Raw genomic sequence first — 95351 nt, forward strand, 5'->3', positions numbered from 1 at the left:
TCGGCCGGGGTGACGCCTGATGGTCGCCGCTGTTCCCCCGGCCCCCGCGCCGGGGCCTACTCAGGGGAGAGGGGTCGGGACCTGGCGCGTTTCAGGCTGTCGGACCGAATGTTCCGTCGGCTTGCGATAGGGCGTGGTTCAGCGGGCCGTGGCCGCGCCCGAAGCCCGGTGCGTGCTCGATCCCGGCGACCGTATAGGCGATGGCGCGGCGGGCGGCGGCTTCCGCCTCCATCCCCTGCGCCAGCCCGGCCGCGAGCGCGCTGGCCAGCGTGCAGCCCGTGCCGTGGGTGTTCCGGCTCTCGAGGCGGGGGTGGGCGATCCTTGCCGTGCCGGAGGGGCGGACGAGGAGGTCGGTCACTATGTCTCCGGCAAGGTGCCCCGCCTTGGCGAGCACCGCACCCGCGCCGAGATCGAGCAGCGCCCGTGCGGCCCGCTCCGCCTCTTGCTCGTCCTCGACCCCCTGCCCGCTGAGTGCCGCGAGTTCGGGCGCGTTCGGCGTGACGACCGCGGCGCGCGGCAGGAAGCGTTCGCGCAGGAGCTGCGCCACCGCGCCGTCGCCCAGGGCGTCGCCGCTGGTCGCGACGAGGACGGGGTCGAGCACGACCGGCATGCCCTCGGGCAGTTCGGAGAGGATCGCCTCCCCCGCCTCGGCCGATCCGATCATGCCGAGCTTGACGCAGTCCGCGCCGATATCGTTCAGCACCACCCGCATCTGCGCCGCGATGATGTCGGCGGGCACGGGATGGACGGCATGGACCCGCTCCGTGTCCTGAACGGTGATCGCGGTGACGGCCGTCGCGGCATAGGCGCCGAGTGCCGTGCAGGCCTTGATGTCGGCCTGGATCCCGGCGCCGCCGCCGGAATCGGACCCTGCTACGATGAGAACGCGGCCTTTCATCGGCGCGAAGCCCAACGGAGAATGAACAGGCCACCGATGCATTTGACCGCAGCGGGACCGGTCATGATCCATGACGGGTTCCACTGCAGCGTGGAACCGTGATCTCGGACAGCCCTCCCCCACCCTGTCGTAATACTCGGCACGTCCCGCGCGAGATCGGCGAGTCCGTTTACTACGAGGAAGAGGCCGAGCAGGAGAAGACCGATTTTCAGGAGGTCCTGATCGTGCACCGGTTCTGCCGGTTCTGTCCCGGCAGGCAGGATCAGGCGTGCGATCCGTGGTGCGCCGAAGAGAAGAACACTGATCGCAATCAACCAGACGGTGAGATGGATGATCGGGGGAAGCAGGTAGACCCAGCCGCGTTCAGGAGCGCCCACCGCAGTGTAGAGGATGTTGCCGAAAGCCGAGAATGCGCCCGCTGTAATCATCCAGATCGCGAGGATACGGATGAGAACGATGGCAAGCCCCTGCACTAAGCCGCCCTCTCCACCGCCGCGCAAACCTCGTTCACCACCCGGCGCACCAGCGCCTCGTCATCCGCTTCGGCCATGACGCGGATCAGGGGCTCGGTGCCCGATTTGCGGATCACGGTGCGGCCGCTATCGCCGAGGGTCTCGTTCGCCTCGGCGATAGCGGCCTTGACGCTCTCCTCCTCCAGCGGGTCGCTGCCCTTGTAGCGCACGTTCTTGAGGAGCGAGGGGAAGGGGTCGAAGCGGTGGCAGACCTCCGACACCGGACGGTCCTCCTCCACGACGAGGCCGAGGACCTGGAGCGCGGTGACGAGGCCGTCGCCGGTGGTGGCATAGTCCGACAGGACGACATGGCCGGACGGCTCGCCGCCGAGATTCATGTCGTTCTCGCGCATCGCTTCGACGACATAGCGGTCGCCGACCTTGGTGCGGATGAGCGACAGGCCGTGATGCCCCAGATATTTCTCGAGGCCCATATTGGCCATCACCGTGCTGACGATGCCGCCGCCGCGCAGGCGCCCGTCCTTCTTCATGGCGGTGGCGATGGTGGCGAGGATCTGGTCGCCGTCGACGAGGCGCCCGCGCTCGTCCGAGATGAGGACCCGGTCCGCATCGCCGTCGAGCGCGATGCCGATATCGGCCCTGTATTCGAGGACCGCTTCCTGCATTCTCTTGGGCGAGGTGGAGCCGACCTCGGCGTTGATGTTGAAGCCGTTGGGCTCGACCCCGATCGGCTTCACGTCGGCGCCGAGTTCCCACAGCACGGTGGGGCTGACCTTGTAGCCCGCGCCGTTCGCGCAATCGAGGACGATGCGGATGCCGTCGAGGGAGAGCTTGCGCGACAGGGTCGCCTTGGCGAATTCGATGTAGCGCGCGCCCGCATCGTCGATGCGCTTGGCGCGGCCGAGATCGCGGGGCGCGGCGAGATTGTCGTCCCTGCCCTCGCCCATCAGGCGCTCGATCTCCGCCTCGGTCTCGTCGGAAAGCTTGTAGCCGTCGGGGCCGAAGAACTTGATGCCGTTGTCGTGGAAGGGGTTGTGGCTGGCCGAGATCATGACGCCGAGATCGGCGCGCATGGAGCGGGTCAGCATGGCCATGGCGGGCGTCGGCACGGGGCCGAGCAGGATCACGTCCATGCCGGCGGCGATGAAGCCGGCGGTCAGCGCGGGCTCGATCATATAGCCTGACAAGCGGGTGTCCTTGCCGATCACCACCCGGTGGCGATGCTCGCCGCGCTGGAAGACCTGGCCCGCCGCCATGCCGAGGCGCAGAACGCCGTCAGGCGTCAGCGCGCCAGCATTGGACAGGCCGCGCACGCCGTCCGTGCCGAAGATCTTGCGCTCAAAGGTTTCTTCGTCGCCGCGCATCGTGTTCCCGTTCCCAAGGCTGAATCTCCGGCTACCATGCAAAGCTCATGCATTAGAAGGACCAAGCGCCTCCCACAGCGCAAGCGCCTGCCGCGTCTGCGCCACGTCATGTACGCGGAACCACGCGAAATTCGCCTGCCGCGCGCGCAGGACGGCGGCGAGGCTGCCGCCGAGGCGGCTTTCGGGCGGGCCATCGCGATCGAGCGTGGAGATGAAACGCTTGCGCGAGGCGCCCATCATCAGGGGCACGCCGAGCCCGGAGAAGCGGTCCAGCGAGCGGAACAGCGTCACATTGTGCTCGAGCGCCTTGCCGAAGCCGATGCCGGGATCGGCGATGATCTCGGCCACGCCCGCGGCCCGAGCGGCGGCGATGCGCTCATGCAGGAAGGCGAGCACCTCGGCCGTCACGTCTTGATAGGCGGGGGCGTCCTGCATGGTGGCCGGGTCGCCCTGGGCATGCATGAGGACGACCGGCACGCGCAGCTCGGCCGCCACGGAAAGGCTGTCTTCGGAGAAGCGCAGCGCGGAGACGTCGTTCCAATAGGCCGCGCCCGCCGCGACGGCTGCGCGCGCGACCTCGGGCTTGCGGGTGTCCACGGAGATCGGCGCCGGCACGCGCGCGGCGACCGCCTCGATGATGGGCAGGATGCGGTCGATCTCTTCCTGCACGCCGATGGTCTCGGCGCCGGGGCGCGTGCTCTCCCCACCGATGTCGAGGACCTGCGCGCCTTCTTCGGCGAGGCGCAGGGCGTGCTCGACCCCCGCCTGCCCCTCGAACCGGCCGCCATCGGAGAAGCTGTCGGGCGTCGCGTTGACGATGCCCATGACGATGGGGGCGCGGAGGGATGAGCGGGGATTCGTCTTCTGCATGGCTGCGCCCTCAGGCGGGCTGCCCTTCCGTCAGATAACCCGCCGAGCGGCCGGAGGCGGCCGTGCTGACGAGGTTGCTGTAGATCTGGACCGCCGCCTGGAACGCGAAGAGCAGGCCGAGGAAGATCAGGTGGAAGGCCGATCCGTCGCCCGTGCCGATGGGGCTGCCGAAGACGGCGGCGAGCGCGCCGAGCATCACCTGTATCGCCCAGAGGCCGAAGGTGATGGCGAAGAAGATGAGCACGATGATCAGATAGAGGCCGAAGAGGCGCCAGAAATTGCCTCTGGTCACGCCGAATGCGGCGCGCGGCGCGATGCGGTTCTCGAGCGCCGTATAGGGCATGAACAGCGAGAAGCGGATGTAGAACCAGAACGCCAGGATCATGCCTGCGAGCCCGAGGAAGAGGACCGCGATGACGGCGCCGCCACCGGCGTCCCTGTCCGCCATCGGCCCGACAAAGGCCAGCGGCAGGGCGGCGAGGGCGACCGCCACGCCAAAAATGAGAAACGTCAGGAGCGCCGCGCCCAGCACGCGCCATTCCCGCCCGGTCAGGCGCAGGGCGAGGCCGGTCGGGACCTCGCCCTCTCCGGCGGCGAGGCGGATCAGGCGGGTATAGACCGGCAGGAGGAGGATCAGCGCGGCGAAGACGATCAGGAATCCGGGCCAGAACAAGAGCGGCTCCTCGATGGTCTGCACCGTGGTGCTCCACCCGGTCGAGATCTCGAACCGGTCTGCCCCGCCTTCCATGCGCGTGCCGATCTCGGTCTCGCCGCCGCCGAGATCGACGAGAATCGCGCCGGCGATGAACAATGCGATTTGCAGCCAACCCATGCGGAACAGCGCCGGAATGGCGCGCCACCCGAAGCCGAACGAATAGGCGGCGACTTCGCCGACCGGCAGTTTCCTCATGACAGTCCCCTTGTCCCTGTCGGAACGGTAAGGGAGCGGATGCCGATTCTCAAAGAAAAACCCCCGCCGGAGCGGGGGTTTCGGTGGTCCGGATCAGACGCCGGCGGGTTCGGTGCCGCCCAGCGGCCCTTCGCGGCCGGTGCTGGGCACCGAGGAGGGCGGCGTGGTCGGCGTGTCGGAGGGATCGTCGCGGACGATCTTCTCGCCTTTCAGGAGGCGATTGATCTCCTCGCCGGTCAGGGTCTCGTATTCGAGGAGGCCCTCGGACAGCTTGACCCAGTCGTCGTAATTGTCCGTGCCGAGGATCCGCACCGCCGTGTCGTGCGCGGTGGTGATGATCCGGCGCACTTCCTCCTCGATCTTCTTGGCCGTTTCCGGGCTGATCGAGTTGGAGCGGGCGATGGACTGGCCGAGGAAGACCTCGCCCTCATCCTCCGCATAGGCGATGGGGCCGAGCTCGTCCGACAGGCCGTATTGCGTGACCATGGCGCGCGCGATCTTGGTCGCCTGCTCGATGTCCGAGGAGGCGCCGGAGGTGACGTGCTCCTTGCCGAATTTCAGCTCCTCGGCGACCCGGCCGCCCATCAGGATGGCGAGGCGGGAGGTCATCTCCTGCTTGGACATGGAGAACTTGTCCCGCTCGGGCAGCTGCATGACCATGCCGAGGGCGCGGCCGCGCGGAATGATCGTCGCCTTGTGGACGGGGTCCGTCGAGGGAACGTTCAGCGCGACGATGGCGTGACCGGCCTCGTGATAGGCGGTCAGGGTCTTTTCCTTTTCGGTCATGACGGTCGAGCGGCGCTCGGCGCCCATCATGATCTTGTCCTTGGCGTCCTCGAACTCCTTCCAGGTCACCATGCGCTTGCCGCGACGGGCGGCCAGAAGCGCCGCCTCGTTGACGAGGTTGGCGAGGTCGGCGCCCGAGAAGCCGGGCGTGCCGCGCGCGATGGTGCGGACGTTCACGTCCGGGCCGAGCGGCACCTTCTTGATGTGGACGCCGAGGATCTTCTCGCGGCCGACGAGGTCGGGGTTCGGCACCACGACCTGACGGTCGAAGCGGCCGGGACGCAGCAGCGCGGGGTCGAGCACGTCGGGGCGGTTGGTCGCGGCGATGAGGATGATGCCTTCGTTCGCCTCGAAACCGTCCATCTCGACGAGGAGCTGGTTCAGCGTCTGCTCTCGCTCGTCATTGCCGCCGCCGAGGCCTGCGCCGCGGCTCCGGCCGACAGCGTCGATCTCGTCGATGAAGATGATGCAGGGCGCGTTCTTCTTGGCCTGCTCGAACATGTCGCGGACGCGGCTCGCGCCGACGCCGACGAACATCTCGACGAAGTCCGACCCGGAGATCGTGAAGAAGGGCACATTCGCTTCGCCCGCAATGGCGCGCGCGAGCAGCGTCTTACCCGTGCCGGGAGGGCCAACGAGCAGCGCGCCCTTGGGGATCTTGCCGCCGAGGCGCTGGAACTTCATCGGGTCGCGCAGATATTCGACGATCTCTTCGAGCTCTTCCTTGGCTTCGTCGATGCCCGCCACGTCGTCGAAGGTGACGCGTCCGTGGCGCTCGGTCAGGAGCTTCGCCTTGGACTTGCCGAAGCCCATGGCCTTGCCCGAGCCCGCCTGCATCTGGCGGACCGCCATGAAGAGGAGGCCGACGATCAGCAGGATCGGCAGCAGGTTGAAGATGAGGCTGAGGAGCAGCGGCACTTCCTCTTCGGGGAGGACGGTGATCGCCACGTCAGATTCGGCCAGCCTGTCCGACACGGTCGCGTCGCGCGGGACGATGGTCGTGTAGCGCGCGCCGCCTTCGAGGGTGCCCGAGATCCGGTTGTCGTCGATCTCGGCCGAGGTCACGGCGCCCGTGTCGACCCGTTCGAGGAAGTCCGAATAGCTCAGCTCGGTCGTCGAGCCGCCGGGGCTCGCATTCGAGAACACGTAGAGCATCATCAGAGCCACGACGAGCATCAGGCCCCAGACCATCCAGTGTCGGTTGTTCATGCGGATTTCCTTCGTGGGTCGGGCGCAGATCCTACGCCGACGATCCTAATACCTTATCACGTCCCCGGCGAAGCGTTCGGCCAGCAAGGACCGCGCCGCGAACACGTTTCCATCAGGAGGTAGGAACCCTTCCCGTCCCTTCCAACCCGTCAGCGCGTCATGGACTGCGCGGATCGCCGCAGAGGGCAGATGGGTGACCCGGTCGCCTTTCGACAGGCACGGTAGGGTGCTGACCCGGCTGCGCGCGAGTGTCGATGTGGCAATGTCGCGCGGGAGAAGCTGGCCGAGGGGGCGGAGAACGGTGCCTTCGGGAACGTCGTCCGGCACGGTGACGATGAAGCGGCGGTCATAGAGGTACTTGCTGCCGGGGAGTGCGGAGATAGGCGCGAGGCCGGGGGTGCCGTCGGCGCGACCTAAGAGGGCTGCGGGTTCGCGGTAGATCAGGACCGGGTCCCAATAGGTCCGTTCCCTTCCTGCCGAATTCCAGTTGATCACGGTCCCCGCAACCGTCGCTGACCGACCGACCGAGGGAATGGCAAGATCGGCAACCGCCTGATCATCGCCGATTGCCTGAACGAAACGCCGGAACAGCTCGACGTCCCAGTCGTCGACAACCTCACCGAATTTGAGGAACAGGCGCCCGTCGAAATGGTTGGGGACGAAGCCATTTTCATCGACGGGATATTTTTCGGGGCTCTCGCATCTACCCGCGAGAAGATAGGTCATGTCGTCGGTGGACTGGCCGAGACCGGCATCGATAGCATGCTCTACACTTCTCATCCGATCCGCCGTCCGCCCCAGCGCCTCCGCCGTCAGCAAATCCTGCTGTTCCAGCGCCGCCAGCAACGCCCTCACCCGCACCCGCTCGAAGCGTTCGTCTTCGTTGGAGGGGTCCTCCCGCACCGGCAGGCCGTTCGCCTCGGCATAGGCCCGCGTCTCCGCCCGCCGCAGCCCCAGCATGGGGCGCAGGAGGCGGATGACTTCGCCCGGCCCCGAGGCGATGCCGCGCTCCTTCGGCATTCCGGCGAGGCCTCTCCCGGCCCCGCGGCGCAGGCGCATGAAGACCGTCTCGGCCTGATCGTCGAGCGTGTGGCCGGTCGCGACGCGGCGAATGTCCATCCGCTCGCAGGCCTCGCAGAGCAGGCGGTAGCGGGCGGTGCGGCCAGCGTCCTGAAGCCCGGTCTGCGGCTTGTCGCCTTCCCAATGGAGGGTCTGGTGATCGACGTTGTGCGCCTCGCACCAGGCCTTCACGACGCGCGCGTCCTCGGCAGAGCCTTCGCGCAGGCCGTGATCCACCGTCAGCGCGACGACCGGCAGGCCGCGCGCGACGCAAGCCTGGAGGAGCGCGAAGCTGTCCGCGCCGCCAGAGACCGCGAGCGCCAGAGGCTCCTCGCCGAGCGGGTCCCAGTCGAGCGCGAGTTCGGTCATGCCCGCCGCCAGGTCGCGCCCTCCGGCCCGTCCTCGATGACGATGCCTTCGGCGGCGAGGCTGTCGCGGATCTCGTCTGCCCGGGCGAAGTCGCGGGATTTGCGCGCCTCTGCCCGCTCTTTCAGCAGCGCGTCGATGCGGGCGTCGTCGCCGCCTTCGCCCTTGAACCAGGCGCCGGCCTCCATGCCGAAGAAGCCCATCAGGCGGCCGCCGGAGAGAAGGCCCGCCGCAGCCTCCGCATCGCCCTGCCCCGCCTTCTCGCGCAGCTCGTGCAGAGCGGCGAGCGCGGCGGGGGTGTTGAGGTCGTCGCGCAGGGCGTCGAGCACGGTTTCCGGCACGGCAGCGCCTTCGGCTGCGCCGTCCACCGCGCGGTAGAAGCGGTCGAGCTGGGTCCGCGCGCTGGTCAGAAGCTCTTCTGACCATTCGAGCGGCTGGCGGTATTGCGCGGAGAGGAGCGCGAAGCGGATTACCTCGCCGGGCCAGCTCTCCAGCAGCTCGCGCGGGGTGATGATGTTGCCGAGGCTCTTGGACATCTTGCCCTCGCCGAGGCGCAGCATGCCGTTATGGAGCCACACCCGCGCCAGCGGCACGCTGCTGAGATCCGCCGAGCAGCAGCTCTGCGCGATCTCGTTCTCGTGGTGGGGAAAGCGCAGATCCTGCCCGCCCATGTGAAGGTCGATGGGCGCGCCGAGGACGGCGGCGATCATGGCCGAGCATTCGAGATGCCAGCCGGGCCGCCCGCGCGAGGCGCCCCAGTCCTCGGGCGCGTCCCAGCCGGGCTCGTCGTCTGCGCTCGGCTTCCACAGAACGAAGTCGGCCGGGTCGCGCTTATAGGGCGCGACTTCGACACGCGCGCCCGCCTCGATGGCGTCGCGGTCGAGCTTCGAGAGGCGTCCGTAATCGGGGAAGGAGCCGACATCGAAGAGGACGTGGCCCTCCGCCGCATAGGCGTGGCCGCGCGAGAGGAGCGTGCCGATCAGGGCCTGCATCTCCTCGATATGGCCCGTGGCGCGGGGCTCGATATCCGGGGGCAGGCAGCCGAGCGCGGCCATGTCGGCGTGATAGGCTCCGGTCGCCTCGTCCGTGACCACGCCGATCCCGACGCCGCGCGCCTTGGCGGCGGCCATGATCTTGTCGTCGATATCCGTGAGATTGCGGGCGTAGAGCACCGAATCGGCGCCGTATTCATGGCGCAGCAGGCGCACGGCGAGGTCAGCCGCGACCCCTGCCCGCGCATTGCCGATATGCGGCGCGGAATAGACCGTGGGTCCGCAGCAATAAACCGTCACCCGCGACGGGTCTGCGGGAGAGAAGACGGTCTTGCCGCCGGAATAGCTGTCGTGAAGCCTGATCGTCATGCGCTCGTCTGTGCCGCCGGGCGCGCGGGCGCGCAAGCATGCGGCACCCTTTCGCTTGTTCTGGCGGCATCCGGACCTAAGTAGTAGGTGCCTTCGGCCCCGGAAATGTGGCCGGGCCACCCCCTTATGCGCGAAGGTGTAATCGCGGCCCGAGAATAGGACAGACGATGAGCGTCATTGCCTACGATACCGAGACCACGCGAGAGAGCGGCGGCGAGACCCATGTCTCCAGCCGCCCGAGCCGCGCCGAGGCCGAAGCCGCCGTGCGCACGCTGATCCGCTGGGCCGGCGACGATCCTTCGCGCGAAGGCCTGATCGAGACGCCCAAGCGCGTGGCCAAGGCCTATCGCGAATGGTTCGGCGGCTATGACGAAGACCCCGAGGCGATTCTCGCGCGGACCTTCGAAGAGGTCGAGGGCTATGACGATATCGTCGTGCTGCGCGACATCCGGCTCGAATCGACCTGCGAGCATCACATGGCCCCGATCATCGGCAAGGCGCACATCGCCTATCTGCCGGACCGGAAAGTGGTCGGGATTTCCAAGCTCGCGCGCCTCGTCGACGCCTATTCCAAGCGCCTTCAGGTGCAGGAGAAGATGACAGCGCAGATCGCCGACACGCTGCAAAAGGTTCTTCAGCCCAGGGGCGTCGCTGTGATGATCGAGGCCGAGCACCAGTGCATGTCCACGCGCGGCGTGCACAAGCACGGCGTCGACACGCTGACGACGCGCTTCACCGGCGCCTTCGAGGAAGACCCGGCGCTCGAAGCGCGCTTCATGCGGCTGATCGGCCGCTGATGAAGGCCACCGATGCCAGCATCGAGGAGACGCGCAGCTTCGCGCCGCGCTTCGATGCGGACGGCCTCGTGCCGGTGATCGCGCAGGATGCCGAAAGCGGCGCGGTCCTGATGCTGGCCTATGCGAACGAAGAGGCGCTCGACCTGACCCTGCGCACGAAAGAGGCGCACTACTGGTCGCGCTCGCGGGGGGAAATCTGGCGCAAGGGCGCCACCTCCGGGCATACGCAGACGGTGCAGGCGGTCCTTCTCGACTGCGATCAGGACGCGGTCCTCTACCGCGTGCATCAGCAGGGACCCGCCTGTCACACGGACAGGGCGACCTGCTTCTACCGCGAAGCCCAGCGCGGCGAAGACGGCGTTCAGCTTCGATTCACGCAAGGCGCTTAGGGTCCTCCTCCGGAGGGACCGCCATGACGAGAGCTGCGATTGCGGCGCCTGCCGCAAGTCCGGGCGAGATACGCCTGCAGGCGCGATTCTGGCGCTGCCCCTTCGCGGTGGCCGCGGCTGCGGTCCTGACCGGCCAGCTGGTCCTTCTCGCCTTCGCCTCGCTCGGCGGGACGGCCTTTCCCTTCGACAAGACGCTGCCGCTGACCGCTCTTGCGGCGATGATGCTGGCGGCGGGCACCTGGCCGAACTGGAACTTCCTGTGGGTGACGCCCGAAGGGATCGAGCAGCAGGCGGGGCTGACCGGGTTCGAGGTCCGCTGGTCGCATGTCAAGCATGTCCGCCCGCTCGACGGCGCGGTCGAGCTGCGCTGCATCACCGGACGCCAGCTGGGCCGGAGATCGGTCCGCACGGTGCGCCTGCTCAACCGCTACGACATGGACGCCGAGAGCTTCGGCGAGATGATCGAGGCGGCCTGGCTCGACGCCCGGCGCGGCTGACCTCAGGCGGAGAGGTGCGGCGGGTGTTCCAGCGCGAAGGCGCGGGTCGCCCGCTTGTCGATCTTGCCCGTATTCCCGCGCGGCAGCGGCGCCGGTGACAGCCACAGGCGCTCGGGCACCTTGAACGAGGCCAGCTCTTTCGCGACGCCGGCCCGAACCGCTTCGAGATCGGCGTCGCCGCCTCTGGACCAGATGGCCGCGCCGACCCGCTCCCCGAGCGTTTCGTCGGGCACGGCGAAGACCGTGGCTTCGTTGACGCCCGGCTGCGCCAGGAGCGCGTTCTCGACCTCGAGGCAGGAGACGTTCTCGCCGCCGCGGATGATGAGGTCCTTCACCCGGTCGACGATGAACAGGAAGCCGTCCTCGTCGAGATAGCCGAGATCGCCCGTGCGGAACCAGCCATCCTCGTAGAAGGCGGCGCGCGTCGCCTCTTCGTCGGCGAGATAGGCGCGGAAGGTGATCGGGCCGCGCACGCAGATCTCTCCGGTCTGCCCCGTCGGCAGGCGCTCGCCATCCTCGGAGAAGGCTGCCATCTCGGTGACGGGCTTGAGCACCCGGCCGGTGGCCGAGGGGCGCAGATCGTAGTCGGACAGGGTGATATGCGTGCCCATGGCATTGGTCTCGGTGAGGCCATAGCCCGAAGACGCGCCGACTTCCGGCGCCTTCTCGCGATGGCGCTCGCGCTGCGTCTCGGGACGCTTGGCCCCGCCGGTCGTGATGTCGACCAGCGTGTCGAGATCGCCGGGCTCCGCCGCCTCGATTAGCTCGTGCGCCATGGTGGGCACGCCGGTGAAATTGGTGATCTTCTCCTCGCGGATCAGGCGCAGCGCCTCTTCGGCGTCCCAGCGATACATGAAGACGATCTTCCGCCCCGTCAGATAGGACAGGAGGAAGACCGAATGCGACGCGGTGACGTGGAAGAGCGGCAGGGCGAGCAGCATTGCCGGGTTCTCCGGCACGAAGGTGTGCTCGGGCCGCAGGCGCTGGACGATCTGGAGCTGGAAGGACCAGGACAGGATCGCGCTGACGACGCCCCTGTGCGTGAGAAGCGCGCCCTTGGGCTTTCCGGTCGAGCCGGAGGTGAAGAGGAGGCAGAAATCGGAATCGGGATCTATGGGCGTGGCCGGCGGCTGGTCCGAAAGGGTCTCGTCGGAGACGATGTCCTCGATGCGGTGATCGGCCTCCGGCACCTCCTCGCGCGCGCCGATCAGGGTCAGGCCGAGCTCTTCCTTGCAGGGCAGGATATGCGCTGCCCGCTTGGCGTCCACCACGACGAATTTCGCCTCGGACCGCACGAGGCCCTCGCGCAGCTCGCCCGGCTGCCACCAGGCATTGAGCGGCACGACGCAGGCGCCGGTGGCGATGATGCCGAGATAGGCGATGCACCATTCGGGATAGTTGCGCATGGCGATGGCGGCCCGGTGCCCTGGGCCGACGCCCTGCTGGCCCAGCCAGTCGGCGAAGCGCATGGCCCGCGTCCACACCTCGCCCACCGTCAGCCGCTGGTCGCCATAGACCAGAAGCTCCTGATCGGCGTTCTCGGCCGTGCGGACGGCCAGCACCTCCCTCAGGGACAGCGAGGACATGGCGAAGAGGCGGTCATACCGCACGCCCCGCACCTCGCCAGGGACGACCGAATATATGCCGCCCTCGGCCAGCAGCGCGTCGGCCGCCTCATCGATCTCGGCCAGGGTGAAGGGGGCGATCGTCATGCGTCCGGTCCTCTTTGCGCCGAAGCTGTATAGGCCAAGCCTATCCGGTTCGCTACCGCTGCGGGCACGCTCCGGCTTGCGCGGTTCGCAGACATGCCTATTGTCCGCCGCCCCGACCGCGAGAAGCTTTCCCGATGCCGCATCTGTCTCCCCTCCTCAATGTCATGACCAGCGCCGCGCGCGACGCGGCCCGGGTCCTGCGCCGCGACTTCTTCGAGGTCGAAGCGCTGCAGGTCCGCCGCAAGGGCGCGGCCGACTTCGTCACCAAGGCCGATGTCGCCGCGGAGGACGCCATTCTCCGCTCGCTGCAGAAGGCGCGTCCGAAATACGGCTTCCTCCTCGAGGAGCGCGGCGAGATCGAGGGGACGGACAATTCGAACCGCTTCATCGTCGACCCGCTCGATGGGACCACGAACTTCCTTCACGGCATTCCCCAGTTCTGCATCTCGATCGCGCTGGAGCGCGACCGCGAGCCCTATGCGGGCGTGGTTTTCTCTCCGATCACGGATGAGATGTTCTATGCCGAGAAGGGATCGGGCGCCTATCTGAACGACAAGCGCATCCGCGTCTCCGGCCGGACCGACCTGTCCGAGGCGCTTTTCGGCTGCGGCTTTCCCTTCAAGGGGCGGCCCGGCCGCGAGCGCGCGCTGCGCGAGGCTGATCTCGTGCTCGACGAGACGGCCGGCGTGCGCCGCTTCGGCTCCGCCGCCTACGATCTGTGCATGGTGGCGACCGGGCGGCTGGACGCCTATTGGGAACGCAACATCCAGCCCTGGGACATTGCGGCGGGCATCGTCATCGCGCGCGAGGCGGGCGGCCAGGTCACCACGATCGAGGAGGACGGCAAGCGCCCCCATCTCGAAGGAAACGTTCTGGCCACGAACCATGTCCTGCACGAGGACGCGCGGCGCATCCTGGCGTTCTGAGGATCAGTCCTCGGTCAGGACCCGGGTGAGCTGCCGCCGGATCGCCTCGATCCGGCGCGGGTCGTCGATCCCGCGGCCCGGCGCGTCCTGGAGGTAGAAGGTGTCCACCGCCCGCTCGCCATAGGTCGCGACATAGGCGAGGCGGATCGTCACCCCGATCTCCTCCAGCGCTGTCGCGAGCAGGAAGAGGAGGCCGGGCCGGTCCAGGCCCTCCGCCTCCACGATCAGGTCGTCGGGCGAGACATCGGCGAAGACCCGCACGACCGGCTCCACATCGAAGACCTTGCGGCGGTCCGCGATGCCGGGCGGCGGAAGCTGCGGCTCGGGCGCCTGCTTCGCGGCCAGCGCCTTGAAGCGGCGGGCCAGGCGGTCGGCCTCGTCCTGCTCGACCCGCATGGGTTCCGGCGGCGTTCCCGGCCGCATGACCTCGAGGATCGTCACGGCGCGGTCCGTGCCCCCGCCGGGCGCCCGCAGCGGAAAGGCCGCCGCCCCCCACACCGTGCCGCCCGCCTCGGCCACGAGGCCTGAGAGGTCGGCGAAAAGGCCGGGCCGATCCTCCGCATAGACGATCACTTCCACCGTCCCGTCCGGCTGCGGGGTGACGCAGGCGGCATGATGCTCGCCCTCCCGGTCGGCCGCGGTGACCAGCGCGGCGAGCCGCGCGGCGGCGCCCGGAGAGGCCATGGACCAGAAATCCGGGCGGGTGCGGGCGAAGAACGCATCCTGCGCCTGCTCGTCCAGATCCTCCATCCCCTCGCGCGCTTCGGCCCGGAGCGCTTCGGACCGTTCGGCGAGGAATGCCAGGAAGCCGCTCTCGCCGCCGGCGAGATAGGCCCGGCATTCCTCGACCAGCAGGCGGACATCGCGGTTGTTGTAGGCCTGCCAGGATCCCACGCCCGCCGTGCGGTGGCGGCAGGCCGTCATGACCGAAAGCTGATCGAGCCGCTCTCGCGTGCCGACCACTCCGGCAACGCCCCCCACGACGAAGCTCTCGGTCACGTTGCGGCGCGCCGCGGTGCGCGCCAGCAGGTCCCGCTGCGTGACGAGGAAGACCACGTCCGCGGCTTCTTCCGCGCCGAGGAGGCGCTTGGCCTGCCCGCCGACGCGGCGGCGCAGGCGGCTTTCGCTGCGCCGCGGCAGGCCCGCGATCGTCTCCTGCAGGAGAAGCGCGAGAACGACCGGCACGGGATCGAGCTCCCGCGCCAGCGGCTGGGTCAGGGGGAAGCTGCCATCGTCCCGGCCCGCCCGCAGCGCGGCGAAGATTCCGATCGAGCGCAGGACGTGCTCGTCCAGCGTGTAGCGGCGGAACAGTCCGTATTCGGCCTTGCCGATGATCGCGCCATAGGCGGGCAGGTAGCGGCCGAGAAGGCCGCATTCGGTCATCCGCCGCAGCACGCGCTCGAGGTCGCCGCTGTCGCGGATGATCGCCTTGAAGATATCCGCGAGACCGGGATCGATACGCTCCGCCCGCCCCACTCTCCGCGCGACGCGCACCGCCGTTTGCAGCGTGCTCGGATGCAGGCGGATGTCCTGCCGCCCCGAGACGAGGAAGAGCGAGAAGAGATCGCGCACGGTCACCGAATCGGGGTCGGCGAAGGTCAGCCGCTCGCCCCGCCGGACGAGGTTCGGCATGCCGCCGAAGCCTCGCTCCTGCGTCAGGCGCGAGGCCGCTTCGGCGAAGCGGCGCGACATGGTGGATTTGAGCGCCTTCTCCTCGAGCATCGCGCAGGCCGAGCCCGTCAGCCGCCCGACTTCCCGCGCATTGAGGAAATAGTGCTTCATCAGCCGCTCGACGGCAGGCGCGCTGCGCCGTCCCTTATAGCCCAGGCGCTCGGCGAGCGCGGGCTGGACGGGGAAGCTGAGGCGGTCATCCGCCCGCCCGTGAAGGTCGTGAAGATGAACCCTGATCGACCAGAGGAAATCCTGCACCCGCGAAAGGCGCCGCGCCTCGGTCTCGGTGAAGAGCCCGGGCGTCGTCATCTCCTGGACCGGCGCGGCCTCCGCCCCCTGCGCATAGCGGTCGAGCCAGTGGAGGAGGTCGAGATCGCGCATCCCCCCCTTCCCTTCCTTCACGTCGGGCTCGATCTCGTAGCGCGAAGCGCCCGTGCGCGCGTGCCGCTCGTCCCGTTCGGCGAGCTTGGCCTCGATGAATTCCGGCACGCTGCGGCCGCGCAGGCGCTCGAAGCGGGACCGGAATTCGGCGAAGAGCCCGGCCTCGCCGCAGAGGAACCGCCCGTCGAGAAAGGCGGTGCGGCAGGTCAGGTCCTCTGCTGCGGCCCTGGCCGCCGATTGCGGATCGTGCACGGCTTGGGACAGCGGCAGCCCGCTATCCCAGAGCGGGTAGAGGATGCGCTGAGCGGCCTCGTCCCCGCCCCGTCCGGTGAGGATCAGGAGGTCGATGTCGGAATGCGGGGCGAGGCGTCCGCGGCCATAGCCGCCGGTGGCGACGAGGCAGACCTCCGCCCCCTGACGGGTTTCCTGCAGGAGAAGGCACAGCGCCTCGTCGACGGCGGCGCAGAGGCCTTCGGCGATCACCGAGCCGCGCCTGGTCTTGGCGAAGAGGGATTTGCGCGTGCGCTCGAAATGCTCGGCGATCAGCGCGCCGGCGCGGCCCGTCGCCGCCGCTTCGGCCATGGCCTCGGACAAGGGCACGGCCGTCTCGCTCACGCGGGGTCCTTCGCGGCCAGCGCCTTGAGGCGGTAAAGCGCCTCATGGGCCTGCCGCGGCGTCAGGCCGTCAGGATCGAGCTCGGCGACGGCTTCGGCCAGGGGATCGGGCTGCGGCTCGGCGAGCGCCTGCGGCGGGGCCGACAGGGCCTCGAAGAGCGGCAGGTCGCCGATGAGGTCGCCTGCCGGCTTTTCCCGCTCAAGCGTGGAGAGCACGCTGGAGGCCCGCGCGATGACGCTCTGCGGGAGGCCCGCCAGCCGCGCGACGGCCACGCCATAGGAGCGGTCTGCCGCGCCCTCGCGCACCTCGTGCAGGAAGACGACGTCGCCCTTCCATTCGCGCACGGCGACCGAGACGTTGGCGAGGCGCGGCAGGCTGGCCGAGAGCCGCGTCAGCTCGTGGTAATGGGTGGCGAAGAGCCCGCGGCAGCGGCTCTGATCATGCAGGTGCTCGAGCGCGGCCCAGGCGATGGAGAGCCCGTCAAAGGTCGAGGTGCCCCGCCCCACCTCGTCGAGGACGACGAGGCTGCGCGGCGTCGCCTGGTTCAGGATCGCCGCCGTCTCGACCATCTCGACCATGAAGGTGGAGCGCCCGCGCGCGAGATCGTCCGAGGCCCCTACCCGGCTGAACAGGCGGTCGACCACGCCGATATGGGCGGATTTCGCGGGAACGAAGGCGCCCGCCTGGGCGAGGACGGCGATCAGCGCGTTCTGGCGCAGGAAGGTCGATTTGCCCGCCATGTTGGGGCCGGTGACAAGCAGGAGGCGCGCTTCCTCGCCGTCGCTGAGAGCGCAGTCGTTCGGCACGAAGCGCTCTCCGCCCGGCAGCGCTGCTTCGACCACGGGGTGGCGTCCCTCCTTGATGACGAAGGCGGTGCTCCCGTCCACGCGCGGCCTGACATGATCGCGCTCTTCGGCAAGCTGGGCGAGGCCGCTCGCGGCATCGCAGAAGGCCAGCGCGTCGGCGCAGGCGCAGAGGGTGTCGCGCCGCTCGGCCACCTTTGCGGTCAGCTCGGCGAAGATCTTCAGCTCCATCGCCAGCGCCTTGTCCCGCGCCTGCACGATGGCCGAATCGAGCTCGGCGAGCCTCGGCGTCGTGAAGCGGACGGCATTGGCGAGCGTCTGTCGGTGGCGGAAATCCTGCGACAGGGGCGGCGCCATCATCTTGTCGGCATGGGCCGCCGTGACCTCGACGAAATAGCCGAGCACCTTGGAGTGCTTGATCTTGAGCGCCTTGATGCCGGTCTGCTGGCGGTATTCTTCCTCCAGCCCGGCGATGATCTTGCGCGCGTCGTCGCGCAGGGCGCGGGTCTCGTCGAGCGGGGCGTCGAACCCCTGCGCGATGAAGCCGCCGTCGCGGGCCAGGAGCGGCAGGTCGGGGCGGAGCGCGCCGTGAAGGAGCGCCTGCAACTCGCCGAAGCCGCCCTCCTCCGCCGCACACAGATCGCGCGCCGCATCGCGCAGGAGGCGCGGCGCGCCTTCCGCCTCGCGCAGCAGCGCTGCCAGCTCGCCGGCGGCATGGACGGCTCTGCCAACCGCCTGCAGGTCGCGCGGGCCGCCCCTCCCGAGGCCGATCCGCGAAAGGGCGCGGGCGAGGTCGGGCGCCTCGCGCAGGCGGTGCCGCATTTCTTCGCGCAAGGCGCGCTCGGACAGGGCGAAGGCCACGGCGTCCTGCCGCTCGGCGATCCGCGCCGGATCCGTCAGCGGGCCGCCGATCCAGCGCGACAGGAGGCGCGCGCCGCCGGCGCTGACCGTCCGGTCGACCGCGCCGAGAAGGGAATGGGCGCGCCCGCCCTCGCGCGCGGTCGTCAGCTCCAAAGAGGCGCGGGTCACGGCGTCGATCGCCATCGTGTCGCCGGGCGCGGAGAGGATGGGCGGCTTGAGGCGAGGCGCCGCGTCGAGCTGTGTCAGCTCGAGATAGCCGATCAACGCGCCGAGCGCGGCGAGCCCTGCGCGGGAGAAGGCGCCGAAGCCGTCGAGCGTCGCGGTGCCGAAGGCGTCCTTGAGCCGCCGCTCGCCCCGCGCGCTGTCGAGGAGCGAGGCATGGACCGGCGTGACCGCCACGCCGTTCTGCCGCAGCGCTGCGGAGAGATCCGCCTCGGCCTCCGCCTCGCGCAGCAGCACCTCGGAGGGGCCGCAGGCGGCGAGCGCGTTCTGGACGCCGTCTTCATCCGTGTCGTGAACGAAGAGATCGCCGGTCGAAAGATCGGCATGGGCGACCGCCGCGCCGGAGCCGAGAGCCGCGACGGCCGCGAGCGTGTTGTGCGCCCGCGCGTCGAGCAGCGTGTCCTCGGTCAGCGTGCCCGGCGTGACGACCCGCACGATCTCGCGGCGGACCAGCGCCTTGGAGCCGCGCTTCTTCGCCTCGGCCGGGTCCTCCGTCTGCTCGCAGATGGCGACGGAATGGCCCTGGCGGATGAGCTTTGCGAGATAGCCCTCATAGGAGTGGAAGGGCACGCCGCACATGGGCACGTCCTCGCCGCCCTGCTGGCCGCGCCGGGTCAGCGTGATGTCGAGCGCGCCCGCCGCGACGACGGCGTCCTCGTGGAAGAGTTCGTAGAAGTCTCCCATGCGGTAGAACAGGAGCGCGCGGCCGGCCTCGCGCTTGAGCGCGTGGTACTGGGCCATCATGGGCGTGAGCTTCGCCCCGCCCCCAATCCGTTCGTCCTGCCCCAAGGGCGCGCCATCCATGGCAACCTCCGTCCCGGCGCGTTAGCATAGCTGTTCCCGGCCCGCACGGTGGTCCGGGTTATTCACAAGGGTCTGGATTGGCGGCGCTGCGCGAGATCGACGGGGGGACGGTGCTGGCGGGCGGACAGGCGCTGCCGGTCACGATCCGCTTCGACCGGCGGGCGCGGCGCCTGATCCTGCGCCTGACCGAGGACGGCGTGCGCGTCACCTGCCCGGGGCGGCACCACCAGCGCGCCGCGCTCGAGATGGTGGAGGCGCGGCGCGGCTGGATCGAGGCGCGGCTGGCAGAGCGCCCTGTGCCCGTGCCTTTCGCCATCGGCGCCTGCCTGCCGCTCTTCGGACGCGACCGGGTGATTCGCGCCGCAGCGTCCACGCGCAGCGCAGCCCGCCTCGAAGGCGACGCCATCATGACGGGCGGCGGCGATGCCGCGGCAGTGGCGCGCCGGGTGGAGGCCTTGGTCAGGACGGAGGCGAAGCGGACTCTTCAGGCCGAATCGGACCGGCTCGCCGCGAAGCTCGGCCTGCCGCCCTGCCCGGTGAGCGTCCGGCGCATGCGCTCGCGCTGGGGGTCGTGCTCGAGCGCGCCGGCCCTGTCCTATGACTGGCGCCTCGCCTTCGCGCCTCCCGAAGTGCTCGCCTATGTGGCGGCCCATGAGGTCGCTCATCGGCGGCACATGGACCACTCCGCGCGGTTCTGGCGGCTCGTGGCGGAGCTGATGCCCGGCTGGAAGCCCGCCGACGGCTGGCTGCGCGCGAATGGCCGCACGCTCTATGCCTATGGCACCTCGTAGGCGGTGACCTCGTCGATCAGGCCGCCGAGTTCGTCATCGCCTCTCGGCTCGTCCTCCCGCCCGCGCAGGAGGTCGGAGAGATGGTCCAGCAGCGACTTCGTGTCCGGACGCGGCATGTAGAGGAGCGGGGCCCGGGGCGCGCGGCCCTCGAGGGCTGCCGTCATCACCCGCGACCAGGTCTCGGCGGGCGCGCCCGATCCCGAAACCGCGCCATGCGCACCCTCCATCGGGGCGAAATCGTCCCGGCCGATCCAGACGACGCCGGCGAGGCCGGAGGCGTAGCCCGCGAACCAGGCATCGCGGCTGTCCTGCCCCGTGCCGGTCTTTCCTGCGGCGGCATGGCCGCTGACGGCCGCGCGGCGGCCCGAGCCGCTTCGCACCACCGTCCGCAGCATGTGGTCGAGCGCCACGACATCCGTCTGCGCGAAGGCGCGGCGGGAGGAGTTCGGCGCGCGCCGGTGGAAGGCGACGGCGCCATCGGCCTCGGTGATGCTGACGACGAGATAGGGCGCATGAACCCGTCCGCCCGCGGACAGGGTCATATAGGCGCGCGTCAGCTCGAGCGGCGAGGCCTCGGTGACGCCGAGCGCGAGGGAGGGGCCGGGATCGCGGGTCCGCCGCAGGCCCGCCCGCTGCGCGGCGGCGACGACGCGGGGCCGGCCCACAGCCTCCTGAAGGCGGACCGCGGGCGCGTTGAGCGAGCGCGCCAGCGCCTCGGTCAGGGGGACCTCGCCGTAATACTTGTTCTTGTAATTGTCCGGCTCGTAGCCGTCGACGACGACCGGGCCGTCATCGATCAGGTCCTCGGGCCGCCACCCCGCCTCGATCGCCGCGAGATAGACGAAGGGCTTGAAGGACGAGCCCACGGGCCGGCGGGCCTGCGTCGCGCGATTATAGGCGGAAGCGCGATAGTCGCGGCTGCCGATCAGCACCCGGATCGCGCCGGTCTCCTCGGCGACCACGACCGCGGCCTGGGCGGCCTCCGGCACGCGGGGGTCGGCGGTCAGGACCTCGTCCAGCGCCGCCTGCGCCGCCCGCGTCATGCCGGCATCGATCGTGGTCCTGATCGTCACGTCGCCGCCCAGGGGCCCCAGGATTTCGCGCGCCTCGGCCACGGCCGCATCGAGCGCATGGGGCGCGGGACGCACCGGGGGGTTGAGGCGGGCGATCCCGGCCTGCGCGATATGATCGGCCTCGGACCGCTTGATATAGCCCGCATCGACCATCGCGGACAGGACGACTTGGGCGCGGGCTCTGGCGGCGTCGGGATCGCTCGTCGGCGCAAGGCGCGAGGGCGCCTTGAGGAGGCCCGCCAGCATCGCCGCCTCCCCCACCGTCAGCTCGGCGGGCGTCTTGTCGAAATAGCGGCGGCTCGCGGCATCGAGCCCGTAGGCGCCGTTTCCGAAATAGACCGCACCAAGATAGAGCGCGAGGATCCGGTCCTTGTCGTAGCGGGCCTCGATCTTCAGTGCCAGGATCACTTCCTGCGCCTTCCGCTCCAGCGTCCGTTCGGGCGTCAGGAGCGCGTTCTTGACGAGCTGCTGGGTGATGGTCGAGCCGCCCTGCGCCACGCTTCCGCTGCGCAGGTTGACGAGCGCCGCGCGCAGCACGGCGACGGGGTTCACGCCGATATGGGAATAGAAGTTGCGGTCCTCTGTCGCCACGAAGGCCTGGAGGACGTGCTTTGGCAGGGTGTCGAGATCGACGGGCTCGCCGCGATCCTGGCCATGCGTCCCGAGCACTTCGCCATGCCGGTCGAGGACGAGGATGCGCGGGGCCTGCGAGCCGGTCAGGTCGTCGACGGGCGGCAGGTCCTTGGCATACCAGACGACCGCGAGAAGGAGGCAGGAGAGAACGCCGCCGACCGCGAAGGTGGCGCGCCCGACAAGGCGCAGGGCTTTCGGCAGCCAGCCGGGAGAGGCGCGCCTCGGCGCGCTCCGCCCCGTGCGGCGCATGGGCTTTCGGGCCGGGTGGCGCCTGACCTGTGAGCGGGCGCGGCTCTTCGCCGAGGATGTGCTGCGGGCCGGGCGGCGCGGTTTGCCCGCCTTCGTCCGGGACGGCGTACGCCGACCGCCTTTCCCGCTGCTCGCTCCTGCCATGAAGCGGCTTTGCGCTGTCAGGGTTAAGAGGAGCTAAAGCATGAGATTACGGGGCGCATAAGAAAGGGCCGGCGCCTTTCGGCACCGGCCCTTCCCGCTTTCGCGCCTTGGACGCTTAGAAGCTGAACTCGACTTCCGTGCGGCGGTTCAGCGGCTCGCGGACGCCGTCGCCGGTCGGGCGAGCCGGGTTGGATTCGCCGAGCGCTTCGATCGTGATCACGCTCGAATCGATGCCGTTGGAGATCAGGGCCTCGCGAACGACTTCCGCGCGACGCGCCGACAGGCGCTGGTTGTAGGCGGCGGAGCCGGCGGTGTCGGTGTTGCCCGAAACCACGATGTTCTCGATCTCGTATTCACGCGCTTCGGCCGCACGCGCCGCGATCAGCGACTGCGCCGCATCGGTCAGGTTGGCGCGGTCGAAGTCGAAATAGACCGTGAGCTCCAGCTCTTCGGGAACCTCGACCTCTTCCTCGACGACCGGGCAGGGCTGGCTGACCAGCACGCGGCTGCCGTCGAAGCAGGTCTTGTATTGCGGCTGGGGCGCCGGAGCGGGCGCGGCGACGGGCGCCGGGGCCGGCTCTGCGCCGCCGCCGAAGTTCCAACGCAGGCCGGCGGTGATTTCCTGGACCTGATACTCGCCCGACAGTTCCGTGAACAGGTTGTTCACGTAGCTGCCATAGTTGAACTCGTTCGTGGCGAGATACTTGTAGCGGACGTCGATCATCATGTTGTCGGTGAAGTCGAAGGACAGGCCGGCCATGCCCTGGTAGGCAGGCACATATTCCTGGTCCGCCGCGACGACGCGGTAACCGGCACCTGCGGCGGCCGGATTGGTGGGATCTGCAGCGTCGATATAGCTGATATTGCTGATTTCCGGACGGATCCGCGCCGCGCCGATACCGACGCCGAGATAAGGGGTCAGACGCCCAGCCGCGTCAACGTTGAAGTCCTTGAAGACGTTGACCATCAGCGTGGTCGCGCTGAGATCGCCCAGATCGGCTTCCCCCGCCGGAAAGCCGCCAAAGCCCAAGCCGTCGCCAGGAATGCTTTCGACGTTCTGTGTACGGGTCGCGAGTTCGAGCTCGCCACGCAGACCATTGTCGAAATATTTCCCTAGCGCACCATAGACGGTGATGTTGTCTTCGAGTTCAAGATCGGCGTCGAACGACGCCGGCAGCGCGCCGCCCTCGTCCTCGAAATCGCTGTCGTCGCTGCTCAGCGCGATACCGGCGCCGATCTGACCGTAGTAACCCTCGTCATCCTGCGCTTGAGCGGCAGACGTCACGGCGAGAGCGCCTGTGGCAGCCAGCAGAGCAAGTTTCAATTTCATCGTCCCCTCCTAAAGGATCGGTGTTATTCGCGGTCGGTTCGGGAGCACGGAAGCTCTCGTCCCATGACACTCAGTTTAGCCCCTTAACCGCGTCGCAAGGACGTGGAAAGCGGCAGCGAAGCGATAACGCCCCGATAAGGCATCCTTGACCGGGGCCTGTTGCATAAACGTCGCGAAGAAAGTGTTAAGGCCCTCTCAAGGGCGCGGAACCGCCTCGAACCTGCCGTTTTCAGCGACCGAGGCTGGCGAGCGCTGCCTCGCCGCGGGTTCCGGCGAGGCCGGTGCGGAGCTTGGAGATCGCCTGCTTCTCGATCTGGCGAACGCGTTCCTTCGACAGGGACAGCACCTCGCCCAGTTGTGACAGGGTCACTTTCTCCTCGCTGAAGAAGCGCTCCTGGATGATCCGCCGCTCGCGGTCGGTCAGGCACGTCATGGCCGAAGCGAGCCAGGCGCGGCGCTTTTCGAGATCGAGCGTGTCTTCGGCGCTGACATCGGGCAGTTCCCGCTCGTCGGGAATGAGTTCCTGGCGCTCCGTGTCGCCTTCCTCGGACAGAGTGGCGTTCAGGGACTGGTCGCGGCCGCCGAGGCGGGAGGTCATGAACTCGATGTCCGTCTCGCTGACGCGGAACTTCTCGGCCGCTTTCTGGCGGGCGATCGGCGCTGCGGCGTCGACCTGCTCGATCATGGCGCGGATGCGGGAGAGGTTGAAGAAGATCGTCTTGTGGGCCGATTTCGAGCCGATGCGTACGATCGACCAGTTGCGCAGCACGTAGTCCTGCATCGAGGCCCGGATCCACCAGCCCGCATAGGTGCAGAAGCGGACATCGCGGTCGCAATCAAAGCGCTTGGCCGCTTCGAGGAGGCCGATCACCCCTTCCTGGATCAGGTCGCCGAGCGGCAGGCCGTAGCCGCGGAACTTGATCGCCGTGGAAACGGCCATGCGCATGTGAGCCTCGGTCAGCTCGTCGAGGGCCGCCTGGTCCTGGTGCTCGCACCAGGCGCGGGTGAGTTCGTGCTCCCGCTCGATCGACAGGAGCGGCGCCGACATGGCGCGCCGGATCGTGTCCTTGACGTGGTCTCTTTGCATGTTGGCGGCGGCCATGGCGATCTCCTGCGGCGGTCGTGGTCGGATGCTTGCCGGTGGCTTGCGAACAGGCCGCTCCCGATTGGGTTCCCAGGCACAGAAGGTCGCACGCAGGAAGACGGGGTGGTGACAAGCTTTCGCGCCGCGCCTACGGGGCCGCAAAACACTCGCCCCATGGGAGTTATTCGATGCGCATCGGCGTTCCGACAGAGATCAAGAAGCTCGAGCACCGCGTCGGGATGACGCCCGACAGCGTGCTGGAACTCACCCGGCTCGGCCATGAGGTCCGGGTGCAATCCAATGCCGGCCTCGGCATCGACTTCACCGACGAGCAGTACGAAGCGGCCGGCGCGACCATCGTACCCTCGGCCGAGGCGGCCTATGACGCCGAGCTCATCATCAAGGTGAAGGAGCCGCAGCTTGCCGAGTGCGAGATGTTGTCGCAGGGCCAGACGCTGTTCACCTATCTGCACCTCGCCGCCGACAAGCCGCAGGCCGAGGCGCTGGAGCGATCCGGCGCGATGTGCATCGCCTATGAGACGGTGACCGGCGACACGGGCGGCCTGCCCCTCCTCCGCCCCATGTCCGAGGTCGCGGGCCGCATGTCGGTCCAAGTCGGCGCCTGGTGCCTGGAGAAGGCGCAGGGCGGACGCGGCACGCTGCTCGGCGGCGTCCCCGGCGTCGGCGCGGGCGAGGTCGTGATTCTCGGCGGCGGCGTGTCGGGCTTCAACGCGGCGCAGATGGCGGTCGGCCTTCACGCCGATGTCACGCTGTTCGACGTGTCGATCAACCGGCTCGAGGAACTGGACGCGCTGTTCAAGAACCAGGTCCAGACGGTCTATTCGACCAAGGGCGCGGTGGCGGACGCGATCGCGCGCGCGGATCTCGTCATCGGAGCGGTTCTCGTCCCCGGCGGCGCGGCGCCCAAGCTCGTCACCAAGGAGATGCTCGGCATCATGAAGCCGGGCGCGGTGCTGGTGGACATCGCCATCGACCAGGGCGGCTGCTTCGAAACCTCGCATGCGACAACGCATGACGATCCGATCTACGAGATCGACGGCATCGTTCACTATTGCGTGGCCAATATGCCGGGCGCGGTGCCGCGGACGTCGACCTTCGCGCTCAACAACCGCACCCTGCCCCATATCGTGAACCTCGCCGAACTCGGCACCAAGGAGGCGCTGCGCCAGGACAAGCACCTGCGCGCGGGGCTGAACGTGGCCGAGGGCTGGATCACCCACGAGGCCGTCGCCCGCGATCTCGGCATGAAGTTCAAACCGGCCGAAGACCTGATCTGAGGGCGAGAGTTGGCCGGGGCGGCGCGTGCGCCTACACCCCGGCCATGACATTGCGAGCAGAGTTTCAGGACGCGCTGTCCGCCCTCGACGGCAGGACCGGCGCCATGCGCGAGACCATTCTTGAATGGTCCGCGATTAATTCCGGCACCGCCAATCTGGATGGGTTGGGGCGCGTGGCCGCCGCGGTGCTGCCGCGTTTCGAGGCTGCGGGCTTCGATGCGCAGACGATTCCCCCAGGCGAGGTGACCGCCATCGACCAGGACGGAAAGGAATCCGCGATCGAGCGGGGCCCGGTGCACGTCCTGAGCGCGAACCCGCAGGCGAACCGGCGCGTCCTGATGACCGGCCACCTCGACACGGTCTTCCCGGCCTCGTCCCATTTCCAGGAGCCGCGCGACCGCGGGGACGGCACGCTGCACGGCCCCGGCGTCGCCGACATGAAGGGCGGCATCTGCGTCATGCTGGAGGCCGCCTCGGCGTTCCTCAAGACACCGTTCGCCGAGAAGGTCGGCATCGATATCGTCCTCAATTCCGACGAGGAGACGGGCAGCCATGCCTCCGCCGGCGTGCTGCACGAGCGGGCGCTCGCCGCCGATATCGGCCTCGTCTACGAGCCGGCCCTGCCGGACGGAACGCTCGCGGGGGCGCGGGCGGGGTCGGGGCATTACACCTTCACCGTACACGGCAAGGCGGCGCATGCGGGCCGCGAATTCGATATCGGCCGCAATGCGATCCTCGGCGCCGCGCGCCTGATGGAAGCGATCGACGGGATCAACGGACAGCGCGAGGGCACGACGCTGAACCTCGGCGTCATCGAGGGCGGCCAGGCCACGAATGTGGTGCCGGACCTCTGCATCGTGAGGATGAACATCCGCGGCCGGAGGACCGAGGACCTGAACTGGGCCGACGAGCAGATCCGCAAGGTCGTCGAGGAGGGCAATGCTGAAAGCCGCTTCGGCGAGGATATCAGCGTCGACCTGCATGGCGGCGTGCACCGCCCGGTCAAGGAGATGAAGGGCGGCACGGCGGCCCTGTTCGAGGCGGTGCGCAAGGCCGGCGGGGAGCTCGGCCTCGGGGTCGAGTGGAAGCCGACCGGCGGCTGCTGCGATGGCAACAACCTCGCGGCGGCGGGGCTTCCCAATGTCGACACGCTCGGCGTGATCGGCGGCAAGATCCATTCGGACCAGGAATATGCGGTGATCGACAGCTTCGTGCCGCGCGCCAAGCTGTCCTGCCTCCTCCTGATGATGCTCGCCTCGGGCGAGATCGCCTGGCCGGAGCGGGTTCGATGAGCATGCTCTCCGTCCGCCCCGCCCGCGCCTCCGATCTCGACGACCTCTGCGCCCTCGCAAGAGAGGCCGGCACGGGCATGACGACCGTGCCGGGCGATCCAGCCGCCATGGCCGAGCGCATCGCGCTCAGCGAAGCCGCCTTCGCCGGACAGGGCGAGGCGGGCCCGCGCGACATCTTCTTCTTCGTGCTCGACGACGGCGAGCGCGCGGTCGGCATGGCGAGCATCTTCCCCGCCCTCGGCGCGGACCGGCCGTTCTATTCCTACAGGCTCAGCCACCTCGCCGCGCAGACGCCGGAACTCGATATCCGTGCGAGCACGGACATCCTGCACCTCGTCAACGATTTCCACGGCTATACCGAGGTCGGCACGCTGCTGATCGGCGAGAGCGCGCGCGGAAAGGGGGCGGGCCGCCTCCTCTCGCTGTCGCGCTTCTTGTTCATGATAACGCAGAGGGAGCGGTTCTCCGAGCGGGTGATGGCGGAAATCCGCGGCTGGTTCGACGAGGAAGGCCGCTCGCCCTTCTGGGAAGCGGTGGCCTCCCGCTTCTTCCATCTCAGCTTCGAGGAAGCCGACCAGCGCTCGGCGAGCGACTTCCGCTTCATCGCCGACCTAATGCCGAAATATCCGATCTATGTGGAACTCCTGCCCGAAGAGGCGCGGGAGGTGATCGGCAAGCCGCACGCGACATCCGGCTTCGCCATGAAGCTTCTTTCGGCCGAAGGGTTCGAATGGACCCGCTGCATCGACATCTTCGATGCCGGTCCCAGCCTCGAAGTGCCGCTCGACCGTATCCGGACGGTCCGGCGGGCGCGGCAGCTCACCGTGCGGATCGGTGACGAGGAGACCAAGCCCAAGGAACTCGTCGCCAACTCCGCCATCGGGCGGTTCGGCTGCATGGTCGCAAGCGGTCCGATCACGGAAGAAACAGTCACTCTCAAAGCCGCGCAGGCGGAGCGCCTGGGCCTGAAGGAGGGCGAAGCGGCCCTCGTCTCGCCGCTCAAGCCGCTTGGCGCGGTCAGCAAGGAGCCGAAAGCATGAACGGAAAGCTCTATATCGGCGGCGCATGGCGCTGCGGCGAGGGCGAAGCCATGGGCTCGACCGCCCCGGCAACGGGCGAACGCCTCTGGGAAGGCGTCTCGGCGAACGAGGCGGACACCGATGCCGCGCTCGGCGCTGCGCACACCGCCTTCCCGGCCTGGTCGCGCCGTCCGCTCGACGAGCGGATCGCCGTGATCGAGCGCTATTCGGCCATCGCCGCAGAGCGCAAGGAGGAGATGGCCAGCCTTATCGCGCGCGAGACCGGCAAGCCGCTCTGGGATGCGCGGACCGAAGCCGGAGCCGTCGCGGGCAAGGCCGCCGTCGCCCTTCAAGCCTATCACGACCGCACGCCGACCAAGGAAAAGGAGACGCCTGCGGCCACTTTGCGGATCGCGCACCGCCCGCATGGCGTGATGGCCGTCATCGGGCCCTTCAACTTTCCGGCCCACCTGCCCAATGGCCATATCGTTCCCGCACTGATCGCCGGGAACACGGTCGTCTTCAAGCCGTCCGAGCAGACGCCGGCGGTCGCCGAGCTGATGGTGTCCTGGTGGGACGAGGCGGGCCTGCCCGCAGGCGTCGTGAACCTGGTCCAGGGCGGGCGCAGCGTGGCCGAAGCCATGGTGCAGGATGCGCGCACTGCCGGCGTCCTGTTCACCGGCGGCGTGCAGGCGGGCCTCGCCATTCACCGCGCGCTGGCGGGGCACCCCGAGAAGATCCTCGCGCTGGAACTCGGCGGGAACAATCCGCTGATCGCTTGGGATATCGCGGATGCGGATGCGGCGGCGCGCATCGTCGCCCGCTCGGCCTTCATCACCGCAGGCCAGCGCTGCACCTGCGCGAGGCGCCTGATCGTGCAGGAGGGCGAGGCGGGCGAGCGGATCGCAGCTGCCGTCGCGGACCTCATTCCCCGCCTGCGGATCGGGCCGCCCGACGCCGAGCCCGAGCCCTTCCTCGGCTGCGTCATCGACGAAGCCGCGGCCGATGCCGTCCTGCGCGCGCAGGATGAGCGCATCGAGGCCGGGGCGAAAGCCATTGTCCGCGCAGGCAGGAGCCAGCACGGCCCCGCCTTCGTCACGCCGGGCCTTCTCGACGTGACGGACACCGACCGCCCGGACGAGGAAGTGTTCGGCCCCCTCCTCCAGCTCGTCCGCGTATCCGATTTCGACGAGGCGGTGCGGGTCGCGAACGACACGCGCTTCGGCCTCGCCGCGGGCCTTCTTTCGGACGAGGAAGGCCTCTGGGACAGGTTCAAGACGGATATCCGCGCAGGGATCGTCAACTGGAACCGCCAGACGACGGGCGCTTCGGGCGCCGCGCCCTTCGGCGGGCCGGGCCTGAGCGGCAATCACCGCCCGGCAGGCTATTACTCGGCCGATTACTGCGCCTGGCCGATGGCGAGCATGATCGAAGCGGGCCCGCTCAAGGATGAAGCGGCCATGCCGGGGGTCGAGGCGTGAGCGCGCGGGAAGTCAATTTCGACGGCCTGGTCGGCCCGACGCACACCTATGGCGGCCTGTCGCTCGGCAATGTCGCCTCCATGTCGTCGGAGGATCAGGTCTCGAACCCCCGCGATGCGGCGCTTCAGGGCATCGGCAAGATGCGCACTTTGCTGCGCATGGGCCTTTTGCAGGGCGTGCTGCCGCCGCATGAGCGGCCCTTCGTGCCCGCGTTGCGGCGCTTCGGCTTTGCGGGCAGCGACGGGGAGGTCGTGGAAGCGGCGGCCAAGGCCGCGCCCGCGCTTTTGCGCAACTGCTCTTCCGCCTCGGCCATGTGGACGGCCAATGCCGCGACCGTCTCGCCCTCTGCGGATACGGGCGATGGACGCGTGCATTTCACGGCGGCCAATCTGGCGGCGATGTTCCATCGTTCGATCGAGCACCCCTTCACCTCGCGCTGCCTGCGGCGGATCTTCGAGGGAGAGGCGTTCTCCCACCACGACGCGCTGCCCGGCGGCGGCGCGATGGGCGATGAGGGGGCGGCGAACCATACCCGCCTCAGCGCCTCCCATGACGCACCGGGCCTCGAGCTTTTCGCCTATGGCCGCTCCGCCTTCGAGAAGCTGTCGGGACTTCATTTCCTGCCGCGCCAGGCGAGAGAAGCCTCCGAGGCAGTCGCCCGCATGCACCGCCTCGATCCCGAGCGGACCGTCTATGTCCGGCAGAGCCAGGAGGCGGTGGATAGCGGCGCCTTCCACAATGACGTGGTGGGGGTCGGCAACGGCCCGGTCCTGATGTTCCACGAGCGGGCCTATGAGGACCCGCGGGCGATGGAAGACGAGATCCGTCGCAAGTCCGAACCCCTGGGCTTCGAGCCGGTCTTCCTCGAAGTGCCTGCCGACCGGGTGAGCCTTCTCGATGCAATCGGCTCCTATCTCTTCAACTCGCAGCTCATCACGCTTCCCGGCGGCGGCACGGCGCTGATCCTGCCGACCGAGGCGGAGGACAATCCGCGCACGAAACGATGGGTGGACGCGCAGGTGGCGGGCAATGGCCCGATCACGGAAGCGCATTTCCTCGACGTGAAGCAGAGCATGAAGAACGGGGGCGGCCCCGCCTGCCTGCGGCTGCGCGTCGTCCTGACCGATGCGGAGCGCGAGGCGGCCCGCCCAGGCGTCCTGATGGATGAGGGAAAGCTCGATGCGCTCGAGGATTGGGTCCGGACCCATTACCGGGACCGGCTGTCGCCCGCCGACCTCGCCGATCCCAAGCTGCTCGAGGAAAGCCGGGCGGCGCTCGACGCGCTGACGCAGACGCTCGGTCTCGGAAGCGTCTACGATTTTCAGATGTGAGGAGCGCCCGCCGCCCTATTCGGCGGCGCGGCGGGCATTGCGCACCGCATCCTCGAGGGCGTCGAGCGAGACGCCCTCTTCCTCGTCGACGGGCGGCAGGTCGAGTTCGCCCGTCGAAGCGTCCGTGGGCAGATGGCATGACACCAGCGTGCCGCTGCCTTCGCGCGAGGACAGGCGGACGAGGCCGCCATGCAGCTTCACGTAGGAGTTGACGAGGGCGAGGCCGACGCCGGCGCCCGCGCCGGGCCCTGCGCTCTCGAAGCGGTCGAAGACCTTGGCCTGGTCTGCCGGGCTGACGCCCCTGCCCGTGTCCTGAACCCACAGCCGGACGGCGCCGTCCTCGCGCGCGGCGCCGAGGACGACTTCGCCGCCCGCTTCGGTGAAGGCGAAGGCGTTGGAGAGGAGGTTGAAGATCACCGTGCGCAGGCGCTTCTCGTCGGCCTCTATAGTGCCGATATCCTTCGGGCACTGAACGCGCAGGCGCACCTCGGCATGCTCGGCCTTGAGCGTGGCATAGGTCGCGGCCTTCTCGAGCAGGCTGCGGACATCGACGTCCGTCCTGTCGAGCTGTAGCTGCCCCGCGTCGATGGCGGCGAGGTCGATGATGTCGTTGACCAGCGCCAGCAGGCGGTCGGACGCCATCAGGATCGAGGCGACATAGTCCTTCTGCCGGTCCGTGAGCTCGCCGGTCGTCGGCATTTCGAGGAACTGCGCGAAGCCGATGATCGAGGTCAGCGGGTCGCGCAGCTGATAGGAGATGTGGTCGACGAAGCGCGTCTTGATGCGGTCGGTCTCTTCGAGGATCTGGTTGCGGGTCTCGAGCTCCTTCTGGCGCTCCTTGGCATCGGTGATGTCGAGGAAGGTCAGCAGCGTCGCGCCGTCCGGCAAGGGCGATGTGGCGTAGAGATAGGACTTGCCGTCTTCGAGCGCGATCTCGTCGCCGACGCTGGCCACGCGGTCCTCGGGCGCGAAGGACACGATGCGGCGCTTGATCCCTGCAAAGGCCTCTTCGGCCTGAGGGGCGGCTTCGAGGAGATGGGTCTTGATCTCATCGAAATGGCGCTCGGCGATCTGGGCGCTCTCCATCGACCACATGCTGCGGAAGGCCATGTTGTAGAGCGCGAGCCGCCCATCGGCGCCGAACACCGCCACGCCCTGGGCGAGATTGTTGAGCGTCGCGCGCTGCACGTCGATCTGCGTCTGGAACTGGGATCGCAGGGACAGGGTTTCGGTGATGTCCTCGAACACGACGGTGACGCCGCCGAGCGCATGCCGCTGGGACTTGACGTTCAGCATGCGTCCGTCAGGCAGGTTCCAGAATTCGTCCGGCGCCGTTCCTTCGGCCGCCGAAGCGGAATCGGCGGCTTCCTCTGTGTAAAGACGAAGCTGGCTCTTCTTCCACGCGCCGAAATCCGACTGCGCGGGCAGCGCGCCCTTGTGGCGCAGCTTGTCGAGGATCTCGCCGTGGCTTGGCCGGGCGCGCAGGTCCGCGTCGTCGAGCTTCCACAGGTCCAAGAAGGCTTGGTTGTAATAATCGAGCTGCTGCTGGGCGCCGAAGACGGCGACCGCGGAGGGGATCTGGTCGAGGGTCTTGCGGTGCGCTTCCTGATGGCGGCGCAGATCCTCCTGCGCCCGGTCCTGGCGGGTGATGTCGATCGCGAGGCCGCCGAGCGAGCCCTCGCCGAAGCCGTGAAGCGCGGTCTCGATGATCCTCAGCATACGCCGCTGTCCGCGCACGGTGACCGCCGCGATGTCGTCGATGGCGCGGCGGCCGGAGCGCGGCAGCTCCTTTTCCGCCCGCTCGGCGAGGCGGCGGAAGGCGGGGTCGATCTCGATCTGCTCGTCGATCACCTGCTCCATGTTCACCGCCTCGACCATCTCGACATAGGCCTTGTTGACCCATTCGAGCTTGAGGTCCGGCGAGCGGCGCCAGGCGGCCATCGGGGCGCGGTCGAGCTGGTTCAGCGCACCGTGGAGGTCGGCGGCGCGGTCGCGCGCCTGGCCGACGACGCCGGCCTCTTCGGCGAGGCGGACGGCGGGGTCGGTCAGCCACAGCGTGACCTGATCGCCGGCGACGCGGCCGTCGCAGTCGATGGCCCGCCCCTCTTCGGTGACGACCGAGCCGGAAAAGGAGACGCCGTGGCTGCGCAGGGCACGGACCTTGTCGCGCAGGCGCTGCATGTCGCCCGCATCCTCGTCCACCGGCAGGTCGCCGAAGGCATCGAGCAGCGCATCGGCAGGACGCAGGAAGGCGCCGGGGTCCTCGGAAGCGAAGGTCAGGAGGCTGGCGAGAGCCGCCGGGCCGCCGAGAACGCGCGGCTCACCCCAGCCGCTCTCGATGTCCTCGAACGCGTCGTTCCAGACGAGGACGAGGCCCGGATGGCTGGCGAGGACGCTTTCGGAGCGCTCGAGAGAGGCTTCCATCTTCGCCAGGCGCCGCGACCAGTCCACCGTCGCCGTCCGCGAGGCCATGGACAGGCGCACCGCCCACAGGCCGGCGGCGAAGGCGAAGAGCACGGCGCTGCCGGTCACCAGCAGGGTCGGATCGAGAGGCAGGGTTTCTGCGGCCGGCGCCTGCGCCGCTGCTTGCGCGCGGGCGGAGAGGCCGCCCGCCAGCATGGCCGCGGCGGAGGCGCCGCCGGACAGAAGGTTTCTCAGCCCCAGACCCATACCGTCTCCGCCTGCCGTAAAGTGCCTACGCGCGCCCAGCCCGTGCGTAACCCTTCGTTAACCACGAAGCGTACACTCCGCCTTACAGGGTTCACAAAGGGTTAAGCGCGCTCTCTTTGACCCTGCCGGGGCTGCCGAATCAACCGGCTTCGGAGGCCAGCGCGTCGAACAGCGCACGGATCGCCATCGCCTCGCCGCCGACCGGACGCCCAGGCCTCGCCGAGGGCACCCAGGCATAGATGTCGAGGTGGGTGTAGGGCAGATCCTTCACGAAGCGGCTGAGGAACAGCGCGGCCGTGATCGAGCCTGCGAAGGAGGTGTCCGCCGCGTGGTTCACGTCCGCGATCGGGCTCGACAGATAGTCGTGATAGCGCTGCCAGAGCGGCATCGGCCAGACCGGGTCGTTGAGCCGGTCGCCCGCCGCGTGCACCTTTTTCGCGAAGCCCTCCTCCGTCGAATAGACCGGCGGCAGGTCGGGCCCCAGCGCCACGCGCGCGGCCCCCGTCAGCGTCGCCAGCGAGATGATGCGGTCCGGCCCCTCCTCGGCGGCATAGGCGAGCGCGTCGGCGAGGATCAGCCGCCCTTCGGCATCGGTGTTGGAGATCTCCACCGTCTGTCCGTCGCGGGCGGTGAAGACGTCGCCGGGGCGGAAGGCATTGCCCGAGATCGCGTTCTCGACCGCCGGGATCAGCAGGCGCAGCCGGACCTTCAGCCCCGCCTCCATGATCATCTGGGCGAGCGCCAGCGCATTGGCGCTGCCGCCCATGTCCTTCTTCATCAGGCCCATGCCCTTGCCGCCCTTGATGTTCAGGCCGCCGGAATCGAAGCACACGCCCTTGCCGACCAGCGTCACGCTCGGAGCATCGGCCGGTCCCCAGCGCAGCTCGATCAGCCGCGGCGGCGTCGCAGCCGCGCGCCCGACGGCGTGGACCAGCGGAAAGCCCTTTCGCAGCGCCTCGCCCTCGACAACGCTGAATTCGGCGCCATGCGCCTTGGCCACGGACTGCGCCGTCGCGGCGAGCTCTGCCGGGCCCATGTCCTCGGTCGGCGTGTTGACGAGATCGCGGGCCAGCGTCACCGCCCCGACATCGCGCGCCAGGCGGGGTTCGTCGGCGCCCTCGGGCAGGATCAGCGTCGGCACGGGGCCTTGGGTCTTGTAGCGGGAGAAGCGATAGGCGCCCAAAGCCCAGCCAAGCGCGAGCAGCGTGCCATCCTCGCCGCCGGGCGCGTCCTCGAGCCGGTAATCGCCCGCATTGAGGCGCGCGGCGGCCGCGCCGAGCGCGAAGCTGTCGGACCCGTCGCCCATCCCGATCAGAACGCCGTCCTCGAACGGCAGGAGGCGCCCGAGAGCGCCGTCGAACTGCATCCGCTCCGCAAGCTGCACCGCCCCCGGAGCGACGTCAGCAATACGGGCATCCGCGTCCTCCTTGGGGATGAGGTAGAGCGGCACGGCGTCCTCGGCGCGGGACGCATCGAAGGCAGCGAGCGAGGCGGGCAGATCGGCCATAGAAAGGGTCCTTCGTGTTGTCGGGCTTCACTTAAGACTTCTTCAGCGAGTTTCAGCGAGTGTCTGCACGAGATTCCAGCTTCCACGGCAAGGGCCGTGACGAGGAGCAGCGCCATGAGCCTTGCCCGTATCCTGACCGCCGGCGCCGGCGCGCTCGCGCTTTCGGCCTGTGCGACGACCAATCCGGTCATGGGCGGCGTCAGCCAGTCCGACCTGACCACCGTCTCGTCCGAGACCGGCACGGACGGGCTCGACCCGATCGCCCGCGCGGCCTTCTGGGGCACGCGCTATGACCGCGACCCGGCGGACGCGCATACGGCGGCGCAGTTCTCGAAGGCCCTGCGCGCCGTCGACAACAATGCCGAGGCCCTGCGCGTCGCCAAGCAGGCGAGCGCGCGCCATCCCGAAAACCCGCAGCTCAAGCTCGAGCTCGGCAAGGCGCTGATCGCCAATGAGCGCGCTCATGAGGCGGTGCGGCCCATCGAGCAGGCCATCACGGGCGGCCTCTACGAAGACTGGTCGGCCTATTCGGCCTATGGCGTCGCGCTCGACAAGACGGGCCGCCACCAGGAGGCGCGGCACCAGTATGACCGCGCCCTCGCCATCGCGCCCGGCAAGGCGCAGGTGCTCAACAACAAGGGGCTGTCCTATGCCCTCGAAGGGCGCGCCGCCCTGGCCGAGCGCACGCTGCGCACCGCCGCCGCCGCGCCCGGCGGCACGGCCCGCATGCGCCAGAACCTCGCTCTCGTCCTCGGCCTGTCGGGCCAGACGGCGGAGGCCGAGCGGCTCGCCCGCTCCGACCTGCCGCCCCGCGTGGCCGAGAACAATGTCGCCTATTTCCGCAATCTCGTCGCCCAGCCCGCCTATTGGGGTGGCCTGAGCACCGCGAATGCCGAATTGCCGGTGTTCGAGGACGAAGGCCCGGTGGAGCCGACCTTCGAGCCGGCCGTCCTGCCCGCTCCGACGCCGAAGCCCGAGCCGGAGAACGCGGTTCCCGCCTTCGAGCCCGAAGAGCGGGAAGCCGAGCCCGGCGTCAGCGCGAGCCGCGAGGACGGAGCGCAGGTCGTCGCCGACGCCGCGCCCATGGCCCTGACACCGGACGGGCTCTGAAGCCCTTCTCAAGAACCAGATCCTGACGCCGAGCACGGGGGCCCTGTCCCCGGTTTCGCCGCCGGCCCCCCGATCCGCACGCCCGGCCCGCCCGGCGCCGCGATCGTCCCCCTCCTCATCCTCGTGCCAGGCTGCCGCAGCCCCTATCGGAGGGACGCGCACTTCTTGATGGGTCTCCGCACGGGCCGATCAAGAGGTGCGCGCGTTCCGAGCTCGGTCCGGGGAAAGTTGCCGCATCAGCGGCCAAGGGGACTCTCCTGCCTGTCCTGCGGGAGCGCTGACGGCCTTCGGCCGTGCGACGCCGCCTGCTTGGCAAGGATCGACAAGGGAGGAAGGCCGAAGAGGCGGCGGGTGCGGGATCAGGCCGTGCTGACGGCCGGGCGCCTGCTTGGCCCCGGCCCGCAGTCTCTGCCGGCCCTGCCCGCTTCTCGAGGGTCGGCGCGCGGCCCTCAGTCGAACCAGCCCATCGCGCTGCCGGCGGCCGGCGTCAGGATGATGACGAAGAGCACGGGCAGGAAGAAGAGGATCATGGGCACGGTAAGCTGCGGGGGCAGCGCGGCGGCCTTCTTTTCCGCGGTCTGCATGCGGATCTCGCGGTTCTCGGCCGCCATGACGCGCAAGGACGAGCCCAGCGGCGTGCCATAGGTCTCGCACTGGATCAGCGCGGTCACCACGGCCTTGATGCCTTCGAGACCGGTCCGCTCGCCGAGATTGTGATAGGCGACCTTCCGGTCCTGCAGGTAGGACAGCTCCGCCGTCGTCAGTCCGTATTCCTCGGCCAGCGCCGGGCAGGTCGCGGCGACCTCCTGCGTCACCTTCTGAAGCGCCGCCTCGATCGACATGCCGCTCTCGACGCAGATGAGGAGCAGGTCGAGGCTGTCCGGGAAGGCGAGTTGCAGGGCCTGCTGCCGCTTTTTGATGAGATTGGTGACGTAGAGATTGGGCAGGTAGAAGCCCGCCACGCCCGCGCCGCAGGTCAGCATCAGCCGCACGAGATTGCCGAACTCGCCGATCTGCAGGACATAGAGGTAGAAGGCGGCGACGCAGAGCGCGATCACCGGGGTCAGGACGCGCGCCGCCATGAAGGTGAAGACCGGCCGCTCGCCGCGCAGGCCCGCGAGGGTCAGCCTCTTGGCGGCGGATTGCGCGTCGAAGATCTCGAGAAGCTTGAACTGCTGGACGAGGCTCTTGGCGGCGCCTCCCGCCGCGGCATTGCGCAGGCTCGGCGCCTTCTTGCCGGCGATCTCGGCGCGGGATTGCTGGCGCAGCCGCTCCTTGTAGTCCGCGACCTTCTTGGCCCGCGCCTTCATCGGATCGGTCTGGAGCACCGGCTGAAGCAGGGTGAAGGCCGTCGCGGCCGAAGCGACCGCGGCCAGGAGCGCGACCTGGTTCTGCCTGTCGGTGACGATGTCGACGAAGGACATGATCCGCTCCTCAGACCTTGATGTTGATCATGTTCTTCATGACGAAGACCCCGATCGCCATCCACAGCCCAGCGCCGATCAGCATGAGATTGCCGATCTTCGTCTGGAACAGCGGCTGGAGATATTCCGGGCTCGACAGATGAACCATGAGCGAGACGACGAAGGGCATGGAGCCGAGGATGACGGCGGAGGCCTTCGCCTCCATGGACAGGGCCGCGATCTTGCCGAGCATCATCTTCCGTGCCCGGAGCACGCTGCCCAGATTGCCCAGAGCCTCGGCCAGATTGCCGCCCGTCTGCTGCTGGATGAGGAGCACGATCGAGAAGAAGTTCACCTCGTTGATCGGCATCCTCTTATACATGCGGTCCAGCGACTGCTCGAGCGAGAGGCCGAGGCGGACGCCTTCGGTCAGGAGGTGGAACTCCGTCCTCACCGGCTCCTGCGCGTCGCGGGCGATGATCTTGAGGCATTCATTGACCGGGAGGCCCGATTTCACGCCGCGCACGATGACGTCGATGGCGTTGGAGAATTCCTCGACGAACTTCTTCTGCCGCTTCTTGCGCTTGGCGTTGATGAACCAGCGCGGCGCGCCGAGCCCGCCGACCAGCGTCATCGCGCCGATCACCCAGGGCTTCTGCGCGGTGAGCAGGCCGATCGCGCAGAAGACCAGCGCGACGATGGCGGACAGGATGTAGAATTCGCGCACGGACAGCTCGAAGCCTGCCTGGGCGATCGTCTCTTCGAGGCCGACCTTCTTCTTTTTCTCGGCGGCCGCGGCCGCGTCCTCGATCTTCTTGAGGCTGTCCGCGACCTGCTTGCGGCGCTCCTTGGCGTTGTCCGGCGCCTGCGCGCTGACGTTGCGCGAGCTGTTGCCCCCGCCGGCCAGCGCGGCGGCGCGCTTGCTCGCCTTGTCATTGCCCGACGGCGCCAGCAGCAGCACTGCCAGCGCGCCGAAGGCGACGAGGCCGCCGAGCAAGGCAAGAAGCATCTGCTGGTCCATCCGCCCTACTCCGCCGCCGCGTCGAGCGCTTCGGCGAGGTCGCCGTGCCGGCCGTAATAGCGGGCCCTGTCCCAGAAGCCCGGACGCGCGATGCCGGTGGATTTGTGCCGCCCGAGGATCTTCCCGTCCTCGTCCTCGCCGTTCATGTCGTAGACGAAGAGGTCCTGGGTGATGATCGTATCGCCCTCGGTGCCGAGCACTTCGGTGATGTGGGTGATCCGCCGGGAGCCGTCGCGGAGGCGGGCGGCCTGGATCACCACGTCGACGGAGCCGACGATCATCTCGCGGATGGTTCTGGAGGGCAGGCCGAGGCCGCCCATGGTGATCATGGATTCAAGGCGCGACAGCGCCTCGCGCGGGGAGTTGGCGTGCAGCGTGCCCATCGAGCCGTCATGGCCCGTGTTCATCGCCTGCAAGAGGTCGAAGGCCTCGGGCCCCCGCACCTCGCCCACGATGATCCGTTCGGGACGCATCCGCAGGCAGTTCTTGACGAGGTCGCGCATGGTGATCTCGCCCTGCCCTTCGAGGTTGGGCGGGCGGGTCTCGAGGCGGACCACGTGCGGCTGCTGGAGCTGGAGTTCGGCGGCGTCCTCGCAGGTGATGACGCGCTCGTCCTCCTCGATGAAGGAGGTCATGCAGTTCAGGAGCGTCGTCTTGCCCGAGCCCGTGCCGCCGGAGATCAGCGTGTTGATCCGGCAGGAGCCGACAATGCCGAGGACCTTCGCGCCCTCGGGGCTGATCGACCCGAACTCGACGAGGTTGTTGATCGTCAGCTTGTCCTTCTTGAACTTCCGGATCGTCAGGGCGGCGCCGTCGATCGACAGAGGCGGCGCGATGACGTTGACGCGGGAGCCGTCGGGAAGGCGCGCGTCGCAGATGGGGCTGGCTTCGTCGACGCGCCGGCCGACCTGGCTGACGATCCGCTGGCAGATGTTCATCAGCTGCGCATTGTCGCGGAAGCGCACATTGGTCAGCTGGATCTTGCCGTCGACCTCGATGAAGGTCCGGTTCGCGCCGTTGACCATGATGTCGGCGATGTCGTCGCGGGCCAGCAGCGGCTCGAGCGGACCGTAGCCGAGGACGTCGTTGCAGATGTCCTGGAGCAGGGCTTCCTGCTCCGAGATCGACATCTGGAGGCCCTTGATCGAGATGATCTCGTTGACGATGTCGCGGATCTCCTCGGCCGCCGACTCCATGTCGAGCTGGGCGAGCTGGCTGAGGTCGATCGTGTCGATCAGCGCATTGAAGATCGTCGTCTTCGTCTGGAAATAGGCGTCCGAATGGTTCGGCTCGACCGCGACCGGCTTGGGCGGCGCCTTGGGCTTGGGCGGCGCGACCTTGGGGGGCGCAGCCTTGGGCGGCGCCTCGGCCTTGGGCGCGGGACGCGGCGCCGCGGGCTTCGCGGGACGGGGCTTGGGCGGGACGGGGCCCTCTGCGCGTTTTCCGAACATGGGACCGCCTTAGCCGCGTTTGGCGAAGAGAGACTTAAGGCTCAGGCCCGGCTTCGCCGCTGCCATGTCCTGGCCGAGAAGGTGCCGGGCGAGGAGCGACAGGCCCGCGGCCAGCTTCGATTTCGGCGCCACCTCGAACACCGTCTGGGCATTGGTCGACGCCGTGCCGAAGGTGACGGGGTCGAAGGGCAGCGTGACGAGCGGGGCCACGCCCAGCGCATCCTCGAACTGCTCCGGCGCGATCTCGGGCCGTCCCTTCACGCCGGTCTGGTTCAGGACCAGGATGGGCGCGGAGTCGTTGCCGCGCTCGGCGGCGACGGTCTCGAAGATGTTCTTGGCGTTGCGGAAGGCCGCGAGGTCAGGGGTCGCCGTGATCACGATCTCCTCGGCCGACTGGATCTGCTGGCGCGACCAGGCCGTCCAGATATGCGGCATGTCGATCGCGACCGACGGCGCGGAGCTGCGCACCATGTCGACCACGGACTCGAAACTTTCCGCAGGCAGATCGTAATCGCGATCAAGGAGGTTCGGCGCGGCGAAGAGGCTGAGCCGGTCCGTGCATTTCTGCAGCAGCCGGTCGAGCAGCACGTCGTCCAGGCGCTCGGGCGCGCCGAGCGCTTCGGAGAGGCCCTGGCTCGGGTCCTGCTCGAAATCCAGGCTGCCGGTGCCGAAGGCCAGGTCCATGTCCATCATCACCGTATCGGAGAGGCACTGCTCCGCCATCGCCCAGGCGACGTTGTGGCAGATGGTGGACGACCCGGTGCCGCCGCGCGCGCCCATGAAGACGTAGCTCTTGCCCACGGGCGGGGCGGAGGGGTCCGCATAGAGGGACGAGACGGCGGAGATGATCTGCAGCGGCGAACGCGGCGCGACGAGGTAGTCGCTGATGCCGCGCTCCATCAGGGCGCGGTAGAGCTGGATGTCGTTGATGGCGCCGATGACCACGACGCGGGTGGACGGATCGCAGACTTCCGCCAGCGCCTCCAGGCCCTGAAGCAGCTCTTGCGGGGATTGCCCGGCCTCGAGGAGGATGAGGTTCGGCGTCGGCTCGTATGCGAAGACCTGCGCGGCGCGGAAGGCGTCGCCGTTCTGGATCGTGACATGGGCCTTGGCGAGGCGGCGGTCCGCCGCGGCCCGTTCGATCAGGGCCGACAGCGCCGCATCGCGGCAGAAGGCATGGATGTTGATCCGGGGGACGGGCGAGAGCGAGAGGGTCGCCAGCGTCGCCGCGTCGAGATCCTCCTCCCCGGCCTCCCGTGCCGGCTCGGCCGCCGGCGGCGCTTCCGCGGGCGCGGGGGCGGGCGCGGCTTCGGCCTCTTCCGGGTCCTCGGCGACGAGCGGCGGCGGCGCGGGCACCGCTTCGGGCGCTTCGCCGACCGCCGGGCCCGGCGCTGCCTCCGACACCGGCTCTTCTGTGGGTTCCGCTTCCAGCAGGTCCTCGTCTTCTTCGAGGAGGCGCTGGAGCTCGGCTTCATCCAGATCGTCGAGATCGAAGTCCAGATCGAGATCCAGATCCAGATCCTGGTCCTGAGCGGGTTCAGGCGCTGTCGCTATGCTCATGATTCTCTCCTTCGCCGCCCCCGGCAATGTCGGGTTCAGCTTGCCCTATTCGTCCTGGGCCTTGGTCTCGGCCTCGTAGATCACGACAGGCGTGCGATAGGCGCGCCGGCCCTCGATGGCGGAGCTGAGCGCGTCATCGCCCATGCCGTCGGGGGCGTGCCCCTGATGAAGATCGCGCGGATCGGCGATCATCGCGGCCAGATTGGCTTGGGTCGCGCAGCCGAAATTGGTGGAGGAGCGGCCGGCCAGCCGGGCGGGCAGATTGCCGCCATAGGCGCCGCATTCGGGCCCGCTCGCGACATAGCGCGAAAAGGACAGGATCACTTCGTCCCCGCCTCCCCGGCGCACCGTGGCGCCCCGCATCTCCTCGAAGGAGACGCCGAAGGCGTCGAGCGCGGCGCGAACATCGGCCGCGGTCTGCTGGCCGTCCCTGTCCCCTGCCCCGCCCGAGGGGGCGGTCACCGTCATCGGGCCATAGCCCTTGGCGCGGTAGGCATCGACGAATCTGTCGATCTGGGCGAGCGCGGTCCGGGACAGGCCGTTGGCCTGCGGGTCTACGGGGACGACGAGCGTCATCACCTGCTGATCGACCGTGATCGGATGGCGCTGCTCGACCGAATAGGCCTCTTCGGGTGTGTTCATCAGGCTGGCGCAGGCCGACAGGGTCGTTCCGGCCAGCGCGAGGAGAAGCAGTCTGCGCATGTCTATCGTCCCTATCCGGATCTAATCGAGGATGAAGCCGAGCGGGCCCTGGAGGCTCGCCTCGCCGACGCCGCTGTCATGCATCCCGAAAGAGCTTTCGAGCTGGCCCAGCAGGACCGATTGCAGGAGGGTCGGCGGCGCGAAGCCCTGGCCGGGGTCGGTCAGCTCGGCGAGAGTGGTCGGCTCGACGAGATAGGGCGTCGCGATGATGACGAGCTCGGTCTCGTCGTTCTGGAATTTCTGGCTGCGGAAGAGCTGGCCCAGAACGGGCGTCTCCTTCAGGCCCGGCACCCCGTCCACCGTCTCCTGGATGTTCTCCTGCAGGAGGCCGGCGATGGCGAAGCTGGCGCCCGAGGGCAGGTCGACCGTCGTCGTCGCCGAGCGGGTGACGAAGCCGGGAACGAAGCTCGTGCCGAGCGCGACGGTCTCGCCGGTCGGAGTCTGCGTGAAACCGCCGCCCACCACCGAGCCGAGGGCGTCGTTCACGTCCGACACCTTGGTCGCGAGGACGATGTTGATCGAGCCCTTCGAGCGCACGGTCGGCTGGAAGTTCAGCTCGACGCCGAAGGGGCGGAATTCGATGGTCGTCGTCCCGAGGCCGCCGGCCACGGGGAACGCCACTTCGCCGCCCGCGAAGAACTGCGCTTCCTCGCCCGACAGGGCGATGAGGCTCGGCTCTGCGAGAGTCTTGACGAGATTGTTCTGCTCGAAGACGTCGAGGGCGTAGTCCAGGGCCTCGAGATCGCCGAGATTGCGCGAGGAGCCGCCTGCGCTCAGGCCGCCGGAGGTCGGGCCGGCCGTGTCGACGGCGAAGTCGATCAGCGCGTCGTCAAGCGCCACGACCCCGTCGAGGTCGACGCCGAGCTGCCGGGTCAGCTGCCGCTGCATTTCCAGCACGCGGACCTTCAGCATGACCTGTCCGGGCTCGCGCACGCTGATCATGTTCATCACCGAAGCGGAGTCCGCATCGCCGCCAGTGAAGCGCGCGGCGATCTCGACCGCCCGCTGCGCCTCGCCCGGCGTGTCGGCGGTGCCGTGCAACACGATGTTCTCGCCCAGCGTCTCGACGGTGATCCGGCTCGCCGGCAGGAGCTTCTCGATCAGGTCCTCGATCACGTCCGCATCCTGCTCGACGCGGATCTCGAGGTTGAGGATCTGCTGGTTGCGGCTGTCGAAGAAGAAGGCATTGGCCTGGCCGGGCGCCTTGCCCATGACATAGACCCGCCTCGGCGTCCTGATGACCGTGTCCACCACGACAGGGTTGGACACGAGAACGTCCGACGCCCCGCGCGGCAGCTCGACGATCGCGGCCTTGCCGAGCGGCAGGATCAGTTCCCGCGAGGTGGCCGCCTCGCCGCCCGTGTCGACGACCGCTTCCTGCGCGGCGGCGGGCACCATGCTCATCGCGCCGAGCAGGCCCATCGTCGCCACGGCGACGGCGCTGCCCCAGCCAAGCGTAAGTCGCGCCGCTGTGCGGGTGCTGATATTCATGGCGTGCCCTCTCGCCCCGTTGTTCGGTTTCGTTTCGCTCACGCTCAGCCCCGGCCGTAGCGGATCACAACGACCTCATCAGCCGGCATGTCCGCCGCCTGCGTTTCGCCTTCGAAGATGCTGCGCAGGGCGAGGGTCAGCGTCTGCGTCTCCCGCGCCAGGATGAACGGCTCGACCTGGGCCGGCGTAAGCTCGAAGGTGACGCTCCGCCCCGGCAGGGAGGCGAGCTCGTCCTCTTTGGCGAGCGTCTGGTCGATCGCCAGTACACGGACATCCGACAGAAGGACGCTGGTCTGCGACTGGCCGTCGATCTGGCGCGTCGTCATGATGTCGACCCGGTCGCCCGGAAGGACGAAGCCGGACGATGTCGCATCGTCCGAAAGGTTGGCGCTGACCGCGCGCATGCCCGGCGACAGGAGCGCCGCCATCATTCCGCTGTCGCCCTGCTCGACCAGCTTCTCGCGCATGATCGGCTCGCCCTCGTGAAGGACGGTCAGCGTGCGCATTCCCGGAAGCGCCTCGTAGAAGGCTTCGTCCTCTTCCGTGACGAAATGGGCGGGAACCTTGCCGGCGGGCCACTTGATCCATGCGGTTGCCGAGGGATCGATGCGGGAGCCCCGCTCGAAGCGCTGCTCGGCGACGAGGACCCTGACGGTCTCGATCTCCTGCGCCTTCGGGACGATCTGCGCGACGGAAGCGACATCCTTGTCACCACCGCCCGCGGCCATGATGAAGGCACCCGCGCCGGCGGCCAGCGCCACACCCAGCAGCAGTAGACGACCTTTGTTCATGTCCGAGACCTGCTTCGTGAAACTACTTGCACTCGAAGCTATGACACGGAACTTTCAAAACAGTATTAAAGGCGTCGCTACTGTTGGAGGGTTAATCCTTGAGGCGAGAATGTGGCGCCTGCGCAGCCGGCAATGATCAGGATACGAATACGCTCTGGGGCAGGCTGACGAGCGCACCCGTTGCGATTGCCACCGCATAGGGCACGGCCTTGCGCCGCTCGTGGAGGTCGACCAGCCAGGGATAGCGGTTCGCGGCCACCGGCAGGGGCACGGTGCGCAGCCTCAGGAGCAGCAGGGACAGCGCCGCCCCGGCAAGCGTTGTATACAGAATGAATGGCAGGACCGCGTCGGGCCCCAGCCAGAGGCCGGAGGCGGCGATCAGCTTGGCATCGCCGGCCCCGAGGAGCTTCGCGGCGAAAAGGCCGAATCCGGCGACGAGCAATGCGGCGGCGATCAGGAGGCAGCTTCCCGCGGCCTCCACCGGCAGGACAGCCAGCGCGGCGGCGATCGGCCATGCGACGACGAGCGCGACCGTGTATCTGTTGGGAATCCTGAAGCTCGTCAGGTCCGACAGCGCGCTCGCCAGCCAGACCGTAATGGGAACCGCCAGATACACCAGGTCCATCGCCTGCCCCTTGCTAGCCGCCTGCCCTTCTAGGCGGGAAGTCTTAACCGAGCATGCAACAAAAAAAGGAGGGCCGAGCCCTCCTTTTCCGCTGCGTCAGAGCAGCTGAGGCAAGTCTGCCTTACGGCGTGGTGACGGTGCCGATCGACTCGTCGGTCAGCGCGGTGTTCACGTTGCCGAAGCCCGTCTTGAGGTTGTCGCCGATGGCGCCGATGGCACCGATGATCGCAACAGCGATCAGGGCCGCGATCAGGCCGTATTCGATGGCCGTGGCGCCGTCTTCGTCCTGGACGAAGCGTTGAATGAGGTTCGTCATAGTGGTTCTCCTGTCCGACGTTCCGATCTGGTCTTGCACTCCCCAGATGAGCCCACGCTAGGAGACCGCCGTAAACAAAGAGTCTCCGAAAACCGGTTTCTACAGTAAACGGACATTAACCGGTTAAGGCGCGGGTAATCCTGCTTTATCCGTATGCCGCTCTGTTGAGGGCCTCGGCATCGAGGACGTCGAGGCCCGGATAGGCGCGGCGCACCACGCTCTGCGCGATGAGGTCGGCGACCGCGCCCGCAGCCTCGACCTCCGTCACGCCCGCGGCTTCGGCGAGAACGGCGTGCCGCGGCATTTCGGGAATGGCGGCCCCGTTCCGGTCCCGCCTGACGAGGGTGAGAAGATGCCGGTAGACCCGCATTCGCGGATCGGGAGAGGTGGCGCGGCGGCCGGTCCGGGCCAGGACCCGCATCAGGGCCCACGCCATCTCCGGCGCCTCGCGGCACAGCCTGCGCATCTCCGCGGCATCGAAGGACAGCAGCGTGATCGCGGAGACGGCATGCAGCGCGGCGGCGGCCATGGCGTCATCCTCGAGGACGAAGGCGGTCAGGCCGATCATGTCGCCGCCGTGGAGGTCCTCCACCGCGACATCGCCGCATTCGCCGTTCGCGCGCGTCAGCCGCGCATCCCCGTCCAGAAGGACATAGAGCACCGAGCCGTCATGCTGCCCCATCGTGAAGACAGTCTCGCCGGCCAGATGGCGCTGCACGTCGCAGATCCCTGCCAGCTCGGAGACGAGCGCCGGCGGCAGGTCGCCGACCGGCTGCCAAGCCCTCAGAGCTTCGGCAACATTCTCTTCGGCGCAATGGCGGCCATCCATCTCTTCACCCGCACGGTCAGTCCAAAGAAAGACCATGCCCTGCAAAGGTTGCGCCCCAGTAAAGGCGCCGCTTCATGCTTCGTGAAGGTTTGCCTGCTTGTCTGCGGGCGAGAACTCGTTCGCTCCGCCCAATGGGGGTTGATGACATGATGAGACGCATTCCCGGCCTCGCCGCCGCCGTGATCGGCCTCTTCGCCAGCGCCGCCCAGGCCGGCGAGGTGTGGATCACCATGGATGAGAGCCATGCCTATGCGCTGAAGAAGCCCGTCGGCAGCATCGTCGTGGCCAATCCGGCCATCGCCGACGTGCAGGTCCTGTCCGCGACCGAGCTTCTGATGTTCGGCAACATGCCCGGCTTCACCAATGTCACCTTCTTCGACCGCGAAGGACGGCGGCTCGACGAAGTGCGCGTCCGGGTCGGCGTCTCCACGCGCGGCCAGCTGACCCTGCAAAGCGGCGGGACGCGCTACACCTTTTCCTGCGCGAATCGCTGCGAGCAGACGCCGACCTATGGCGATGGCGACCTCAAGGACATGACCGCCCTCATCGAGCAGGCCGAGACCAAGGCCGCGGCTGCCAGCCGCCCCCGCGGCGCGGGCGTGGAAACCGTTTCCGTCCGCGAAGACGCCGCTTCGGGCGAGCCGCAAAGCTGAGCGGCCCGGCCCCTCAGGCCGCCGCGCCGGGATCGTCCTCGGAGGCTTCCTCGAAAGTGTAGATGCGCGGCCTCTCGGGCGGCTGCAGGCGCGAGCGGCACCATTCGTCGATCGACCATGCCAGATCCTGCGTCGCCCGCCTGCCCGAGGGCAGGACGATATGCGCGATCAGCCGGTCGAGCGCATTCGGCCTTTGGGACAGTCTGACGGTGCAGGCGGAGACGTCGTCATGCGCCGCGATGATCTCGCCGATCTTCTTGGGAAAGACGTTGATCCCGCCGATCTGGACCGCGCCGTCACGGCGTTTTCCGAGGACGAAGGTCCTGTCCGACTGCCATTCGAAATCGTCCATCGGGACCATGGGCAGCTCAGAGCCATTGGGACGCTCGCGCACCACGGCGCTGCCGTCGCGCCGCCAGTGGTCGAAGAGGACGAAGGGATCGGGCGGCGAGTCGCGCCAGGCCATGACGCCGGTCTCGGTCGACCCGTAGAGCTCCCGCAGCGCGCCGAGCCCCCGCCCGCGCAGGCGGTTGGCGAGATCCGCATTCAGCGCTTCGCCGTAGGACAGGCCCACCACATTGTTCGGCACCGAAGGCAGCGTGTCGGCGAGATAGCGCCACAGGGTCGGCGTCGCGATGACGGCGTCGCCGAAGCGCAGCTCTTCGGCTAGCTCGTCCGGGGTCAGGCGGCGGGCGTCCAGAACCTCGACCCGCAACAGGTCCGGCGCGAGGATCCCGCTGACGAGGCCGAGAAGGCTGCTCGGCGCGATCAGGGAAAGCGCCCGCCTCCGCCCCTGGATCAGGCTCGCCACCGCGGCAGCGTCCTGCCAGATGTCGTCGGCCGCGTGCCGCGTATCGGCAGCGCCGCCATGCGTGGCCGGGTGGAAGCGGAAGGAGACGAGCTCCCTGCGGACGAGCGCCGTGAGCTGCCGCGCCCAGTCGCCGAAACGGTCCTCGGGACCGACTGTCAGCGACTCCTCCGGCAGGCCGAAGAAGATCGCCGCCCGTGCCGCCGAGGCGCGCGCCTGATCAGGACCGACCTCGGCCCCACCCGCGCCGATCGGCGTGTCGGCGCCCCAGGAGGACTGGGTCAGCGTCTCGACATAGCGCCCATAGCGCCGCGCCAGCTCGTCGGCCGTGAGGGCCGCGACGATCCGCACGACCTGTTCTTCCGTGATCTGGAAACTCTTCACCGCGCCAGCGCCTCCTCTTCGAGGGCACGGTAGAGGGCGCCGAGCGGATTGTCGCCCGCAGCGGCCTGCGCATCGAGCACTGCCGGCTGCACGCCGGTCAGGCTGTTCGACCGGAAAAGCCGCCTATGGGCGATCTCCGAAGGCTGCAAAGGCCGCTCCTCGATCCGGATGCCGCGTGACGGCGCAGCGCTGAGCAGGACCTGGCGGACGATGCCGGGCAGCACGCCCTCGCCGAGCGGCGGGGTCGCGAAGCCCTCGGGCGTCTCGACCCAGAGATTGCCGATCGAGGTGCAGACGGGCCGCCCCTCGGTATTGAGGAGCAGGGCGTCGTCGCAGCCAAGCTGCGCCGCTTCCGCCCGCGCCAGCAGGCTGTCCGCATAGCTCAGCGTCTTCATCCGGCTCGCCGGGCTGTGCGCGTTGCGCCGCACGGTGCGGGCGAGGTGCAGGCGGACAGCGGCCTGCGGCGGCTCGGCCATCGCCCCCGCCGAAATGAGAAGCGTCGGTTCCTGGTCCTGTCGCGGCACGGGGGCCACGCCGCGCGGCGCAGGACCCCGCATCAGGGTGATGCGGACCGCCGCGAGGCCCTCCCCCGGCATCGCGTTCAGTATGGCGGCGACCCCTTCGCTTGCGGCGCCGGGGTCGAAGGGCAGGTCGAGGAGCCCGGCCGCTGCGGCCATGCGCCCCAGATGCTCGCGAAGGAAAAGCGGGCGCCCGCCGACCGCCTTGAGGGTCTCGAACAGCCCATCGCCCAGCAGGGCGCCGCGGTCATCGGCCCGCAGGACGGGCGCATCGTCCGGCCTCAGCTCTCCGTCGATCCAGATCATGCCGCCGCGCGCCGGGTCATGGCGGCGAAATTGGTCATGATGGCGTGCCCTCCTTCGGTCAAAAGGCTTTCGGGATGGAATTGCAGGCCGATATGGGGCCGCTCGCGATGCCGGACGGCCATGGGCAGGCCGTCGCTCTCGGCGATGACCTCCAGCGCCGGCCCCGGCTCTCCGAGAAGCGCGTGATAGCGTGCGGCGCTGAATGGGTTCGGCACGCCCGCGAAGACCGGATCGCCACGGTGGCGGACCGGCGTCGCCCGGCCATGCATCGGCTCGGGAGAGAGGACTGTCCGCCCGCCATAGGCCTCGCAGATCGCCTGGTGGCCGAGGCAGACGCCGAGAAGCGGAATGCCACCCGCAGCACCGATCAGCGGCAGCGCGATGCCCGCCCTTCCGGGGCGATAGGGCCCGGGCGACAGAAGAATGCCGGAGGGGCGCAAGGACAGCGCCTCCTCCACGCTCAGCGCGTCGCAGCGGACGACCATCGTCTCCTCGCCCGCTTCCCGCAGATAGCGCGCGAGCGTCTGAACGAAGCTGTCATGGCAGTCGAGGACCAGGATCATGCGGTCATCAAGGCGAAGGGATAGGCCTTGTCCACCGTCTCCTGCCACTCGGCCTGCGGGTCCGAGAGAATGGTGACGCCGCCGCCGCTGCGCACGTCGAGGCGGCAGGCTTCCGCCCCCCGCGTGAGGACCGCGGTCCGGATCGGCACGGAAAAGACGGCGCTGCCGTCGCCATGCAGCGCGAAGATCGTGCCGCAATAGGGCCCGCGCCCCTCCCCTTCGAGGTCCGCGATGGTCCGCATCGCCGCGAGCTTCGGCGCCCCGGTGATCGAGCCGCAGGGAAAGCAGGCCCGGAGCGCGTCGACGGCGCCCGCATCCTCCCGCAAGGTGGCGGAGATGCGGCTGTAGAGGTGGTGAACCTTGGGCAGGGTGCGCAGCGCGCAGACCGCCTCCTCCCGCATGGTGCCGTCGCGGCAGACCCGGCTGAGGTCGTTGCGCAGGAGGTCCGCGATCATGACGTTCTCGGCGCGGTCCTTCTCGTCGGCGAGAAGCGCGGCGGCGAGCGCGCGGTCTTCGTTCTCCGTCCGCCCGCGCGGCCGCGTGCCCTTGATCGGCTCTGCGGCGACCCGGTCGCCTTCGACGCGCAGGAACAGCTCGGGCGAGGCGCTGAGAATCGCTCCTTCCGGCAGGGACAGGAAGGCGGCGTAATCGGCCGCGCCGCCCGCCGTCAGCCGCGCGAAGAGCGTTTCGGCCAGCCTGTCGCGCGCCGGAAAGCGGGCGCTCGAGCGGCGGGAGAGATTGGCCTGGAAGATATCGCCCCGCCGGATCCGCCGAACGATCTCGGCCACCTTCTCCTCATAGGCCGGCGCCGCTTCGCCGGGGAGGATAGCGGCCTCGGGGCGCATGCCGCCTTCGATCCGTTCGGGCGGCGCGGCGGCTTCGAGCCGGGAGAACAGGCCGAACCAGGCCGCGGGCAGGCCGTCGGGCGGCGCCGGCAGATCGAGCCCCGGCTCGACCTCCTTCGCCGCTTCATAGGCGAGATAGCCCGCCACCACCTGCCCCGGCCGAAGGGCTGCGGCGAGGCGTCGCAGGCGGTCGAAGACCCCGCCCGCAGGCGTGCCGAGCGCGGCATGGGAAACCGTTTCGCTCGCGATAAGGCCATCGGGGCGGCTCCACAGGCCGGTGCCTGCGAAGCCGGGGCCAAGCAGAAGCTGCTGCTGATACTCTGCGGCCACGCGCGAAGACTTATCCTTAACGAAGAGCAGCGATTGAACGGCGAGGCGCAGTCGCTACATTCTCAGAAGAATCGCTCGGGAGGGTCCGAGCAAAGGGAGCATCGCATGTCAGAGACCGAACGTCTTTACAACAAGAACCGCGCCGGCACCGGCGCGGTGGCCTTCGACGAGGGCCTGCGCCGCTACATGATCGGCGTGTACAACTACATGGCGCTCGGTGTCGCCGCGACGGCGCTGATCGCCTTCGCCTTCCTGATGAGCCCCGCCGCCATGCAGACCGTGGCGGGCCTGTCCTTCATTCCCTTCATCGCGCTGATCGCGCTCGGCTGGTTCGCGCCGCGCCTGATCATGAACGGCTCGAAGGCGACCGCGCATGGCGCCTATTGGGCCTACGTCGCGCTCTGGGGCGTGCTGATCGGGCCTTTCGTCGCCGGTTATATCGGCATGGGCATGGCGGGCCTCGTCGCGCAGGCCTTCTTCATCTCGGCCTCGATCTTCGCGGCGATGAGCCTTTACGGCTACACCACCAAGAAGGACCTGTCGGGCTGGGGCAAGTTCCTGTTCATGGCGTCGATCGGCTTCCTGGTCGCGATCGTCGTGAACTTCTTCATCGCCTCGACCATGTTCAGCCTGCTCATCTCCTTCGGCGTGGTGCTGCTGATGTCGGCCATCACCGCCTTCGAGACGCAGATGGTCCGCAACCTCTATGTCGAGGGCGCGGGCGAGATGAACGAGCGGTCCTCGATCTTCGGCGCCTTCGCGCTCTATGGATCGTTCATCACGCTGTTCATCCACATCCTGAACATCCTCGGCATCATGCGCGAGTAGCGGCGAGCAAAGCCGCAAAAAGAGAAACCCCCGCCGCGGCGGGGGTTTTTTCTTGGCGTTGCGCTCCGGGCTCAGACGGCGTGTTCGTCATCGCCCTGGGTGCGGCTCGGATCGTAGCCGCCCGAAGGGTAGCCCGCCCTTTCGAGCCCGTCGGCGAGGAATTGCGGCGAGAGCGGCATTTCGAGGAACTCGGCCATGCCGGGCTGGCCATTGTCCCGCGCCATCGCGCGGCCCTCTTCGAGAGTGCCGACCTCTTCCATGCCCAGAAGGGCGAGCGCGCCGACATCGTAGCGCTCATCGGCATTGAGGCTGGAATACATGCCCTGAAGGTCCGCGACATCCGTCGCGCCCTTGTTCATTTCGAGATCGTCGTGAAGGTCGTCGGTATCGTTCGAGCCGTCATTCTGGCCGCTCGGCGCTTCCTTGGCGTGATAGGCGCGCAGGAAGGCGATGAGCGAGCGGACTGTCGATTCCTTGACGGTCATGGATTGGCGTTCGGCCATGAAGGGCTCCTTCGTCGGTGTCGATATCCCAACACGCGGCGGCGCCGCCCCGTTTCCTCGTCAGGTGACGAGCTTCAACTTCTGCCGATCGAAATGCCGAAGCACGGCGGCGAGCTCGTGCCCGCGCTTGAGGACCTGCCCGCCCGCGCCGACCACGGCCCACATGCCCTGCCGCCCGCGCAGGCGCGGCTGCTTCTCGATGCGGTAGAGCGGCGCCTCGGCGGCTCGCCGGAAGACCGAGAAGACCGCGCGGTCCGACAGGCCGTCAATGGCGTAGTCCCGCCAGTCGCCCGAGGCGACGAAGACGCCGTAGAGCTGGAGGAGGCGGTCGAGCTCCGTCCGGTCGAAATAGACGGGCTCTTTTCGGGGTCTCGGCTGGCTCATCGGGAGCAAGGTAGTCAGCCCGTCCCGGGCTGTCGAGTTCGGGCCGATGACGCGGGGGTGATCGGCTGACCCAAAATCGCCCCAATTCCTCCTCTTGCGCGCCTTCGCGCGAAGCCATCTTCAGGATGTGCCCGGCGGCGGGATGACCCAGGTTTCGGATCAACTCGCCCCCCAGCCCCCGGATCCCGGCCTGCCGCCGGCACACCCCCTTCTAGCTTCACCGTTTCCGGGTTGATCGGCGCCGCCGAGGCGGGCAGGTCCCCGCGATGCCTTCCGTCGCGCTCATCCTGACGCCGCTCTTCGCCTCGATCGGCCTCGGCGCGCTTTCGGGCTTCCTCCGGATCTTCGGCAGCGCGGAAGCGCGGATCCTGTCGCGCTTCGTCTTCCTGATCGCCATGCCCGTGGCGGTGCTGGACTTCATGCAGGCGACCGAGCCGCCGGGCCCCGCCTATGCCGGCCTCATGGCGGGCTATCTTCTCGCCATGCTCGTCTCCGCGGGCCTCGCATTCCTCCTGTCGAGGCGGCTCCTGGGCCTGACGACGCGGGAAGCGGGCGCTGCGGTGTTCGCCACCATCTGCGGCAATGCGGTCTTTCTGGGCCTGCCCATCGCCTTTTCCGTGCCGGGCTGGGCGCCGCCCTTTCTCATCCTGATGATTCTCGAGGGAATCTTCGTCTTCGCGATCGGCACGGCCCTGATGACCTGGCCCCTGCCGGGCGAGGCGCCGCCCCGCGGCGGCGTGCTCGGCACGGCGCTCGGCGCGGCATGGCGGGCCGTGCGCAACCCGATCGTGGTGGCGACCCTCATCGGGCTGGGGCTCGCCGTTCTTCACGCCGAGCTGCCGGAGGCGGCCAGCGGCTTCCTCGACCTCTTCGGCGGCATAGCCGGACCCGCGGGGCTCTTCGTCCTCGGCCTCTATGTCGCGATCCTGCCGCGCCAGCAGAAGACGCTCAGCCCGCTTCCCCTGGGCGTGCTGCTTCCGGTCAAGCTGGTCCTGTTCCCGGCCCTGACCGGCCTCTTCGTCTGGCTGTTCACCGGCGACGAGACCTTCACCGCCGTCGCGCTCCTCTTCACGGGCCTGCCGCCCGCGGTCGCCTCGGTGGTGCAGTCGGCCCATTACCGCCAATACGAGAACGGCACGGCGGCGCTGGTGACGGGCGGGACGGTGGTGGGCCTCGCCACCGTGACGCTGCTGCTCAGCGTCCTGCTCGGCGGCTGAGGCGCGCTTACGCCGCCTCCTCGTCGTCGTCCTCTTCGTGGACGGCCTCTTCGGCATTGGCGCCGTAGACGCGCCGCAGGCCCGCATGGGCCGCTCCCTCTTCGGGGGAGGTATGCCGCCGCTTCTCGATCGTCCTGTCGATGAAGAAGGCCGCGACGATGGCGCTGAGAATGGTCAGGCCGATCGAGATATAAGTGAGAAGCTCGAAGCTCTCGACGATCGCCATCCGGTAGTTCCGGCCGACCAGCCCCGTCAGGTCGTCGCCCCCGCCATAGCCCACCGCCCGCGCGCCCGGACCGGCTTCCTGCCGGAACGCGAAGCTCGCCGCCGCGCCGTAGCCCGCGATGGCGAAGAGGGTCGCCGCCCGCGCGCAGGCATTGTTGATGCCCGAGGCCGCGCCATGGCTCTTGTCCGGCGTGACGTTGAACAGCGCCGTGTTCATCGCCGGCACGACGAGCGCGATGCCCACGCCGAAGATCATCATCGAGCAGAACGCTCCGACCAGCGTGCCCGAATAGGGCATGAGGCCCATCGAGAAGAAGGCGGCCACCCCCACCAGCGAGCCCGCGGTCAGCATGGCCCGCGCGCCGAAGCGCCGCGTCAGCTTCCCCGCGAAGGCGGTCAGGACCAGCATGGGCACGGCGAAGCCCAGAAAGGCGAGGCCGATGCTGTCCACGCCATGGCCGAAGGCGTCGGTCAGATAGATCGGATAGAAGATGAAGATGCCGCCGAGACTGCCATAGAGCAGCACGGTGATGACATTGATGGCATTGAAGGTGCGGATGCCGAAGAGCTGCGGCGGCGCCATGGGCGAGGTCGCCCGCTGTTCGATCTTCACGAGCGCGCCGAGGCCGATCAGGCCGACGAGGAGCGGCGGCCCCCAGACATGCATGCTGTCGAAGCCCGGCCGCTCTGACAGGGTGATGAGGCCGTAGGCCACTCCGCCGAAGCCCAGCACCGCCGCGAGCGCGCCCTTCCAGTCCACCCGCTCGGGCCGGCGCGGCGGCTTGCGGGAGGGCACGAGGAACAGGGCGATGAAGAAGGCCGCAGCGCCGAAGGGCAGCGACATCAGGAAAATGGCCTGCCAGCCGATATTCTCGGCGAGCCATCCGCCGATCGGCGGGCCGAGCGCGGTGAACAGCGCCGAGGCCGCCGACCAGATCCCGATCGCCGTCGCCCGCGCCCGCGCCTCGAAGAAATCGGCGATCAGCGTCAGCGACATCGGCGTCAGGAGCGCGGCGCCTATGCCCTGCGCCGCCCGCGCGACGATCAGAAGCGTCGCGCTCGGCGCGACGGCGCAGCCGAGCGAGGCAAGGACGAAGATGAGGATGCCCGCCATGAAGGTGGCGCGGCGCCCGTAGAAATCGCCCACCGCGCCGCCGATCAGCATCAGGCTGGCGAGGAAGAGCATGTAGATGCTCGCCACCCACAGCATGGCCGCCAGGCTGGCGTTCAGGCCGGCCTGTATCGGGTCGATGGCGAGATTGACGGCGGTGCCGTTGATAAAGGCCATGGACGAGCCGGTGATCGACGCGCACAGCACGGCGATCCGCTGCCCGCGCGTGGCCGGAACAGCCTTGGCCTTGGAATTTGTGGCGGGCGCCTGTGTCACAACCCTCGTCCGGACTGCCGAATGCCGGCCCGCTTAGACGAGTTTGCCGGGCTGCGGCACCCCGTCTCCGCCCAAGCATTGCTGCACTGCGGAAAAACGGTAGGCTATGCGAAAGAGAACGGCTCGAGGAGCAGGACATGGCGGAAATGAAGACGGTCGGGGTGATTGGTGCAGGGCAGATGGGCGGCGGCATCGCCCATGTCCTCTCGCTCGCGGGCTATGACGTGCCGCTCCACGACGTCAGCATGGAAGCGGTGGCGGCCGGCCGCGAGGCGATCGAGCAGAACATGGCCCGCCAGGTGAACAAGGGAACCACCACCCAGGAGGACATGACCGCTGCGCTCGGCCGGATCACGCCCTGCGAGAGCCTCTCCGGCCTCGCCTCATGCGACATGGTGATCGAGGCCGCCACCGAGAACATCGACATCAAGAAGACGATCTTCCGCGACCTCTCGGCCGTCCTCCAGAAGGACGGCATCATCGCGACCAACACCTCCTCGATCTCGATCACCGCTCTGGCCGCCGCGACCGACCGGCCAGAGCGCTTCATCGGCCTTCATTTCATGAACCCCGTGCCGGTCATGAAGCTCGTCGAGATCATCCGCGGCATCGCCACCAGCCAGGACACGTTCGACACGGCGCGGGACCTCGCCCTTCACCTGGGCAAGACGGCGACCGTGTCGGAGGATTTTCCCGGCTTCATCGTCAACCGCATCCTGATGCCGATGATCAACGAAGCGATCTACACGCTCTATGAGGGGGTGGGCACGGTCGATGCGATCGATACCGGCATGAAGCTCGGCGCCAACCATCCGATGGGTCCGCTCCAGCTCGCCGACTTCATCGGGCTCGATACCTGCCTGTCGATCATGCAGGTCCTCTATGAAGGCCTCGCGGATTCGAAATACCGCCCCTGCCCGCTGCTCGTGAAATATGTCGAGGCGGGCTGGCTCGGCCGGAAGGCCGGGCGCGGGTTCTACGACTATTCGGGCGAGGAGCCGGTGCCCACCCGCTGAGGCGCCGTCAGCAGAAGCGGGCGCGGATGCGGGCCTCGAGCTCGTCGCGCACGGCGCGGTAGGCCTCGAGCACCGCTTCGCGGCTGCCGCGCACATTGGTGGGGTTCTCGGTGTCCCAGAACTCCACGCGCACATCGTGGCGGCGCGCCTCGGCGGCCGCCTCCGGCGTCAGCGCGATGACGAGGTCGTAGCTCCCGGTCTCCACCTTGCTGAAATCCTGCGGATCCCGGCTCGGCACGGGAATGTCCGCCTCTCGCAGGACCTCGGCCGCGAAGGGGTCGAGAATGCCTTCATAGACGCCGCAGCTGTCCACGCGGACCCGGTCGCGCAGAAGCTTGCGCGCGATCGCTTCGGCCATCGGGCTGCGCACCGAATTCATGTTGCAGGCGAATAGGATCGCGCGGATCCGGTCCGCCTCCCCCCGCTCCTCCGTCATACGTCCCCCCTGTTCGAGGCGCGCATGGAGAACGAGCAGATGAGGGTGAAGAGGCGCCGCGCCGTGTCGAAGTCGACCGTGATCTTGCCCTCCAGCCGCTCCATCAGCGTCCGCGTCCCCTCGTCGTGGACGGCCCGCCGCGCCATGTCGATGGTCTCGAGTTTCTCCGGCATCGCCCCGCGGACCGCGTCGTAATAGGTCTCGCAGAGCATGAAGTAGTCCTTGATCGTCTTCTTCAGCGGGCTGAGCGAGAGGTGATGGGCGGCGACCGGCTCTCCGTCCTCGGTCTTCACGTCGAAGACGAGGCGTCCGTCGCGCTCGGCGAGGAGAAGGCCGTAGGGACCTTCATAGTCCGCCTCGCAAGGCCGGAAGCTGTTCTCCGCGAGGAGATCGTGCATCGCCACCTTGCGCTCATGGTCGATGTCGCTGGTGGTGGCGGAGAGGGATTCGGCATCGACATCGATGCTGACGAGGCGATGATCAGGCATGGTGCCGCCCTAGCCGCCCCGCGGCAGCGTGCAAAGCCGCCCTGTCACAGGCGCAGCCGCCGGGCCGGATCGCGCGACCGGCCATTCTCGCGCAGCTCGAAGTGCAGATGCGCCCCGGTGGCGTTGCCGGTGCGCCCGACAAAGCCGATCACCTGCCCTCGCGCGACTGTCTCGCCGTGCCCGACGGCGAAGTCCGACAGATGGGCGTAATAGGTCTGCGCCCCGCCGCCGTGATCGAGCACGACGAGATTTCCGAAGCCGCGCTGCACCCCGCGAAAGGAGACGCGGCCCGATGCCGCCGCGGCGACGGGCGTGCCGTGCGGCGCGCGCAGATCCATTCCGGCATGGGGCTTGCGCCCCCGCCCGCGATGTTCCCCGAAGGCGGAGCTGAGGCTCGCGCCCTCGACCGGCATCAGGAAGGCCTCCGGGGCCGCCGGGCGCGAGGCGCAGGCCGCGCAGAGAAGGGTCAGGGCCGCAATGGGAAGGCATTTGCGCATGCAAAGCCTCTAGCGCGAACCGCCTTCTCAACCGTAACCAGGCGCGAGACTCTCTTCGCCGCCGGCAGCGGCCGGCCACTTCCGCAACCCTTCATGAACCATTTCCCGCCCAGACCGGGGCACCTTTCCGGACGCGCTCTTCATGTTCCTGTTTCAACTCGCCCTCCTCGCCATCATCCAGGGGCTGACGGAATTCATTCCCGTCTCCTCCTCGGCGCATCTCATCCTGCCGGCGGCCCTGATCGACGGCTTCGAGGATCAGGGGCCCCTGATCGACATCGCCGCCCATGTCGGCTCGCTCGGCGCGGTGCTGATCTATTTCCGGCATGAGAGCCTGCGCCTGTTCCAGGGCGGCCTCGACGCGGCGAGGTTCAGGAGCACGCAGAACCGGCGCCTGTTCCTCCTGATCGCGGCGGCGACGATCCCGATCCTGCTCGTGGGCGGCGTCCTGGCGGTCACTGGCATCGCCGACAGGCTGCGCGAACCGGTCGTCATCGCCTGGGCGAGCATCGGGTTCGGCGTCCTCCTGTGGTTCTCGGACCGGCAGGCGGTGTCGCGGGATCACCTTCCCGGAAGCTGGCGCGCCGCGCTCGTCATCGGCGCCGCGCAGGCGCTGGCGGTCATTCCCGGCACCTCCCGCTCGGGGATCACGATCACCGCGGCCCGCTATCTCGGCTTCAGCCGGCCCGAAGCGGCCCGCTTCTCCATGCTCCTCGCCATCCCGACCATCGCCGCTTTCGGCCTCTATGCCGGCATCCAGATCTTCGAGGAGGGCTCGGCGGCTTCGGTCGAGGCCGCGCTCCTGGTCGCGCTGTTCTCTCTCCTCTCGGCCTGGGGCGCGATCGCCGTCTTCATGCGGCTAGCAGAGCGCACCAGTTTCACGCCCTTCGTGATCTACAGGATTGCTCTCGGCATCGTACTTCTCGCGATTTTCATCTAACCGATATTGCTCACGCCCCTGTGATCGTTACGTTGTCCGGACGGGGCAGGTGCCGCCGGTCCGCGAAGGGCCGGCAAGGCGGCGGAACCGGGCGCGGCATCGGTTGACGCAGCGTTAACGTTTCCGTGAGTAGCCTTTTCCCGTCCGGAGCGCGCGCAGGGCGCCTTCGGCCAGAAGAAGGCCAAGCACGGGCCGGGCAGAAAGGGCGAGACTCATGAAAATCGAGAGCCGCGAAAAGGACCACGCGCCGGTTCGGGCACAGTCCGACGAAGCACAGCGCAAGATCTGCTATGTCCGTCCGGTGCTCGCGCGGGACGTGCGGGACGAGATCGAGGACGATGCCGACAACCCCGTCAGCTTCAGCGACGACAGCGTGCTCTATGCGCTGCATGCCGCGGACGGCGCGCGCATCGCGCTGATGAGCGACCGGGACATCGCCTTCGCGGCGGCCAGGCAGCACGAAATGATGCCGGTCAGCCTGCATTGAAGCTGCCCTTCCCGACATGAAAAAAGGCCCGCCTCTCCGGCGGGCTTTTTTGTTTCGGTTCCTGAAGACGGGGGCCTAGGCCGCCTCGACCGCGTCCTCCCCCGCGAGGATCGTGTAGAGGGCCTCCGGGCTCTGCGCGCCGCGCAGGGCCGTCTGAATGTCCTTGCTGCGCAGGCGGCGGGCGACCCGGGACAGTGCCTTGAGGTGGCCTGCATCGTCTCCCTCGGGCGCGAGGAGGAGGAAGACCAGGTCCACCGGCTCGTCATCGACGGAGTCGAAATCGACAGGCTCGGCCAATTGCAGCATCACCCCGCAGATCTCGCGCACCGGCGCCTTGCCGTGCGGAACGGCGATGCCGCGCCCGATACCGGTCGAACCGAGCCGCTCCCGCTCGGTGAGCGTGGCCAGCACTGCCTCCTCGTCCAGATCGAAGGCCGAGGCCGCCTGGCGGCTGAGCCGCGCGAGCACGTCCCGCTGGCAACGGGCCGGCACGCCGACGAGGACATTTTGGGTGCGCAAAAGGTCTTTGATATCGTTCGCCATGTCATACCGCCCCGCCCTGTCCGGGCACGTGTTGCGATGTCGACTCCCGCCCTGCCGAGAGGGTGGCCCGACTAGAGGAGCCCTTCCTCCCGCGCAAGCGGAAGATCGCTCAGGAGAGGAAGAGGAGGCAAGGGCCGGACCATTGGCGGGCGTTCAGGCCGATCCGCCGTCGATCCAGCCGACATTCCCGTCCTCTCGCCGATAGACGACCGAGAGGTCGCCATGCGCCGCATTCCGGAACATCACCACCGGCTCGTCGCCGACATCGAGCTGCATGACCGCGTCCGAGACCGTCATGCGCCGCAATTGCGCCGGCCGCTCCGCGATGACGAGCGGCGGCTCCTCGGTCTCTTCCTCTTCCAGTGACGGCGCCTGGAGGACGTAGGACGAGGCGATCTCCGCCGGGAGAGGCGCGCGATTATTGGCGTGGTGGTCCTTGAGCCGCCGCTTGTAGCGGCGCACGCGCTTGTCGAGCTTGGCGAGGGCGTCGTCGAAGGCGCTATGCGCGTCGCCCGCCTGCCCCTGCGTCGTCAGGAACACGCCGGACGCCAGGTGCAGCACGATCTCGCAGGAGAACTCCCTGCCCTTGGTGTCGCCGTCCCTGGCGCCGGTCTTGCCGAAGGTGACCTGCGCCTCCGCCGACCGGTCGAAATACTTCTTCACACAGGAGGAGACGGCCTCACGAACGTGCGTCTGCAGCGCGTCGCCGAGGTCCATCGACTTGCCCGAGATCTGAATGTCCATGTGGTACTCCTTCTGCCGGATAGACGAAGGATTCTATGACGGCTGCGACGAAAAGCGACAAATTCCGCCAGCAGCTTGGGCGTTCGTCAGATCGCTCTCTTCGCCATGCGCTTGCGCTGGACCGAGGATGGAAGGCCCAGCGCCTCGCGGTATTTCGCGACCGTTCTCCGAGCGATATCAATGTTTTCGGAGGCCAGGATCTCGACCAGCCTGTCATCGGACAGGGGCGCGTGCGGGTCTTCCTTCCCGATCAGCTCCCGGATGCGCTGGCGCACGCTCTCGGCCGAATAGCTGCCCTCGCCATGCTTGGACGCGATGGCGGCGGTGAAGAAGTACTTCATCTCGAAGGTGCCGCGCGGCGTGTGGATATACTTGTTCGAGGTGACGCGGCTGACCGTCGATTCGTGCATCTCGATCGCATCCGCGATCGTCTTGAGGTTGAGCGGACGCAAATGGCGGATGCCTTCAACGAGGAAGGCATCCTGGTGCTTCACGATCTGCAGGGCGACCTTGAGGATGGTCCGCGCGCGCTGGTCGAGCGACTTCACCAGCCAGTTGGCGTTGGACATCTGCTCGTTGAGGAAGCTCTTGGTCTCCTGCCCGTCCGATGCTGACGACATGCGCGCGAAATAGCGCTCATTCGCGATGATCTTGGGCAGGGTCTCCTGGTTCAGCTCGACCTTCCAGCCGCCATCCTCGGCCTCGGTCACATAGACGTCCGGGATGACGACCTGGACGTCGTCCCGGCCATAGGCGAGGCCAGGCTTGGGGTTGAGCGTCCGGATGAGCGCGATGTTGTCGCGCAGCTGGGTCTCGGACAGCCCGCAATTGCGCCGCAGCGACGGCAGGTCATGGGTGCCGAGCAGGTGAATGTTCTGGAGGAACAGATCCATCTCGGGCGTCAGCAGGCCCTGGTCGCGCAGTTGGAGGCGCAGGCATTCCTCGAGATTCCGCGCCGCCACGCCCGAGGGCTCGAAACCCTGCAGGAGCCGCATGGTCCGGCGCACTTCCGGCGCCTCGGCGCCCAAGCGCTCCGCCACCTCGTCAGTGTCGGCGCGCAGATAGCCACCATCGTCGATCATATCGATGAGATGCGCGCCGATCATCAGCTGCACCTCGTCCCGGGTCGCAAGATGAAGCTGCTCGGTCAGGTGCTCGGCCAGAGTGATCTCGTGCGCGGCCTGTGCGAGCGGATCATATTCCTCGGAAAGCTGCTGGCGGCTGCCCGAGACGGACGACCAGTCCCCAGCGCCCGCATCGCCGGCACCCGAAGCGGCATCTCCCGGCGCGGCGTCCGCATCGACATTGGCGTAATCGGTGTCGAGGGTCGAGACATCGGCCGACGCGCCGGCATCCGCCCGCTCCTCGCTCCGCTCCGTCTCGCCGCGTTCCTTCGCGTTCGCGCGTTCGTCGCGTTCGAGGAACGGGTTCTCCTCGAGCTGTCCCTCGACGAATTCGGCGAGTTCGAGATTGGTGAGCTGGAGCAGCTTGATCGCCTGCTGCAGCTGGGGCGTCATGACCAATTGCTGGCCCTGACGGATGTCGAGCTTTTGCGAAAGCGTCATGCCGGTCCTGTTCCAATGACGGGAGCGGAGGCCGCTCCATTCGCCTCAGGACCTAGAGGTTGAAGGTTTCGCCCAAGTATACGCGCCGCACGTCCGGGTTGGCGACGATCTCGCGCGGCGTGCCCTCGGCCAGCACCTCGCCCTTGGAGATGATATAGGCGCGGTCGATAATCTCCAATGTTTCCCGCACGTTATGATCGGTGATCAGGACGCCGAGGCCGCGCGATTTGAGGTGGCTCACAAGATCGCGAATGTCCGCGATGGCCAGCGGGTCGATGCCCGCGAACGGCTCGTCGAGCAGCATGTAGTCCGGCCCGGTGGCCACGGCCCGCGCGATTTCGAGGCGCCGCCGCTCGCCGCCGGAGAGGGCTGTAGCAGGCGAGTTGCGCACATGGGTGATGGAGAATTCCTCGAGCAGGCTGTCCACCACCTCGCGGCGCGCCTTCTTGTCCTTGTAGACGAGCTCGACCACGGCGAGAATGTTCTGCTCGACCGTGAGGCCGCGGAAGATCGACGCTTCCTGCGGCAGATAGCCGATGCCGAGCTTGGCGCGCTGATACATCGGCAGGCGCGTCACGTTGAACCCGTCGATCGAAACGCAGCCCTCATCGGCGGGAACGAGGCCCGTCACCATATAGAAGCAGGTGGTCTTGCCCGCGCCGTTCGGCCCGAGAATGCCCACGGCCTCGCCGCGCTTCACATGGAAGCTGACATGGTTGACCACCTGGCGGCGGCGATAGCTCTTTTGCAGGTTCTCCGCGACGAGCCCCTCATTGACGGGCGCGGCCTTGTCTGCCGCCAGCGCGGGTGCGGATCCGTCCATCAGCCCTGTCCATCCCGTTGCGGCCGGAACAGGCCCCGGACGCGGCCGCCTTCGCCGGCGGAGAAGCTGAGCGCCCCGGTCTCGGTGTTGTAGACGAGGCGCTCGCCCGTGATGATCTGCTCGCCCTGAACGACGACCACGTCGCCGGTCACGGTGATCGTGCTGGTCTCGGCATCGAAGGTGCCCGCATCGCCGGATATGGCATCCTCGCCATTGGCGTAGCGCACATTCCCCTCGCCCTCGATCGTGCGGAAATCCTGCGTGCCGGGGAGGAAGTTGATCACGACCCGGTCGGCCGTCAGCAGCGCCTCGGCCTGGGAGATGCGGACCTCGCCGGTGCAGACCAGCCGGTCCTCACGCTGCAGGGCGTCGCAACGCTGGGCGTCCACCGAGATCGGCGCATCGGAAGACAGCCCGATCGGGGCCGTCTGCGCCAGAAGAACCGTCAGCGCGAAGGCCGCATTCGTACCGATCACTCAACGCTCCTGCTCAGTCCCGCAGCGCGGACTCTTCGTCGTCGCGCATCTTGGCGGGCTCGAAGCGGAATTTCACATTCCCTTCGAAGACGGCCCGCTCTTCGTCCTCGTAGACGGTGAGCGTGTCCGCTTCAACGTCGCCGGCCCTGCCCGTGCCGCGCACGCCCGTTTCCGAGCGGACCGTGCGCCCGTCAATGTCGATCCGGGCCGCATCGGTGCGCAGCACGAAGGTGTCGCTGCCGACTCCCTGCTCGAGCTGCACGTCGTCATTGAGATCGACCGTCTTGCCCTGGGTGTCGAGCGTGCCGCTGAGCGCCCTGACGCGCAGCTGGTCGTTCGAGCCGCCATTGCGGAGCGCCTCGGGATTTTCGAGCCGGATGATGTCCGGCGCGTTCGGGTTCCGGCGCGCGGCGAAGGCGGAGACCTCGAAGGGAATGCCGCCCGTGTCCTCACCGACATAGCGGGGCCGGTCGAGCCGCATCTCGGACCCCGTCGCCTCGATGTCGGAGAACTGGCGCAGGAATTCCTGATCCACCTCCGGCGGCGTCGCGCTCACGGCATAGGTCAGGATCAGGCCGGTGGCGGCGGCCGGCACGGCGAGGCGCAGATTCCGCACGAGGCGGCTATGCCGGATCGCGGCGCGCGGCGTGAGGCGGCGGCGCGCGGCGATGCCGGCGAAATAGGCATTGGCGCCGCCCTTGCGGGCTTCATTGCTCTCGAACGAGGACGGGTCGGGCCGCGGCGGGGGGAAAGACGATATTTTGGCCGTGGCTGACACTCAGAAACCCGCTCTTCCTGTTTTCCGCCCGGAGGGGATATGTCATTCGCGCCCCTAAGGGGAAAGGTTTGGTTAAGGCCGCGCGCACTAAAAAAACCGCAACTGCGACAGCGCGCCTCGCGGCGCATGCCCCTCAACGATGGGCGAAGATGTCGACCTCGTCCCAGCCCATCAGGTCCAGACGGCAGCGAACCGGCAGGAAGGCGAAGCAGGCCTCCGCGATCTCGGACCGGCCCTCGCGCGCCAGCATCTCGTCCAGCCGCGCCCGCGTCTCATGCAGGTGCAGGACGTCCGAGGCCGCATATTCCTTCTGCGCCTGGGTCAGCGTTTCGGCGCCCCAGTCCGACGACTGCTGCTGCTTGGACAGCTCGATGCCCGTCGCCTCCCGCACGACGTCCTTGAGGCCGTGGCGGTCGGTATAGGTCCGCGCCAGCTTGGAGGCGATCTTGGTGCAATAGACAGGCCCTGTCACGACGCCGAGCCAGCGCATGAAGGCGGCGACGTCGAAGCGGGCGAAGTGGAAGATCTTGGTCAGGCCCTGATCGGTCAGCACCGCCTTGAGGCGCGGCGCGTCGTACTGGCCGCGCGGCAGCTGCACGAGATGCGCGTCGCCGTCGCCCGCCGAGAGCTGCACCACGCAGAGCCTGTCGCGGTGGGGGTCGAGGCCCATCGTCTCGGAATCCACGGCGACCGCGCCATCGCGCGCGCCCTCGAAGGACAGGCCCTCGGGAAGATCTCCGTGATGCAGATGAATGGTCATGGATACCGCTCGCAAGGTTCCGCGCGGTCCCGCCGCCACCACGCTCGTCGGTCAGGGAGTGTCCACCACGAGGGGTGGTGCCCAGGAGAGGACTCGAACCTCCACATCCGTACGGATACCAGCACCTGAAGCTGGCGCGTCTACCAATTCCGCCACCTGGGCCCGGAAGCGGCAAGCCGCCTCGGGAGGCGGCGAAGTAGGCGAGCGGGGAAGCCGCGTCAAGCGGTCTGTCGCCAAGGGCTACTCAAGCGGCCCGACCCGCGCTATCGGGCTCGCCAGACAGACAGCTTTGGAGTCCCCTCATGGCAAAACTCGCCACCGTCTTCGGCGCCTCTGGCTTCATCGGCCGGCACGTCGTGCGCGAGTTGACCAAAAGGGGCTGGCGTGTGCGGGCCGCGATCCGGCGGCCGCATCTCGCCGAGCACCTGCAGGTCTTCGGCGTCGTCGGGCAGGTCCAGCTCTTCCAGGCCAATGTCCGCAACCGCGCCTCGGTCGAGGATGCGCTGGCGGGCGCGGATGCCGTGGTGAACCTCGTCGGGGTCCTGTCCGAAAGCGGCCGCCAGACCTTCGCCGCCGTGCAGCGCGAAGGGGCGCGCAATGTCGCCGAAGCCACCGCCGAAGCCGGCATCGAGGACCTCGTCCATATCTCGGCCATCGGCGCGGACGCCGACGGCGACAGCGACTATGCCCGCACCAAGGCCGAAGGCGAGCGCCTGGTGCGCGAGGCGGTGCCCCAAGCCGTAATCCTGCGGCCTTCGATCGTGTTCGGGCCGCAGGACGACTTCTTCAACCGCTTCGCCGGCATGTCGCGCCTCTCGCCCGCCCTGCCGCTGATCGGCGGGGGCAAGACCCGGTTCCAGCCCGTCTATGTCGACGATGTCGCCGACGCCGTCTGCGCGGCGCTCGAGAACCCGGCGCATCGCGGCCGGACCTTCGAGCTGGGCGGCCCGGAAGTCATGACCTTCAAGGAGCTGATGGAGCTGACCCTCAAGGTGGTGGGGCGGCGCCGCGCGCTCGTCCCCCTGCCCTTCTCTCTCGCCGGCTTCATGGGGCGCGGCGGCGATATCGCGGCCAAGCTGCCCTTCGTCTCCGCTCCGCTGACGGGAGACCAGGTCAAGCTGCTGCGCCATGACAATGTCGTCGGCGCCTCGGGAGAGGATACCGGCACGCTCCAGGACCTCGGGATCACGCCCGAGACGATGGATGCCGTTCTTCCCTCCTACCTCTTCCGCCACCGCAAGCATGGCCGCTTCTCTCCGGAAACGCCGATCTGACTTTCTGCTATCGCGGCGGAACTTAGCCTCCGACTGAGCAGGACAGGCCCTTCAGGGAACCGCGGCTTCGGCGCCGTGTTGCCAAGACTGAAGGGCATGCGCGCGACTTAACGGCGCGGGCAAGATGCCCTGTTCGAAGTTCGTTACAGGAGGCATCGAGATGGCAGAAGAGAAGAAGACGACGAAGAAGAGCACGTCAAAGCCGAAAGTCGTGCAAGACGACACCAAACAATCTGTTCAGAGCGCGTCCGAGACGGTCAAGAAGACCGCTCAGGAACAGGCCGCCGAGGCCAAGCAGGCCGCGACCGAAGCGGTCAATCAGGCCAAGACCGAAGCGAAGACCCGCTTCGAGGACGCCAAGAGCCAGGCGCAGCAGCGCGCGAGCGAAGAAGTCGAGACCCGCAAGCAGCAGGCGTCCGGCGCGCTCGGTCAGACGGCGAGCGACCTGCGCCGCGCAGCCGGCGACGCCGAGCAGAACTGGATGTCCTCGGCCTTCGAGACGGCCGCCTCGCAACTCGAGAACGTCTCGCGCTCGATCGAGAACAAGTCGCCCTCCGAACTCCAGCAGACCGTCCGCAATGCGGCGCGCAACCATCCGGGCCTGTTCCTGGCCGGCTGCTTCGCTGCCGGCGTCGCGATCAGCCGCACGCTCCGCGTGGCGGGCGAAGAAGCGTTCGAGGACGATTATGACAGCGGCCGCCGCGCCGGCACCCCGGCGACGACGAGCTATGCCGCCAATGCCCCCGCCAGAACGACCGGTTCGAGCTATGGGGCAGCCGCTGGAACGACGGGCACGGCCGGCACCACGGTCAGCAGCGACACGACGCGGCGCTAGGAGGGATCTATGGCCACGGAACATCGAGACGCGACGGACAGGCCAACCGGAGCCTATAAAGGCACCGGCGAGGCCAGATCCGGGAATGACGAGCACGGGACCCATCGCGAGACGGCCTACAAGGCCGAGAGCGTTCGCACGAACGCCGCGCCGGGCGAGGGCAGGACGCGCGCCTATGCCTCGACGACCGACCGGTCCGTCGGCGCGCTGATCAGCGAGCTTCTGTCCGACACCTCGCGCATGGTGCGCGACGAGGTCCGGCTGGCAAAGGCGGAGGTCGGATCGAAGGTCGATCAGGCCCGGCACGGCGTGGTCAACACCGCGGTCGGCGCCGGGATCCTCCTGATCTCGCTGATCTTCCTGCTGCTGGCGGTCGTCTACGCCCTGTCCACCTTCATGCCGCCCTGGCTCGCCGCGCTCATCGTCGGCGGCGTCATGGCAGCGATCGGCTACATCATGCTGAAGAAGGGCATGGACGAGCTCAAAGCCAAGAATCTCGCGCCGCAGAAGACTCAGAAGAATCTTTCGCGCGACGCACACATGGTCAAGGAGTCCGTATAATGAAGAACGACAACATCCAGGCAATCGAGCGCGACCTCGAGGAAACGCGGGCGCGCACCGAAAGCACGATCCAGGCGCTGCAGGACAAGCTCCAGCCCCGGGCCGTGATCGACGAGGCGACCCGCTTCTTCAAAGGCACCGATAGCGGCGCCTATGCCGAAGACGTGACGCGCGCCGCCCTCGCCCAGGCGCGGGAAAATCCGCTTCCCCTCATCCTGATGGGTGCGGGTGCGGCGCTTCTCGCGACCAAGCGTCCGGGCCGTCCGAAATACATCCACGACACGGCCGGCGCCTATGCGGGCGACAGCCTCGTCGCGGCGGATGCAGAATATGCGGCCGCCTATGAGGACAGCCGCGAGCTCGAGACGCTGTACGACGCGGAATACGAAGACACGCACCGCATCGTCGGCTCCGCCGATGCCATCGACCGGACTTATACCCGGCTCGATGACGAGGACGAAGACGCTTATCAGAACCGCCTTTACGAGGCGCGCGGCAAGGCGTTCTCGGTGGAGCGCAAGTCCGGCGAGGACGAGAAGTCCTTCCGCAAGCGGATCGATGACCGCCTGTCGAGCGCGAAGGCGAAGGCGAAGGAATATGGCGAGCGCGCCAACTCCTTCCGCCGCCGTCAGACGGATCGGGCCTCCGGCCTCTACCACAAGGCGGGCGAGCGTTCGCACAGCCTCTATGAAGGCGGCCGCGACCGCGCTGGCGCATTCGCTTCGGGCACACGGGACCGCGCGGGTGCCTTCGCGCATGGAACGGCGGACCGGGCCGGTGATCTCGCCCATGGCACGCAGGATGCGGCCCGGCGCGGCGTCGAGAAGACGACCGATTTCTACGAGAGCAATCCGCTCGCAGCCGCGCTCGTCGCGGTCGCGGCCGGGGCCCTCACCGGCTCGTTCTTCCATTCGACCCGCCAGGAGCGGCGGGCCCTCGGCGGCGTCGGCCATGACATCAACGAGGCTGCGCAGCGCCTGAACGAGCAGGCGAACCGCAAGGTGGCCGAATATGCCGAGGCGACCGAGGAGTTCGTCGAGGAAATGAGCGGCGAAGCCAAGGCGGCCGAGGATCGCCTGAAGGAGAAAGCCTCCGCCGAGACCGCGCCGAATTCGGACAAGAGCGGCTATACGCCCGCTTCGCAGACGACGAGCAATAAGAGCACGTCCTGAGCGATCTGCGGCATTGAACAAGAAAGGGCGGCCTTGGGGCCGCCCTTTTTCATGTCCGTGCGCCGATCAGGGCGTCCACTCCTGCGGCTCGTCGCCCTCCGCTGCCGCTTCGGCGTCATCGGCATGCCGCTGCCGCACCATGTCCATCAGGCGGCGGAGCGCGTTCTGCACGCCCTGCCCGGCAGCGCCGGACAGGAGGAGCGGCGGCGTCCCGCAGGCCGCTTCCAGCTCCCGCGCCTTGTCCGCCGCGACGTCCTCCGTCAGCGCATCCACCTTGTTCAGCGCGACCAGCTCGGGCTTCTCCGCCAGCCCCTCGGCATAAAGCGACAGCTCGCGGCGCACGAGGCTGTAGGCGCCTGCCACATCGTCCTGCGTCGCATCGACGAGGTGCAGGAGCGCGGCGCAGCGCTCGACATGCCCCAGGAAGCGGTCGCCGATTCCCGCCCCCTCATGCGCGCCCTCGATCAGGCCCGGGATATCGGCGAGCGTGAAGCTCTCCTGCGGGCCGAGGCGCACCACGCCGAGCTGCGGGTGCAGCGTGGTGAAGGGGTAGTCCGCGATCTTGGGCTTGGCCGCGGACACCGCGGCGAGGAAGGTCGACTTGCCGGCATTGGGCAGGCCGATCAGCCCGACATCCGCGATCAGCTTGAGGCGCAGCCAGATCGTCCGCTCCTCCGGCGGCTGGCCGGGATTGGCGCGCCTAGGGGCCTGGTTGCGCGATGTCTTGAAGCGCGCATTGCCGAAGCCGCCATTGCCGCCCTTGGCGAGCAGCACGCGCTGGCCCGGCTCGTCGAGATCAGCGATCAGCGTCTCCTCGTCCTCTTCGAAGATCTGCGTGCCGACAGGGACGGGCACGACGAGGTCCTCGCCGCTCGCGCCGGTCCGGTTGCGGCCCGCGCCATTGCCGCCGGCCTGCGCCTTGAAGTGCTGCTTGTAGCGGTAGTCGATCAGCGTGTTCAGGTTCTCCACCGCCTCGGCGAAGACATGGCCGCCCTGCCCGCCATCGCCGCCGTCGGGGCCGCCGAACTCGACGAACTTCTCTCGACGGAAGGACAGCGAGCCCGACCCTCCCGCGCCGGAGAGGACATAGATCTTGGCACGGTCGAGAAATTTCATCGGACCAGTTCTCCTGGATCGAGGGTGAAGCCGAGGCGTGGGAAATGCGCGCCGCGGGTGGGCGACCAGCCCGGCCCCGCATCGCCCGTATCGCGGAATCCGGCTTTTCTGAGCACGGCGGCGCTGCCGAGATTGTCCGTGAAGACCACGGCCTCGATGCGCCGGGCGCGGAGCGTGTCGAAGCCGAAGGCGCAGACCGCCCGCACCGCCTCGGTCATGTAGCCGCGCCCCCACCAGGCCCGCCCGATCATGTAGCCGACGGCATAGGTGGCATCGACCTGCCGGTGGATGCCCACCGTCCCGATCATCCTCCGGTCCGCCTTCAGCCTCGCGGCGAAGATGACGTCGAGCTTCGGGTCATGTGCCTCGGCCGCGCGGAAGCGGGCGGCGCAGACCTCGGCGTCGGACGGAAAGCCCCAGGTGCCGGTCTGCTTGAGCACCTCGAAATCGTTGAGGGCCTCGGCCGCATCCGCGGCGTCTTGCTCCCTGACCGGGCGGAGCAGCAGGCGGTCGGTTTCGAGGGCGTGGCGCATGGCGGAAACAAAAAAGGGAGGGCGGACGCCCTCCCTTCGCACGAGAGCGGCGGGCTGCCTATTCGGCGGCCGCGAGCGCCTCGACGCTGACGACCTTGCGGTCGTCCTTGGTCGTGCGGAAGACGACATTGCCTTCGACCAGCGCGAAGATCGTGTGATCCTTGCCGAGGCCGACATTGGTGCCGGGCATGATCTTCGTGCCGCGCTGGCGGACGATGATGTTGCCGGGGATGACGGCTTCGCCGCCGTATTTCTTGACGCCGAGGCGGCGTCCTGCGGAGTCGCGACCGTTGCGTGACGAGCCGCCTGCCTTCTTGTGTGCCATGACGTATGTCTCCTGCGCGCAATGCGCGTGGCTGATGGGTTGTCGGCTCAGGCGCCGGTTTTGATGTCCTCGATCCGCAGGACGGTCATGTGCTGGCGATGACCCTTCTTGCGGCGATAGTTCTGGCGACGGCGCTTCTTGAAGACGATGACCTTCTTGTCGCGCGCCTGCTCCACGATGGAGGCGGTGACGCTGGCGCCGGCGACCGTAGGGGCGCCGATCTGCGGGTTGTCGCCGCCAAGCATCAGGACCTCGTCCAGGGTGACGCTGTCACCGGCTTCGCCGTCGAGCTTCTCGACCTTGATGACGTCGCCGCTGGCGACACGGTACTGCTTGGCGCCGGTCTTAACGACTGCGAACATATGCAAACTTTCTTTTCGCTCGGGCCGCGCCCCCATGGTGCGGCCAGCCTTCTTCGATCCCGCGTTCTGATGCGCGGGTTCGGACGGCTGCGCGTAAAGGAAGGCGCCTTTTCGGTCAAGATGGCACACGAGGCCGGTTGAGCGCCCGGCCGCGCGCGCTAGCTCCCGCCGAGGACCGGCTTTGCGAAGGATCACCACGATGAGCGACAGCACCTACACCCCGCCGAAAGTCTGGACATGGGATCAGGAATCGGGCGGCCGCTTCGCCAAGATCAACCGGCCCGTCTCGGGCGCGACGCATGACAAGGCGCTGCCGGTCGGGGAGCATCCGCTCCAGCTCTATTCGCTCGCGACCCCCAATGGCGTGAAGGTCACCGTGATGCTCGAGGAGCTTTTGGCGGCCGGACATGCGGATGCCGAATACGACGCCTGGACCATAGATATCGGCGAGGGCGATCAGTTCGGCAGCGGCTTCGTCGCGGTCAATCCGAACTCGAAGATCCCGGCATTGGTGGACCGCAGCACGACGCCGGAGACGCATCTGTTCGAGTCGGGCTCGATCCTCGTCCACCTTGCGGAGAAGTTCGGCGCCTTCCTGCCCGAAAGCGGCTCCGCGCGGACCGAAACCTTCAACTGGCTGTTCTGGCAGATGGGCTCGGCCCCCTTCCTCGGCGGCGGCTTCGGCCATTTCTATGCCTATGCGCCGGAGAAATACGAATATCCGATCAACCGCTACACGATGGAGGTGAAGCGCCAGCTCGACGTGCTGGACAAGCAGCTCGGCCGGAGCGCCTTCCTCGCGGGCGATGACTATACGATCGCGGACATCGCGAACTGGCCCTGGTATGGCGGGCTCGTTCTCGGCCAGCTCTACGACGCGGGAGAGTTCCTGCAGGTCGAGGAATACGAGAACCTCCGGCGCTGGGCGGAGACGATCAGAGCGCGCCCTGCGGTCGAGCGGGGCCGGATCGTCAACAAGACCTTCGGCGACGAGAACCGTCAGCTGCGCGAGCGGCACAGCGCGGCGGATATCGACGCCGTGCTGAAGCGGAACTGACCGCCCCTGCCCGCCGCGCGCGGCATGAACGTCACGGCTGGCGGTAGCGGGCGGCGGCGCAGGGCCGAGCGCCCGCGGCCCGCGGATCGTCGCTGTAGGCGGCGAGAGCGATCTCGTAAGGCCCGCCATCGTTCGGTGCGAAGCCGATGGCGAGGTGGCGCGGCGCCTGCCCCTCGCAGACGGCCACATCGCCCGGCGCGCCCTCGATCCTCTCGATCCGCCTGATCCCGACCAGGCTGTCAGGCCGGACGTCCAGCGCCTCCGACAGCCCCGAGCGGCCAGCCTCGACGAGGTCCAGCGGCACCGTCCGCAGGACGGCCCGCCCCAGCCCCACGGCATAGCCTTCGAAGACGAGGTCGGCATCGGTCAGCTCCGGCGCGCCCGAGATCGGCTCGAAGCGGCCCGAATGGCTCGGCGGCGTCTCGGCGCCCCCGATATGAGCATCCGCATCACCCGGCACCTCTTGCGCATCCGCCAGCCAGGTGAGGCTGAGAGCGAGGCCGGGAGAGGCGGTGTTGAGAAGACCGTCCGAGGGTACGCCCGCGGCATGCAGGAGGTCCGCCACCCAGTGATTGCAGTTCTGGGCGAGGTCGCTCCGGGCATGGCCGAGAAAGAACTGGCTGCCGGGGTCGCGGCCCCGCCCGGCCGCGACCGGATGACCGTCCCGCAGCGCGAAGGATGCGTTCAGGCGCTCGACGAGCGCCCGCGCCCCCTCCTCCGACAGCTCCAGCGCGAGAACGGCCTTGCCGGAGCTTTCGGGAGTGGGCGCCTGCGGCTCGGGATCGAGTTCGACGACCGACGGACTGTTCGGCTCGAGCATGGAACGCGCGAAGTCCAGAAGGCGGGCCGCCGTCATGCCGCGCTCCCGGTAATAGTCCTCGTCGCCCCAGCCGAGGACAACCCATTCGCCCTCTCCGAGGACGCCGAGGGCCTCGGCGGCAGGACCGCCCGCCTCCGCGATGACCTTTCGCGGGATGGCGAGGTCCGCATGCATCCACCGATAGGACAGCGAGACCCGCACCGGCACGGTCGCAGCGGCACCAGAAGGCGGATAGAGAGCGGGCTTCGCCGGACGATAGCTCGCAAGGCCGAGCGCGAGCAGGAGGATGGCGAGACCCGCGAGGAACAGGCCGATCGCGCGCAGGCGCCGCGGCCGGTTGTCCGCTGTCCGGTTTACATGTCGGGAAATCTTCGGCGCTCCTTTTTCGAAGGACTGGCGCGCCGAGCCTCGGCGCGCGGCCCCGCCGGCTCAAGAGCAGGAAACAGGCCTTCTGCGCCACGCGACCGCAGCGCCCCTTCCGACTCGCTCACGTTCCAGCTAGCTCGGTCCGGTCATGCGTGACCTGCGCCCCGTCCTCCTCGTGATCGGCATCTTCATCACCACGCTGGGCGGGGTGATGCTGGTGCCCCTGATCGCCGACCTGCTCCAGACCGGCCCCAGAGCCGAGGACTGGAAGGGGTTCGGCCTGTCCGCCATGGGTTCGATCGGGCTCGGGGCGGCGCTGACGGCGGCGAGCTGGGGCCGCATCGAACGGATCACCGCGCGGCAGGGCTTTCTTCTCACCACCTTGTCCTGGCTCGCCCTCGTCTTCGCGGCCGCCATGCCGTTCTGGCTCGGCAGCGTGGGGCTTTCCTTCACCGATGCCTTTTTCGAGGCGATGTCGGGCCTCACCACGACGGGCGCGACGGTCGTGGTCGGGCTCGACGACGCCCCGACGGGCTTTATTCTCTGGCGGTCGATCCTGCAATGGATCGGCGGCATCGGCGTGATCATCATGGCCATCGCCGTGCTGCCTTTCCTGTCGGTCGGCGGGATGCAGCTCTTCCGCCTCGAAAGCTCCGACCGGTCCGAGAAGATCCTGCCCGGCGCGAGCCAGCTCGCAGCGGCGATCTTCAGCCTCTATGTCGGCCTGTCGGTGCTGTGCTTCATTTTGTACTGGGCGCTCGGCATGTCCGCCTTCGACGCGGTCAACCACGCGATGACCACCATCGCCACCGGCGGCTATTCCACCAAGGACGCCTCCTTCGGCTATTTCCTGTCCGCCGAGGGCATCAAGGGACCTGTCGATCTCGTCGCGGTCGTCTTCATGATTCTCGGCTCGCTGCCCTTCGGCCTCTACGTGCTGGCCTTGCGCGGGCGGGTCCTCGCGCCCGCGCGCGACGATCAGGTGCAGTTCTTCCTGGCCGCCGCCGCGATCTTCGTGGCCGTCATCGCCTTCCGGATCATCGTCATCTTCGACTTCTCCTTGTTCCAGGGCTTCCGCCTCGCCGCCTTCAATGTCGTCTCGATCATGACGGGAACGGGCTATGCGACGACCGATTACGGGGTCTGGGGGCCCTTCGCGGTCGGGTTCTTCTTCGCGATCATGTTCGTCGGCGGCTGCGCTGGCTCCACCTCCTGCGGCCTCAAGATCTTCCGGCTCCAGGTCGCGCTCGCCGCGCTGCTGGTCTATGCCAAGCGCCTCGCCCATCCCCATCGCGTCACCGTGGCGCGCTATAACGGCCGGCCGCTGACGGAGGACATCTTCGTGTCCGTCCTCAGCTTCTTCTTCATCTATTTCGCCGTTTTCGCGACCGTGGCGGTCGCGCTGTCCCTCTTCCAGCTCGATGCGGTGACGGCCCTGTCTGCGGCGGGATCTGCCGTGGCGAATGTCGGGCCGGGCCTCGGCGAGATCGTGGGGCCCGCGGGCAATTACGCGCCGCTGCCCGCAGGCGCGAAATGGATCCTGGCGAGCGCCATGCTGCTCGGCCGCCTCGAGCTTCTCACCGTGCTCGTCCTCTTCGTGCCGAGCTTCTGGTCGCGCTGAGCGCCCTCAGGTCTCCAGGGCGTAGCCGGCGGAGCGGACGGTCCTGATGGGGTCGTCATGTCCGTGCTTGCACAGCGCCTTGCGCAGGCGCCCGATATGCACGTCCACGGTGCGCGCCTCGACGAAGACGTCGGACCCCCAGACCGCATTGAGGAGCTGTTCCCGGCTGAAGACCCGGCCGGGGTTCTGGATCAGGTGGTCGAGAAGGCGGAACTCGGTCGGGCCGAGATGGATCTCCGTCTCGCCGCGCCGGACCCGGTGGGCGGCGCGGTCGACGGCGATATCGCCGGCGGTGACGGTCTCGGCGACCAGAGCGGGGCGGATGCGGCGCAGCACGGCGCGGATGCGCGCCGCCAGCTCGCCCATCGAGAACGGCTTGGTCAGATAGTCGTCGGCCCCCATGTCGAGGCCGCGAATGCGGTCCGCCTCCTCGCCCCGCGCGGTCAGCATGACGATCGGGATGTTCTGCGTCTCGTGCTTGGAGCGCACGCGGCGGCAGACCTCGATCCCCGACACGTTGGGCAGCATCCAGTCGAGCACGATGACGTCCGGGCGGTCCTCCTCGATCTTCAGGAGGGCCTCCTCGCCGTCGCCGACCAGGGTGACCTCGAAGCCTTCCTTGCCCAGATTGTAGTCGAGCAGCGCCTGCAGCGCCTCTTCATCCTCGACGACGAGCACTCGGGTGGCGGCCATGATGTTCTCCTAGTGAGGCGCGACGGCGATGGTTCCCGTCACATCCTTCTTGACCCGCTCATTGGCGAGCTCCTCTCCGGTCAGGGAGAAATGCACCCGCTCCGCGATATTGGTCGCGTGGTCGCCGATCCGCTCGAAATTCTTCGCCACGAAGACGAGCTGTGTGCAGGCGGACACCAAGGCGGGCTGTTCCGTCATAACGCCGAGGATCTCGCGGAAGACCGAATTATAAAGATCGTCGATGCGGTCGTCGCCATTGCGCACCGCGCGGGCCGCCTGGGGATCGCTGCGGAACAGGGCATCGAGGCTGCCGGAGAACTGCCGCAGGGCGATATTGCCCATGCGCACCACGGGAGAGAGAGCGGCCTGGCTGGCAGCGCCCGGGTCCTCCCGCGCGATCAGCGGCGAGCGCTTGGCCGTGTTCTTGGCGAGGTCGCCGATCCGCTCCATCTCGGCGGCGATCTTCACCGCCGTCATGGCGCGGCGCAGCTCATCCGGGGGCAGGCGCCGCTGCTCGAGCAGGGTCATCACCTCGCGCTCGACTACGCGCTCGCGCGCATCCGTCTCGACGTCGCGATCGCGCACGGTGCGCGCCAGCTGCTCGTCGCGCCGTTCGAAGGCGCTGATCGCATCGCGCAGCTGCTGCTCGACGTAACCGCCCATCGTGGCGATGGCGATGTCGATGCGCTCGAAATGCGCGGCGGTGGATCGAAGTATGCGAAAGGCCATGCCTGCTCCTGACGGCGCGGGGAATGCCCGATTTGTGTGACAGCTTCTTGTCAGCGCAGGCCGATCCGTCCCGTCTCCGCCGCGCCGGATCACGCAGGATAGGCGCGCTGTGTGCGCCTGTCCAGCGAAGGGTCGAGAGAGGGCCTGTGCAAGGCCGGGCCGCGGAACGATGCCCCAGGCGCCTCGCCCGGCACAAAAAAAACCGGCAGGCGGGAGACCCGCCTGCCGGTCGGAAGCTGCCTTGCCGGCGCGGAGCGCGTTACTGGCCCGCGGGCGGCAGGAGCACCTGGTCGATGACGTGGATCACGCCATTCGAGGCTTGAAGATCCGGGGTCACGACGACGGCGCCCGCCGCGCCCTCGCCGCCGACGGTGACCTGCCCGCCGGAGGTCATCACGGGCAGCGGCTCACCGGCCAGCGTGTCCACGGACATCTCGCCCGAGATCTGGTCGGACATCGTCTCGCCGGAGACGACATGGTAGAGAAGGATATTCTCGAGCTGGCTGCGATTGCCCGGCTCCATCAGCGTCTCGACCGTCCCGGCGGGAAGCTGCTCGAAGGCGGCATTGGTCGGGGCGAAGACGGTGTAGGGGCCGTCACCCGCGAGGGTCTCGACGAGGCCGGCCTGTTCGAGCGCGGTGACGAGCGTGGAGAAGCGGGGATCGCCGGTCGCGATATCGACGATGCTCTGATCGCTCATATCGGCCGTGACGTCGTCGAGCTGATCCTGCGGATCGCCGAGCATGCTGTCATCGACCGCCATCCGGTCCGGCGGCGTATCCGTCGCATCGGGCAGCGCGACATCGTCCCGCTCATCCTCTTCGATGAAGGCGGAACTGTCCTCGGCGATATCGTCTTCATAGACTTCGTCATCGCCGCCGCATGCGGCGACAGCGGCGATCATGGCCGCCGCGGAAAGGCCTCTCAGAAGGGGCTTGTGCATCATTCGACTCCCTCGTCGCTGTTCGTCCGGCCGCGCCAGAAGGGCGGCACGGCTGACAGACGAACATGCAAGAGGGCGAACCCGTTCCCCGGCGAGACAGGAGGACGCGGGACGCGGACTCCCTTCAGGCGGAGCCGTCGTCCGGAGGCGGCGCGTCGAGTACCTTGATGCGGGCCGCCAGGACATCGAACAGGGCCGAGAAGATGGCGAGGAGGATAGTCGCCACGAAGGCGATGATGATCGCCTGCTGGAGCATCGTGCCGCCGCCTTCGTCCCGCCAGAACCGCTTGAGCTGACCGAGCATGTCCAGACCCACCCTCATCCGCCGAGAAGATCTCTCAGCTGCGCCGCCACAGGCCGGTCGGCTGGGACAAGGTCCAGCTCGTGAAACCGGTTCGGCCTGAACCATCGCAGCCCCTGGTTTTCAAGGGGTTGCGGAATACCGCTCCATTTGCGGCAAGCGAAGACAAGCATGAGCAGATGGACCTCGTCTTGCGGCTCCGAAGCGAAGGTGACGGGGGCGAGGCAGCTCGCCTGCGTCTCGATCCCGATCTCCTCGGCGAGCTCCCGAACGAGAGCCTCCTCCGGCGTCTCCCCCTCCTCCACCTTGCCGCCGGGAAATTCCCACATTCCGGCAAGCGGCTTTCCCTCGGGCCGCTGGGACAGGAGGACACGCCCGTCCCTGTCGACGAGCGCGACGGCGGCGACGATCATGAGCTTCGGCATAGAGTGGGCCCGTCCGGATGTCTGAAAGGCGGCTTTATCGCAGTCACCGCTGTGCGATACGAGGGTCCTCGGACCCGATATCGCCCTGCAGGCGGACCCCGAAACGGGTCTCGGCCTGCGTGACGGCGTCGATCAGGGCCGCTTCGCGCAAGGATGCGGCGATCGCGTCTTTCCGGGCCGCGAAGGAAGGCGGCCGCAGATCGCGGCGCGAATCGACGCGCAGGAGGTGCCAGCCTGCTTCGCTTCGCACCGGCGCGGAAAGCTCCCCGACGGAAAGATCCGCCGCCGCAGCGGCAAGAGCGTCCGGCAGCCGGGAGAGCGCGATCGGCCCGAAGCTGCCGCCGGCCGACCGCGTGTCCATGTCCAGCGACTGCCGCTGCGCCAGCTCGGAAAAGCGCGCGCCGCTCCGGATCCGGTCCGCGAGCGCTTCGGCTTCTTCCCGGCTCGAGACCAGGATGTGCCGAAGAGAGACCTCCGCCTCCTCCCGAAGCGCCCCGAGCTCGGCCTCATAGGCCGCTCTTACGGCCTCTTCGGTCACGGCCTCGCGCAGGGCGAGGTCGAGATAGGCTTCCGCGAGAACCCGCCGCCTCGCCAGAGCGAGCTTCGCGCGGATCTCGAGCGCCCGGTCGAGCCCCTCCGCTTCCGCCGCGGCGGCCAGCGCCAGCTGGCCGGTGGCATCGGCGAGATATCCTTCCCGGATCAGGGCATCGGGCGGCGCGGCGCCGCGCGCGGGCCCCGCCTGCGCGCGCAGGTCGGACAGGCGCAGGATCATCGGCCCGACCTTCGCCATGACCGGATCTTCGGCGGCCTCCGCGACGGGGATCGCGGGCCGCAGCGGCACGATCCCTTCCCGCGTCGCCTCGAGCGCCACCACGCCGACCGCCGCCAGGAGCAGCGCTCCGCGTCCGGCCGCCCGCGAGGCGCAAGGGGCCAGCGGCAGGGACAGAAGGAAACGCAAGCCGCCTGTGCTCATCCTCGCATTCATTGTCTTCATCCTCCCGCCCCACAGAAGGTTTCGCCCTGTCCTGATTTTCGTCAATGGCGATCCGTCTTTGCCCGGTCCTCGTTTGACACTCCAAGGGGCCTTTCCTATCTCTCCGCCACCTCGAAATCCGCAGGGGAGGAGCGGGGCCCTTGGCTTGGCGATCCGCCTGCAAGGAGCTCGCCTTCCTGCCAGCTCCGCGAGCATATTCCATGGCTAGTAAGTCCTTTGCTTCCCGCCTGTTCGGTTCCGCCAATGATCGGCGGCTGAAGCCGCTGGAGAAGAAGGCGCGCAAGATCGGCGATCTCGCCGACGAGATGAAGGCGCTCAGCGACGAGGGGATCAAGGCGAAGACCGAGGAGTTCAAGCAGCGCTACAAGGACGGCGAGACGCTGGACGACCTTCTGGTCGAGGCCTTCGCGCTCGTCCGCGAGGCGGCGGACCGCGCGCTCGGCCTGCGCCCCTATGACGTGCAGCTCATCGGCGGCATGGTCATGCACAAGGGCAATATCGCCGAGATGAAGACCGGCGAGGGCAAGACGCTGGTCGCCACCCTGCCCGTCTATCTGAACGCGCTCGCGGGCAAAGGCGTTCATGTCGTCACGGTGAACGACTACCTCGCCAGGCGCGACGCCGAATGGATGGGCAAGGTCTATAACGCGCTCGGCCTGACGGTCGGCGTCATCGTCAACGAGCTCGGCGATCAGGAGCGGCGCGACGCCTATGCCTGCGACGTCACCTATGCGACGAACAACGAGCTCGGCTTCGACTATCTGCGCGATAACATGAAGCAGTCGATCGACCAGATGGTCCAGCGCGGCCATGCCTATGCGCTGATCGACGAGGTCGACTCGATCCTCATCGACGAGGCCCGCACGCCGCTCATCATCTCCGGTCCGACCGAGGACAAATCCGATCTCTATCTCGCGATCAACGAGCTGATCCCGCTTCTCGAAGACGAGGATTACGAGGTCGACGAGAAGCAGCGCTCGGTCGGCCTGACCGAAGAGGGCAACGAGCATATCGAGGACCTCCTGCGCGAGCGCGACATGCTGGAGGGCGAGCAGCTCTACGAGGCGGCCAACGTCTCGGTCGTCCACCACATCCAGAACGCGCTGCGCGCGCACAAGATGTTCCAGAAGGACAAGGACTACATCGTCAAGGACGACAAGGTCGTCATCATCGACGAGTTCACGGGCCGCATGATGGAGGGCCGGCGCTGGTCGGACGGCCTGCACCAGGCCGTCGAGGCCAAGGAAGGCGTGAAGATCCAGCCCGAGAACGTCACGCTCGCCTCGATCACCTTCCAGAACTATTTCCGCCTCTACGAGAAGCTGTCGGGCATGACCGGCACGGCCCTCACCGAGGAGGGCGAGTTCGCCGACATCTACAAGCTCAACGTGATGGAGATCCCGACCAACCGGCCCATCGCGCGGGACGATCTGGACGACGAACTCTATCTCGGCGCCCGCGAGAAATATCACGCCATCGCCCGCCAGATCGCCGAATGCCATCTGCGCGGCCAGCCGGTGCTGGTCGGCACGGTCTCGATCGAGAAGTCCGAGCATCTCTCGCGGCTTCTCTCGGACAAGAAGTTCTGGAAGGAATCGGCCGCCCTCCTCCGCAAGCAGGTGGACGACCTCAAGGACAACAAGAAGAACGCCGAAGAGCGCGAGCGGCTAGGCGCGCTCGCCGACGAGATGGAAAGCCTCAGCCGCAAGCCCGTCCCGGTTCCGCACAACGTCCTGAACGCCCGCTTCCACGAGCAGGAAGCCGAGATCGTCGCCCGCGCGGGCGAGCCCGGCGCCGTGACGATCGCCACCAACATGGCCGGCCGGGGCACCGACATCCAGCTCGGCGGCTCGGTCGACATGGAGATCATGACCCATCTGTCCGACGAGGACGATGCCGAGACGATCGCGCGTAAGCGCAAGGAGATCGAGGCGAAGATCGCCGAGCAGAAGAAGACCGCGCTCAAGGCGGGCGGCCTCTATGTCCTCGCGACGGAGCGCCATGAAAGCCGCCGCATCGACAACCAGCTGCGCGGCCGCTCGGGCCGTCAGGGCGACCCCGGCACGACCAAGTTCTTCCTGTCGCTCGAAGACGACCTGATGCGCATCTTCGGCACCGGCATGGAGAAGATGCTCAAGCGCTTCGGCATCCAGCCCGACGAGTCGATCGAGCATCCCTGGTTCACCAAGGCGGTCGAGAACGCCCAGAAGAAGATCGAGCAGCGCAATTTCGACATGCGCAAGAACGTCCTCAAATATGACGACGTCATGAACGATCAGCGGAAGGCCATCTTCGAGCAGCGCATCGAGTTCATGTCCGCCGAGACGGTCGAGGAGATCGTCGCCGACATGCGCGACACCCTGATCGAGGACATGGTCGCGCTGCACGTTCCCGCGAAGAGCTATGCCGAGAAATGGGACATGGAGGGCCTGCACGAGGAAGTGCAGGAGGTCTTCGCCCTCGACCTGCCGACGAAGCAGTGGGCCGAGGAAGAAGGCGTCGCGGACACCGAGATCCTCGAGCGCATCAAGGAGGCGGTCGATGCGCGCGCCGATGAGCGCCGCGAGGAATTCGGCCCCGACCTCACCGCCCGGATCGAAAAGCAGATCCTGCTCCAGACCATCGACCGGAACTGGCGCGAGCACCTCCAGCAGCTCGACCATCTGCGCTCGGTCGTCGCCCTGCGCGGCATGGGGCAGCGCGACCCGCTGCACGAGTTCAAGACCGAAGCCTTCGCGTTGTTCGAGGCCCTGCTCGACGGGCTGCGCCGCGACGTGACGAAATCGCTCTTCCACGTGCAGGTTCGCCGCCCCGAAGCGGGTCAGGAGGCGGGCGGGCGGCCCAAGCTCGATATCGAGCAGGCGCGCCGCCTCATCCAGGAGCTTCAGGCGAAGGGGCAGCTCGACCCGTCCAAGATGCGCGCCGAGCATATCGACGCGACGACCGGCCAGAACGATGCGGGCCATGGCGGCCCCGAAGCGCCGCGGCGCGGCTATGGCCAGTCGGCGGGCGCCACGACGCTGCGCGCGCAGCGCCAGGGACAGGCGGTGAAGGCCGACGATCCCTCCACCTGGGGCCGGGTCAGCCGCAACGCGCCCTGCCCCTGCGGTTCGGGCCGCAAGTTCAAGCACTGCCACGGCGCGCCGGACCGTCAGGCCGCCGAGTAAGCCGGAATGCCCGCGGAGAGGCGTCTCCTCCCTTCCGCGGGCATTTCCGCATCAGGCTTTGCCCTGGGACGCCGCGCCTCCTAAGTCTGCCGGATGCCTCGCCCCGCACCAGAGCCCGGACAGATCGCCTTCGTCGCCAATGACCGGCCGCAGGCGCAGGAGTCCTACCACCAGCTCATCGAGCTCTACGGCAATTGCGCCGTCGAGGAGGCTCGCGTGATCGTGGCGCTGGGCGGCGACGGGACCATGCTGGAGGTCCTGCGCGACACGATGCATCTGGGCACCCCCGTTTACGGCATGAATTGCGGGACGGTTGGCTTCCTGATGAACGAGATGCAGGCGGACGATCTTCCCCAGCGCCTCGCCGCCGCGGACCGGGCACGGATCAACCCGCTGCGCATGCGCACGACGGACAAGCAGGGCCGCAGGCACGAGGCGACGGCGATCAACGAAGTCAGCCTCCTGCGGGAGACTCGGCAGACCGCCCGGATCTCGATCAAGGTGAATGGCGAGGTGCGGATGAACCAGCTCATCTGCGACGGCGTCCTCTTGTCGACGCCCGCCGGATCGACCGCCTACAACCTTTCGGCCCACGGCCCGATCCTGCCGATCATGTCGAACCTTCTGGCCCTGACGCCGATCAGCGCGTTCCGGCCGCGCCGCTGGCGCGGCGCGCTCCTGCCCTATGACGCGCAGGTGACCTTCAGCGTCCAGGACGCGGATTTCCGCCCGGTCTCGGCGACGGCCGACAATGTCGAGGTGCGCGACGTCGTCGAGGTGGAAGCGGGCATCGACCGCGGCACGGTGATGACGCTCCTCTTCGACCCCGGCGCGAGCCTCGAGGAACGCATCGTGCAGGAACAATTCGCCTACTGAGCCATGCTCCTGGCGAAGATGCGTTCGGCGACCATGATCGTCGGCGCATTGGTGTTGCCGCCCGGCAGGTCGGGGAAGAGGCTGGCATCCACGACGCGCAGCCCCTGAGTGCCGTGGACGAGGCCCGAAGGATCGGTCACGGCGCCCTCGTCGGCCGCCGGTCCCATGCGGGCGGTCCCGACGGGGTGATAGATGGTCTCGGCCTCCGCCGCGATGAGCTGCCGCCATTCCTCATCCGTCCCCGGCTCGGTTTCGGGCCGCAGGAAGCCTTTCGCCACCTCCTCGAAGGCTGGCTGGGAAAGGAGGCGCCGGGACAGCTTCGCGCCCTCGACCATCACCTCCCAGTCGCGCTCGGTCGCCAGATAGTTCGGGTCGATGAGCGGCGGGGTGTCCGGATCGGCCGAGGCCAGCCGAATCGTGCCGGTGCTTTCGGGGTAGAGGTTGCAGGCATGGAGGCTGACCCCGAAACGGCCCCAGCTCTTTTCCTCGCCGTGATCCATGGCGAGGGCGGGCACGAAATGGAACTGGATGTCGGGCCGTTCGCGGTCGGAGCGCGAGGACACGAAACCCGTGCCCTCGGCGAGGTTGGAGGCGAGGATGCCGGTGCCGCCGATCAGATATTCGAGCCCCGCCGTCAGATTCCCGAGAAGACCGCGCACGGAATAGCTGATCGTCTCGCCGGGCTCCGTTTCAAGAAAGGTCAGAAGGTCCAGATGATCGCGCAGATTCGCGCCGACACCCGGCCGGTCGGCGACGAGGCCGATGCCGTGCCGGCGGAGATGGGCGGACGGCCCGACGCCGGAGAGCATGAGGAGCTGCGGGGTTCCGATCGCGCCCGCGCAGAGGATCACCTCCCGCTTCGCCGCGCTCATACGGATCTCTCCGCCCCGCTCATATTCGACGCCGCTCGCCCGTGCGCCGTCGAACAGGACGCGGCGGCAGGACGCCTCGGTCACGATGGTCAGGTTCGGACGCGCCCGCACCGCTTTGGTCAGATAGGCCTTGGCCGCGGAGCAACGGCGCCCCCGCCGGGTGGTGGTGTCGAAGAGGCCGACCCCTTCGCGGTCCGGCCCCGCGAAATCCTCGATGCGGCGCAGCCCCATCTGTTCGGCGGCGCGCAGGAACCGCTTCGTCGCGCCCCTGACGTCGCGCGGCCTCGTCACATGGAGCGGGCCGTCCTGGCCGTGCCACTGGCTCTCGCCCTCGGAATGGGTTTCGGAGGCCTTGAAGAAGTGCAGCGCCTCCGCACCGCTCCACCCCTTCGCGCCGAGCTCCGCCCACCGGTCGTAATCGCGCAGATCCCCGCGCGAATAGCACATGGCGTTGATGGCGGAGCTGCCGCCCATCACTTTTCCCCGGGGCCAGCGGAGGGACCTGTCATCGAGGCGCGCCTGCGGCACCGTGGCATAGTCCCAGTCGGCGATCCGGTTGCCCAGCACCTCGCCGATCATGGCCGGCACGGCGAGCCGGACATCCTTCTGCTCCGGGCCCGCTTCGATCAGCGTGACGGCCGTTCCCGGATCCTGCGACAGCCTCGCGGCCAGCACGGAGCCGGCCGACCCCCCGCCGACGATCACGTAATCCGCCGCCGCTTCCCGCTCGCTTCCCATCCCGCGCCTCCCTTAACGTGTCTTCCCGCAGCATTGCGCGGAACGGTGGTTGCGCCAAGACGAGGCTTTAAGACCCGTTAACGAATTCCTTCTATCGATACTCTCCAACCTCCTAACGGTATGAGTCCGATCCGCGAACGAGATGAGGCCATGAACGCACAAGCTGTTCGATTGACCGAAGTGGACATCGACAACGCGCTGGCGAACGACCACCTCGACGTGGTCTTCCAGCCGATCTTCGATTTCGCGAGCGGCGCGCTCCTGCGCATGGAGACCTTCGTCCGCTGGGACCATCCGGGCCTGGGCAGCCTGCCGCCCGGCGCCTTCATCTCCTTCTTCGAGGCGCAGGGCCGGATGGGCGAGCTGACCCGCTACGTCGCGCGGCATGCGCTGCGGGCCTACAGGGCCTGGCGCGGCAGCGCAGGTCCCGGATGCTCGATCAATCTCGCGCAGTCCGACCTGCTCGATCCCCTCCTGCCGGACGATCTGTCCGCGATGTTGCAGGAGGAGGGCATCGCGCCCCACCTCCTGACGCTGGAATGCCCGCCCCTTCCCCTGGAGATGAGCGCCGAAGAAGCCGCTTCGGTCTGGCGCAGGCTCGGCGGGATCGGCTGTCCGCTCGCGACCGAAGTGCGGGGCCGCCCGGCACAGGCGCTCAAGGAGGCGGACCCCTTCCCCTTCGCCGAGATCAAGACCGGCGGCTCGGCCATCCTTCGCTTCGCGCGCACGTCGCGCGGCGGCCCGGGCCTCGCCGCGATCTCCGAACTCATCGATCTCGCCAAGGAAAATGGCGCGCGCACCGTCGCGGTCGGAGTGGAAGATGCCGATGCGGCGCGCGCGCTGAAGCAATGCGGCTTCGATGCGGGACAGGGCAATCTCTTGGCCCGCGCCGCGAAGCTCGACGGCTTCAGCGCCCAGACGATCAACCATGTCCGCAGCGCGCTCGGCATGGAGGCGCTGCCGCAGGACGAACTCGCCGCCCAGCTCGAGCGGGCGCCCGCCGTCCCGCAGGAACCGCTCGTTCTCGCTGCCGAGGACGCGGACCGGCCGGACCCGACGGCCGAAGCGATCATGAAGCTCAAGGCCCGCAAGATCGCGGCGAAGAAGGCCGCTCTGCGCAAGGCGCAGCTGGCGAAGACCGCCTCGGACGAGGAAGAGCGCGAAGCCCGCGAGGCCGCCGCGGCCAGAACGGCGAGCGACACGGCGCGCCGCCTTCAGGAACGACTCGCCGGGCACATGGAGAAACAGGCGGAGGCCGAGCCTGCGGCGCAAGGGCCGGAGCCGGTTGCGGCGGAGGACGAAGCTCCCGCCGCGACGCCCGAAGAGAAAATGCCCGAAGCGAACGCCCAAGCGGCCCGCGCGGAGGCCGACAGCATGCCGGAGGCCGAAGAGGCTGCGGCGCGAAAGGCGGAGGCGCCGCCGCTCTCCGCTGTGCCGATCGACGACGAGGCCGGAGTCCTCCTCACCGGCAGCCTCGCCGAAGCCGCGCTCGGCATCGCGCATCGCTATTCCTTCGAACAGGGCCTGCGCCTCGACGGCTATGACGCCTCCGCCACGGTCCCGCATATCGAGCCGGGCGAAGAAGAGTTCGCAGGGGCGATCGCGCCTTCCATCACGCCGGCTCTTCGCGAGGAGGCGCCGACATCCTTTTCGTCGATGACGACGGCCATTCACGGCCTCCTCGCGGAGCTGCCGGTCTCCGAAGAGCACAGCTCGCGGCTGAGCGGCTTCGCCGAGGCGGCCCTGCCCGCGCCGCAGACCGAAACGCCGGTTCCGCTGCCCGCCGAAGCCGAGGCGGAGATGAGCCAGGCCGACATCCTCGACGCGGCGGTCGCGCAGGCGCCCGTGCTAGCCGATGACACGCCCACCCTTGCGCCGGTGCAGATCGTGGCCAATGACGACGAAGCGGTCCTCGCCGCCCGCATCCGCAGGCGTCCGCGCAGGAAGAAGAACATCCTGACCCGGAAATACCGCATCACGCATTTCTGGCCGCGCAGCTGGGTCCGCACGGTGAACCGCTACAAGGCGCAGCGGGCGGAAGCGGATCGGCAGCGCGAACCCGAAGCGGCGGCGGCCTGAATTCCCGCTTCAGACGCCCCAGGCCGCGCGGCGGCCATCGGGGCGCAAGGATGCGACAGGAACCTGATAGACGCGCGTCTCGCCGAGCATGAAGACGGCATAGCCGGCCCCGAAATGCGGCGCGAAGGCCGTGTCGAGAACGTTGAGCCCGCCGGTGAAGGCGCCGAAGGCGGGCATGACCAGCCGCTCGCCATCGGTCACGAAGCAGGACTTGCGCACGCCGCGCCCGCCCTTCGCCGCGATGGCGCAGGGGTGAAGGTGTCCCGCCACCTGCCAGTCATCGGTCTCTCCGGGCTCGTGGACGAAGGCGAGGCCCGCCACCTCGGCTGCCTGATGGACGGCGCCGCCAAAGCGCTTGGGCGGCAGCGGGTCGTGATTGCCGAGGATCCAGATCCAGTCCGCAGCGGAGCAGAGCGCGTCGAGCCGCTGCGCATCCGCCTCGTCCATCCGCTCTTCCGCCTGCGGATCGTGGAAGGCGTCGCCGAGCGAGAGGATGCGGTTCGGCCGGCAGAGGCGGACGAGCCGCTCGAGAGCATCCAGCGTCGCGCGCGTGTCATAGGGCGGCAGCGGAATCCCCTTGGCCGCATAGGAGCTGCCCTTCTCGAAATGCAGGTCGGAGACGACGAGCAGGCGCTCTTCGGGCAGCCACATCGCGCCCGAGCAGTCGAGCACGACCGGACGGCCGGCGAGGCGGAGAGTTTCCGTGAGGCAGTTCGAGGTCACGAGGCGCAGCATCCGCGTCCTATAGAGCGCGGAGAACGAAGAGTGAATCCGCGATCCGTCTCAAAATGACGCAATGTCAGGGACGCCGGAAGTGCTTGGACAGGCGCAGGCCCTGCCCCTGATAGTTCGAGCCGAGGCCGGAGCCATAGACCTGCCGCGGCTCGCTGCTCAGCCGCTCATAGACGAGGCGCGCGGCGACCTGGCCGTGATCGAGGACGAAGGGCGCATCGAAGCCGCGCACTTCGAGGACGGCCCGGCTGCCCTGTCCCACCCCGAAGCCGGGATCGAAGAAGCCGGCATAATGGGCCCTGAACGCGCCGAGCTCGGTGTCGATGGCGACCATTTCGGCGGCGAGATGCGTCGGCACGCAGAGCTGCTCGCGGCTGGCGAGGATGTAGAATTCATCCGGGTCGAGCACGATGAACCCGTCCTCCGGCGCGCCGATCGGCTCCCAGTACTTGCTCGGGTCGAGCGCCCCGACCGCGTCGACGTCGATGAGGCCGGAATGCCGCCTTGCGCGGTAGCCGACCACATCGCCGAGCTGCGAGGACAGATCGACCGACAGGCGCAGGCCGCCCCCGATCTCGCCGCCATCGGAAAGCGGCGTCTGCGCGTGGAAGCGCTCCAGTTCGGCGTCATCAAGAGCGGGATTGCCCCGGCGCAGGCGCAGCTGGTTGAGGCTCGAGCCTTCGCGGACGAGAACCGAGAACGTGCGGGGGCTGACCTCGGCATAGAGCGGCCCCTGATAGCCCGCGGGAACGCGCTCATAGGCCGTGCCCCGATCTGTGACGAGGCGGACGAAGACGTCGATGCGCCCGGTCGAGCTCTTGGGGTTTCCCGTGGCGTGAAGCGAGACCGGCAGGTCGAGACGCTCGCGCAGCTCGACGACATAGACGCAGCCCTTTTCGAGCACCGCGCCTTGCGAGAGGTCGAGTTCGTGCAGGGCCAGCTCGCCGAGGCGGTCGGAGACATTGCGCGTCTGGCCGGGAAGAAAGGCGGCCCGCACGCGCCATGCGCGGCGGCCGAGAGTGAGGTCGAGGCTGGCAGGCTGGATCTGGCGATCGCCCACTTCCCGCGGCATGCGCAGGATGTTCCGTTCGATCGCCGTCCGCAGGTCTTCCGCCGTCAGGACGCCGGGCCTGTCCTCGTTCGAATTGGTCACGCGCTCTGCCCTCGCACTGGAAGCGCGGGCTTAGCGCGCTCCTCGGTGCGGCGCTAGCGAGCCGGAATGGCGGGCGCGGGCACGCTTGCGGGAACCGCGAAGGCGTCCGCGCCGTATTCCTCGTCGAACAGGCCGAGCTGCAAGCGCTCTTCGGACAGGATCGCGAGCGAGAGGCCCACGACCAGTGCGAACAGAGCGACCGCCAGCTGGCGCAGCGCTTCGTGCGACATGGTCTTCGGCGCATGAAGCGGACCCGCGAAGACGGCGGGCAGATGAAGGTGATGGCCGAGTACTGTCATAAAACCTTCATACAGTGCGCACCCTGTGCGCGTCAAGAGCAGCGGCCAATCTGTTTGACGGACGGCGCGACCTCCCCTACCCGCGAGAGCGGCGCCGGGTTTGGGCCGGCCGGCTTGCGGCGGCGCCTTTGGAAGAACACCGCTAAAAGGCCGGAATGCGCTGCGAAAAGAGCGCTTCGAGAGGAGCCCCCTCCATGACGAAACCGCCCAAGCACCCCTATGGCCCCCGCACGCGCGCCGTCCGCGGCGGCATGAACAGGGCCTTCCAGGAGACCTCGGAAGGGCTCTTCCTGACGTCGGGCTATGCCTATGACAGCCCCGAACAGGCCGCGGCGCGCTTCTCCGGCGAGGATGACGGCTACATCTATTCGCGGTTCTCGAACCCGACCGTGCAGATGTTCGAGGAGCGCTTGGCGGCGATGGAGGGCGCGACCTGGTGCGCCTCCGCGGCGACCGGCATGGCGGCGGTCACCGCCGCTCTTCTGGGGCAGCTTTCCGCCGGCGATCACATGGTGGCCAGCCGCGCGCTGTTCGGTTCCTGCCGCTATGTCGCGGACGACCTGTGCTCGCGCTTCGGCATCGAGGCGGACTTCATCGACGGGACCGACCTGTCCGCCTGGGGCGAGGCGGTGCGGCCGAACACCAAGCTCTTCTTTCTGGAAACGCCATCCAATCCGGGCCTCGAAGTGCTGGACGTGCAGGCGATCGCGGATATCGCGCATCTGCATGGGGCGCGGCTGCTGGTCGACAACGTCTTCGCGACGCCGGTGCTCCAGCATCCGCTGGAGATGGGCGCGGATCTCGTCGTCTACTCGGCGACCAAGCATATGGACGGCCAGGGGCGGGTCCTTGGCGGCGCGATCCTGGGCAATGACGAAGCGATCCTGGCCGACCAGCTCCGCCCCTTCCTGCGCAATACCGGCCCCGCGCTCAGCCCCTTCAATGCATGGGTGCTGGTCAAGTCGCTGGAGACGCTGGACCTCCGGGTCCGCGCCATGTGCGACAATGCCAGCCGGATCGCGGACGGCCTCGCGGCGCATCTGGGCAAGCCGCTCAGGGCCGTCACCTACCCCTTCCGCGACGACCACCCGCAGGCCGAGATCGCGCGGCGCCAGATGGAAGCGGGCGGCAGCGTCGTCACGATCGAATTCGCGGGCGATTCGGAGCAGGCGCAGGCGCAGGCCTTCCGCTTCCTCAACGCGCTCGAACTGATCGACGTGTCGAACAATCTGGGCGATGCGAAGTCGCTCGCGACCCACCCCCGCACCACGACCCATTCGCGCCTGTCCGAAGAGGCGCGCCTCTTGCAGGGTGTCACGCCGGGCCTCGTCCGGCTCTCCATCGGGCTTGAGGACGCGGCGGACTTGCTCGGAGACCTCGACGCCGCCTTGCAATCGTGCTGACGGAGCGGGAATGATCTGGGGCGCAACGGAACTGGGCGAGGAAATGCTCTACGAGAGCATGACGCGAGGCATTCGCATCACGGTCGAGCCGGATTTCCTCGAAGAGGAGTCCGAGCCCGCCGACGATCACTATGTCTGGGCCTATACCGTCCGCATCGACAACGTGTCGGACAAGGTCGTCACGCTGCGCCGCCGCATCTGGTACATCACGGATGCCGGCGGCCGCACCGTCACGGTCAGCGGCGACGGCGTGGTCGGCGAGCAACCGACCCTGCGGCCCGGCGATGCCTTCGAATACACCTCCGGCACTCCGCTCGCGACGCCGTCGGGCCTCATGCGGGGGACCTATTCGATGGAGACCGACAGCGGCGAGATCTTCGAGGCGGAGGTGCCGGCCTTCAGCCTCGACAGCCCGCATGACTGGCACCGGCTGAACTGAAACGCCCGGCAGCGCGGCCTGCGCGGGCGTGCTAGCCTTCGCTCATGACCGATGCTCCCTATACAATCGCCCATGACGGCCCCGTCGCCACGATCACGCTGAACCGGCCGGAAAAGCGCAATGCGCTGTCGGCGGAGTTCTGGGACGATTTCCCCTCCGTCATCGAGGACATCGACCGGTCCGGCGACACCCGCGCCATCGTCCTCGCCTCGACCGGACCGCATTTCACCGCCGGAATCGATCTCGCCGCGTTCGGAAATACCGAGCGGCAGGACCTCGGCGCCGCCCGGGGGCTCGACTTCATGCAGGTGGTCGACCGGATGCAGCGGACCTTCACCGTCCTCGAAGAGGCGCGGGTGCCGGTGATCGCCGCGATCCAGGGCGGCTGCATCGGCGCGGGCGTCGACATGGCGACCGCCTGCGATATCCGCCTGTGCACCGCGGACGCTTTCTTCACCATCTACGAGATCGAGATCGGCATGACCGCCGATGTCGGCACCTTTCCGCGGATCCTGAACCACCTGCCCGAGGGCGTGGTGCGGGAGATGGCCTATACCGGCCGGCGGATGGGCGCCGAGGAGGCCGAGCGGCGCGGCCTCGTCAACCGCGTCACCGCCGATGCCGAAACCTGTCTCGCCGCCGCGCAGGAGCTGGCGCGGGAGATCGCGAAGCGCGCGCCGCTGGCAGTCCATGGCTGCAAGCGGGCCATCACCTATGGCCGCGACCATTCAACGGCCGATGCTTTGGAGTGGATCCGCCTGTGGAACGCCTCCATGCTCCAGCAGTCCGAGTTGATGGAGGCGATGCGGGCGAAGCAGACCAGGACGCCCGGGCAGTTCGCCGCGCTGCCGCCCATGCGGCGCCTGTCGGACTGATCGCAAGGCAAAACGAAGGAGACCGGGAATGGATGGAACAGTGACGGCGGCAGACGCTCTGCGGATGCAGTTCGACGCGCAGCGCGGCGCCTTCTCCTTCGAGCACGCACCCTCGGTCGCCGAGCGGCGCGAGAAGCTCGAGCGCCTCGCTGGCCTGATCCGCGCCTGGCGCGGACGGATCGTCGAGGCGATCGGCCAGGACTATGGCGCGCGCTCGGCGAACGAGACGCTCTTCGCCGAGATCGCGACGACCATCGGCAATATCGACGATCTGAAAAAGCATCTCGGCCGGTGGGCCGCGCCGCAGAAGTTCCGCAAGCCGCTCTCCACCATCCCCGGCCGCACCTATGTCCGCTACGAGCCCAAGGGCGTGGTCGGCGTGATCTCGCCCTGGAACTATCCCTTCCAGCTCGCCGTCGTGCCCGCAGCCACCGCGCTGGCGGCCGGCAACCGGGTGATGATCAAGCCGTCCGAGTTCACTCCCCGCACGGCGGACCTCCTGCGGGACATGTTCGCCGAAGGGTTTGCCGAAGACGAAGTCAGCGTCGTCACGGGCGGGCCGGAGGTCGGGGAAGCCTTCTCGCGCCTCCCCTTCGATCATCTCTTCTATACGGGCTCGACCAAGGTCGGGCGTCTGGTCGCGATCGAGGCTGCGAAGAACCTGACGCCCGTTACGCTGGAACTCGGCGGCAAGAGCCCCTGCATCATGATGCCCGATGCCGAGCCCGACAAGCACAGCCGCCTCGTCGCCTTCGGCAAATGGTACAATGCCGGCCAGACCTGCGTCGCGCCCGACTACATGCTGGTGCCGCGGGGCAAGGCCGAGGCCTATGCCGCCGCGCTGTTGAACGAGGTCGAGGGGTTCTATTCGGACCCGGCGCGGGACCCCGACTACACGGCCATCATCTCAGAGCGCCACCACGAGCGGCTCACCGCCCTGATCGCCGAGGCGGAGGGCGGCGGCGCGACTCTGCGGCGGGCCCCCGCCGACGAAGCCGCATTGAAGGAGAGCCGCAAGCTCGCCCCGACCCTGGTCCTGAACCCGCCGGCCGATTGCGCCCTGATGCGCGAGGAGATTTTCGGCCCGGTCCTGCCAATCGTGGAATATGACAGCGTGGAGGATGCCGTCGCCTATGTGACGGCGCGAGATCATCCGCTGGCGCTCTATGTCTTCGGGAACAATGTCGAGGCCTGCGAGGCGGTGATCGCGAAGACGACCTCGGGCGGCGCGGCCGTCAATGCCTCGGTCCTGCAGGTCGGCGTCGAACACCTGCCCTTCGGCGGCGTCGGGAAGTCAGGCTATGGCGCCTATCACGGCGAGGCGGGCTTTCGGGAATTCAGCCATGCCCGTTCGGTCCTGGTCTTCCCGCAAGCGGGCTTCCTGCAGAAACTGATCACGCCGCCTTACGGCAAGGCGTTCCGCTATCTGGCGAACAAGACGATCGGGAAGTGAGGGAGCGAGGTCTGGCCCCGCTCGGCCGGGGTCAGATGACGTCCGGCCAGTAGCGGCGCTTGATGAGCACGCCGATGATGAGCGCGAGAAGGATCGGGCCGGTCACCACGCCGAGCGTGACGAAGAGGCCGAAGCCGACGCCCAGCGCAGCGACGCCGAGGGACAGAACGGTGGCGATCAGGGCGGCGGCGATGGCCACGAGCGCGGCGCCGAGGCCGATCACGAGACCGACCACGCCGGCAGCGGCACCGCCGGTGACTTCGAAGAGCGAGAAGTCGCTGATCGTCCGGCCGTCGATATAGACCACGCCCTCGCCGAAGCGGTAGGCGGCGACGGTGAGCGAGACGGTGAGGATCGCGAAGATGGCGGCGCCGACCGTGACCGGCGCCTTGTGCCTCTTTTGCGGTGTGGAGATCGGACTGTCCGACTCCCTCCCCTCACGAAGCTCCGGTGTCGGGCGTTCGGCGAGCGAAGCGTCGGCGGTCATCACGATTTCCCCAGTGTGGCTGCACGGGACAGGTCGTCGCAGCTTACAGGAGTTTCAAGACCCCTGCCTGCATATCATAGCATGGGTGTCAACTGGCGTCAGCCCCGCATGGCGAAGTTGTAGCCCAACAATTTGTAAGCCAGCTTGGCGCAGAGGAAGTCGCAGGCATGCAGCTCGGGCTTGGGCGCCAGCTCGTTGATGTCGGCGCCGACCCAGTCCGAGACTTCCGCCGCCGCGCGCAGGACGCGGGTGACGTCGTCCCAGAACATGCCCCCCGGCTCCGGCGTGCCGGTGGCGGGCATGACCGAGCCATCGAAACCGTCGACGTCGATCGTGACCCACACCTTCTTGCCGCGCAGGGGCGCGATGATGTCCTCGATATTCCACTGCGCCTTGTCCTTGGCCCAGTGGATGTGGACCCGGTCCCGGTTCGCTTCGAGGAAGGGGATCTCGGTCCGGCTGATATTGCGGATGCCGAGCGAGACCACGGACACATCCTCATGGCCGCCCTCGACAGGCTCGAGGCACCGCCGGATGGCGCAGGCATGGCTGTGCCGGTTGTCCTCGTAGATGTCGCGCAGATCGGCATGGGCGTCGAAATGCAGGAGGACGAGGTCCGGGTGGCGGCGCACCAGAGGCCGGATCGCGCCGGCGGTGATCGTGTGTTCGCCGCCGAAGACGAGCGGGAAGGCCCCATCGCTGAGAGCGGTCTCGACCAGGTCGTCGAGCTGCTGGAGAGCGGCTTCGGGGCCCTTTGCGATTTCCGGCTGCTTCGCGACTTCCGTGTTGAAGCTGAGGATCGGCTCGCACCAGAGCTCCTCGTCGAAGAGCTCGACCTGGGGCGCCGCGGCGATGATGGCGGCGGGTCCGTCCGCCGCGCCATAGCCGTAGGAGACACTTTCTTCGTAGCCGAAGGGGATGACGCGAACCTTGGGCGCATCGGCCGGAATGGGATCGTGGTTCTCGTCGAACATGAGGGCGTAACGCGCCATCAGGCGAAGCTTCCTGTGTTGAGGATGGTACCGACATAGGCGGGAAGCGCGAAGGCGGCTCTGTGCACCTCCGGCGTGTAGTAGCGGAAGTCGAGGCCCGCGCGCGCGAGGCGCGAATGGATCTCGCCCTCGGCCGGGATGACGCCCCCTGCCCGCGCGAAGCCGAGCGTCATGATGCCGCCCGAATAGGCCGGGACGGCCATGGCGTAGAAGGTCACGCTCTCGAAGCTCTTGGCCTGGTTGTCGCGCGCCTTTTTCAGCTCCGCAGGCTGAAGGAAGGGCAGGCCGCACTGGGTGACCATGATGCCGCCGGGGTTCAGCCGCGCGCGGCAGTCGGCGTAAAACTCTTCCGTGAATAGAACCTCGCCCGGGCCGACCGGATCGGTCGAATCGACGATGATGACGTCGTAGCTCAGCTCCTCGTTCTTCACGAAGGCCGCGCCGTCCGCGATCTGGAGGTTCAGCCGCTCGCTCTCGAAGGCGCCGTCCGAGACGCCGGGGAACCATTTCTTCGAGAAGTCGATGACAGACTTCTCGATCTCGACGAGGGTGACCTCCTCGACCTCCTCGTGGCGCAGCACCTCGCGGATCACGCCGCCGTCCCCGCCGCCGATGACCAGCACGCGCTTCGCCGCGCCGTGCTCGTAGAGCGGCACGTGGGTAACCATCTCGTGATAGATGAACTCGTCCGCCGTCGACAGCTGGATGAAGCCGTTCAGCGCGAAGAGCCGCCCGAAGCGCTCGTTCTCGAAGACGACGATGTGCTGGTGGTCGATTTCCCCCTCATAGAGGAGATTGTCGACGCGCAGGGCGTGGCCGATCTCGTCCGTGACCTGCTCCTTGAACCAGGTCTGGCCGTCGAGTTGGTAGAGGAAGTTGGTCATGGAATTGGTCCTGATGCTGCTCACCTCTCCCTCTGGGAGAGGTCGAAGGCGCGTAGCGGCTTCGGGTGAGGGCTGGTCCCGGGTCCGGCCCCAACG

Annotated in this window: 91 protein-coding genes and 1 tRNA gene; 30 read left to right on the plus strand and 62 right to left on the minus strand. The window is 68.2% G+C overall.

Annotated features, from left to right (window positions below; translation table 11 throughout):
* Positions 1 to 91: 91 nt before the first annotated feature.
* From thiD to cysS, 8 genes are all read right to left on the minus strand, one after another.
* The gene (gene thiD / locus IE88_RS0110630; protein ID WP_031554211.1) at positions 92 to 898 is read right to left on the minus strand and encodes a bifunctional hydroxymethylpyrimidine kinase/phosphomethylpyrimidine kinase; all 807 of its coding nucleotides are present in this window, start codon (positions 896 to 898) and stop codon (positions 92 to 94) included.
* The gene (locus IE88_RS0110635; RefSeq protein ID WP_031554214.1) at positions 895 to 1371 is read right to left on the minus strand and encodes a hypothetical protein; all 477 of its coding nucleotides are present in this window, start codon (positions 1369 to 1371) and stop codon (positions 895 to 897) included. The genes thiD and IE88_RS0110635 overlap by 4 nt, the downstream gene beginning before the upstream one ends.
* A complete protein-coding gene (gene glmM, locus IE88_RS0110640; protein ID WP_031554217.1) occupies positions 1371 to 2735 on the minus strand; it encodes a phosphoglucosamine mutase in 1365 nt (454 codons plus the stop codon). The genes IE88_RS0110635 and glmM overlap by 1 nt, the downstream gene beginning before the upstream one ends.
* 45 nt (positions 2736 to 2780) lie before the next feature.
* Positions 2781 to 3605 carry a dihydropteroate synthase gene (folP, locus tag IE88_RS0110645; RefSeq protein WP_036767051.1) on the minus strand — a complete coding sequence of 275 codons (825 nt, stop codon included), beginning with the start codon at positions 3603 to 3605 and terminating at the stop codon, positions 2781 to 2783.
* A gap of 10 nt (positions 3606 to 3615) precedes the next feature.
* Positions 3616 to 4515 carry a hypothetical protein gene (locus IE88_RS17400; RefSeq protein WP_031554222.1) on the minus strand — a complete coding sequence of 300 codons (900 nt, stop codon included), beginning with the start codon at positions 4513 to 4515 and terminating at the stop codon, positions 3616 to 3618.
* 93 nt (positions 4516 to 4608) lie between these two features.
* Positions 4609 to 6516, minus strand: coding sequence for an ATP-dependent zinc metalloprotease FtsH (gene ftsH / locus IE88_RS0110655; RefSeq protein WP_162178339.1), 1908 nt, complete (start codon positions 6514 to 6516; stop codon positions 4609 to 4611).
* Positions 6517 to 6555: 39 nt separating this feature from the next.
* Positions 6556 to 7938, minus strand: a complete 1383-nt coding sequence (gene tilS / locus IE88_RS17405; RefSeq protein ID WP_051881934.1) for a tRNA lysidine(34) synthetase TilS — start codon at positions 7936 to 7938, stop codon at positions 6556 to 6558.
* Entirely contained in the window at positions 7935 to 9296 is a 1362-nt protein-coding gene (cysS, locus tag IE88_RS0110670; protein ID WP_031554229.1) for a cysteine--tRNA ligase, read from the minus strand. Before cysS ends, tilS begins: the two co-directional genes overlap by 4 nt.
* A 167-nt stretch (positions 9297 to 9463) precedes the next feature.
* On the opposite strand from cysS, the gene folE reads away from it, so the two are divergent.
* From folE to IE88_RS0110685, 3 genes are read left to right on the plus strand one after another with little or no spacing between them, the layout of a single operon-like run.
* A complete protein-coding gene (folE, locus tag IE88_RS0110675) occupies positions 9464 to 10093 on the plus strand; it encodes a GTP cyclohydrolase I FolE (protein WP_036767055.1) in 630 nt (209 codons plus the stop codon).
* On the plus strand, positions 10093 to 10482 hold the full coding sequence (hisI, locus tag IE88_RS0110680; protein ID WP_051881935.1) for a phosphoribosyl-AMP cyclohydrolase: 390 nt from the start codon (positions 10093 to 10095) through the stop codon (positions 10480 to 10482). Before folE ends, hisI begins: the two co-directional genes overlap by 1 nt.
* Positions 10483 to 10505: 23 nt before the next feature.
* Positions 10506 to 10979 (plus strand): hypothetical protein, encoded by a 474-nt coding sequence (locus IE88_RS0110685; RefSeq protein WP_031554235.1) that lies wholly within the window; start codon positions 10506 to 10508, stop codon positions 10977 to 10979.
* A gap of 2 nt (positions 10980 to 10981) precedes the next feature.
* On the opposite strand, the gene IE88_RS0110690 is transcribed toward IE88_RS0110685, so the two are convergent.
* On the minus strand, positions 10982 to 12691 hold the full coding sequence (locus tag IE88_RS0110690; RefSeq protein ID WP_036767059.1) for a class I adenylate-forming enzyme family protein: 1710 nt from the start codon (positions 12689 to 12691) through the stop codon (positions 10982 to 10984).
* A gap of 134 nt (positions 12692 to 12825) precedes the next feature.
* Between IE88_RS0110690 and IE88_RS0110695 the strand changes: the two genes are divergently transcribed.
* Entirely contained in the window at positions 12826 to 13617 is a 792-nt protein-coding gene (locus IE88_RS0110695) for an inositol monophosphatase family protein (RefSeq protein ID WP_031554239.1), read from the plus strand.
* Positions 13618 to 13620: 3 nt separating this feature from the next.
* Here IE88_RS0110695 and glnD read toward each other — a convergent pair whose 3' ends face one another.
* Both glnD and mutS read right to left on the minus strand, forming a co-directional pair.
* Positions 13621 to 16284, minus strand: a complete 2664-nt coding sequence (gene glnD, locus IE88_RS0110700) for a [protein-PII] uridylyltransferase (RefSeq protein ID WP_031554241.1) — start codon at positions 16282 to 16284, stop codon at positions 13621 to 13623.
* Positions 16281 to 18974 (minus strand): DNA mismatch repair protein MutS, encoded by a 2694-nt coding sequence (mutS, locus tag IE88_RS0110705; RefSeq protein WP_051881937.1) that lies wholly within the window; start codon positions 18972 to 18974, stop codon positions 16281 to 16283. Before mutS ends, glnD begins: the two co-directional genes overlap by 4 nt.
* A gap of 77 nt (positions 18975 to 19051) precedes the next feature.
* On the opposite strand from mutS, the gene IE88_RS0110710 reads away from it, so the two are divergent.
* The gene (locus IE88_RS0110710; protein WP_051881939.1) at positions 19052 to 19765 is read left to right on the plus strand and encodes a M48 family metallopeptidase; all 714 of its coding nucleotides are present in this window, start codon (positions 19052 to 19054) and stop codon (positions 19763 to 19765) included.
* Here IE88_RS0110710 and IE88_RS0110715 read toward each other — a convergent pair.
* The 3 genes from IE88_RS0110715 to IE88_RS0110725 all read right to left on the minus strand — a co-directional run bounded on the left by IE88_RS0110715 (position 19750) and on the right by IE88_RS0110725 (position 24296).
* Positions 19750 to 21720, minus strand: a complete 1971-nt coding sequence (locus IE88_RS0110715; protein ID WP_051881940.1) for a transglycosylase domain-containing protein — start codon at positions 21718 to 21720, stop codon at positions 19750 to 19752. The genes IE88_RS0110710 and IE88_RS0110715 overlap by 16 nt on opposite strands.
* Before the next feature lie 259 nt (positions 21721 to 21979).
* On the minus strand, positions 21980 to 23188 hold the full coding sequence (locus IE88_RS0110720; protein ID WP_162178336.1) for an OmpA family protein: 1209 nt from the start codon (positions 23186 to 23188) through the stop codon (positions 21980 to 21982).
* 235 nt (positions 23189 to 23423) lie between these two features.
* Positions 23424 to 24296 carry an RNA polymerase factor sigma-32 gene (locus IE88_RS0110725; protein WP_081871609.1) on the minus strand — a complete coding sequence of 291 codons (873 nt, stop codon included), beginning with the start codon at positions 24294 to 24296 and terminating at the stop codon, positions 23424 to 23426.
* A 170-nt stretch (positions 24297 to 24466) separates the two neighbouring features.
* Between IE88_RS0110725 and ald the strand changes: the two genes are divergently transcribed.
* Genes ald through astB form a run of 5 tightly spaced genes read left to right on the plus strand, consistent with a single transcriptional unit; the run spans position 24467 to position 30699 of the window.
* Entirely contained in the window at positions 24467 to 25576 is a 1110-nt protein-coding gene (gene ald, locus IE88_RS0110730; protein WP_031554256.1) for an alanine dehydrogenase, read from the plus strand.
* Positions 25577 to 25620: 44 nt separating this feature from the next.
* Positions 25621 to 26868 carry a hydrolase gene (locus IE88_RS0110735; protein WP_031554259.1) on the plus strand — a complete coding sequence of 416 codons (1248 nt, stop codon included), beginning with the start codon at positions 25621 to 25623 and terminating at the stop codon, positions 26866 to 26868.
* Entirely contained in the window at positions 26865 to 27908 is a 1044-nt protein-coding gene (locus IE88_RS0110740; RefSeq protein WP_051881942.1) for an arginine N-succinyltransferase, read from the plus strand. The genes IE88_RS0110735 and IE88_RS0110740 overlap by 4 nt, the downstream gene beginning before the upstream one ends.
* On the plus strand, positions 27905 to 29368 hold the full coding sequence (gene astD / locus IE88_RS0110745) for a succinylglutamate-semialdehyde dehydrogenase (protein WP_031554265.1): 1464 nt from the start codon (positions 27905 to 27907) through the stop codon (positions 29366 to 29368). The genes IE88_RS0110740 and astD overlap by 4 nt, the downstream gene beginning before the upstream one ends.
* The gene (gene astB / locus IE88_RS0110750) at positions 29365 to 30699 is read left to right on the plus strand and encodes an N-succinylarginine dihydrolase (RefSeq protein ID WP_031554268.1); all 1335 of its coding nucleotides are present in this window, start codon (positions 29365 to 29367) and stop codon (positions 30697 to 30699) included. The genes astD and astB overlap by 4 nt, the downstream gene beginning before the upstream one ends.
* 15 nt (positions 30700 to 30714) lie before the next feature.
* On the opposite strand, the gene IE88_RS0110755 is transcribed toward astB, so the two are convergent.
* Both IE88_RS0110755 and IE88_RS0110760 read right to left on the minus strand, forming a co-directional pair.
* Entirely contained in the window at positions 30715 to 33369 is a 2655-nt protein-coding gene (locus tag IE88_RS0110755; RefSeq protein ID WP_051881945.1) for a PAS domain-containing sensor histidine kinase, read from the minus strand.
* 139 nt (positions 33370 to 33508) lie between these two features.
* Positions 33509 to 34876: a leucyl aminopeptidase family protein gene (locus IE88_RS0110760; protein ID WP_031554271.1), complete on the minus strand. Its 1368-nt coding sequence runs from the start codon at positions 34874 to 34876 to the stop codon at positions 33509 to 33511.
* Between the two features lie 114 nt (positions 34877 to 34990).
* On the opposite strand from IE88_RS0110760, the gene IE88_RS0110765 reads away from it, so the two are divergent.
* Entirely contained in the window at positions 34991 to 35986 is a 996-nt protein-coding gene (locus IE88_RS0110765) for a tetratricopeptide repeat protein (RefSeq protein WP_051881947.1), read from the plus strand.
* A 449-nt stretch (positions 35987 to 36435) separates the two neighbouring features.
* Here the strand turns inward: IE88_RS0110765 and IE88_RS0110770 are convergent, their stop codons facing one another.
* The 10 genes from IE88_RS0110770 to IE88_RS0110815 all read right to left on the minus strand — a co-directional run bounded on the left by IE88_RS0110770 (position 36436) and on the right by IE88_RS0110815 (position 46211).
* Entirely contained in the window at positions 36436 to 37410 is a 975-nt protein-coding gene (locus tag IE88_RS0110770; RefSeq protein WP_031554273.1) for a type II secretion system F family protein, read from the minus strand.
* A gap of 10 nt (positions 37411 to 37420) precedes the next feature.
* Positions 37421 to 38410, minus strand: a complete 990-nt coding sequence (locus IE88_RS0110775) for a type II secretion system F family protein (protein ID WP_031554276.1) — start codon at positions 38408 to 38410, stop codon at positions 37421 to 37423.
* A 5-nt stretch (positions 38411 to 38415) separates the two neighbouring features.
* On the minus strand, positions 38416 to 39861 hold the full coding sequence (locus IE88_RS0110780; protein WP_031554278.1) for a TadA family conjugal transfer-associated ATPase: 1446 nt from the start codon (positions 39859 to 39861) through the stop codon (positions 38416 to 38418).
* A 9-nt stretch (positions 39862 to 39870) separates the two neighbouring features.
* Positions 39871 to 41421, minus strand: a complete 1551-nt coding sequence (locus IE88_RS0110785; protein ID WP_156032566.1) for a hypothetical protein — start codon at positions 41419 to 41421, stop codon at positions 39871 to 39873.
* Between the two features lie 45 nt (positions 41422 to 41466).
* Entirely contained in the window at positions 41467 to 42123 is a 657-nt protein-coding gene (locus IE88_RS0110790; RefSeq protein ID WP_031554285.1) for a CpaD family pilus assembly protein, read from the minus strand.
* Positions 42124 to 42144: 21 nt separating this feature from the next.
* Positions 42145 to 43614 carry a type II and III secretion system protein family protein gene (locus tag IE88_RS0110795; RefSeq protein ID WP_051881949.1) on the minus strand — a complete coding sequence of 490 codons (1470 nt, stop codon included), beginning with the start codon at positions 43612 to 43614 and terminating at the stop codon, positions 42145 to 42147.
* A gap of 44 nt (positions 43615 to 43658) precedes the next feature.
* Entirely contained in the window at positions 43659 to 44405 is a 747-nt protein-coding gene (cpaB, locus tag IE88_RS16620) for a Flp pilus assembly protein CpaB (RefSeq protein ID WP_081871610.1), read from the minus strand.
* A 136-nt stretch (positions 44406 to 44541) separates the two neighbouring features.
* Entirely contained in the window at positions 44542 to 45030 is a 489-nt protein-coding gene (locus IE88_RS0110805) for an A24 family peptidase (protein WP_036767063.1), read from the minus strand.
* 121 nt (positions 45031 to 45151) lie between these two features.
* Positions 45152 to 45346, minus strand: coding sequence for a Flp family type IVb pilin (locus IE88_RS0110810; RefSeq protein WP_031554296.1), 195 nt, complete (start codon positions 45344 to 45346; stop codon positions 45152 to 45154).
* A gap of 145 nt (positions 45347 to 45491) precedes the next feature.
* Positions 45492 to 46211, minus strand: a complete 720-nt coding sequence (locus IE88_RS0110815) for a Crp/Fnr family transcriptional regulator (RefSeq protein WP_081871611.1) — start codon at positions 46209 to 46211, stop codon at positions 45492 to 45494.
* Positions 46212 to 46321: 110 nt separating this feature from the next.
* On the opposite strand from IE88_RS0110815, the gene IE88_RS0110820 reads away from it, so the two are divergent.
* A complete protein-coding gene (locus IE88_RS0110820) occupies positions 46322 to 46828 on the plus strand; it encodes a pilus assembly protein N-terminal domain-containing protein (protein ID WP_031554302.1) in 507 nt (168 codons plus the stop codon).
* A gap of 13 nt (positions 46829 to 46841) precedes the next feature.
* Here IE88_RS0110820 and IE88_RS0110825 read toward each other — a convergent pair whose 3' ends face one another.
* The 4 genes from IE88_RS0110825 to IE88_RS0110840 are packed head-to-tail and all read right to left on the minus strand — an operon-like array spanning position 46842 to position 50582.
* A complete protein-coding gene (locus IE88_RS0110825) occupies positions 46842 to 48020 on the minus strand; it encodes an acyl-CoA synthetase family protein (protein ID WP_031554306.1) in 1179 nt (392 codons plus the stop codon).
* Positions 48017 to 48844 carry an aminotransferase class IV gene (locus IE88_RS0110830; RefSeq protein ID WP_031554309.1) on the minus strand — a complete coding sequence of 276 codons (828 nt, stop codon included), beginning with the start codon at positions 48842 to 48844 and terminating at the stop codon, positions 48017 to 48019. The genes IE88_RS0110825 and IE88_RS0110830 overlap by 4 nt, the downstream gene beginning before the upstream one ends.
* Positions 48841 to 49407 (minus strand): anthranilate synthase component II, encoded by a 567-nt coding sequence (locus tag IE88_RS0110835; protein WP_031554310.1) that lies wholly within the window; start codon positions 49405 to 49407, stop codon positions 48841 to 48843. Before IE88_RS0110835 ends, IE88_RS0110830 begins: the two co-directional genes overlap by 4 nt.
* Entirely contained in the window at positions 49404 to 50582 is a 1179-nt protein-coding gene (locus IE88_RS0110840; protein WP_051881952.1) for an anthranilate synthase component I family protein, read from the minus strand. The genes IE88_RS0110835 and IE88_RS0110840 overlap by 4 nt, the downstream gene beginning before the upstream one ends.
* 105 nt (positions 50583 to 50687) lie before the next feature.
* On the opposite strand from IE88_RS0110840, the gene IE88_RS0110845 reads away from it, so the two are divergent.
* Positions 50688 to 51410: a Bax inhibitor-1/YccA family protein gene (locus IE88_RS0110845; protein WP_031554314.1), complete on the plus strand. Its 723-nt coding sequence runs from the start codon at positions 50688 to 50690 to the stop codon at positions 51408 to 51410.
* A gap of 71 nt (positions 51411 to 51481) precedes the next feature.
* On the opposite strand, the gene IE88_RS0110850 is transcribed toward IE88_RS0110845, so the two are convergent.
* Together IE88_RS0110850 and IE88_RS0110855 are read right to left on the minus strand one after the other, a co-directional pair.
* Positions 51482 to 51913 carry a DUF3775 domain-containing protein gene (locus tag IE88_RS0110850; RefSeq protein WP_031554317.1) on the minus strand — a complete coding sequence of 144 codons (432 nt, stop codon included), beginning with the start codon at positions 51911 to 51913 and terminating at the stop codon, positions 51482 to 51484.
* A gap of 60 nt (positions 51914 to 51973) precedes the next feature.
* Positions 51974 to 52297, minus strand: a complete 324-nt coding sequence (locus IE88_RS0110855) for a DUF2794 domain-containing protein (protein WP_031554320.1) — start codon at positions 52295 to 52297, stop codon at positions 51974 to 51976.
* Between the two features lie 266 nt (positions 52298 to 52563).
* On the opposite strand from IE88_RS0110855, the gene IE88_RS0110860 reads away from it, so the two are divergent.
* Entirely contained in the window at positions 52564 to 53514 is a 951-nt protein-coding gene (locus tag IE88_RS0110860; protein WP_031554323.1) for an AEC family transporter, read from the plus strand.
* Between the two features lie 7 nt (positions 53515 to 53521).
* On the opposite strand, the gene IE88_RS0110865 is transcribed toward IE88_RS0110860, so the two are convergent.
* On the minus strand, positions 53522 to 55126 hold the full coding sequence (locus tag IE88_RS0110865; RefSeq protein ID WP_051881954.1) for an MFS transporter: 1605 nt from the start codon (positions 55124 to 55126) through the stop codon (positions 53522 to 53524).
* 137 nt (positions 55127 to 55263) lie between these two features.
* Here IE88_RS0110865 and IE88_RS0110870 point away from each other — a divergent pair, with 137 nt between their 5' ends.
* Positions 55264 to 56142: a 3-hydroxybutyryl-CoA dehydrogenase gene (locus tag IE88_RS0110870; protein ID WP_031554328.1), complete on the plus strand. Its 879-nt coding sequence runs from the start codon at positions 55264 to 55266 to the stop codon at positions 56140 to 56142.
* Between the two features lie 7 nt (positions 56143 to 56149).
* On the opposite strand, the gene IE88_RS0110875 is transcribed toward IE88_RS0110870, so the two are convergent.
* The 3 genes from IE88_RS0110875 to IE88_RS0110885 are packed head-to-tail and all read right to left on the minus strand — an operon-like array spanning position 56150 to position 57563.
* On the minus strand, positions 56150 to 56578 hold the full coding sequence (locus IE88_RS0110875) for an arsenate-mycothiol transferase ArsC (RefSeq protein WP_031554331.1): 429 nt from the start codon (positions 56576 to 56578) through the stop codon (positions 56150 to 56152).
* Positions 56575 to 57066: a UPF0262 family protein gene (locus IE88_RS0110880; RefSeq protein WP_036767065.1), complete on the minus strand. Its 492-nt coding sequence runs from the start codon at positions 57064 to 57066 to the stop codon at positions 56575 to 56577. Before IE88_RS0110880 ends, IE88_RS0110875 begins: the two co-directional genes overlap by 4 nt.
* 44 nt (positions 57067 to 57110) lie before the next feature.
* The gene (locus tag IE88_RS0110885; RefSeq protein ID WP_031554336.1) at positions 57111 to 57563 is read right to left on the minus strand and encodes a M23 family metallopeptidase; all 453 of its coding nucleotides are present in this window, start codon (positions 57561 to 57563) and stop codon (positions 57111 to 57113) included.
* Between the two features lie 142 nt (positions 57564 to 57705).
* Between IE88_RS0110885 and IE88_RS0110890 the strand changes: the two genes are divergently transcribed.
* Both IE88_RS0110890 and IE88_RS0110895 read left to right on the plus strand, forming a co-directional pair.
* The gene (locus IE88_RS0110890; protein WP_031554339.1) at positions 57706 to 58503 is read left to right on the plus strand and encodes an undecaprenyl-diphosphate phosphatase; all 798 of its coding nucleotides are present in this window, start codon (positions 57706 to 57708) and stop codon (positions 58501 to 58503) included.
* A gap of 214 nt (positions 58504 to 58717) precedes the next feature.
* On the plus strand, positions 58718 to 58990 hold the full coding sequence (locus IE88_RS0110895) for a DUF1150 family protein (RefSeq protein ID WP_081871613.1): 273 nt from the start codon (positions 58718 to 58720) through the stop codon (positions 58988 to 58990).
* A 75-nt stretch (positions 58991 to 59065) separates the two neighbouring features.
* On the opposite strand, the gene IE88_RS0110900 is transcribed toward IE88_RS0110895, so the two are convergent.
* The 8 genes from IE88_RS0110900 to IE88_RS0110935 all read right to left on the minus strand — a co-directional run bounded on the left by IE88_RS0110900 (position 59066) and on the right by IE88_RS0110935 (position 64841).
* Positions 59066 to 59533 (minus strand): PTS sugar transporter subunit IIA, encoded by a 468-nt coding sequence (locus tag IE88_RS0110900; protein WP_031554344.1) that lies wholly within the window; start codon positions 59531 to 59533, stop codon positions 59066 to 59068.
* A 153-nt stretch (positions 59534 to 59686) separates the two neighbouring features.
* Entirely contained in the window at positions 59687 to 60277 is a 591-nt protein-coding gene (hpf, locus tag IE88_RS0110905) for a ribosome hibernation-promoting factor, HPF/YfiA family (protein WP_031554346.1), read from the minus strand.
* Positions 60278 to 60363: 86 nt separating this feature from the next.
* Positions 60364 to 61842, minus strand: coding sequence for an RNA polymerase factor sigma-54 (gene rpoN / locus IE88_RS0110910; protein WP_031554349.1), 1479 nt, complete (start codon positions 61840 to 61842; stop codon positions 60364 to 60366).
* Between the two features lie 52 nt (positions 61843 to 61894).
* Complete coding sequence (gene lptB, locus IE88_RS0110915; RefSeq protein WP_031554351.1) at positions 61895 to 62665, minus strand: LPS export ABC transporter ATP-binding protein; 771 nt, start codon at positions 62663 to 62665, stop codon at positions 61895 to 61897.
* Positions 62665 to 63141, minus strand: coding sequence for an LptA/OstA family protein (locus tag IE88_RS0110920; RefSeq protein WP_031554354.1), 477 nt, complete (start codon positions 63139 to 63141; stop codon positions 62665 to 62667). The genes lptB and IE88_RS0110920 overlap by 1 nt, the downstream gene beginning before the upstream one ends.
* 13 nt (positions 63142 to 63154) lie before the next feature.
* Positions 63155 to 63919, minus strand: coding sequence for an LPS export ABC transporter periplasmic protein LptC (lptC, locus tag IE88_RS0110925; RefSeq protein ID WP_031554356.1), 765 nt, complete (start codon positions 63917 to 63919; stop codon positions 63155 to 63157).
* Positions 63920 to 64052: 133 nt separating this feature from the next.
* On the minus strand, positions 64053 to 64679 hold the full coding sequence (locus tag IE88_RS0110930; RefSeq protein WP_031554359.1) for a ribonuclease D: 627 nt from the start codon (positions 64677 to 64679) through the stop codon (positions 64053 to 64055).
* A gap of 75 nt (positions 64680 to 64754) precedes the next feature.
* Positions 64755 to 64841, minus strand: a tRNA-Leu gene (locus IE88_RS0110935).
* Between the two features lie 140 nt (positions 64842 to 64981).
* Between IE88_RS0110935 and IE88_RS0110940 the strand changes: the two genes are divergently transcribed.
* The 4 genes from IE88_RS0110940 (at position 64982) to IE88_RS0110955 (ending at position 68521) form a co-directional block, all read left to right on the plus strand.
* Positions 64982 to 65953, plus strand: coding sequence for a complex I NDUFA9 subunit family protein (locus tag IE88_RS0110940; RefSeq protein ID WP_031554361.1), 972 nt, complete (start codon positions 64982 to 64984; stop codon positions 65951 to 65953).
* Positions 65954 to 66113: 160 nt separating this feature from the next.
* Positions 66114 to 66788 (plus strand): hypothetical protein, encoded by a 675-nt coding sequence (locus IE88_RS0110945; protein WP_031554363.1) that lies wholly within the window; start codon positions 66114 to 66116, stop codon positions 66786 to 66788.
* A 9-nt stretch (positions 66789 to 66797) separates the two neighbouring features.
* Positions 66798 to 67349, plus strand: coding sequence for a phage holin family protein (locus tag IE88_RS0110950; protein ID WP_051881955.1), 552 nt, complete (start codon positions 66798 to 66800; stop codon positions 67347 to 67349).
* A complete protein-coding gene (locus IE88_RS0110955) occupies positions 67349 to 68521 on the plus strand; it encodes a DUF3618 domain-containing protein (RefSeq protein ID WP_031554366.1) in 1173 nt (390 codons plus the stop codon). The genes IE88_RS0110950 and IE88_RS0110955 overlap by 1 nt, the downstream gene beginning before the upstream one ends.
* 66 nt (positions 68522 to 68587) lie before the next feature.
* Here the strand turns inward: IE88_RS0110955 and obgE are convergent, their stop codons facing one another.
* Genes obgE through rplU form a run of 4 tightly spaced genes read right to left on the minus strand, consistent with a single transcriptional unit; the run spans position 68588 to position 70857 of the window.
* Positions 68588 to 69637 carry a GTPase ObgE gene (gene obgE, locus IE88_RS0110960; RefSeq protein ID WP_031554368.1) on the minus strand — a complete coding sequence of 350 codons (1050 nt, stop codon included), beginning with the start codon at positions 69635 to 69637 and terminating at the stop codon, positions 68588 to 68590.
* Positions 69634 to 70170, minus strand: coding sequence for a GNAT family N-acetyltransferase (locus IE88_RS17410; RefSeq protein WP_051881957.1), 537 nt, complete (start codon positions 70168 to 70170; stop codon positions 69634 to 69636). The genes obgE and IE88_RS17410 overlap by 4 nt, the downstream gene beginning before the upstream one ends.
* 58 nt (positions 70171 to 70228) lie before the next feature.
* Positions 70229 to 70495 (minus strand): 50S ribosomal protein L27, encoded by a 267-nt coding sequence (gene rpmA, locus IE88_RS0110970; RefSeq protein ID WP_031554372.1) that lies wholly within the window; start codon positions 70493 to 70495, stop codon positions 70229 to 70231.
* A gap of 47 nt (positions 70496 to 70542) precedes the next feature.
* Positions 70543 to 70857: a 50S ribosomal protein L21 gene (gene rplU, locus IE88_RS0110975; RefSeq protein ID WP_031554375.1), complete on the minus strand. Its 315-nt coding sequence runs from the start codon at positions 70855 to 70857 to the stop codon at positions 70543 to 70545.
* A 199-nt stretch (positions 70858 to 71056) separates the two neighbouring features.
* Here rplU and yghU point away from each other — a divergent pair, with 199 nt between their 5' ends.
* On the plus strand, positions 71057 to 71914 hold the full coding sequence (gene yghU, locus IE88_RS0110980; RefSeq protein WP_031554376.1) for a glutathione-dependent disulfide-bond oxidoreductase: 858 nt from the start codon (positions 71057 to 71059) through the stop codon (positions 71912 to 71914).
* A gap of 31 nt (positions 71915 to 71945) precedes the next feature.
* On the opposite strand, the gene IE88_RS0110985 is transcribed toward yghU, so the two are convergent.
* Positions 71946 to 72935: a DUF2459 domain-containing protein gene (locus tag IE88_RS0110985; RefSeq protein ID WP_156032568.1), complete on the minus strand. Its 990-nt coding sequence runs from the start codon at positions 72933 to 72935 to the stop codon at positions 71946 to 71948.
* 313 nt (positions 72936 to 73248) lie between these two features.
* On the opposite strand from IE88_RS0110985, the gene IE88_RS0110990 reads away from it, so the two are divergent.
* Positions 73249 to 74721, plus strand: coding sequence for a TrkH family potassium uptake protein (locus tag IE88_RS0110990; RefSeq protein WP_031554381.1), 1473 nt, complete (start codon positions 73249 to 73251; stop codon positions 74719 to 74721).
* 6 nt (positions 74722 to 74727) lie between these two features.
* Here the strand turns inward: IE88_RS0110990 and phoB are convergent, their stop codons facing one another.
* The 6 genes from phoB to IE88_RS17415 all read right to left on the minus strand — a co-directional run bounded on the left by phoB (position 74728) and on the right by IE88_RS17415 (position 78785).
* The gene (phoB, locus tag IE88_RS0110995; protein ID WP_031554383.1) at positions 74728 to 75414 is read right to left on the minus strand and encodes a phosphate regulon transcriptional regulator PhoB; all 687 of its coding nucleotides are present in this window, start codon (positions 75412 to 75414) and stop codon (positions 74728 to 74730) included.
* A gap of 9 nt (positions 75415 to 75423) precedes the next feature.
* Entirely contained in the window at positions 75424 to 76143 is a 720-nt protein-coding gene (gene phoU, locus IE88_RS0111000) for a phosphate signaling complex protein PhoU (RefSeq protein ID WP_031554395.1), read from the minus strand.
* A gap of 259 nt (positions 76144 to 76402) precedes the next feature.
* Positions 76403 to 77089: a fasciclin domain-containing protein gene (locus IE88_RS0111005; protein WP_202900492.1), complete on the minus strand. Its 687-nt coding sequence runs from the start codon at positions 77087 to 77089 to the stop codon at positions 76403 to 76405.
* A 121-nt stretch (positions 77090 to 77210) separates the two neighbouring features.
* Positions 77211 to 77408 (minus strand): Flp family type IVb pilin, encoded by a 198-nt coding sequence (locus IE88_RS0111010; protein WP_156032569.1) that lies wholly within the window; start codon positions 77406 to 77408, stop codon positions 77211 to 77213.
* On the minus strand, positions 77405 to 77812 hold the full coding sequence (locus IE88_RS0111015; RefSeq protein WP_031554403.1) for a (deoxy)nucleoside triphosphate pyrophosphohydrolase: 408 nt from the start codon (positions 77810 to 77812) through the stop codon (positions 77405 to 77407). The genes IE88_RS0111010 and IE88_RS0111015 overlap by 4 nt, the downstream gene beginning before the upstream one ends.
* A gap of 43 nt (positions 77813 to 77855) precedes the next feature.
* Entirely contained in the window at positions 77856 to 78785 is a 930-nt protein-coding gene (locus tag IE88_RS17415; protein ID WP_162178337.1) for a peptidylprolyl isomerase, read from the minus strand.
* A 221-nt stretch (positions 78786 to 79006) separates the two neighbouring features.
* Between IE88_RS17415 and secA the strand changes: the two genes are divergently transcribed.
* The gene (secA, locus tag IE88_RS0111025; protein WP_031554408.1) at positions 79007 to 81973 is read left to right on the plus strand and encodes a preprotein translocase subunit SecA; all 2967 of its coding nucleotides are present in this window, start codon (positions 79007 to 79009) and stop codon (positions 81971 to 81973) included.
* A 93-nt stretch (positions 81974 to 82066) separates the two neighbouring features.
* The gene (locus IE88_RS0111030) at positions 82067 to 82849 is read left to right on the plus strand and encodes an NAD kinase (RefSeq protein ID WP_031554411.1); all 783 of its coding nucleotides are present in this window, start codon (positions 82067 to 82069) and stop codon (positions 82847 to 82849) included.
* Here the strand turns inward: IE88_RS0111030 and IE88_RS0111035 are convergent.
* A complete protein-coding gene (locus tag IE88_RS0111035) occupies positions 82843 to 84459 on the minus strand; it encodes a GMC family oxidoreductase (RefSeq protein WP_031554416.1) in 1617 nt (538 codons plus the stop codon). The genes IE88_RS0111030 and IE88_RS0111035 overlap by 7 nt on opposite strands.
* A 150-nt stretch (positions 84460 to 84609) precedes the next feature.
* On the opposite strand from IE88_RS0111035, the gene IE88_RS0111040 reads away from it, so the two are divergent.
* The gene (locus IE88_RS0111040; protein WP_162178338.1) at positions 84610 to 86538 is read left to right on the plus strand and encodes an EAL domain-containing protein; all 1929 of its coding nucleotides are present in this window, start codon (positions 84610 to 84612) and stop codon (positions 86536 to 86538) included.
* A gap of 9 nt (positions 86539 to 86547) precedes the next feature.
* Here IE88_RS0111040 and pdeM read toward each other — a convergent pair whose 3' ends face one another.
* From pdeM to IE88_RS0111055, 3 genes are all read right to left on the minus strand, one after another.
* Positions 86548 to 87273, minus strand: a complete 726-nt coding sequence (gene pdeM / locus IE88_RS0111045) for a ligase-associated DNA damage response endonuclease PdeM (protein ID WP_031554421.1) — start codon at positions 87271 to 87273, stop codon at positions 86548 to 86550.
* A 64-nt stretch (positions 87274 to 87337) separates the two neighbouring features.
* Entirely contained in the window at positions 87338 to 88423 is a 1086-nt protein-coding gene (locus IE88_RS0111050) for a 2'-deoxycytidine 5'-triphosphate deaminase (RefSeq protein ID WP_031554423.1), read from the minus strand.
* Positions 88424 to 88476: 53 nt separating this feature from the next.
* Positions 88477 to 88722: a hypothetical protein gene (locus IE88_RS0111055; RefSeq protein WP_031554424.1), complete on the minus strand. Its 246-nt coding sequence runs from the start codon at positions 88720 to 88722 to the stop codon at positions 88477 to 88479.
* 194 nt (positions 88723 to 88916) lie between these two features.
* Between IE88_RS0111055 and metZ the strand changes: the two genes are divergently transcribed.
* Genes metZ through IE88_RS0111075 form a run of 4 tightly spaced genes read left to right on the plus strand, consistent with a single transcriptional unit; the run spans position 88917 to position 92892 of the window.
* Complete coding sequence (metZ, locus tag IE88_RS0111060) at positions 88917 to 90125, plus strand: O-succinylhomoserine sulfhydrylase (RefSeq protein ID WP_031554426.1); 1209 nt, start codon at positions 88917 to 88919, stop codon at positions 90123 to 90125.
* 10 nt (positions 90126 to 90135) lie between these two features.
* Positions 90136 to 90564: a Co2+/Mg2+ efflux protein ApaG gene (gene apaG, locus IE88_RS0111065; protein WP_238319296.1), complete on the plus strand. Its 429-nt coding sequence runs from the start codon at positions 90136 to 90138 to the stop codon at positions 90562 to 90564.
* A gap of 44 nt (positions 90565 to 90608) precedes the next feature.
* Entirely contained in the window at positions 90609 to 91439 is an 831-nt protein-coding gene (locus tag IE88_RS0111070) for an enoyl-CoA hydratase-related protein (RefSeq protein WP_031554430.1), read from the plus strand.
* A 28-nt stretch (positions 91440 to 91467) separates the two neighbouring features.
* Positions 91468 to 92892, plus strand: a complete 1425-nt coding sequence (locus IE88_RS0111075; protein ID WP_031554432.1) for a coniferyl aldehyde dehydrogenase — start codon at positions 91468 to 91470, stop codon at positions 92890 to 92892.
* A 31-nt stretch (positions 92893 to 92923) separates the two neighbouring features.
* Here IE88_RS0111075 and IE88_RS0111080 read toward each other — a convergent pair whose 3' ends face one another.
* From IE88_RS0111080 to speE, 3 genes are all read right to left on the minus strand, one after another.
* Positions 92924 to 93379: a hypothetical protein gene (locus IE88_RS0111080; protein ID WP_031554435.1), complete on the minus strand. Its 456-nt coding sequence runs from the start codon at positions 93377 to 93379 to the stop codon at positions 92924 to 92926.
* 98 nt (positions 93380 to 93477) lie between these two features.
* Positions 93478 to 94371 (minus strand): agmatinase, encoded by an 894-nt coding sequence (gene speB / locus IE88_RS0111085; RefSeq protein WP_051881961.1) that lies wholly within the window; start codon positions 94369 to 94371, stop codon positions 93478 to 93480.
* The gene (gene speE, locus IE88_RS0111090; RefSeq protein ID WP_238319297.1) at positions 94371 to 95279 is read right to left on the minus strand and encodes a polyamine aminopropyltransferase; all 909 of its coding nucleotides are present in this window, start codon (positions 95277 to 95279) and stop codon (positions 94371 to 94373) included. The genes speB and speE overlap by 1 nt, the downstream gene beginning before the upstream one ends.
* Positions 95280 to 95351: the final 72 nt, after the last annotated feature.

The sequence above is a fragment of the Parvularcula oceani genome (genome assembly GCF_000733125.1).
Taxonomy (GTDB): Bacteria; Pseudomonadota; Alphaproteobacteria; order Caulobacterales; family Parvularculaceae; genus Parvularcula; species Parvularcula oceani.

What these genes read in the sequence shown, in the direction of transcription:
- thiD (WP_031554211.1), bottom strand. Translation starts at nt 898, where the DNA reads ATGAAAGGCCGCGTTCTCATCGTAGCAGGGTCCGATTCCGGCGGCGGC.
- glmM (WP_031554217.1), bottom strand. Translation starts at nt 2,735, where the DNA reads ATGCGCGGCGACGAAGAAACCTTTGAGCGCAAGATCTTCGGCACGGAC.
- folP (WP_036767051.1), bottom strand. Translation starts at nt 3,605, where the DNA reads ATGCAGAAGACGAATCCCCGCTCATCCCTCCGCGCCCCCATCGTCATG.
- IE88_RS17400 (WP_031554222.1), bottom strand. Translation starts at nt 4,515, where the DNA reads ATGAGGAAACTGCCGGTCGGCGAAGTCGCCGCCTATTCGTTCGGCTTC.
- tilS (WP_051881934.1), bottom strand. Translation starts at nt 7,938, where the DNA reads ATGACCGAACTCGCGCTCGACTGGGACCCGCTCGGCGAGGAGCCTCTG.
- cysS (WP_031554229.1), bottom strand. Translation starts at nt 9,296, where the DNA reads ATGACGATCAGGCTTCACGACAGCTATTCCGGCGGCAAGACCGTCTTC.
- folE (WP_036767055.1), top strand. Translation starts at nt 9,464, where the DNA reads ATGAGCGTCATTGCCTACGATACCGAGACCACGCGAGAGAGCGGCGGC.
- hisI (WP_051881935.1), top strand. Translation starts at nt 10,093, where the DNA reads ATGAAGGCCACCGATGCCAGCATCGAGGAGACGCGCAGCTTCGCGCCG.
- IE88_RS0110685 (WP_031554235.1), top strand. Translation starts at nt 10,506, where the DNA reads ATGACGAGAGCTGCGATTGCGGCGCCTGCCGCAAGTCCGGGCGAGATA.
- IE88_RS0110690 (WP_036767059.1), bottom strand. Translation starts at nt 12,691, where the DNA reads ATGACGATCGCCCCCTTCACCCTGGCCGAGATCGATGAGGCGGCCGAC.
- IE88_RS0110695 (WP_031554239.1), top strand. Translation starts at nt 12,826, where the DNA reads ATGCCGCATCTGTCTCCCCTCCTCAATGTCATGACCAGCGCCGCGCGC.
- mutS (WP_051881937.1), bottom strand. Translation starts at nt 18,974, where the DNA reads ATGGATGGCGCGCCCTTGGGGCAGGACGAACGGATTGGGGGCGGGGCG.
- IE88_RS0110715 (WP_051881940.1), bottom strand. Translation starts at nt 21,720, where the DNA reads ATGCGCCGCACGGGGCGGAGCGCGCCGAGGCGCGCCTCTCCCGGCTGG.
- IE88_RS0110725 (WP_081871609.1), bottom strand. Translation starts at nt 24,296, where the DNA reads ATGGCCGCCGCCAACATGCAAAGAGACCACGTCAAGGACACGATCCGG.
- ald (WP_031554256.1), top strand. Translation starts at nt 24,467, where the DNA reads ATGCGCATCGGCGTTCCGACAGAGATCAAGAAGCTCGAGCACCGCGTC.
- IE88_RS0110735 (WP_031554259.1), top strand. Translation starts at nt 25,621, where the DNA reads ATGACATTGCGAGCAGAGTTTCAGGACGCGCTGTCCGCCCTCGACGGC.
- IE88_RS0110740 (WP_051881942.1), top strand. Translation starts at nt 26,865, where the DNA reads ATGAGCATGCTCTCCGTCCGCCCCGCCCGCGCCTCCGATCTCGACGAC.
- astD (WP_031554265.1), top strand. Translation starts at nt 27,905, where the DNA reads ATGAACGGAAAGCTCTATATCGGCGGCGCATGGCGCTGCGGCGAGGGC.
- IE88_RS0110755 (WP_051881945.1), bottom strand. Translation starts at nt 33,369, where the DNA reads ATGGGTCTGGGGCTGAGAAACCTTCTGTCCGGCGGCGCCTCCGCCGCG.
- IE88_RS0110760 (WP_031554271.1), bottom strand. Translation starts at nt 34,876, where the DNA reads ATGGCCGATCTGCCCGCCTCGCTCGCTGCCTTCGATGCGTCCCGCGCC.
- IE88_RS0110765 (WP_051881947.1), top strand. Translation starts at nt 34,991, where the DNA reads ATGAGCCTTGCCCGTATCCTGACCGCCGGCGCCGGCGCGCTCGCGCTT.
- IE88_RS0110770 (WP_031554273.1), bottom strand. Translation starts at nt 37,410, where the DNA reads ATGTCCTTCGTCGACATCGTCACCGACAGGCAGAACCAGGTCGCGCTC.
- IE88_RS0110775 (WP_031554276.1), bottom strand. Translation starts at nt 38,410, where the DNA reads ATGGACCAGCAGATGCTTCTTGCCTTGCTCGGCGGCCTCGTCGCCTTC.
- IE88_RS0110780 (WP_031554278.1), bottom strand. Translation starts at nt 39,861, where the DNA reads ATGTTCGGAAAACGCGCAGAGGGCCCCGTCCCGCCCAAGCCCCGTCCC.
- IE88_RS0110785 (WP_156032566.1), bottom strand. Translation starts at nt 41,421, where the DNA reads ATGAGCATAGCGACAGCGCCTGAACCCGCTCAGGACCAGGATCTGGAT.
- IE88_RS0110790 (WP_031554285.1), bottom strand. Translation starts at nt 42,123, where the DNA reads ATGCGCAGACTGCTTCTCCTCGCGCTGGCCGGAACGACCCTGTCGGCC.
- IE88_RS0110795 (WP_051881949.1), bottom strand. Translation starts at nt 43,614, where the DNA reads ATGAATATCAGCACCCGCACAGCGGCGCGACTTACGCTTGGCTGGGGC.
- cpaB (WP_081871610.1), bottom strand. Translation starts at nt 44,405, where the DNA reads ATGAACAAAGGTCGTCTACTGCTGCTGGGTGTGGCGCTGGCCGCCGGC.
- IE88_RS0110805 (WP_036767063.1), bottom strand. Translation starts at nt 45,030, where the DNA reads ATGGACCTGGTGTATCTGGCGGTTCCCATTACGGTCTGGCTGGCGAGC.
- IE88_RS0110810 (WP_031554296.1), bottom strand. Translation starts at nt 45,346, where the DNA reads ATGACGAACCTCATTCAACGCTTCGTCCAGGACGAAGACGGCGCCACG.
- IE88_RS0110815 (WP_081871611.1), bottom strand. Translation starts at nt 46,211, where the DNA reads ATGGTCTTTCTTTGGACTGACCGTGCGGGTGAAGAGATGGATGGCCGC.
- IE88_RS0110820 (WP_031554302.1), top strand. Translation starts at nt 46,322, where the DNA reads ATGATGAGACGCATTCCCGGCCTCGCCGCCGCCGTGATCGGCCTCTTC.
- IE88_RS0110830 (WP_031554309.1), bottom strand. Translation starts at nt 48,844, where the DNA reads ATGATCTGGATCGACGGAGAGCTGAGGCCGGACGATGCGCCCGTCCTG.
- IE88_RS0110835 (WP_031554310.1), bottom strand. Translation starts at nt 49,407, where the DNA reads ATGATCCTGGTCCTCGACTGCCATGACAGCTTCGTTCAGACGCTCGCG.
- IE88_RS0110845 (WP_031554314.1), top strand. Translation starts at nt 50,688, where the DNA reads ATGTCAGAGACCGAACGTCTTTACAACAAGAACCGCGCCGGCACCGGC.
- IE88_RS0110850 (WP_031554317.1), bottom strand. Translation starts at nt 51,913, where the DNA reads ATGGCCGAACGCCAATCCATGACCGTCAAGGAATCGACAGTCCGCTCG.
- IE88_RS0110855 (WP_031554320.1), bottom strand. Translation starts at nt 52,297, where the DNA reads ATGAGCCAGCCGAGACCCCGAAAAGAGCCCGTCTATTTCGACCGGACG.
- IE88_RS0110860 (WP_031554323.1), top strand. Translation starts at nt 52,564, where the DNA reads ATGCCTTCCGTCGCGCTCATCCTGACGCCGCTCTTCGCCTCGATCGGC.
- IE88_RS0110870 (WP_031554328.1), top strand. Translation starts at nt 55,264, where the DNA reads ATGGCGGAAATGAAGACGGTCGGGGTGATTGGTGCAGGGCAGATGGGC.
- IE88_RS0110875 (WP_031554331.1), bottom strand. Translation starts at nt 56,578, where the DNA reads ATGACGGAGGAGCGGGGGGAGGCGGACCGGATCCGCGCGATCCTATTC.
- IE88_RS0110880 (WP_036767065.1), bottom strand. Translation starts at nt 57,066, where the DNA reads ATGCCTGATCATCGCCTCGTCAGCATCGATGTCGATGCCGAATCCCTC.
- IE88_RS0110885 (WP_031554336.1), bottom strand. Translation starts at nt 57,563, where the DNA reads ATGCGCAAATGCCTTCCCATTGCGGCCCTGACCCTTCTCTGCGCGGCC.
- IE88_RS0110890 (WP_031554339.1), top strand. Translation starts at nt 57,706, where the DNA reads ATGTTCCTGTTTCAACTCGCCCTCCTCGCCATCATCCAGGGGCTGACG.
- IE88_RS0110895 (WP_081871613.1), top strand. Translation starts at nt 58,718, where the DNA reads ATGAAAATCGAGAGCCGCGAAAAGGACCACGCGCCGGTTCGGGCACAG.
- IE88_RS0110900 (WP_031554344.1), bottom strand. Translation starts at nt 59,533, where the DNA reads ATGGCGAACGATATCAAAGACCTTTTGCGCACCCAAAATGTCCTCGTC.
- hpf (WP_031554346.1), bottom strand. Translation starts at nt 60,277, where the DNA reads ATGGACATTCAGATCTCGGGCAAGTCGATGGACCTCGGCGACGCGCTG.
- rpoN (WP_031554349.1), bottom strand. Translation starts at nt 61,842, where the DNA reads ATGACGCTTTCGCAAAAGCTCGACATCCGTCAGGGCCAGCAATTGGTC.
- lptB (WP_031554351.1), bottom strand. Translation starts at nt 62,665, where the DNA reads ATGGACGGATCCGCACCCGCGCTGGCGGCAGACAAGGCCGCGCCCGTC.
- IE88_RS0110930 (WP_031554359.1), bottom strand. Translation starts at nt 64,679, where the DNA reads ATGACCATTCATCTGCATCACGGAGATCTTCCCGAGGGCCTGTCCTTC.
- IE88_RS0110940 (WP_031554361.1), top strand. Translation starts at nt 64,982, where the DNA reads ATGGCAAAACTCGCCACCGTCTTCGGCGCCTCTGGCTTCATCGGCCGG.
- IE88_RS0110945 (WP_031554363.1), top strand. Translation starts at nt 66,114, where the DNA reads ATGGCAGAAGAGAAGAAGACGACGAAGAAGAGCACGTCAAAGCCGAAA.
- IE88_RS0110950 (WP_051881955.1), top strand. Translation starts at nt 66,798, where the DNA reads ATGGCCACGGAACATCGAGACGCGACGGACAGGCCAACCGGAGCCTAT.
- IE88_RS0110955 (WP_031554366.1), top strand. Translation starts at nt 67,349, where the DNA reads ATGAAGAACGACAACATCCAGGCAATCGAGCGCGACCTCGAGGAAACG.
- obgE (WP_031554368.1), bottom strand. Translation starts at nt 69,637, where the DNA reads ATGAAATTTCTCGACCGTGCCAAGATCTATGTCCTCTCCGGCGCGGGA.
- IE88_RS17410 (WP_051881957.1), bottom strand. Translation starts at nt 70,170, where the DNA reads ATGCGCCACGCCCTCGAAACCGACCGCCTGCTGCTCCGCCCGGTCAGG.
- rpmA (WP_031554372.1), bottom strand. Translation starts at nt 70,495, where the DNA reads ATGGCACACAAGAAGGCAGGCGGCTCGTCACGCAACGGTCGCGACTCC.
- rplU (WP_031554375.1), bottom strand. Translation starts at nt 70,857, where the DNA reads ATGTTCGCAGTCGTTAAGACCGGCGCCAAGCAGTACCGTGTCGCCAGC.
- yghU (WP_031554376.1), top strand. Translation starts at nt 71,057, where the DNA reads ATGAGCGACAGCACCTACACCCCGCCGAAAGTCTGGACATGGGATCAG.
- IE88_RS0110990 (WP_031554381.1), top strand. Translation starts at nt 73,249, where the DNA reads ATGCGTGACCTGCGCCCCGTCCTCCTCGTGATCGGCATCTTCATCACC.
- phoB (WP_031554383.1), bottom strand. Translation starts at nt 75,414, where the DNA reads ATGGCCGCCACCCGAGTGCTCGTCGTCGAGGATGAAGAGGCGCTGCAG.
- phoU (WP_031554395.1), bottom strand. Translation starts at nt 76,143, where the DNA reads ATGGCCTTTCGCATACTTCGATCCACCGCCGCGCATTTCGAGCGCATC.
- IE88_RS0111005 (WP_202900492.1), bottom strand. Translation starts at nt 77,089, where the DNA reads ATGATGCACAAGCCCCTTCTGAGAGGCCTTTCCGCGGCGGCCATGATC.
- IE88_RS0111010 (WP_156032569.1), bottom strand. Translation starts at nt 77,408, where the DNA reads ATGAGGGTGGGTCTGGACATGCTCGGTCAGCTCAAGCGGTTCTGGCGG.
- IE88_RS0111015 (WP_031554403.1), bottom strand. Translation starts at nt 77,812, where the DNA reads ATGCCGAAGCTCATGATCGTCGCCGCCGTCGCGCTCGTCGACAGGGAC.
- IE88_RS17415 (WP_162178337.1), bottom strand. Translation starts at nt 78,785, where the DNA reads ATGAGCACAGGCGGCTTGCGTTTCCTTCTGTCCCTGCCGCTGGCCCCT.
- secA (WP_031554408.1), top strand. Translation starts at nt 79,007, where the DNA reads ATGGCTAGTAAGTCCTTTGCTTCCCGCCTGTTCGGTTCCGCCAATGAT.
- IE88_RS0111030 (WP_031554411.1), top strand. Translation starts at nt 82,067, where the DNA reads ATGCCTCGCCCCGCACCAGAGCCCGGACAGATCGCCTTCGTCGCCAAT.
- IE88_RS0111035 (WP_031554416.1), bottom strand. Translation starts at nt 84,459, where the DNA reads ATGGGAAGCGAGCGGGAAGCGGCGGCGGATTACGTGATCGTCGGCGGG.
- IE88_RS0111040 (WP_162178338.1), top strand. Translation starts at nt 84,610, where the DNA reads ATGAACGCACAAGCTGTTCGATTGACCGAAGTGGACATCGACAACGCG.
- pdeM (WP_031554421.1), bottom strand. Translation starts at nt 87,273, where the DNA reads ATGCTGCGCCTCGTGACCTCGAACTGCCTCACGGAAACTCTCCGCCTC.
- IE88_RS0111055 (WP_031554424.1), bottom strand. Translation starts at nt 88,722, where the DNA reads ATGACAGTACTCGGCCATCACCTTCATCTGCCCGCCGTCTTCGCGGGT.
- metZ (WP_031554426.1), top strand. Translation starts at nt 88,917, where the DNA reads ATGACGAAACCGCCCAAGCACCCCTATGGCCCCCGCACGCGCGCCGTC.
- apaG (WP_238319296.1), top strand. Translation starts at nt 90,136, where the DNA reads ATGATCTGGGGCGCAACGGAACTGGGCGAGGAAATGCTCTACGAGAGC.
- IE88_RS0111070 (WP_031554430.1), top strand. Translation starts at nt 90,609, where the DNA reads ATGACCGATGCTCCCTATACAATCGCCCATGACGGCCCCGTCGCCACG.
- IE88_RS0111075 (WP_031554432.1), top strand. Translation starts at nt 91,468, where the DNA reads ATGGATGGAACAGTGACGGCGGCAGACGCTCTGCGGATGCAGTTCGAC.
- IE88_RS0111080 (WP_031554435.1), bottom strand. Translation starts at nt 93,379, where the DNA reads ATGACCGCCGACGCTTCGCTCGCCGAACGCCCGACACCGGAGCTTCGT.
- speB (WP_051881961.1), bottom strand. Translation starts at nt 94,371, where the DNA reads ATGGCGCGTTACGCCCTCATGTTCGACGAGAACCACGATCCCATTCCG.